The organism is Streptomyces sp. NBC_00663, assembly GCF_036226885.1.
GTDB lineage: Bacteria > Actinomycetota > Actinomycetes > Streptomycetales > Streptomycetaceae > Streptomyces.
Genome location: NZ_CP109027.1, coordinates 453899 through 567878 on the forward strand (window position 1 = coordinate 453899; position 113980 = coordinate 567878).

Consider the following 113980-nt stretch of genomic DNA (forward strand, 5'->3'; position numbering starts at 1 on the left):
CCGCGTCGAGGAGAACACCGCCGCCGACGCCATCACGCTGACCGACGAGCAGCTGAACAAGCTGAGCAGCCTGCCGCCCGCCGCCGGTGACACCCACACCGAGGCGCAGGCGCAGATGCTCGAACGCTGATTCGTCCGCACCGCCCCACACGAACCCCGTCTGGAGTAGCACCCTCATGCGTGCAGCAGTGATGTACGGAGCCGGCGACGTCCGCGTCGAGGACCGGCCCGACCCGAAGATCGTCCAGCCCACCGACGCCGTGGTGCGCACGGTGGCGGCGTGCGTGTGCGGCAGCGACCTGTGGCCCTACCAGTCGATGCCCGCCACCGACACCGCCCGCCCCATGGGCCACGAGTTCCTCGGCGTCGTCGAAGACACCGGCGCCGACGTGACCGGCCTCAAGGCGGGGGACCTGGTCGTCGCCCCGTTCACATACAGCGACAACACCTGCGACTACTGTGCCAAGGGCCTGCACATCTCGTGCCGCAACGGCGGCCGGTACGGATACGACGGCGTCGACGGCGGGCAGGGCGAAGCCGTCCGCGTTCCGCATGCGGACGGCACCCTGGTCAAGCTGCCGGTGGCCGCCGACTCCGCGCTGCTGCCGTCGCTGCTGGCGCTCTCCGATGTGATGACCACCGGCCACCACGGCGCTGTCACCGCCGGCGTCGGCCGCGGGGACGCGGTACTGGTCGTCGGGGATGGCGCGGTCGGTCTGTGTGCGGTGATCGCCGCCAAGCGGCTGGGCGCCGAGCGGATCGTCCTCGCCGGCCGGCACGAAGCGCGCACGGCCCTGGGCCGGGAGTTCGGTGCCACCGACGTGGTCGCCGAGCGCGGCGAGGAGGGCATCGCCCGCATCCGCGAGCTGACCGGCGGCGTGGACAAGGTCATCGAGGCCGTCGGCACCCGCCAGTCCCTCGACACCGCGCTCGGTGCGGTCCTGGACGGCGGCACCATCAGCCGCCTGGGCGTACCCCAGTACGAGCAGGGGCCGATCGGGCCGCCCGAGTTCATGCGCAACATCACCCTGACCGGCGGCGCCAGCCCCGCCCGCGCCTACATCGAAGAACTCCTGCCCGACGTCCTGAACGGGACGATCGCCCCGGGCCGCGTCTTCGACCAGGAATTCGCCCTCGCCCGGACACCGGACGCCTACCGGGCGATGGCCGACCGCCAGGTCCTCAAGGCCCTCATCCGCCCCTGACCACCCCGGGGCGAGCAGCGGCAGGCCGCACACGCCGGCCGCTGCTCGCCCCTTGCCGCTGCCAGTTCCTGTGCGAAGGGCCCACCTGTGAACCAGCCGGACCACGCGTCAGCCCGGCGCCGCACGATCCTGCGCGCCGCACTGCTGACCGGAGCCACCACCATGACCGCTCCCCATCTCATCAGCTGCTCACCCGCGGACGACAAGCGAGACTCCGACCGGCAAAGCGGCAGGCAAGGTGCTGCTCGCGTATTTCTCGCGGCCCGGCGAGAACTACTACTACTACGGCGATCGCACCACGCTGAAGGTCGGCAATACCGAGGTCGTGGCCCGCAAGATCCGCGACCTCATCGACTGTGAGGTCTACCGGATCGAGCCCGCCGATCCCTACCCGGAGAGCTACGACGCGACCGTCCAGCGCAACAACCGGGAACAGGACGCCGACGCCCGCCCGGCCATCAAGGGCGCGCTGCCCGACCTGGACGGGTACGGCACGGTGCTGCTGGGCAGTCCCATCTGGAGCGTCCGCGCACCCATGATCATGACGACGCCATGAGCGGCCTGGGCACCACCGCACGTGACTACGCGGCCTCCTGTCGTGGCGCCGCCTTTGCCGACGGTCTGGCAGTCCAAGGCGAAGAAGTCGATCAAGTCGATCGCGACATCAGCACCTGGCTCCAACGCATCGACCTGCTCTACCACCACCGGGTCGACCCAGGCGTCCCGATCGAGGACGTCGCGGACACGGTGAAGGACCTCTTCGCCCGGGGCAAGGTGCTGCACTGGGGGCTGTCCGAGCCGGGTCTGGGGACCGTGCGCCGGGCCCACGCGATCCTGCCGCTCACCGCGATCCAGAACGAGTACTCCACGCTGTGGCGCGGCCCGGAGGAGAACGTCCTGCCGCTGTGTGAGGAACTCGGGATCGGCTTCGTGTGCTGGGCGCCGCTGGGCATGGGCTTCACCACCGGCACGATGAGCCCGTACACCCGGTTCACGGCGGAGGACCGCCGGACCGCGATGCCCGGCAACAGCCGGGACAACCGGGCCGCCAACATGCCGCTGGTGCAGCTGCTCGACGAGTGGGCCATACGCAAGGGCGCCACGCCCGCCCAGATCGACCTCGCGTGGTCGCTGGCCCAGAAGCCGCCGTCGCGCAGATCACCATCAGCGGTGACCGGCTCCCGCCGGACGCCCTCGCGATGACAGGCGTCGAAGCACCCCGCGGGACGTCGGCGGCTTCTCGATAGCGGCCTGCCCAGCCCTGCGAGGCGACCACGCCGTGCGGGCACCATGCAAGCGAAAACCGCCGGTCGGCCCGCTTCGCTCGGGCCGCCGGCGGTTCCAGGTCAGACGTCACATGGTCGTCGGACGGTCGGTGCCGCCCTCCGGGCCGGGGTCCCTCATGTCGCGGCCCGTCTGCGTCCGCTCGCCCGAGGGCTGGTGACGCATCGCGTCCTCACGGCCCGCCTGATACGCGCCCACGCCGCTGCGATGCCGGTGGGTCTCCGCCTCGGCCGCCGTCAGCATGCGTTCCATGCGCTGCCGCATCGGAGTGATCATGCCGCCGCCGACGCCCACGATCAGGATGCCCGCGATGGTGGCGAGCGCGGCGACCAGCAACGACTGGACGACGTTCTCCGCGATGCCGGCCTGGCTGAGCGCGGCGATCACACCGAGGGTGACGATCGCTCCCCACAAGATCGACGCGACGGTGTTGCCGTAGGACGCCGACGACAGGGTGCCCTGGACGATCGTGCGGACCGCGTTGGCGATGGCCATCGCCACCACGACGAGTACGACGGCGACGATGCCGCGCGGCAGCCAGGCGACGATGCCGTTGATCGTCGCGCTGACCGGGTTCGGCCCGAAGACTCCCAGGGCGAGTTGCAGCGTGATCAGCATCAGCGCGTAGTACACGATCTTGCAGATGATGCCGGTCAGGTCGTACGCCGAATTCTGGAGCAGCCGCGCGGTACCCGCTCGCTCGGACAGACGCTCGGAGCCCACCTTGCGCAGCACCCGGTCGAGAATCTTGGCGATCGCCTTCGACACGAACCAGCCGATGGCGAGTACGACGAGGAAGCCGATCAGCTTCGGCACGAACGTCGCGATCTTCGACCACGCGTCATTGAGACCTTGGGTGAAGTCGATAGCGAGGGTGTTGGTCATGGGACGCCCTTCCTTCAAGTCGACGGCGGCTTCCCCGCTCCCTAGTCCAGGGGGACAGAGGCCCTCACGCCTCGATTAGCTACGCCATACGAGAAGGCGCCTGCGCCGGCCCGCCTGACAGCCGTCTCATCGGCTCGGCCTCGGATTCGGACAGCTGGGGGACAGACAGGAATGTGATCGTGCTTTGCGGACAGGTGAACCGGGTCAACCGGAATCAGTCGGCAGGTGGGAAGCGATCTCGTACATGGCCAGCACACCGGACTCGACCGCCGTGGAAACACCCGAGACGGTTACGGCGGACACGAACCGGAGACGCACGGCCCCGGCGGCACGAGGTGCACGCCGGGGGCTCCCTTCCGCGAGCCTGCACAGCGGCCGGGTCGACGCGCTGGACGGATTGCGCACCCTGGCGGTCGCACTGGTCGTCGTGTACCACGTCGACCACACGCTGGTCCCCGGCGGCTCGATCGCCGTCGACGTCTTCTTCACCCTCAGCGGTTTCGTCATCACCCGCCTGCTGCTCGCCGAGTACTCCCGCACCGGCACCCTCGCCCTGCTCCCCTTCTACCGGCGCCGCTGGCTACGACTGGTCCCCGCCCTGCTGGCGGTGTGCGCGGTCTGTGTGGTGCTGGCGACGACGACCTCACTGTGGAGCTTCGACGGCTCCTGGCAGGCGGTGGGCCTCGCGGCGACCTTCCTGACGAACGTCTTCCGGGCCGCGGACTCCGGGTCGTACATGGGCGGCCCCCTCGCCCACACCTGGTCACTGGGCGTGGAGGAGCAGTTTTATCTGCTGTGGCCGCTCCTGCTGCTGTGCCTGCTGCGCCGCCTGCGGGCACGTACGGTCCTGGTGTGCACCGCCGCCCTGTGCGTGCTGCCCTTCCTGTGGCGCTGCTTCCTGTGGCATCCGGACGCCGTCCACCGGATCTACAACGGCACCGACACCCGCGCCGACGAACTGCTGGCCGGAGCCCTGGTGGCCGTGGTCCTGGCACGGTTGCGGCCGGACGACCCGCGGCTGGGCCTGCTGCGCGTCTGGGCCGGGCGGCTCGCCCTTCCCGCCCTCGCCCTGCTCACGCTCGTGGCCTGGAAGGTGCCGGTGACCGGGAACGCCGGCATCTGGACCGCCCTTTGGTACACGGTCGGGATCCTCGCCGTGGCCGCGGTGTCCGCCACCCTGGTCGCGGGGCTGGAACTGCGGCCCGACAGCCTGCTGTCCCGTCTGCTGGGTTTCGGGCCACTCGCCTGGACCGGCCGCAATCTCAGCTACGGCATCTATCTGTGGCACTACCCCGTCGTGCGGCTGCTGGCCTCCCTCGACGTCAGGGACGGGTTGCTGACGGGCACGGTGGTGCTGACCCTGGCGATGGCCCTGTTGTCGTACTACCTCGTCGAACGGCCCTTCCTGCGCCGCGCACACCGGCTCCGGGCCTGACTGCGTCAGGGGACTTCATGCATACGGTGGCTGCGCCAACTGCCTTGTCTCTAGGATGGATTGCCTGACGCACCGGTCGGCTCGGTGCGGTACGTGACGGGGGAGACGATGGAGTCCGGGAAGCGGTTGTCCACCAAGATCGACGCCACGGTTCCGACAGCCGCGCGCATGTACGACCACTACCTGGGCGGCAAGGACAACTACGCGGTCGACCGTGCCGCCTGCGAGGAACTGGACAAGGTGGTGCCCAGCACCCGGGCGCTGGCGCTGAACAACCGGCATTTCCTTCAGCGGGTGGTGGGGACGCTGGCGCGGGAGCACGGCATCCGGCAGTTCCTGGACCACGGGTCCGGTCTGCCCACGCAGAACAACGTGCACCAGGTGGCCCAGCGCGTCGATCCGGACGCGCGCGTCGTGTACGTGGACAACGACCCGATGGTCCTGGTGCACGGCCGCGCCCTGCTGGACCAGAACGACCGTACGGCCGTGATCCAGGCCGACCTGCGCGACACCGACGTGATCTTCTCCGCCCCCGACACCCGGCGGCTCATCGACTTCTCGCAGCCGGTGGGCGTGCTGTTCAACTCGGTGTTCCACTGCATTCCGGACAGCGACACGGACGGTCCCCTCGCCGTGGTGAAGCGGGTGACCGAGCGGCTCGCGCCCGGAAGTTGCCTGGTGATGTGCCAGCTGGTCAGCGGGGACCCGCAGGTGCGGGAGTTCGTCACCGACTTCATGGACAAGGCCACGCAGGGGCACTGGGGCCGGGTGCGCGAGGAGAAGGACGTCGCGCAGTGGTTCGAGGGGCTGGAGATCCTCGAACCGGGCCTGGTGGAGGTGTCCACCTGGCGGCCCGACAACGAGGTGGCGCCGCGTCAGCTGACGCAGGAGTGGATCGAGTTCGGCGGAGCCGGCCGCGTCCTGTGACGGAGCGGCACCGGCTCACGTGCTCCCGTAGCGCTGCTTGGCGGTCTCGCGCAGCCGGTCGAGGGAGTCACGGGGGCTGAGCGCGTCGTCGGCCAGTTGGTCCAGTGCCACGCGGTACTGCTCGGTCTCGTCGCGGTCCTCCAGGAACGTGGCGCTCCTGATGTGCTCCAGATAGACGATGTCCGGAAGGTCGAAACCGCCGAAGCGCAGGTACGTGACCGGGATGGCCGGTGCGGACGCGTTGGTCACGTCCAGGGGTACGACCTGGATGACGACGTGCGGGCGCTCGGCCATCGTGACGAGATGCTCCAGCTGTTCGCGCATGATGTCGCGGCTGCCCAGCACCCGCAGCAGCACCGACTCGTCGACGACCGCCCACAGCTGCGGGGCGTCCGGCCGGTGCAGCAACTCCGCCCGCTTCATGCGCAGTTCCACGCGGCGGTTCACCTCGCGGCTCGGCGCCGAGGGCAGGCCACGCTCCACGATGGCGCGGGTGTAGGCCGGTGTTTGCAGCAGCCCGGGGACGTACTGGATCTCGAACGTACGGATGAAATCGGCCGCTTCCTGCAAACCGACGAGCCGGTCGAACCACTCCGGCATCAGCCGCTTGTCGAAGCGCTGCCACCACCCGGGCTCACCGGCCCGCCGCAGCAGTTGCAGCAGGACGGACGCCTCGTACTCGTCCGTCTTGTACATGTCCAGCAGCGCGCGGACATCGGCCTCGGTGGGAGGCCGGCGGCCCTTGCCCGCCTCGATGCGGGACAGCTTCGCCGGGCTGAAGCCCACGGCCCGCGCCGCCTGTTCCTGCGCCATGCCCGCATCTTCACGCAGGCCCGCCAACTGCACGCCGACCAGCATCTTCAGCAGGGTCGGCGCGGGCTCGCTCCGTTGCAGGTACGGCTCGAGCCGGGAGACGCGCGGTGAATCCGAGGGCATCCTGACTCCCGGTGGGCAGAAGGCAACAGCCTGCATTATCGCACCAGTTAGCCCCCGCGCGCATGATCCGGGGCCGATCCCGGCGCGGGTGGCGCCGGTCCCCGCTCACATCAGCTCGTCGAACTCTCCGTCCTTCACCCCGGCCAGGAAGGCCGCGACCTCGGCGGACGTGTAGACCAGCGCGGGGCCATGCGGATCACGGGAGTTGCGGATCGCCACACCTCCCTCGGCCAACGGCGCCACCTCGACGCAGTTGCCCTCGGCGTTGCTGTGCCGGCTCTTGGTCCAACGGACGCCCAGTGAACTCGCTTGCACCCCGTTCGGAACTGATGGCACCGCAGCCTCCTCGGGTACGACTGGCTCGATCCATGCGCGCAATTTCTCGTGAAATTGCACGGACTGGCTTCTGAGGTGGATAATAGCCCCCGTCGCCAACACCCGTACGGACGCCCCGTCCTGACGCCCTGACGCCACCTCAGGAGATGCCGTGTCGCAACCCGCGCGCCCAGCACCCTGGTCTGGCCCGAAGGTGATCCCGGCACCCCCGGCCACACCGCGTTCCGCCGCACCCGGCTCCCCCGCCGCTCGCACCGCGCGCCGAAGCGCCACCCTGCGCCTGCCCGGCAGCAACGAAGGATGCGCACTGGCGCGCGAGTTCACCGATCGTGTCCTGGGCGAGTGGGAGCTGGACGAGTGCCGGGACGACGCGCTGACCGTCGTCTCCGAACTCGCCGCCAACGCCGTGCTGCACGGCCGGAAGAGCGACACACCCGGCGACGCCGACCCCGACGTATGGCTGCGTCTCACGCGCCGTGAGGCCCATCTGGTGTGCGCCGTGACCGACCAGGGCGACGGACTTCCCCGTGCGGCCCACGCACCGGACACGTTCAGCGAGCACGGCCGGGGCCTGTTGATCGTCGAGGCCCTGTCGCAGCACTGGGGCTGGACTCGCCACACGCCCTCGCGCAAGACCGTCTGGGCCATGTTGCCCACAGGGGGCGCCTGAGATGCAGCCGCTCACCGAGCTCTCCAGCGGTGAGGAAAGCGTGCGACGGTCCGATCAGGCCACCACGCTCCGGGACGTCGGACTCGTGCCGTGGGGTGACATCGAGGACTCGACAGGGTCCGCCGCCGCCATCCCCTACCTGCTCGCCGCCATCGCCTCGGGCGACGCGGCCGCCGCGCACGACGCGCTGGGCCGGCTGCGGCACCGCATCTGCCGGAACGGCTTCGTCGTCGGACAGGCGACAGCCGTCACGGTCCCCTTCCTGTGGGATCTGGCCCGGCGCCCGCAGACCACCTGCCGTGCACAGATTCTGCGTCTGCTGCGGAACATCGCCGACGCCCGGCAGTGGGAGATCATGGCCGCCGCCTACCCGAAGCTCCGCCGCCACGGAGACCACGTCGAGTGGGAATCGGCCGCCCGCCGCGCCGTGCGCGCCCAACGCGGCGCCATCCCACGGCTCCTGGCCGAACGTGACGACGAACTCGTGGACGCGACCAAGGCGCTCGCCGCCATGCTGGCCGACTGAGGACCACGACGGCCCACACGCTGCCCGCGCCCCCTCCTTGGCAGTGCTTCCGGCAGCCGGCCGTCATCCGGCCCCGAAACGGTTGCGGACGCGGCCCAACGATGCGGACAGAACCTTCCGGGGCGAAGGACGGACCGAGGGTGCGCCCGCCCTGCCTCGGTGTCAATGGGAGACGGGCTCGCCGTCAGGGGAGTTGGGGGAGAGAGGGGACGTCTTTGCGGTCTCGGTGATGACGGCCGCGATCTGGCTGCGTGAGGTGAAACCCAGCTTGGCGAGGATGTGCTCGACGTGGGTGTCGGCCGTGCGTGGCGCGGGGAGCGCGCACCTGCGGGAGTCGGGCGCCCCCGACGGCCAGTTCGGCCAGGTCCTGCGCGGGCAGGGCGGTGCCGTGGGTGTAGAGGTGGGTGAAGTGTTCGGCCCCGAGGGCGTGCATCAGGTCGTTCTCGGTGGCCTTGTGCAGGCCGTTCAGCCCTGGCTCGCCCCACAGCAGCCTGCCGACCTGGCGCCACAGGGCTCCGGCGCCTCCCAGCAGTGCCGTGGACAGTTCGTGTTCGCCCTTGCTGTACGCCACCCAGGACAGATACTCCACCGTGACGGCGACGCTCATGGTCTCGCCCTGTTCCAGTGCCGAGCGCAGCACGGTTCGGCCCAGGTCGCGGGCGGCGTCCAGGTCACCGGATGCCCACAGGCACAACACCTTCATGATCAGCAGACGGTTCCGCCGCCATCGTTCATGTGGAATGTGGGTCAACTCCCGCAGTCCCAGCTCGACTTCCGCCAGTGCGGAGAAGTCGTGGTTCGCCTGAAGCAGTGTGCGGGCATGGTCGTAGGCCGCCATAGCGCTAGGGACGTTACGGCCCCACGCGGAGAGCTCGATGGGCTTGGCGGCCGCGGCGCGCCCCCTCAGGAAATCGTCGTCCAGCAACTCGGCGACTTCCCCGCACCGGCGCACCAGTTCGCGGGCCGACGGGTCGAACTGCACCATTCCGTAGTAGGCGCCGTGCCACAGCGCGAGACCGTGCTCGGGGGTCGGACGCGGCTCGGCGATGAGTGCTTTGTCGACCCACCGTCGGGCCTCGGTGAGCCGGCTCTTGCACAGCCACAGCCACAGCCCGGCGAGGCCGTTGACGATGCGCAGTGCGGCCTCGTCGCCGGGGTGGGCGGTGGCGAAGGCCATGGCGAGACGGAAGTTGTCCAGGTCGGCGGCGAGCCGTTCGCCCCACGCCATCTGCTGGTCTTCGAACCATTCCTGGCCCGCCTGTACCGCCAGGCGCAGGAAGAACTCCTGATGGCGCCGTGCGTAAGTCTCGTTCTCCCCACTCGCCTTGAGGTTTTCGGCGCCGAACTCCCGGATCGTGTCCAGCATTCGGTAGCGCTGTTGTCCCGGGCCGTCCAGGGACTGCACCACGGACCTGTCCACGAGCGAGACCAGCAGGTCCATGATGTCGAACCCGTCGAGGGCACCCCCGTGGCAGACGTCCTCGACCGCGGTCTGGGTGAACCCGCCGGCGAACACCGACAGGCGCGCCCACAGTGCCCGTTCGGCGGGGCTGCACAGGTCATGGCTCCAGGCGATGGCCGCACGAAGCGTCTGATGGCGCGCCTGCACCGAGCGCGCCCCCGCCAGGATCTCGAAACGCAGGTCCAGGCGTTCAAGGATCTGTTCCTGCGGCATGGCGCGCAGGCGTGCCGCGGCCAGCTCGATGGCCAGGGGGTATGCCCTCCAGACGCCGGCACAGGGCGAGAACCTCGGCGCGATTGTCGTCGCACAGCTCGAAGGACGGACGGGCGGCCCGCGCGCGGGCCGTGAAGAGCTTCAGCGTGTCGTTGTTCGTCTCGTCGGAGGTGGCGTCGGGCAGCGGCATGGGGCCGATCGGCAGCACGAACTCCCCGGTCGGCGCCACGGGTTGACGGCTGGTCAGGAGCAGGGTCAGATCGGCGGTGCTGCCGACGAGGATGTCGGCAACACCGCCATCGCGTCGACCAGGTGCTCACACGTGTCCAGGACCAGGAGTGCGCGCTTGTCGGAGAAGTACTCGATGAGCTGGTCGATCGGCTCCAGTCCGGCCGCTTCGGGCACGCCGACCGCGGACGCCACCGTGTCCGGCAGGAACTCCGCGTCCCGCAGTCCGCTCAGCTCGGCGGTGCTGACGCCGTCGGGGAACCACCCGGCATGCAGCTCCTGGCCGGCCTGAAGGGCCACCCGCGTCTTGCCGTCTTGCCCACCCCGCCCGGCCCGGTGAGCGTGATGACGCGGGCGTTCTCGACCGCCGCCCGCACCATGGCCAGCTCTTCCACCCGGCCGATGGACCCGGTGCGTCCATGCCGGTATCCGGAGCGTGCCCATCCCCACCGTTCGCCTTCGCTGCGTTGCGTCACGATGACAGATTGTGCAGTATCCGCGGGTCCTTGACCCCGGTTCCGGGGCACTCGGGACGTCCGCCCGGTGACCACCTGGCCACCGCCCAGGAAACGGTCAGGAACCCGCGGGTCGCCTGTAAGGCGGAGCAGGGACGCCGGCACGGCGGGTGAGCGAGGATCTTGTGGATCTTGCGTGCCACGATGCCGGGACACCACCCCCGCATGTCGATGGGCAGGAGCAGGCCATGATCAGCGGTGCGCATGTCATCGTCTACAGCCAGGACGCCGAGCAGGACCGTGCGTTCATCCGTGACATCCTCGGTTTTCCCGGCGTCGACGCGGGCGGCGGGTGGCTCATCTTCAAGCTGCCTCCGGCCGAGGTCGCCGTACACCCCACCGATGGCCCACCCCGGCACGAAGTCTCTCTGATGTGCGACGACCTCGATGCTCAGCTCGCCGAGTTCCGCGCCAAGGGCATCGAGATCACCCGCCCCGTCAGCGAACAGCGCTGGGGCCGGCTGACGGCGATCCGGCTCCCCAGCGGCGCCGAACTTCCGCTCTACGAACCGCTGCACCCCGTCGCCCACGACCTGTGATCCCGCAGCGGCGACACATCGGAGGAGCACCGTTGAGCACAGAGGCGAAGCAGGAGCCCCACGCCGCGCAGCACTGGCGTCATTACGACCCGCTCAGCCTGCACCCGATCCTGTTGCATGCCATGGAGGCGTTCAACGAGCACGGCTATCACGGCACTTCGGTGCGTGACATCGCGGGCCGGGTGGGAGTGACGGTCCCCGCGCTCTACTACCACTACGAGAACAAGCAGGCCCTTCTCGCGACGCTGCTGGAGACGTCCATGACGGACGTGCTCGACCGCTGCCGGGCCGCCGCGGCCGAGGCGGGCGACGATCCGGTGCCGCGCTTCTGCGGCATGGTGGAGTCGATCGTGCTCTACATGGCCCACCGCAAGGGGCTGGCGTTCCTGGACACGGAGATACGCAGCCTGGACCCCGGCAACCGGGCCCGGTACGTGGCGCTGCGCGACTATCTGGAGCACATGCTGCTGGACACGGTGAACTCGGGAGCCGCGCAAGGGGTGTTCACCACGCCGATCCCGGCGGACGCGGTGCGCGGGGTGCTGATCATGTGCCAGGGCGTGGCCAACTGGTACCGGGCCGAGGGCCCGCTCACCGCGGAGGAGGTCGCCCGCAGACACGTACTGCTCGCCCTCGGAACCGTGGGGCACACGGGTGCCGGCACGGACAAGGCGTTGCTCAAGGGAGCGGCACTCTGACGGAGGGAACCGGCACTCAGGGACCGGCGTCCATGGAGGAAAAGATCACCCATGGGCGCGGAGGAGCTCTCGATGACCGGCGCAGCCACCCGTTACCTCTATCTCGTCCGGCACGGTGAGGCACTGCCGGACGAGAGCGGGTTGACCGAGGGCGGCCGACGGCAAGCCACACTCCTCGGCCGACGTCTCCGCGGCATCCCCTTCACAGCCGTCCACCACGGTCCTCTGCCGCGGGCCGAACAGACCGCACGCCTCATCGCCGGCCAGCTGAAGGGCGTCCCTCTGCACGTATCGGAGGTCGCCGGCGACTACGTGCCGTACCTACCGGAGAAGGAGGAACTACCGGCGGAATCGGCGGACTTCTATCTCCGCTTCCTCGCCGGAGCCGGCGAGGAGGAGCGAAAGCACGGACCCGCGCTGGCCCGCCAGGCTCTCGATCTGTTCACCGGGGCGGTGCCGGACGAAGAGGACCGGCACGAACTGGTCGTCACCCACAACTTCCTGGTCGCCTGGCTCGTCCGGGACGCCATGCACGCACCGAAGTGGCGTTGGCTCGGCCTCAACCACGGCAACGCGGCCCTCACCGTCATCCGCTACGCGCCCGGTCGCCCCGCCTCCCTCCTCGTCAGCAACGACATGCGGCACCTGCCGAGCGAGCTGCGCTGGACGGGCTTCCCCGCCCAGCAGCACATTTGAACCGGCCAGACCTTCCCGCCCGGCCTCCGGTCAGGAATGGAACCGCCATCGCCCCTCAGAGATGACGTCCACCTCGCCGTCCCTGACCCGCACGGCCGTCTCGTCGTCGAGGAAGTAGATCGGAAAGTCGGCCCGCGCGACGATGCGATCGGCCCAGGCGTCGTCCCGCTCGGGGAAGTTCGGCGAGTACAGGTGGGGCTTGAGATACCAGTCGAAGAGCCCGAACGGCGGCTCCACGGTCGTCGCGCCGAGCACGTGGAGGTCCGTGGTGTCCCCGATGACGTCGGCGGAGTGTGCGGTGAGATGACGGCTGAAGATCATCGATCCGGCGCTGAATCCCACATAGACCCGGCTCTCCAGCGCCTCCCGGAAGCTGTCGGCCAGGCCGTTGCCGGTGATGCTGCGCGCGAGGTGGTACTGGTTGCCGCCGCCGACGTAGATGACGTCGGCGTTGAGCAGCCGGTCGAGCACCATCCGGCGGGGCAGGCCGTTCAGTTCCAGGACGTCGAACTCCCGCCAGCCCAGGCCGTGCAGCCGGTGCATGTCGGCGAGGAACCACCCGTGGTCTCCGGGTTGGGCGACCGACGCCGTGGAAACGTAGACGACGTTCGCCGATCCGAACGGCCTGCCCACCATGTCCCGCAGCGCGTCCCGCTCGGTCTCATTGCGCAGGCCACTGGCCGTCAGCAGAAGGTTCATCGGGCGAGCCAAGCACGAGCCACGGACCGGCGCAACGAACCCGGGCCGCGGTCGGCGGCTCCGGGACCCACCCACCCGGACAGGGTTCAGGCCAGCTTCTTCAGCTGTGCGTCGAGGACGTCCTGGGGGATGGCCGGCGGCTGGATGGGGTTCAGGGACAGGAAGGTGGCGATGGTGGAACCCTGGCGAACGACCAGGACGGTGACGGGGATCTCGGGCCCCGCGCCGCCGTCGACGACAACCTGGCTGGCGTCGAAAGCCAGGGCCTCGTCCCCGTAACCGGAAACCGAGCGGGGCCGCGCACCGGAGTACCCCAGCCCGGCGCCGGGAAGCGCGTCCGACGGACGCATGTCGGCGGTGGTGCACTTGCCGAGCGCCGCCCGCAGTTCGGTCATCACCGTGCCCGCGTCGGCACGTGTGTAGGAGGCCAGGCTCACACTCGCGTGCTGCCCCATGCTGTCGGAGTCGGACACCACGTCCTGGGCGACCTGGGCCGTGAAGTCGTGCAGGCTGCCCAGTTGTGCGGCCGCGTAGACGGGCCGGCATTGCGCGGGCGTGACGGCACGGTAGGTCGTCAGACTGTCGTGGTCCACCGGGCTGCCCTTGCCCGAGACCGTGGTGACGCCGTAGCCGGGCACGTCCGGCGCGCTCAGCGCCAGACGGTCGAGGGCCTTCTGATCGAGCCCCTTCCCGCCCGCGGAAGCCGGTGCACCGGAGGCCTGCTGCGATGCCGTACCCGTGGACACGCCGGACCCGGGCTTCGCACCTCCCCCGGCGCCGCCCCCGCCGGCCGTGCCGCACGCGTCCACCAGTGCCAGCACCGCCGCCACACCCACCGCCGCAACGACCCGTCTTCTGGCCGCAGAACCACGCATCATCCACCCCACCCCCGGGGGCCACTTCCGGGCACACCCGCACAAGAAGCCCTGGTCATATGCCCGGGCTGTCGCTCGCAGGGAGCTTAGCGGGAGCCTGTGAAGCCTCCGCACCAGGTAGTTCAGGCCCGTACCCGCATGGGGGCGAGAAGGTGGCCCGGCGAGCGGGACCGCGGTCAGCGCATCGCACCGCCTGGGGCCGTCCGCACGGCTCTGTGGCCTGCCGCCGCGTTCAGCGCGTCGCGGACCTGGCCCGGCAGCGATCGGCGATGCGGCCAGTCGACGACGGGACGTACACCGGCGCGGGCGACGACCACGCCCAGGGCCTGGTCGATGACGGTGTGCACGTCACCATCCGCACCCTCCAGCCCGCCGGGGTTTCCCGCACCCGCGGCCGTGCGCACTGACTCGGAAGTACCAGCGGCTTCATTCCTCCAAGGACTCCGGGGCAGCGCGACAGGCAAGATACCGATCGAAAATCTCCTGACTGTCGGGAGTGAAGGTCCACTGCCGCAGAGCTCGCAGCAGCTCGGACTCGGTCAGCCACCCGTGCCAGGCCACCTCGCCCGGGTCGCGGGCGAGGGCCTCCGCGAGCACGGCATCGCACACACCGAGCCAATGCGGGCTGAGCCCCACCCGGTTGAGGAACCTGAACCGAAAGCACACGGTCGCCTGCACCCCCAGCTCCTCACTGAGCTCGCGCGCAGCCGCCCGCTCATAGGACTCGCCGACTCCCGCAGCGCCCCCGACACCCAGTTCGTAATGCCCGGGATAACGGGACAGCTGCTCGGCCCGCCGGTGGACGAGAAAGCGGCCTCGCCCATCGCGGCAGACCACCACGCCAACCCGGTGCAGCCACCCCTCCCGCACGGCCTGCCTCCGGCTCACCACTCCCAGCACCTGGTCCTGAGCGTCGACACGTTCCACGAGTTCATCCACGACCCGCACGGTCCCAGACACCACTGACACACGACCGAATTGCCCAACGGTCGGGCCGGGGGCGCACTTCGGAACCGTCCCCCACCGCCGCCGACCCGGCGGTAGCGTGATCGGCGTGACGGCTGAGCGCGAGACCACGGAGGGCGAAGCCCTGGTCGGCGGCATGGTGAACGTGGGCGCGGTCTTCCGTCACGGTGCCGTGGTGGAACGCCCGGCGCCGCGCACCGCACGGGCCCTCCACGCTCATCTCCTCGCACTCGCGGAGCACGGGTTCGACGCGGCGCCGAGGCCGATCCGGCTGACCGCAGACGGCCGTGAGCAGCTGACCTTCATCCCCGGCGACGTCGCTCTTCCGCCGTTTCCGCACTGGGCGATGACGGAGACCGCGTTGAGATCGGTGGGCAGTCTGCTGCGGCGCCTGCACGACGCGAGTGCGGCCATCGCGGTCGACGCATGCGCCGAGTGGCCCCGGTCCCTGGCCGATCCGGAGGGAGGAACGATGCTCTGCCACAACGATGTGTGCCCGGAGAACGTCGTCTTCCGCGACGGCCGAGCCGCGGCCCTGATCGATTTCGACCTGGCGGCCCCCGGCCGAGCGGTCTGGGACGTCGCCATGACCGCGCGCTACTGGGTTCCCATGCTCGATCCCACGTCCGCGGCATATCTGCATCCCGCGGGGCTGGATGCCCCGACACGCCTGCGCATCCTCGCCGACGGATACGGCCTCTCCCCGCAGGAGCGCGCCGAACTGCCCGGCGTCGTCGAACAGGCCACCGCGGCCTGCCGGGCCTTCGTCGCCGATCGAGTGGCCGAGGGTGACCCCGTCTACACCAAGGCGCTGTCCGAACGCGGTGGTTGGCAGCGTTGGGACCGCATCCAGGAGTGGCTGGGGACCCACCGTGACGTGTTCACGGCGGCCCTGTCGAGCTGACAGGACGGCTCAGTTCTCCTTGAAACGGCGCGGCTTCAGCGGCTGCACCGGCTGCATCGGCTGCATCGGCTGCGGGACAGTCGGCTCGTGCCTCGGCGTCGGGTCCTGTCGGGGCAGCAGGAGCGGTGTGGTCAGGATGAGCAGTCCCACGACCGTGAGAGCGGTACGCGGACTCGTGGCGTCGGCGAGCAGCCCGGTGAGTGCGGTGAGGACGGCGATGGATGCCTGCTGTCCGATCGACCAGGCCGACAGGGTGCGGGCGACGAGATGCTGGGGGGTGTGCTCCAGCCGGTAGGTGGCGAGCACCGGGCCGTACAGGCTCATGTTGACGATGATCGCCAGCTCGACGGCCATCACGGTGATGAGACCGACGATGCCGGGACGGACCAAGGCCAGGCCGATGAGCCAGATCGCACGCAGGGTGCCCACGGCGCGGAAGACCCAGTGCCGGCCGAACCGGGCCACGACACGGCGGGCCAGCCGGGAGCCGATCAGGCCGCCCAGGCAGGGGGCGGCGAAGGCGAGGGCGTACTGCCAGGGCGGGAACCCGAGTTGGCGAAGCAGGAGCACGGCCAGCAGCGGCTCGGTCGCCATGATCAGACCGGAGACGAGCATTTGGTTGAGGTAGAGCGGCCGCAGACCGGGGTGGCCCATGATGTGTCGCCAGCCGTCGAGCAGTCCGCCCGCCCGCGCCCGGCTCTTGCCGGTCGCGTGCGGTGCCTCCTCCTGGCCGCCGATCGCGGTGATACCGAGAGCGGAGAGCAGGTAGCTGATCGCGTCGGCCACCACGGTGGTGACCGGCCCGAACAGGCCGATCGCCGCCCCTCCCAGCGGTGGCCCCACCGCGATCGAGCTCCAGTTCGTGGACTCGAACCGCGCGTTGGCGACGAGCAGGTCGTCCGGCCGTACAAGGACCTTGAGGTAGGCACCACTGGCCGCGTTGAACGCGATCTTGGCCGCGGCGACCACGGTCGAGACCACGAGCAGTTGGACGAAACCGAGCCATCCGAAGGCGTAGGCAAGGGGGATCGTCGCCATGGCCGCGCACCGGGCCAGATCCATCATGATCATGACTGGGCGTTTGCGCCGGAACTCCACCCACGGCGCGAGCGGCACCGCGATCAGCGCACCCACCGCGGGCCCCACCGCGGAGAGTGCGGACACCTCGGCGGGTCCGGCATGCAGCACCAGCACGGCGATCAGCGGCAACGCACCGAACCCCAGCCCGGACCCGTACGCGCTCACCGCGTACGACGCCCACAGCCAGCCGAACGGCCGGCCCAACCGTCTCCTGCCCACCATGCTCAGCGCACTCCCCTCGGGCCCCGCCCGGACAAACCCACGTTGACCGAAGAGAGACAAGCGGGCAGGACAGTGGCAGGTCAAACAACCGACCGGCTGGAGCTCCACAACCATTGGTTGTTCACTAAGGTGGCTCGGCGTGGATCTCGAAGCAGTACGCACCTTCGTCGCCGTCGCCGAAGCGGGCCAGTTCCAGAAGGCCGCCGACGATCTGTCGATCACCCAGCAGGCCGTCTCCAAACGCGTCGCCACGCTGGAGCGCACCCTCGGCGTGCGGTTGTTCACCCGGGCCGCGCGCGGTGCCGAGCTCACCATCGACGGTCAGGCGTTCCTCCCCCACGCACGCGAGCTGCTGCGCGTCGCCGAGCGTGCGGGCGCCTCCGTGCGCCCCGGCCGCCGTCCGCTGCGCGTCGATGTGATCGCCTCGCGCAGCGCGCAGTCCCACCTGATGCGCGGCTTCCATCGCGCACACCCCGACATCGACCTCGACGTGGTGATGCTGTTCGACATCGAGACCGCTGTCGCCGCCATCCGCTCCGGCACGATCGACGCGTCCTTCCGGGCCGTCGCCGCGCCCGGCCGGCCTCTCCCCGAGGACATCGAGTCCGTCCGCGTGCTCGACGAACCGCTCCAACTCCTCACCGGCCCCGCCCACGCACTGGCGGGCGCCCGGTCGGTGACCCTCGACCAGCTCACCGGGCACCGCATCTGGATGCCCGGCATCGCCCCCGGAACCGAGTGGGGCGCCTACTACGACGACCTCGTCGCCGAGTTCGGTCTCACCATCGAGGTGACCGGGCCCAACTTCGGCTCCGACGCGCTCCTCGACACCATCGCCGACACCCCGGCCCTGGCGACCTTCATGGGCGAGCACACCCGTCTCATCTGGCCCGCCGACCACGGGCTGCGGCGCATCCCGGTGACCGACCCGGCCCCCGTCTACCCGCACTCGCTGCTCTGGCACCGCGACAACCCGCACCCTGCGCTGGCTACCCTCCGAGCCCACCTCGCCGCCACGACACCCGGCCACGGCGCCGACGGGACCTGGGTGCCGGACTGGGTGACTCCACGCTGACCGCCCCGCCCGCTCCGCCCACTCGGCGCCCGCGCCACCCGCTCGGCCCGCCCGACGCAGGCGGTCAGCTCGTGGTCGGCGGAAAACCCATTGCCGTTGGCCCGCATCGGATGGTTGATTGTTCGGCCACCGATCAGCGGAGGGCGCATGAGGACGTCCGTGAAGCGGCCTGGGCGGGTCGCAGTCATCGGAGTGGGCATTCTCGGAACCGCCGTCGGCTGGAACCTGTCCCGGCAGGGTGCCGAGGTGGTCTTCGTCGACGCGGGCCGGCCGGGCGAAGGGGTCACCAACTGGTCGTTCTCGTGGGTCAACGCCAGCAACAAGACCGTGCGCAGGTCCTACTTCGACCTGAACGTCGCGGGCATGGCAGCGCACCGTGCGCTTGCCGAGGACATCGGGCCGGACGCGTGGTGGTATCCCAGCGGCCATCTGCGCTGGGCAGGCGATCCCGCAGCGCAGACGAAGCTCCTGGAAACCGCCGAACTGCTGGCCGGCTGGGACTACGGGGTCAAGGTGTGTACGGGCGCCGAGGCGCGCCGCCGCCTCGAACCCGCTGTCACGATCCCCGACGAGGTCCCCGTCGTGGTCTACCCCGACGAGGCCTGGGTGCACGGACGCCGACTCGTCGGCCGTCTCGTCGGGCAGGCCGTCGCGGCAGGCGCCGAGCACCGCTTCGACACCGCCGTCCGTGACATCCGCACCGGCGCCGACGGAGGCGTCCGGACAGTCGCGCTGTCCGATGGGAGCAGCCTCGACGTCGACATCGTCGTGAACGCGGCGGGCCCCAGCGCCTCCCATGTCGCCGGGCTCGTCGCTCGCCACTTGCCGATGCGTCGGGAACCCGGCATCGTCGCTCGGATCGGCTGTGCCCGGGTCCCGGTCCACCGGGCCATGCATGCGCCTCGGATCGAGATCCGACCTGACGGAGACGGTTCGGTGGTCCTCCACAGCCGTGAGGTCGACGCGCTCATCGACACGGGCGAAGATCCGGCCGAACTCGCACGGTTGCTCCACGACATGGCGCGGCAGGTCGTTCCCGAACTCGCCAACTCCCGCATCACACAGGCACGGGTGGCCAACCGGCCCATCCCAGCCGACGGATTCCCCTCGGTAGGAGCGGTGCCGTCCGTACCGGGCTACTACGAGGCCGTCTCCCACAGCGGCATCACGCTCGGGCCGATCATCGGCCGACTGCTCGCCGCAGAGATCCTCACCGGGAAGCGAGATGCCATGCTGACCGACTTCCGCCCGGAGCGGTTCCACCCGTGACAGCCCGGGCGCCCTTCAGAGTCCGAAGAGGGCTGTGGCGTTGTCGTGGCACACGGCCCGCAGCCACTCCTCCCCCAGGCCCAACCGCTCCAGAGCCTGGAGCTGATGCAGGTACGGGTAAGGGATGTTGGGGAAGTCGGAGCCGAACAGAATGCGGTCACCGAGCTCGCCGAGCCGGGGCAGGGCCTGGCGCGGGAAGGGCATGAACCCCTCGCAGAAGTCGGTGAACGCCATGGTGGTGTCCAGCCGCACCTGGGTGTACCGCTCGGCGAGGCCGAGGAAGTCCTCGTACTCGGGCATTCCCATATGCGCGATGATCAGCCGTAGTTGCGGGTGTCGGGCCAGCACCCGCGCGATCGGCTCCGGGCCGGTGTGCTTGCCGGGCGCGGGGCCCGAGCCGCAGTGGATGACCACGGGGACGCGGGCCTCTGCCAGCAACCCCCAGGCCGGCTGGAGGAGTTCGTCGGCCGGGTCGTAGGCCCCTACTTGTACGTGCGCCTTGAACACGCGCGCACCCGCTTCGACAGCCTCGCGCACATAGGTCTCGACACCCGGCTCGGGGTAGAGGGTGGCGGTGTGCAGACAGTCCGGGGTCCGGCGGGCGAATTCGGCCGCCCAGTCGTTCAGCCAGCGGGCCATACCGGGTTTGTGCGGGTAGAGCATCGAGGTGAACGCCCGCACACCGAACTCGCGCAGCACAGCCGCCCGTTCCGCCTCCTGCTGCCGGTAGGTGATCGGCCACTCCAGCCCGCCGGTCAGCGGCCCCAGCGCGTCGAAATAGGCCCACACCTTGCGCAGGACACGCTCGGGCATGAAGTGGGTGTGGACATCGACGAGTCCGGGAAGCCCGAGCCCCTCCCAGAAACGGCGGACCTCACCGGCTTCCGTCTCCAGAGCCAAGGCGGCGTCGGCGTCACTCGTCGCGCCTGGCGGATGGGCGTGGCCGACGGGCGCCGTGGGGTGATCGTTCACGTCACCCACGATCGCCTGCGGCGAGGGGGTGGGTCCAGCCCCTTGCGCCCGGACGCGTGAGTGATCCATCACGAGTCGGTCCCACGGACAGCAAGTCCGGCGACGCAGGCGGTGCGCCGCGATGCGAGTTCCGGTCGGTTGAACCGCCATGAGGCCGTCTGCAAGGTTGCCGAGAAGACCACCTTGTTCAGCTCGGTCATCCGGTCCCAGGACGCGTCACGTGCCTGTTCTGAGTTGCTGTCGGCACAGGACGTGCGAAGACACGACCCCTTCCCCGAAGCCCGTCACGAGGCAGACCAGTCATTTACGTCCAGGTTTTCCTGCACGGTCAGGGCCTGCGAGTCGCGAGAGACCTTCCTCTGGGCGCTTCTCGCGCCCCACTGTCTGGCCCTCTCGAAGTAGCTGGAGGACACATTGAGCCGCTGGGCGGCGGCGCGATCACTGCGTCAAGCCGTGTTTCGCTGAGCGACAGGGCCCATCCGCCTACCTCGTGTGGGGAAGCCGTCTTCCAGCCAGGTCGCAGGGTGTTGATCAACCCAGTTGACCGCGTAGTGAAGGGCGCGAACCCTGCCAGCTGTCACAGTCTGAGTGTCTCCCCGCCGGCCAGAGGTCCCTTGTTTTCGCGTGAGGGGAGCGCACGACTGAGGTGCCATGCACCGGATCCTCTTCCGCTGGCGGCTCGGCGCGATCCCGGTCGTGTTCGGGGTCTCGGTCCTGACGTTCGTCCTCACCAGTCTGGTAACGAGGCCGGCGCCGCCCTCCCCGCCCACCCCGGCATCCGCAAGATGAGCTTCACCGGCTCCCCCGCCACCGGCACCGCCGTCATGGAGGCCTGCGCCCGCAACCCTCGTACCCCTTCAGCTGGAGTTGGGCGGCAAGTCCCCGCAGATCGTGCTGCCGGACGCGGACCTGGCCAAGGCCGTACCGGCGATCGTGCGCAGCATCGTCATGAACAGCGGCCAGGTCTGCGCGGCCGGCTCCCGCGTCCTGGTCCACTCCTCCCAGCACGACCGGCTCGTGGCCGAACTCGCCGACGCCTTCCGCGCCGTAAGGGTCGGGATGTGGGACCAGCCCGTCGCCATGGGCCCTCTCATCAGCGCCCGGCAGGAGAGGCGGGTGCTGGACCACCTGGCCATCGGCCGTGCGGAGGGCGCCGAAGTGGTCGTCGGGGGCGGGAAGTTGACCGGCGCTCCCTACGACAACGGCTACTTCGTGGAGCCGACCCTCTTCGTCCGGGTCACGCCGGACATGCGCGTCGCCCAGGAGGAGATCTTCGGCCCCGTGCTCTCCGTCGTCACCTACGAGGACGAGGAGGAGGCTGTCGCCCGCGCCAACGGCACCCGCTACGGTCTCACCGCCACCGTCTGGACCCAGGACGTCGGCCGCACGATACGGCCGGCCCGCCGGGTCCAGGCCGGGCAGGTCGCCGTCAACACCCTCGGCGACGGCGGCCCCAACGGCGCGATCGGCGCGCCCTTCGGCGGCTACAGGCACAGCGGCTTCGGCCGCTCCATGGGGCCCGACTACCTGGAGGACTGGACCCAGGTGAAGTGCGTCGTCATCAACTCCGCCTGAGCGCGGGCGCATCGCCTGCGGGGTTCGAGCGGCGGGCAACGCGTCCAACCCCGAGGACGCTCAACACCGCTCGAACCACGCGGATCAACGCAGGCCGGCGAAGAGATCGTTCTCGGGTACGGGCGCGTCGGTGGTGTCCTGGACGCGTACGAAGGTCTCGATGCCCATCAGCTCGCCGAACCGCTCCTTGCCCATCTTGAGGAAGAAGATGTTCTCGCCCTGGCTGGCGTGCGCGGCCAGGGCGTCGAACTTCTGGCCGCTGAAGCCTGTCGTGTCCACCCACGTGGTGATCTCGTCGTCGGGGAGACCGATCTCGGCCAGCGCGGCGGCCTCGGCCGGGTCCGGCTCCGGCATGTCCTCATGGAACTCGCGCATGACCTCGCCGAACCGCTGCATCATCGAGCGGGGCGCCGTCGTCCAGTACACCTTCGGTGACAGTTCGGTCATCTCCAGCGCCGCCATCGTGATGCGGTGGGCCTGGATGTGGTCGGGGTGGCCGTAGAAGCCGTTCTCGTCATAGGTGACGACCACGTCGGGCTGGTAGTGCCGCATGAGTTCCGCGAGCCGCGCCGCGCCTTCCTGCACAGGGGTCTGCCAGAAGGATCCGGGGGCGTCGTTGCCGGGCCAGCCCATCATTCCGGAGTCGGCGTAGTCCAGCATCTCCAGGTCGCTGACCTTCAGGACGTCACAGCTGGCCTCGAGTTCCTGCCGGCGCATCAAGGCGACAGCCGCCGGATCGTGCCCGGGATCGCCCGGCTTCACACCCCCCGGCCCGTCCCCGCAAGCGCCGTCGGTACAGGTCACGAGAACCGTGCGGATGCCTTCCGCCGCGTACCGCGCGAGGACCCCTCCCGTGCCGGTGGCCTCGTCGTCGGGGTGGGCGTGCACGGCCATGAGAGTCAAAGGGCGGTCAGTCATGACGAAGTCCTCCAGCGAAAATACGTCTTGGTCCACAGAGCACGGCGGATACACCGCGACCTCGAGGATCGGCTACTGGTGGGGCGGATGACCTTACGGTCCCCTGTTCCCCACCCATGCGGCGCCGGTCCCTCGCTCGATGCAACCTTCCCGGTCGGACCTGGTGTTCCCGACGCGGCCCCTTGGCTTGTTTCATGCGCAGGTGCAAGCAGCTCCTGAGGGGTCCCGTCGAACCGGCGACACTGATCGACGGCGCTCATCGGCGGCGCTCATCGGCGGCGAGCGCCGAGACATCCCGAGGACCGCCGACTCGGGGGGGGGGCTGCCGACGTCGGGACTGCGGGTCGGGCCGCCGCCCCTCGCCCATCACCCATCGCTCCTCGTCCGGTCCACCGTTTCGGCCCGCAGCCGCATCGATAGGACACGCCTATACGGGGCATCGATTTTTGGTCGTGGACCCCCCGCGCCCGGCCCGGGTTCACTGTGGCCCAAAGCTGGCGCGGACCGATCGGGCTCGGTGGCGCGCGATCAGGGAGGCTGCAATGACGCATACCCCGGGCAACGGACGAGCCGAGCAGGCCGCGCGTATCGCGGCCGAGCCGTGGTACCGGCAGTTGTACGTCCAGGTGCTGGTGGCGATCGTGATCGGCATCGTGCTGGGCTGGCGGTGGCCGGATCTGGCCACCGACATGGAGCCGATCGGCACGACGTTCATCACCGCGATGAAGATGCTGATCGGACCGATCGTCTTCCTGACGATCATCGGCGGCATCGCCGGCATCGCCGGCGTCGCGGATCAGCCCTGTGAGCCACCAGGGTTAGGGACTTGGGGACGACAGGTCGAGTCGTACGGGGTCGTCGCGGGCGCTTTGCGGCGTGCCGCGGCGATCCTGCGTACGTGCTTTTCCGTGTCCGGTACGTGCACGTGCACATGCACGTGCACCGGCCCTGCGTGACCGGTCTCCGGGATTTCGTACCCTTGCGGCATGCGCATGCGTCCCACCCTGAGCTGGACCCCTGCCGAGGATCTGCCGCCGGCCACCACGGATCTGGGCCCGGTCGTGGATGCCCTGAGCGCCGGCGGTGTGCTGGTGCTCAGCGGGGCGGGCATCTCCACGGAGTCGGGCATCCCCGACTACCGGGGCGAGGGCGGGAGCCTTGGCCGGCACACGCCGATGACCTACCAGGACTTCACCGCCGGCGCCCAGGCCCGCCGTCGTTACTGGGCACGCAGTCACCTCGGCTGGCGCACCTTCGGTCGGGCCCGCCCCAACGCCGGGCACCGGGCGGTGGCGGCCTTCGAGCGGCACGGCCTGCTCTCGGGGGTGATCACCCAGAACGTGGACGGGCTGCACCAGGCCGCGGGCAGCGCGGATGTCGTCGAGTTGCACGGCAGCCTGGGCCGGGTCGTCTGCCTGTCCTGCGGTGCTGTCAGCTCGCGCCGGGCGCTGGCCCTGCGGCTGGAGGAGGCCAACGCGGGCTTCGCACCGACGGCCGCCGGAATCAACCCCGACGGTGACGCCGACCTCACCGACGCACAGGTGGGCGACTTCCAGGTGCTGCCCTGCCTGAGCTGCGACGGCGTCCTCAAGCCGGACGTGGTGTTCTTCGGTGAGACAGTGCCCTCGACGAGGGTCGAGCAGTGCCGCCGGCTGGTCCGCGACGCGAGATCGCTTCTGGTGCTGGGCTCTTCCCTGACCGTGATGTCCGGTCTACGGTTCGTCCGCCAGGCCTCCCAGGCCGGCAAACCCGTGATCATCGTCAACCGGGACCCCACCCGGGGCGACCCGCACGCCCTCACCCGCGTCGCGCTGCCGTTGGGAGCAGCGCTGACCACCGTGGCCGACGCCCTGAACCTGACCGTCGGCACGGAGCCGACCGCGGAACGAGCCGGGGAGGCCTGAGCAGGCCCACGCCTTCTTCGAGTGCCGCCGGGGCCGCCTGTCCATGGGACGCCTCGGCCGCTGGAGGCCGTTCCGGAACCGCCTGCACGCCGCCGCGGTGCTCGACACACCGCGGCGGCGTACGTGGGTTCGACTGGCCCCCGAAGCCCGGGTACCGGGCCGGGATCAGGCGGGGGTGATGTTCTCCGCCTGCGGGCCCTTCTGGCCCTGGGTGATGTCGAAGGTGACCGCCTGGCCCTCCTGAAGCTCACGGAAGCCGGAGGCGTTGATGTTGGAGTAGTGCGCGAAGACGTCCGGACCGCCGCCGTCCTGGGCGATGAAGCCGAAGCCCTTCTCGGAGTTGAACCACTTCACGGTTCCGCTGGCCATGCTGATGCCTCTCAGTCGATGTCAGGAACCGCACCGCGCGGCCCTGGAGGTGATCGCCCTGGTCCGGCACTGCACAGCAAAGCGCCCACGCCAAGGCGCGGGCAGGTACTGCGAACCACGACAGCTGAAGCAGACGCTACACGGCGAAGCCGATCATCTCCAGAGAGCGACAACTATGTACCGCATCGCGCCGGTTGGGACCCCGGGACCCCAGGTCCGCGGCCACGCCGTCGGAGACGCTCCCCTCGACCCACGACGGGGCCGACGTGCCCGCTGTGGACAAGGACAAGTCGCCCCGGCCCCCCGCCCGCTTCACGCACCCGTACCGCGTCACTGCCGTCGGCCCCTGGCCGCGCGGTATCCCCGCCACAGGACCCGCAGGGCGGCGGAAGGCGCCGGGCTCGCTCCGCGCTGAAGCAGGGAGCCGCTGTTGCGCCGCACGGCCTCGAGCCGGAGCCCCTGGACCGAGATCAGGGCGTTCAGGAAGGGCCGGTACTCCGGGTCGACGTGTTCCGGCAGGCGCCGGCATCGGGCGAGCACCGTACCTGCGCGCTCGGCCTGGGCGTCGACGAGACGTTCGACTGCCGGTGCGCACTCCTGTGGCCTTTCGCGCAGGCTGTCGTAGTCGAGACCATGTCGGTCCAGTTCGTCCTTGGGGATGCCGACACGGCCTTGGCCCACGTCCTCGGCGAGGTCGGCCAGGAAGTCGGTCCGTTGCATCGCCTCGATGAGTCGACGGCATCCGCGCAGGAACGGCGCATGCCGCTCGGCGTCCGGCGCCGGCCCGATCAGTGAGGCCGTCAGCATCAGGGCGGGCAGGGAGTAGTGGTCGACGTAGTCCTGGAAGTCCGCCTCGGTCGCGAACCCGGACCAGGTGGCCTCGACCGGCGCTCCGTCCAGGAAGTCACGCACCCGCTCCCCCAGGACCGGATGACGCCGTGTCGTGTCGGCGAGGGCCCGGAGGGTTTCGTTCTCGGTGGATCCGCCGGCCAGCGCTGCCGTCACCTGCCGGTCCCAGGAACGCAGCGTGTCCTGGCGCGTGGGGATGTCGCCGGAGTCGATGCGCCGGTCGGTCTCGTCCATGAAGGCGACGGCGGCGATGACAGCCGGGTGGATCCGGGCGGGGAGCAGCAACCTGGTCGCCAGGTACTCCTCGCGACGGTTGCGCCGTACGAGCGTTCGCTGGGCGTCGTAGGAGCGCCGCAGGTGGGGGTCGGTGATGCCGGCCCGGGTCAGGGCGGCGGACCAGCGGGGCACTGCTCTCCTCGGATCTGTGCGCTGTTGCCGACCGGACCGGGTCCGTGGTCGTGCGGACGCACCGGGCGAAGTCGGTGTGACGGGGCGTCCGCGGGATCCGGTCCACTGGGGCGGCCCCGCGGCCCGCGCGACCCTATCTCGTGTGTCGGCCGCGCCTCACAGCGCCTCTCCGACGTTGCTGACCGATCGCCCCGCGCTCGCGCGCCCCGGTAGGAGCGGCCGGCATTGTCAGTGGTGGCAGGCAGGATGGCGGTCATGACGACACCAGCTGCACAGATCGTGGATGCCGCCGCCTATGCGCAGGCGGTCGAGGACGCCGTGAAGGCCGCGGCCGCCTATTACGGGGGCGGCACCTCGCCCCTGGACGACGACGTCTACGACCGGCTGGTGCGCGGCATCGCGCAGTGGGAGGCCGACCATCCCGGCCAGGTGCTGCCGGACTCCCCCTCGGGCAAGGTCGCCGGCGGCGCCGTGGAGGGGGATGTGCCGCACACGGTGCCGATGCTCAGCCTGGACAACGTCTTCTCCGCCGAGGAGTTCACCACCTGGGCCGCCTCGTTGGCGCGCCGCGTCGGCCACGACGTCACCTCGTTCAGCATCGAGCCGAAGCTCGACGGGCTGGCGGTCGCCGCCCGTTACTCCCGCGGCCGACTGAGACAGCTGGTCACCCGCGGGGACGGGACGGCCGGAGAGGACGTCAGTCACGCGATCGGCACCATCGAGGGCCTGCCCGGCACACTGTCGGAGCCGGTGACCGTGGAGGTCCGCGGCGAGATCCTGATGACGACCGCGCAGTTCGAGCACGCCAACGACGTGCGCACGGGCCACGGCGGGCAGCCGTTCGCCAACCCGCGCAACGCCGCGGCCGGCACCCTGCGCGCCAAGGACCGCGCCTACACCGTCCCGATGACGTTCTTCGGGTACGGCCTGCTCCCCCTGCCCGACACCGACGCCGCTCTCGCCGAGCGGCTCGGCGAGAGCGCGCACAGCCAACTGATGGCTCGGGCCGCCGAGTTGGGGGTGAACACCACCGCGTCGACCGCGGTGCCCGGTACCGTCGCCGACGGCGTCGAGCAGGTCCTGACCCGGGTGGCGGAGATCGCCGCGTTGCGCACCGAACTGCCGTTCGGGATCGACGGCGTCGTCATCAAGGCCGACCCGGCCGCCGACCAGCTGGCCGCCGGATCCGGCACCCGTGCCCCGCGCTGGGCGATCGCCTACAAGCTCCCGGCCCTGGAGAAGATCACCCGTCTGCTGGAGGTGGAGTGGAACGTGGGCCGCACCGGCATCATCGCCCCGCGCGCGGTCCTGGAACCGGTGGAGATCGACGGCTCCACCATCACCTACGCCACCCTCCACAACCCCGCCGACATCACCCGCCGTGACCTGCGCCTGGGCGACCACGTCATGGTCTACCGCGCCGGTGACGTCATCCCCCGCGTCGAAGCCCCCGTCGCCCATCTGCGCACCGGCGACGAGCAGCCCATCGTCTTCCCCGAGGTGTGCCCGCGCTGCGGGTCGGACATCGACACCAGCGAGCAGCGCTGGCGCTGCACCAACGGCCGCAACTGCCACCTGGTCGCCTCGCTGTCCTACGCCGCCGGCCGCGACCAGCTCGATATCGAGGGCCTCGGCCACACCCGGGTCGTCCAGCTGGTCGAGGCCGGTCTGGTCGCCGACCTCGCCGACCTGTTCGCCCTGACCCGCGACCAGTTGCTGGCCCTGGACCGGATGGGCGAGACCAGCACCGACAACCTCCTGGCCGCGCTGACCGCGGCGAAGGCCCAGCCGCTGTCGCGGGTGTTGTGCGCGCTGGGGGTGCGGGGCACCGGCCGGTCCATGTCCCGGCGGATCGCCCGGCGCTTCGCCACCATGGACAACATCCGGGCCGCCGACACCGAAGCGATGCAGCGGGTCGACGGCATCGGCACCGAGAAGGCCCCGTCCATCGTCGCCGAGCTCACCGAACTGGCCCCGCTCATCGACAGACTCGTCGCGGCCGGGGTCAACATGACCGAACCCGGCGCCACCCCGCCGCCCCCGGCCGACGTCGACGGCGACGGCACCGACGCGTCCGGGGCAGCCGCGACGACGGATCTGCCGCTGGCCGGGATGACCGTCGTCGTCACCGGCTCGATGACCGGCGCTCTGGAGAAGCTCTCGCGCAACCAGATGAACGAGCTCATCGAGCGAGCCGGAGGCCGCTCCTCCTCCAGTGTCTCCAAGAAGACCTCCCTGGTCGTCGCCGGGGACAGCGCGGGCTCCAAGCGCGCCAAGGCCGAAAACCTCGGCATCCGCCTGGCCGGACCGGAGGAGTTCGCCGCACTCGTCGCCGACTTCCTCGACTGACCCGCGCCGCAGGCCCGCACCCGGCCCGCGCGCTCTCCGTGGCCGGGTCGACCGCGAGTCGGCCATGGATGTCGAGAACGACGAGGCGTCTCCGTCCCAGGAACACAGCGGCCACGAGCGGCCGCACGACAGTGGAGGACCAGGAGTCATGGACCCCGAGCAGATCGCACAGGAGCTGGCCGACGCCCACGAGCTGTTGAGCCGGGCGTCCATGGCGCGGCTCGCCTACAACGGACTCGACGGGCTGCCCCGCGTCATCCCGATCGGGATCTACTGGACCGGCGACGAGATCATCATGTCCACCGCTGCCACGGCGCCCAAGGTGAGAGCGCTGTCCGCCCGCCCCGAGGTCGCCCTGACCATCGACGCCGGCGACAGCCCCGGCTCGGCCAGGACACTGTCGCTACGTGGCGTCGTGCACCTCACGATCGTCGACGGGGTGGTTCCGGAGTACCTCGCGGCCGCGCGGAAGAACTTCGACGCGGAGTCCGCGGCCGAGTTCGAGCGGAACTGCCGGGCTCTGTACGACCGGATGGCCCGTATCGCGTTTGAGCCGCGGTGGGCACGGTTCTACGACTTCGGCGCCGGCCGGGTGCCGCGGTTCCTCGCCGATCTCGCCAAGAAGTCGGGCTGACCGCCTACGGCGGCTCTTCGGGTGATCAAGGCTGGCCGAGTCTCGCGGCCACGGCGTCGAGGACCCAGTCCAGGCCGGTCGCGAAGGATGTCTCGGTGTCCACGTCCGTGCCCTCGTGCACAGCCTTGGCCAGCGCCGGGAAGCGGCCGGTGGCCAACATCCTCGTCACATGCGGGCCGGAGGCGCGTCGCCAGTCGTGCTTGGACAGGCCCGTGGCACGCTCGGCCCGCAGGTTGGCGATCTCGCGCCTGATCGCGCCGGTGGTATAGGCGCCGACCGTCTCCGTGGCGCGCACGGCCGTGTCGATGTCGACGAGACCGTCGAGGGCCGCCAGTTTGGCCTCCGTCACGGCGAGGCCGTGGGGGCCCAGGCTCGGACGGCCGCCGAGCAGGTCGGCCAGCCATTCGTGACGGAGGGCGGCCTTCCTGGTGCGATGGGCGAGCACACGGAGCGCCTCCCGCCAGTCGCCGGGCTGCTCCTCGGGGAGGATCTCGGCCTGGACCTCGTCCACCATGAGGTCGAACAGTTCTTCCTTGGTGGAGATGAAGCCGTACAGCCGCATCGGGCCGGCGTTCAGCCGGGCGGCCACCTTGCGCAGCGACACCGCTTCGAGACCGCCCTCGTCGGCGAGCGCGACGGCGGCGGCGACGATCCGCTCCCGGTCGAGCGGCACGGGGCGAGTCGGCGGCTCCGGCCGGTCCCAGACAGTCATGTTCACATCGTACTGTTGCGATGCGTCGTATCGGATCGATACAGTGTATCGACATGAGACATCGCATCGCCGTGGTCGGGAGCGGTCCCGCCGGCCTCACCTTCGCCCGTGTCCTGCACCGCCACGGCCATCCGGTCACCGTCCTCGAACGCGATCCCTCCCGCGCGGCCCGGCCCCCGGGCGGCACGCTGGACCTGCACGAGGGGATGGGCCAGCTCGCGCTGGACAAGGCGGGGCTGCTGGCGGAGTTCGAGACGCTGTCCCGCCCCGAGGGACAGGCCATGCGCATCCTGGACACGGACGGGACCGTCCTGCGCGACTGGCGGTCCCGTCCGGACGACCGGGCCAATCCCGAGATCGACCGAGGGCAACTCCGTGACCTGCTCCTCGGCCCGCTGGACGTCCATTGGGGCCAGGACGTGACAGAGGTGGTGCCGGGGAGCCGGGACGGCGCGACGGTCCATTTCGCGGACGGACGGCAGGAGGCGTTCGACCTCGTGGTCGGCGCGGACGGCGCCTGGTCCCGGACCCGTCCGGCCGTCTCGCCGGTGACGCCGCACTACACCGGCGTCACCTCGGTCGAGACCTCCCTCGACGACATCGACACCCGCCACCCCGACCTGGCCCAGCTGATCGGCGAGGGTTCCATGGCGGTGTACGGCGTGAACCGCGGCCTCGTCGCCCAGCGCAACAGCGGCGGCCACGTCAAGGTGAACGCCCAGTTCCGTACGCCGCTGGACGGGCACACCCACCTCGACCCGGCGGACGTGGAAGGCATGCGCTCGAACCTGCTGGCGTTGTTCGACGGCTGGGCCGCACCCGTCCTCGACCTCCTCCGGCACGGCACGGCCTTCATCCACCGCCCCCTCTACGTCCTGCCCGAGTCCCACACCTGGACCCACGTCCCCGGTGTGACGCTCATGGGCGACGCCGCCCACCTGATGCCTCCGTTGGGGGCGGGCGCGAACCTCGCGATGCTGGAAGGGGCCGAACTCGCCGAGGCCATCGCCACCGGTCCCGGCGATCTGGACAAGACGGTCCGCGCCTTCGAGGAAAAGATGTGGGCACGGGCCGGGAGGTGGGCGAAGATCACGATGTCCGGCCTGGAACGCCTCGTGAGTCCGGACCCCGCCAACGCCCTCGCGCTCTTCGACCAGGTCCAGCCGTCCTGACCGCGCCGCCAGGCTATGGCTCCGGAATCGGCTGACCGATCCGAGACGGCCAGTCAGGGCGGAACCATCCCATGAAGTCCGTGAAGTCGTCCCGCAAATACCGGGAGTCGCACGGCTTCAGCCGAATCTGCTGACGGCTGTCGGCCCACCAGATCTCGAAGTCGGCGACCGTACCTTCCATCGGCCAGTCATCGCTCTCCATCGGAAGCAACAGGGCGTCGACGAAGCCTCCGACGCTCAGACCGATGTCCACGAAGATCCCGATCGCACCGGGCCGAGGAACCTGCACGACGGTGCCTTCGAAGACCTGCCCGAAGCGCAACCCGCGCCGTATACGAGCCCACTCCGCGTCTGTCGCCACGAACGCCCCCTGGTCGCCGGCTAGTTCTGCGGCGCCAGGGTGCGAAGGACGCAGAACTCGTTGCCCTCCGGGTCCGCCATGACCACCCAGCCGCGGTCCGGGCCTTGGCCCACGTCCGCCTTGGTGGCGCCGAGGCCGAGCAGTCTGGCCACCTCGTCCTCGGTGCTGCGGTCGATCGGGCTGACGTCGAGGTGAAGCCGGTTCTTCACGGTCCTGCCCTCGGGCACCTGGACGAACAGCACGGTGGGCGGCATCTGACGGGCCCGGACCTCCTCGACGGTCGGCACCCAGGAACCGATCTCGACCTTGCCCTCGCTCCGCTCGATCACCTTGAAGTCCAGGACCTCGCACCAGAAGGCCGCGAGTCTCTCCGGATCGTGGCAGTCAACGGCCAACTCGGTGAACCTACTTGTCATGACTCTCCCCGATAGTAAGGACGGGGCTCAGCGTAGGGGGCAAGGTGTCCGGACAGCCGGCCAGGGTTTCGGGCCTGTTCGGCGGGGCGCCTTCGTCCTGATGACCGCGGCCCTCGCCCTGCCCCCGTCGACGTCCACCACGGTCCCGTGCACGAAGGCCGCCCGGGTGGCGCTCGCCGCCCTCAGGGGCCGGGGCAGGACCACGCCCGGAGAGACGGCGTTCACGCGGACCCCCATCGGGCCGAACTCCGCGGCCCAGGCCCGGGTGAGCGTCTCCATGGCCCCCTTGGTGGAGCGGTAGAGCGCGCCGAGCGGGACGCCGAGGCGGGCGATCCTTCCTCACGGCGGCACGCCACGGCGACTTCGAGGAGTTGCTGCGCATCCTCGACCCCGAGGTGAGACTGACCGTCGACACTCCCGCCGGCCGTCCTCGCCTTCGCCGTCCGAAACGGTCGGATCGCCGCCATCACCGTCGTGGCCGACCCGGCCGAACTGGCACTGATCAACCTCCCGGTACCACGATGAACTCACGCGGGTGCCCGATTCTCACCCGGGAGCACCGCGCCCACGCCGCACACCCACACACGAACCGGCACGTGCGCCGCCTGATCCCCCGCACCGTCCAACTCCGCCCGGGAGACGACCCCGGGCTCCGCGTCGGCCAGGAATCTCTCCACGATCGGCCCAAGTTCAGCGGACGGCTCATAGGCGCCGCCGAACGGCAACGCGTCCGGGGCCACCGAGCCCGTCGAGCACCTGAGCTGCCCCGCCTGCTCGTCGTGCCACACATAGAACGTCGCCACGCCGGAGAATCCCAGCTCACGGACGCGGGCCCGGACAGCGGAAGCCGTCCGCCCGAACGCGGCCACCACGTCGGACACGGACAGCGACCTCCTGTCCTCGACCTCCGCGCTCAGCCACCAGGTGTTGGTCGCCGACTCCAGACGCCGGTCAGCGGGATCCAACACCAAGGCCTCGTCCGCCACCTCGGCGATCCATTTCAACAGCACCGCGAAAGTATCCCCGGTCTCTGCTCCCGCACCACGGCGGCCCCGTCCTGTCGCCCACGCCCGCCGAGGCGCCCGGACGGCAACGCCCCGCGGCGCGCCGTCCCGGCCGTCGGCCCGGTCCCTCAGCGGTGTTCGGGGTTCTCCGCTCCCGGGCGGCAGCCCGCGTCCCACTGGGAGCGCTGGTTGCCGTACGCGGGAACGCCGCCCGCCCGCTTCAGCAGGGCGGCGGTGTGCATGAGGTTCCAGGTCATGAAGGACGCGTTGCGGTTGGTGAAGTCGTTCTCCGGGCCGCCCGAACCGGCGTCGAGGTACGACGGTCCCGGGCCGGCCGGTCCGATCCAGCCGGCGTCGGCCTGGGGCGGGATCGTGTAGCCGAGGTGCTGGAGGCTGTAGAGGACGTTCATCGCGCAGTGCTTCACGCCGTCCTCGTTGCCGGTGATCAGACAGCCGCCGACGCGGCCGTAATAGGCGTACTGGCCTTGTGGGTTGAGGATGCTGGAGCAGGCGTAGAGGCGCTCGATCACTCGCTTGGTCACCGAGCTGTTGTCGCCGAGCCAGATCGGGCCGGCGACGACCAGGATGTCCGCGGCCATCACCCGCTCGTACAGTGCGGGCCACTCGTCGGTGGCGAAACCGTGCTCGGTCATGTCCGGGTAGACACCGGGAGCGATGTCGTGGTCGACGGCACGGATCTCGGATGTGGTGACCCCCCGCGCCATCATGATCTCCGCGCTCTTGTCGATCAGCCCTTGAGTGTGGCTGAGCTGCGGGGACGGTTTGAGGGTGCAGTTGATGAACAGGGCGGTCAGGTCGTCGAAGTGGTACGAGGCGTCGGCGTCGGGCGCGGCTTCGGTTGTCATGAGGGCAGCTTCTCGCGAGTGTTCCGTTTTGTCCCGGTCACGCGCGGCCGGAAAGCCGGAACTCCGCCGTTCACCAGGTGGTGGCCGCGCACGTGGCGACGGAAGCTGGAGTCATGACGATCGACGTGACGTCCGAGCGGGTTGTCCCGCTGCCGCCCGAGCGGGACCGAGGACCCGTACGGCGTATTTCCTGAGGTGAGCGACGATGGCGTACGACGAAGGGCTCGCGCAGCGGATCCTGGAGCGCTGGGCGGCGGACCCCGAGATCACCGAGAAGCACATGTTCGGCGGGGTGGCGTTCCTGTACCGCGGCAACATGGCCGTCGGCGTCACCGGCGACGACCTCATGGTCCGGGTCGGCCCCGACGCGTCGGACGCGGCCCTCGCCCGGCCGGGCACGCGCGTCTTCGACATGACCGGCCGCCCGATGCGCGGCTGGGTCGTGGTGGACGGCGGCGCGGTCGTGGAGGACGACGCGCTCGGCGCATGGCTCGACGAGGGACACGCCTTCGCCGCGAGCCTGCCGCCCAAGTAGGCCGCCGCACAGGGATCGACGCCGTGTGGTCCGCGTGGCCTGTGTGGTCCGCGTGGTCCTTTGTGCCCCGCACGCCACGCCGCCGATCCCCTACGGCCGTCAGCCGCTCAGTACTCCGCTCATCGTCCCCCCATCCTGGCCAGTTCCTTCCCGTCGGCGCCGTACACACGGAACTGCGCGTCGCCGAGCAGCCCTTGGCTCGCGTCGGCGGGTTGCGGCGCACCGACCGCGTACGAACTCACATAGGCCGGACGGCCGGCCAGCCGCACGATGGGGAGGACGGTGGTGCGGCCGTCCTCCGTCATCGTGATGCGGGCGGCAGGCGTCTTCCCGGTGTACGCGAAGACGTACACCATCCCCTTCTCCAGGGGATGCGTGTTGAAGGTCATCGGTACGGCACCCGGCTGGTTCACATCCAGGTACCCCACACAAATGGGCTCCTCGTCGGCCGGGTTCGCGTCGCAGTACTCCCGCTTCTTGAGCATGTACCAGACGCCGAGTCCCGCTTCGATCCGCTCCCCGGGGCGCACGACACGTACCGGCGAGCGGTCGTCGGCCGGATCGCGGGAGACGGAGGGGCCGGGCGTGGGTGCCCGGGTGCTGGTGACGGCGGGCGAGTGCGTGGCCTCGCGCGGCAGGGCCAGACTGATGGCCGGCGGGGTCAGCAGGGCGATGGCCAGGGTGCCGGTCACCAGCCTGCGGCGCCGCTTGATGAGCCTGGCCCGGCGTACGACTCGGTCACGCGGGAACACCGTGGGGGCGCAGCCTCGTGCGGCCTCGTCCAGTACCTGCCAGAGTTCAGGGGACGGCGGCTGCGGTGAGATGTCGGTACTCATGTCCGGGGTCCCTCCTGTTCCGTGTGCGGCGTCCCGCCGGCGTAGTCGGCCAGCGCCGCGCTCGAACGCAGTTTCTTCAGCGCCCGGCTGGCCTGGCTCTTCACGGTGCCGACGGAGCAGCCGAGGAGGTCCGCCGTCTGCTGTTCGCTCAGGCACTCCCAGTAGCGGAGCACGACGATGGCCCGCTGACGGGGCGGCAACGTGGCGAGCGCGTCGAACAGCTCCGAGCGCGTCTCGTAGTTCTCGCATCCCGACGGACCACGCTGCTCAGGCAGGTGGGGGGTGAGGAGTTGCACGACCCGCCGTTTGCGCTGCCGGGTCGTGTTGTTGTTGATCAGCGCGCGCCGCACGTACTGATCGGGCGCGTCCAGCGTGCGTATGTGGTGCCAGCGCAGATACACCTTCGCCAGCGTCACCTGGACGAGGTCCTCCGCCTCGTGATGGTCCCCGTTCGTCAGCAGATACGCCGTACGCAGCAGCCGCGGCCACCGCACCGCCGCGTACGTCTCGAAGTCCCCCATGTCGTACGCGTCATGCGCGTCATACGTGTCATCCGCGCGAGCCTTTTCCTCATCGTCCCCCGGTGCCTCTGCGCGCGAGGCGATGGGCATAGGGCTGGTCATCACACGCACCCCGGTTCACCCCCGATTCCTTCCCCTGCGCGCGCTGGTCGGGGCGCGCACGATGTCCTCCCCAGTAACACCCCTCACGGACGGCTCGGGTTGCACGCGTCGGGCAACCGGGCGTCGGGGTAGCGGGACCGTTCGAGGGTGGTGAGGGGTCTGTCGACGGTCTCGCAGAGGGTGCGGACGGCGTGGGCCGGGTCGGGCAGGCCGACGGTCCACAGGCCCACGGAGGTGTCCGTGGCGATCGCCAGGGTGCGGCCGTCCGGGCTGAACGCCATCGCCGCGGGCGAGCGGGTCGGCAGGGTGCCTCTCTTCTGGGCGGTGGCGAGGTCCCAGAGCTGGACTCCGCTCACGGTGCTCACGGCCAGGGTGCGTCCGTCGGGGCTGTACGCCGGCGATGTCACGCCTTCGCCGACGCTGAAGTCGGCCACGGGATCACCGGTCCGCGCGTCCCACGTCTTCACCAGGCCGTTGCTCGTGCCGACGGCGGCGAGGGAGCGTCCGTCCGGGCTGAACGCGAGGGACAGCGGGCTGCGGAGGCCCGGCTGGAGCGTGCGCCGCGTGCGGCCGGTCGCGGGGTCGAGCAGGGTGACCTGATCGCCGTCGGCCTCGACGCCCACGACCGCGAGGGTGCGGCCGTCCGGGGCGTACACCAGCTCCCGCACGGACTCGCCGTGGGCGGAGTGGACGGTGTGCACCTCGCCGGTCGAAAGGTGCCAGATCCGCACCGCGCCCTGCGCGCCGACGAAGGCGAGGCGGGTCCCGTCGGGGCTGAAGGCCGCCGTGTCGGCGGCGTCCACGGCCCGGCTTCGGTGCAGGCGGCCCGTGGCGAGGTCCCGGACCTCGACCACCTCGTCCTTGCCCACCTCGTCCTTGCCCTCCCGAGCCACCAGGGCACGCCCGGCGGGATTGAAGCCCACCGCCGCGAGGCGGGAAACCACGAAGGGCAACTGCCGTCCACCGATCTCCGGACCGGCTTCGGCTGCCGACGCCAGGGTGGCTTCGACATCGCCGGTCCGGGCGTCCCACAGGCGTACGGCCCCACGCCCCGGCGGCCCTTGACCGACCGCGGACACCATGCCTCCGTCCCGGCTGAAGGCCAGGCCGGTGAGGTACGTGCCGGTGGGGCCCACCAGCGTGATCCGCGGGCGGTCGGCGGACAGACTGTGAACGCGGGCGGCGGGGTCCACGTTGCTGCTGGTCACGAGGGTGTGGCCGGCCGCGTCGAGGGCCACCGTCATGGCCCCCCGGCCGTGGTGACCGGCGGTCACGGTGCCGATCGCCGTACCGGAGACGGTGTCCCACAGGCGGACCGTGCCGCCCGGGCCGGAGAGTGCGAGGGTCCGCCCGTCTCCGCTGTAGCGCAGTCCGTTCAGCGCCACGGGGACATCTTCGATGGTGCGCCGGACGGCGGCGGTGGCCGTGTCCCGCACCTGCACCGAACCGTCGGTCCGAGCGACCGCGTACGTCTGACCGTCGGGGCCGAGCGCCACCGCGCTGCCCGCGATCCGGCTGTCCCGTGAGGTACGGGTGCGGCCGGTGGCCAGGTCCCACACCCGCACCTGTCCGCCGAGGCCCACCGCGGCGAGGGTACGGCCGTCCGGGCCGAAGGCGACCCCCTGTGGGTCGGGATGGCCGGTGAAGCTGTGTCGAGTACGGCCGGTGGACACGTCCCACACCCGTACCACGGCCGGGGAGGAAGCCGCCACGCTCCGACCGTCGGGGCTGAAGGCGAGCGCGCCCACCGCGCCGTCCGGTACCCCGAAGGTGCTGAGCCGCTTGCCGGTCGCGGGATCCCACAGGGTGACCGCCGCGCCTGCGTCACCGGTGACGGCGAGGGCGAGGGTGTTTCCGTCGGGGCTGAGGGCCGCGACCTGGCTGTCTTCGTCGCCGGCGGATGCGGTGAACGCGTGCCGGAGCCGCCCCGCGGGCAGCTCCCAGATCCGCACCGTGCCGTCCGCGCTGTGGGTGGCGAGGGTGCGTCCGTCCGGGGTGAGGGCGAGGGATTCCACCGGTGCGGTGCCGTCGGCGAGGCGCTTGCGCAGCGGTGACGCGGCGGCGGCGTACAGGGCCGCGGTGGCTTCACGGGTCGGGCTGGTCCGGTAGGCGTGCACGGCGAGGAGGGAGGCAAGGTCCGGATCCGAGTCCAGCAAGGCAAGGGACTGGGCGGCGAGTTGGCGGGACTGGGCGGTGTGCTGCGCGGTGACCGCGCTCCGCCACTGCCCGACGGCGAGGCCGGCGGCGACGAGGGCGAGGCACAGGGCGGTGGTGACCGCGGTGAGCACCAGCCGGTACCGGCGTCGGCCCCGCCGCGCGTCGTCACGGCTGGCGTCGAGGAACTCCCGCTCCAGCTCGGTGAGTTCCCCGCAAGGTGCGCCGCCGAAGTGCTCCTGTACGACGGTGAGTCTGCTCCCCCGGTACAGGGCGCCCTTCTCCCGGCCCAACTCCCGCCAGACATCGGCTGCTTCGGTCAGTTTCCGGTGCGCCCGCAGGCGTTCACGGTCCGCGTCGATCCACCCGCGCAGCCGGGGCCACGACGTGATCAGGGCCTCGTGGGCCATCTCGACCGTGTCGCCGTCCAGGGTGAGCAGCCGTGCCCGGGCGAGTGCCTCCAGCACCGCGGCCGTGTCGTCCCGGCCGCTGCCGGGCAGTTCGGCGCGCCGGACGGGACGACGGGTGTCGGGGGTGCCGTCCCCGGGGGCGACCAGGCGCAGCAGCACCTGGCGGGCCGCGGTCGCCTGGTCGTCGGTGAACCCGTCGTAGATCTTCTCGGCGGTCGTGGCGATCGCGCCGTCCAGGCATCCGGCCGCCTCGTACCCCGCCACGGTCAGTGTCTTGCCGCGGCGGCGGCGCCAGGTCTCCAGCAACGCGTGGGACAGCAGCGGCAGTCCGCCCGGCGCGTCGGCGACCTCCTTCGTCAGCCGGGCGGTGAGGGCGCGTTCCACGGTCAGTCCGGCGGCCGTGGCCGGCTTGACGACGGCGGCCCGTAGTTCCGCCGGGCTCATCGCTCCGGCCAGGAGGGTGGCGTCGCGCAGGGCGTCGGCCAGTTCGCGGTGCTCGGCGCAGCGGCCGTAGAAGTCGCCGCGCACCGCCAGCAGCACGCGCAGGCGGCCGGCGGGCTGCCGGGCGGTGAGCAGCAGGTCGATGAAGCGTGCGCGCTCGGCCGGGTCCTGGCAGAGCGTGAAGACCTCCTCGAACTGGTCGACGATCACGAACGTGTCCGCCTCGGCGGGGGCGGGTTCCAGCAGGGAGGCGTGGCTGCGGACGGGGTGCTCGCCCGGCGTCAGGATCCTGATCGCGGCCGGCCGCAGGCCCGGCTCGCGTGTGCCTCGCAGGACGGGGATCAGACCGGCCCGCAGCAGGGAGGACTTGCCGCTGCCGGAGGGGCCGAAGACGGCGGCGAACCGTCGTGCGCGCAGCAGGTCGACGAGGTCGGCGGTGAGCCGGTCCCGGCCGAAGAAGAGGTCACTGTCCCCGGTCTCGAACCTCGCCAGGCCGCGGTACGGCGGGAGGGAGCCGTCGTCGTCACCGGCCGCTCCCTCCGCCGCTTCCCTCCACCGGGCCTCCCACTCCGCCAAGTCCCCACCGCACGCCCGCGCATAGGCCAGGGCCACCGGCAGCGTCGGCACGTGCTCGCCCGCCGCGGCCTGCGACAACGTACTCACCGAGTAGCCCGCCCGCTGCGCCAGCGAACGGTAGGTCATCCCACCCGCCGCCGCCCTCAACTCGCGTAACTCGTACGCGAACCGCTGCACCGGTCCCGCCGCCGGATCCACCGGCCGCTCACGACGCCCCGCCACACCGTCCCCCCTCCGGCCGCCCCCCGCTCCACCGCGGACAGCCGTTACACGTACGGCCCGGGTCCCCGAACAGCTCATCCGCCCGCCGCATTGTTCGGCCGCCGGAACGGTCCTGCCGAACAATGCGCCGCCCGCTGGACTCGTCGACGGAAGCGGTGTCTCCCCGCTCCACCCAGGCCCACGGCACAGCTCACCGAAGAGGACGACACCCGCGCATGGAATCTCCGCCCGCCGTCACCGAACGCCGTCCCGGCACCCACCCGAAGGCAGGTCCGTCACGGTTGGGCTGGCTGGACGCGTTGCGCGGCATCGCCGCACTCGTCGTGGTGTTCGACCACTCGTCGTACACGTTCTTGGCCGACTTCCGGCGGGAGTTGATGCCTCAGTTCAACACCAGCCGTTACGGCATCATGGTGTTCTTCCTGGTGAGCGGCTACATCGTGCCCGCGTCGCTGGAACGCCGGGGCTGTGTGCGGACGTTCTGGATCGGGCGGCTCTTCCGGGTGTACCCGCTGTGGGCGGCCGTCGTCGTCCTGCTTCTCGCCGCCCACCTGCTGGGTGTCGCGGAGATCCGTGACTTCGGCGGGCGGAGCGTCGCCACCGTGGCCGTCGCCCATGTCACCATGCTCCAGGAGCTGTTGGGGACACCCAGCCTCCTGCTGGTCCTGTGGACGCTCTCCTACGAGATGTCCTTCTACCTCCTTGTCGTCGCCCTCTTCACGGTCCGCCTTCACCAGCGGTCCGCGGCGGTGTCGGTCCTGCTGGCCGTGCTCGCCGCCGTGAGCGTGGCGGCGGGTCTGACGGTCCCGGCCTCCGCCCTGACCGGCCTGGTCGGCACCGGACCGCTCATCGCGTGTGCGTCGATCACCATGGCGGTCGCCATCGGGTGCGCGAGCGCCGGCTCCCCTGCGCTTCGGAGGTTCGGGGGCGTGCTGGGCGGGGTGTTGGCGCTTGTCCTGGTCGCGTTGAACGGGACGGTCCCGCTGTGGGAGAGCCTGGTGATCTTCGCTGTGATGTTCCTGGGCACAGCTGTCCACCGCGCCGAGAACGGTCGGGCCGGCCGACGCCACGCGGTCGGCAGCGCGGTCGTCGTGGTCGCGTGTGCCGTGGGGAGCGCGTACGGGTACGGCGGTGACGCCCCCTTCACCCGGCGCGGCTGGATCGTCGCGTTCCTGCTGGCCGTGCTCACCTTCGGCGCCGGGCTGCTGATGCGCCACCGGCGCCTACCGCGGCTGCTGACCGGGCTGGGGGCGATCAGCTACTCGGTCTATCTGGTGCATCCGGTGCTGCTGGCGGTCATCGACGGCACGATCGGCCGGCGACGGCACGACGATGTCGTACGCGAAGTGGCGTTCTTCGTCCTGCTGTTGCCCGTGTGTCTGCTGACCCACCGGTACGTCGAGGTGCCGGGCCTGCGCTGGGGCCGAAGGCTCCGGCGTCCAGCGGCGCCTGTCTCTGATCGAGATGACTGACGTTCACCGTCCCGCTGACGGTGACGGCCCTCGCCCAACCCCTGGGCAGGCGGTGTGCCTTACCGCGGCGCCTGGAAGCCGCCGATCGTCCGTTCGAGCAGTTCGGCCAGCCTCAGCGGGGTGCGGTCCTCGAACATCGGCCCGATGAGCTGTACTCCCACCGGCAGTCCCTCGGCGGACCGGCCCGCCGGTACCGCGGTGGCCGGGAGCCCGGGCATGGTCGCCAGACCGGCCCAGACGAGCTGGTCGAGGTAGGGGTACGCGACGCCGTCGATGTCGATCCGGCGCCCCAGCAGATCGGGATCGTGATCGTGCGGGAACGCGGGCGTGGGCGTGATCGGACAGACCACGGCGTCGAACTCCCCGAAGAGCTGCCGCCAGGCGTGGCGGTGGAGTTCACGGCGGTTGTCCGCCTCGATCCAGTCACGGTGGCTCGACACCGTGGCCCGCAGCCGCGCCGCACTGAGACTGACGTCGTCCGCCCTCAACCGGGCGGCCTGGGCGCGCAGTTCGTCGTAGGCGTCTTCGGGATAGCGTGCGGCGGCGCCGGCAAACAGCAACCGCGCGTAGACCAGGGCGGCTGCGGTCAGGTCGGGCAGCAGCGGGCTGTGCCGTTCGACGCGGGCGCCGTCCTCGGCCAGCGCGTCGGCCACCCGCCGCACGCCCGCCCGGACCGCGGCCCCGGTCGCGATGAGCGGGTGCTCGTCGAGGACCAGGACCCGGAAGTCGCGCAGCCGCTCGTGGCGCGCGGGCGGCAGCGTCAACTGATGCGCCACACCGGAGGTCAGCGGGTCGGGGCCGGCCATCACGTCGAGCAGGAGCGTGAGGTCGCGGGCGCTGCGCGCCATCGGACCGACGACAGCGAGGTCGTGCTCCGCCGGCAGGGCCGGGGCGGACGGCGGGACCATTCCGCGGGCCGCCGCGAGGCCGAGGGTCGGCTTGTGCGCGTAGACGCCGCAGAAGTGTGCGGGGGTCCGCAGCGACCCGGCGAGGTCGGAGCCGATGGACAGCGCACCGAATCCGGCCGCCAGGGCCGCCGCCGATCCGCCGGAGGACCCGCCCGCGGTACGTGTGTGATCCCACGGGTTGTTGGTGGTGCCGTAGATCTCGTTGAAGCTCTGGATGTCCTGGAGCCCCAACGGCACATTGGTCTTCCCGAGCAGCACCGCGCCCGCGGCCCGGAGCCGCGACACCTGCACCGCGTCCTCCTGCGGCAGATGGTCGCGGTACGGCGGCACGCCCCAGGTCGTGGGCAGACCGGCAACGTTGTAGGACTCCTTGACCGTCACCGGGATACCGAGCAGGGGCCGGTCCTCACCCCGGGCGCGCGCCCGGTCGGCGTCGCGGGCGGCGGCCCGTGCCCGGTCGAAGTCCGGCACACAGATCGCGTTGACCTCCTTGTCGTCCCGCTCGATACGGGCGATCGCCTGCTCGGTCAGCTCCACCGAGGACACTTCACCGGCACGCAGAGCAGCCGCGAGTTCTTGGGCCGTCGCAAGATTCCAGTCCATGCACGGGACCGTACCGACGCCTCGAAGAAGCCACGAAATGCCCTGTCGGGCAACCGGTTCGGCGCCTTCGCCCTCTAGGGACGGACGTAAGGCCGCGTCATGATCTCCATGTTGTGGCCGTCCGGGTCGTCGAAGTAGGCGCCGCGGCCACCGAACAGACGGTTGATTTGCCCGGCATCGGTGTGGGCGGGGTCGGCGTAGTACGTGACGCCGACCGCTTCCAGGCGGGCGATCACCGCGTCGAACCGGTCGTCGGGCACGAGGAAGGCGTAGTGCTGTGACTGGATCGGCTCGTCCCGCTTCTCGTAGTAGTCGAGCGTGACGCCGTTGCCGAGGTCCACGGGAACGAACGGCCCGAAGGGGGCGCCGACCCTCAGCCCCAGGATCACGGCGAGGAACTCGGCGGACAGGTGCCGGTCGCTCGCGTAGACGGCGGTGTGGTTCAACTGGACGTCGGCCGCCGCCAGTTCGGAGGCATACGGGGACGGCTGGTCATAGGACATGAAGGGTGGGTTCTCCGGTCTTGGGATCCGCTGGAACGGGGCGCCGCATACGGGCGCCGGGAGCAAAGACACGGAGAGGGGGCGGGCCTCGTGCCCGCCTCGCGCTCACGCCGAGGCCGGGTACCTCACTCGTGTGTGGCCCAAGGCCGACCCGGCAGTCACCCGGCCGACCCTAGTGATCGTCGTCGGCGGGGGCAACGCCTTTCGGGGCGGCGCTCCGGCAAGGGAGCGCCGCCCCGGCACCCTCGTACGGCGGCGGCTCAGACCGCCGTGAGCGCGGCGGTCGGCTCCTCCGCCTCGGTCAGCAGGTCCAGCAGGCTCGCCCGGGCGCGGGCCACGCGGGAACGGACCGTGCCGATCGGGCAGTCGCCGGCCTCGGCGACCTCCGCGTACGGCAGGCCGGCCAGCTGTGTGAGGACGAACGCCTGCCGGCGCTCGGCGGGCAGCGTGGCCAGCAGATCCAGCAGGGCGATGCCGTCGTCGAAGCCGGGCAGGCCCTGCGGCTGGGCGTGCTCGACGGCCAGTTGCCAGTCCGCTACGTCGGACAGGCGCGGCCGGGCGGCGGCGTACCGGTAGCTGTCGATGACGGCCCGGCGGGCGATCGACAGCAGCCAGGCGCGCGCCGAGGAGCGCCCTTCGAAGCGGTGCAGGCTGCCGAGCGCCCGCAGGAACGTGTCCTGGGAGAGGTCGTCCACGGCCTGGGGGTCGCCGCACAGATGGGCGACGTAGCGCTGGACGTCACGCTGGAGCGCGCGCACGAACCGCTCGACGGCGTCCGTGTCACCGCCGCGGGCGGCCAGGGCCCAGGCGGTTATCGACTCGTCGATGGAGGCCGACGTGCCGGTTCTGGCGTCCGTCGCGACGGGCGCGTCAGGCAGAGCAGAGGTGATCACCTGGTGTCCTTCTCGGGATCCGTGAACCGGACCGATGCGCGCGAGGGCGCGGGGGTCCGGTGAGTGGGGAGACGGCCCTACGGCACGTGGATAGCGGCGCACGCCATGACGGGTGCGGTGCTTGCGTGGGCGTACGGCCGAGGCCCGAGGCGCGCTGGGGCGGCCTCGGGACACCCGCTGTCGTCAGCCGACAGCCGGCCCCACCGGAGGGCCCCGGGAGGTGATCGCGTGGACGAGGAGACGCAGGGCCGGTGCCCGGTCCGAACGTGGGCGCCCGCGACGGACGCGGGGGCGGTCGGCGGGCGTCGGCAGCGCCAGCAGCAGCCGGAGCGGCGCCGCCAGCCATCCGGCCACGGCGCGCAGGATGCGGAAGGCCGCCTTCTCGCCGTACGCCAGCCACAGACCGGTCAGAAGCGCGGCGAGCAGGTGGGCGGCGAGCATGCCGTACGACGACGAGCCGACGCCGCCGCCGTCCATGGCGTGCCCCATGTGGCCCATGCTCGTCCCGCCCATGTCCAGCGAGTCCATGTGCATCGAGCCTGTGCGCATGTGCATGTGCATGTGCATGTGGGCCGGTTCGTCCGACGACTCCTGCGCGAGCGAGAACGCCTCGTGCAGGAGTGTCTGGACCATGACCACGACCGTCACGATCAGGGGCAGCCCGCGTTCCCGTCCGGCCAGGCCCCAGCCGACGGCACCCGTCCCGGTCACGCCGGCCGCCAGGGCCCAGGCGGGCACGTCGGCGCCGGACATCAGGACGTGGCCGAGGGCGGCGAGCAGCACACAGACGGCCGCGAACACCGCGGCCCGTACTGTGCGAGAACACCACCCTGCTGTCATGGCGCCTCATCCTCGCATCCGGGCAGCGGTCGGCAGGCGGGGGTACACAAATCCACAGGTGCCACAGCGGGTCGGACCAGTTCAGCCGCCCGGCCGGACGACCAGGGCGAGCGTCTCGATCGCCCCGCTGTGCTCGAAGTGGAGTGTGAACGCGACGAGATCGCCCGCCCGCCACGCCGCCCGGGACCGCACGACGACGTCCACGTCCTGGGGCGACATGGACAGCCCGCCGCGCGCGGGGACGGGGACCGCAGTCACGGTCTCCCGGGTGGCGGCCGCCTCGCCGGTCATGAGGTGGCGGCTGAGCTCGATGTCGCCCCCGGTCTCGGCGGACGTCACCCGGAGCAGCCGGTCGTCCGCGTCGCCCGCGTTGGCGATGTCGAAGAAGGCCGCGGTCCGTGTCGTGTCGCCGTACGGCAGGAGCACCCGTCCCGGGGAGACGGTGAGCCGGGGCGGGCTGCCCGCCTGCCCGGCGGTGACCCAGGTGGTCAGTCCGCCGAGGGCAAGGCCGCACGCGACGACGGGCACGAGGGCGACGTTCAGGGTGTCGCCGAGGCGGCGCCGGGTCGGCCGCCACGGGTTCTGTCCGGTCATCGGGTGCGCCTCCGGGCGGGCGAGGACGAGGGCGCCGGCTGCCAGGCGCGCAGGCGCAGGCTGTTGGCGACCACCAGGACCGAGCTGGCCGACATCGCCGCCGCGGCGAGCATCGGGTTCAGCAGGCCGACCATGGCGAGCGGGACGGTGACGGCGTTGTAGCCGAACGCCCAGACAAGGTTGACGCGGATCGTGGAGAGGGTGCGCCGGGCCAGCCGGACGGCGTCCGCCAGCGCCTCGATGTCGCCGCGTACGAGGGTGACGTCGGCGGCACCGATGGCCACGTCCGTACCGGTGCCCATGGCGATGCCGAGGTCGGCGCCGGCGAGGGCGGCGGCGTCGTTCACGCCGTCGCCGATGACCGCGACCCGGTGCCCCTGCGCCTGTAGGCCGCGCACGAGGTCGGCCTTCTCCTCGGGAGCGCAGCGGGCGTACGCCTCGTCGATGCCGAGTGCCCGGGCGACGGCCCGGGCGGGTGCCTCCCGGTCGCCGGTGGCGAGCACGGGCCGTACGCCGAGGCGCCGGAGCCGGTCGACGGCCCGGTAGCTGCCGGGCCGTAGGACGTCGCCGACCTCGACGAGCGCTTGGGCGACGTCGTCCACGTACACCAGTACCGGCGTGTAGGCGGCGTCTTCCGTGACGGCCAGTCCGGCGGGCAACTCGTCGTCCGGCGACCGGACTTCGACCAGGCGCCCCTCCACCCGCCCCCGCACACCCCGCCCCGGCAGCGCGCTGAACTCGCGCACCTCGGGCAGCTGTTCAGCCAGTTCCCGCCGGGCGTGGGCGGCGATCGCCCGCCCCAGCGGATGCTCCGACCCCTGCTCCACCGCGCCCGCCAGCCGCAGTACGGCGTCGCGGCCGAGACCGTCCGGTACGGCGGTGACGCGGGCGACGCTCATATGGCCGGTGGTGAGGGTGCCGGTCTTGTCCAGGACCACGGCGTCCAGGTGCTGGAGTCCCTCCAGGGCCTGCGGACCGGTGACGAGGACGCCGAGCTGGGCCCCGCGCCCGGTCGCGGCCATCAGCGCGGTCGGCGTCGCCAGGCCGAGGGCGCACGGGCAGGCCACGACCAGGACGGCCACGCACGCGGTGACGGCCGCCTGCGGAGCGGCTCCGGCGCCGAGCCAGAACCCGAGCGCGGTGACAGCCAGCGCCAGCACGACCGGCACGAAGACCCCGGCCACCGAGTCGGCCAGTCGCTGCGCTTTCGCCTTGCCCGCCTGGGCCTCGGTCACCAGCCGGGTGATCCGGGCGAGTTGGGTGTCGGCGCCGATCGCGGTGGCGCGTACGAGCAGCAGTCCGCCCGCGTTGACGGCCCCGCCGACGACGGCCGAGCCGGGCCCGACCTCCACGGGTTCGCTCTCGCCGGTGACGAGGGAGAGGTCGACCGCCGAACTTCCCTCCGTCACCCGCCCGTCGGTGGCGACCCGTTCACCGGGCCGCACGACGAAGACCTGCCCCACGCCCAGGTCCTCGATGGCGACGAGCCGTTCGGCACCGTCCTCGCGCACGGCCACCTCCTTGGCGGCGAGTCGGGCGAGCGAGCGCAGCGCCTCCCCCGTTCCGCGCCGGGCCCGTGCCTCCAGATAACGTCCGGCCAGCACGAACAGCGGGACGCCGACGGCCGCTTCGAGGTAGACGTGGGCGACACCGTCAGCGGCGGCGGAGGGCATCGGGCTGAACGGCATCCGCATGCCCGGGTCGCCCGCGCCGCCGAGGAACAGCGCGTACACCGACCAGGCGAAGGAGGCGATCACACCGAGCGAGACCAGGGTGTCCATGGTGGCCGCCGAGTGCCGCAAGCCGCGTACCGCCCGGGTGTGGAACGGCCAGGCGCCCCACACGGCGACCGGTGCGGCCAGGACGAGGCACAGCCACTGCCAGTTGCGGAACTGTAGATCCGGCACCATCGACAGCACGAGCACCGGGAGGGCGAGCAGGGCGGTGATCCGCAGGCGTTGCCGCTCCTCGCGGGTCTCGTCGGACGCGTCGCCCTGCGCGCCCCGCCGCTGCTTCGGCGGTTCGGGCAGCGCGGCCGTGTAGCCGGCCTTCTCCACCGTCTCGACGAGCTCCCGCGGGCTGATCCGCGCCGGATGGCTGACGCGGGCCCGTCCGGTGGCGAGGTTGACGGTCGCCGTGACGCCGTCCAGTCCGCCGAGCTTCTTCTCGACGCGTCTGACGCAGGCCGCGCAGGTCATGCCGCCGACGGTGAGGTCGGTGGTCACGAGGACGGTCACGGATCCGGTGCCGCTCATCGGTCCGCCCCGTGCGTGCCGGCGTCCATGTCCGTGTCGTCCACGTCGGCGGCGTCGCCGGTGGTGGCGGTGCCGTGCATGCCGGGTGCCACCGGGCCGGCGGCCGCGCCGACGGCGTACGACACGGTGAACATCAGCGCCAGCAGCAGGAGGAAGCCGCAGAGCGCGGGCGGCGGCGCGAACCTCCACGCCATCGCACCCGCACCCGCACCCGGGCCGGAGGGAGAATGCCGGAACTCGTCCATCAACCGCGTCTCCAGATCACATGTCGTACGGCCTTCGGCCTTACCGTTCCAGGAGTCGGGGTGACGGGTCGTCACGTTCCACGGCCTCGACGTGATCCATATCACGCGAGTCGTAGCGCGCCCGCCCTGTCGGCGGTACACCCTCGGCAGGGCGGGCGGCGCGCGTGACGCGTGCGCTAGTTGGCGCGCGACCCGGGGGTACGGCCGCGCACGACGGCGAACACCGCTGCCGCCAGCCCGAGTACGCCCACGGCGAGCCCGGCGACACCGAGCCCCCGTGCGGTGGAGTCACTGCCCGATGCCGTCGACTCGGTGCTCTTCGCGCTCGCCGACGCGGTGGCCGCCGTTCCGGCGTCCGCGCCCTTCGCGGTGAGCTTGAGGGCCGGTGCCGGGTTCTCCGGCTCCTCATCGCCCCGCGCGGCCTCCTCGATCCAGCGGACGGTCTTGCCGTCCGAGTACGTCTGGAGCGTCTTGAAGGTCAGCTGATCGGTGTCGTCCGGCAGTTGACCGAAGGCGACGTCGAAGTCCTCGTACTGCCCGGCCGTGATCTTCCCGCCGGTCCAGGTGATCTCGGAGACGGCATCGGTGATGCTGCCGTCGTCGGTCTTCACCGGCGTCTTGAGCCGGGTGGTGGTGACCTTGGCGGTCCAGCCGTCCCGCGGCGAGACGAGGACACCGAGGACCGGGTGGTCGGTCGGCAGGAAGACCTGCACCTCTGTGGTGCTCGCGGTGTCCTCCTCGTTGGGGACGCGGAAGGTCAGGACGCCGTCCGCGGCGCCCTTGGCGTAGCTCTCGGGGTGGACGGTGACATGGGCGGAGGCGATGCCGGCGGTGGCGAGGAGGCCGACGGCGGCGAGGGTGATGACGGCGCCGACCCGGCGCGGGGTGGTGGACATGGCTGAGGGGTTCTCCGTACCGCGGAAGGGATGTCGGGGTTCAGACGGCGTACGACATCCCGGCCGGCGGTCCTCGTCGACGCACGGCGTACCGCAGCCGCGCGCTCCTCAGCGATCGGCGGGCCACGCGGATCCGCGGTCCGGGCAGCGGCCTGTCCGGCGCCCCTCCGGCCGTCCGCCACCACGCGAGGAGCCCCGGCACGAACTCGACCGCCCAGCGCAGCAGCGCCCACAGCGCGGCCTCGCCCCGCCGCAGCCACCAGGTGAGGGTGAGCGACGCTGCGATGTGGACGGCGGTGGCGTGCGGGGTCAGGGCGTGGGAGTGGGCATGGGCGTGTGGGGTCATCCGCGTGCCGTGCAGGGCCATCGCGGAGTGATGCCGGCGGACGGAATGGAAGGCGATGTGCAGTCCGCCCTGGGCGGCGAGCGTGACGGCACCGATCCCGGTCAGCGATCGTTCCCGGCCGCCGAGGAGACAGCCGGCCGCGAAGACGGGAACGGCCGCGGCGATCTGGAACCGCACCGGCGGCGCCTCACCCGTGGCCAGAGCGTGTCCACCGGTGGCGAGCAGCACGCACAGCACCGCGAACACCGCCGCGCGCACGCTCCGGACCGCCACCGACACTCTCATCGCCCCCGATGCTGCCATGCCGCCCGGGAGCCTCCGCGTCCGCCCGTACCTACGCGTCATGCGAGGGGCTGCGCCTCGTAGGTGATGCGGATGACCCCGTCGGCATGTCGTTCGGTGCGCGCGCGGATGCCGAACACGTCGGCGAGGAGGTCCGGGGTGAGCACGTCGAGGACCGGTCCGGCCGCCGCCACCGTTCCCTCGCGCAGGACGACCAGGTGGTCGCAGAGACGGGTGGCGAGGTCGAGGTCGTGCAGGACGGCGAGTGCGGTGACGCCGGTGGCACGGATCAGGTCCAGGAGTTCGAACCGGGCGCGGATGTCGAGGTGGTTGGTGAGTTCGTCCAGGACGAGGAGCCTGGGGCGCTGGGCCAACGCGCGGGCCAGCAGGACGCGTTGGCGTTCGCCGCCGGAGAGGGAGGCGTAGTCGCGGTGCGCGAAGGGGCGTACGCCACAGCGGTCGATGGCGTCGGTGACGGCCGCCCGGTCCTCGGTGCCGTCGCGGCCCAGCAGACCGTGGTGCGGGGCGCGGCCCAGGGCGACGATCTCGGTGACGGTCAGGCCGGCGGTGGTGCCGCCCCCGTCCTGGAGGACGGCGGCCGTGCGGCGGGCCGCGGCGCGGGCGGACAGCGCCCATACGTCGTCGTCGCCGACCCGGACGACGCCGTCGTGCGGGCGGAGCGAGCGGTAGACGGCGCGCAGCAGGGTGGACTTGCCGCTGCCATTGGGGCCGACGAGCCCGACGATGTCGCCCTGTTGGGCCTTCAGGCTCACCTCGCGCAGGACCGGGACCCGGTCCAGGGTGATGTGGAGTTGGTCGACGGTGAGATTCATGACGTCAGTCCATGCCCTTGTCGCGGCGCAGCAGCCACAGGAAGAAGGGGGCGCCGAGCAGCGCGGTGAGGATGCCCAGGGGCAGTTCGGCGGGGCGGGTGAGGGTGCGGGAGAGCAGGTCGACGAGGACCAGGTAGACGGCGCCCAGCAGCGCCGTGAGGGGCAGCAGCCGACGGTGGTCAGCGCCGGTCGTCAGCCGCACGAGGTGCGGGATCATCAGGCCGACGAAGCCGATGCCGCCCGCGACGGCGATGACGGTGCCGGTCAGCAGCGCGCTGAGGACCAGCAGGACACCGCGCAGCCGGCTGACGTCGACGCCGAGCGCGGTGGCCGACTCGTCACCGGCCAGCAGCACGTTGAGCCGGCGGCCGAACAGCGACAGCAGCACGGTGGTCGCCACCACCACGCCGGTGACCGTGGGCAGTTGGTCCCACTGGGCGCCCGCCACGCTGCCCAGCATCCAGAACATGACGGCCCGCAGTTCGGTCGGGGTCGCTCGGAGCTGGACGAAGCTGGTCGCGGAGAGGAGGACGTAGCCGACGGCGACCCCGGCCAGCACCAGTCGGGTGGGCGCCAGTCTCCCCCGGCGCTGTCCGAGGGCGAAGACCAGCGCGCCCGCCACCATCGCGCCGGCGAAGGCCGCCGCCGACACCCCGAGCCCGGCGAACGCGGCGCCCCAGTCGAGGGTGATGACGAGGACCGCGCCGAGCGTGGCGCCGTAGGAGAAGCCGAGCACGGTGGGGTCGGCGAGGGGGTTGGACACCACGGTCTGCAAGACCGCTCCGGTGACGGCCAGGCCCGCGCCGACCAGGGCCGCCAGGACCACCCGCGGGGTGCGGAAGTTCCAGACGATCTGGTCGAGGGCGGGGTCGGACGGCGCCGCTCCCGCGCCGGTCAGGTGATGCAGGACGATCGACCACACGTCGCCGAGCGGGACGTTGACCGCGCCGACGCTGATCGCCACGATCATGGTGGCCGCCAGGGCGAGAGGCAGGACCGTGAACGCCAGCGGGACGGTCAGCCCGCTCAGAACGCGTCGGGGTGCAGGGTCGTGGCGATCTTCTCCACGGCCAGGTCGTTGCTGGGGCCGAGGTACATCGAGTCGGACAGCGTCACGTACGTGTTGTTCCTGGCGGCCGGCCACTGGGGGAACTCCTTGAGCAGCTTCTCGGCGTAGGCCGCCGGGTTCGGGTCGTGGTAGGCGATGACGACGACGGCGTCGACGTCGGCGGCGGCGACCTTCTCCTTGCTCAGGTCGGCGAAGGTGGTCCTGGAGGCGTCCGCGAAGGCGTTGACGGCACCGGCTCTGGCGAGGATGTCGTTGACGATGCCGTTGGAGACGACCGAGCTGAACTCGTTGGCGCCCATGGTCATGTGGGAGAAGAGCACCATGACCTCGGGCCGCTTCTCCCCCTCGACCTTCTCGGCGACGGTCGCGATGTTCTTCTCGGAGGCGGCGATCAACTTCTCCGCCCTGTCACCGACGTTGAAGATCTTCCCCATGTCGCGCAGCAGCCGATAGCTGTCGTCGAGAGTCATTTCGGAGGGTTCGTCGTCGCAACCCTGCGGGGAGACATAGCTGTTGGCGCCGATCTCGCTCAACTGCCCGCGGGTGGCGAAGCCGTTCTTCTGGTCGAAGCCGTACGAGGTGAGGGACAGGACGAGATCGGGGCGCAGACCGAACATGGCCTCGCGGGGGATGTCGTAGGCGTCGTTGAGCTTGATGTCACCGGTGGGCAGGGCCTTGACGGCGGCGGCGCGGCCGGGGACCTCGGACATGCCGTAGCTCTGCTGGTTGGCGACGATCCTGTCCTGGAGGCCGAGGGCGAGGAGCGTGGAGACCTCGGCGACGGAGGCGCCGTTCATGACGACGACCCGGCTGGGGGCCTTCTCGAAGGTCTCCTCGCGTCCGCAGTTGTCGAGCGTGACCGGGTAGCCGGCCTTCGAGGCCGCGGCCTCGCTGTCCTGACCGTCGGTCTCGTCGCCCTGTCCCGACGAGCCGCCGCATGCTGTCGTGAGCAGACAGAGGACTGCGGCCAGGGCGGTGGCGGCCGGCCGGTTGATCGGCATTCGGGCTCCTTGCGTACGGAGTGTTGTGGGAGGGTTCTGTTGCAGTAGTCGGGGCGAGGCGGCAGAGAGTTCCTGACACGTCCCGATACCTCATGGGCGACGGCCGCGCGGGCGACGTCACACTGCCTCCGCGGCGGCCAGGGCCGCAGGACGGCCTCCCCCGTTCGGACCTCCCCGGTCGCGTCGACGGACGACGGCGTCAACGCTGGGTACATGACAACATCGCCGGTCGGCAGCACGACGGTCGCCCTGACCAAGGGGGGCGCCTCGCTGGTGGACCTGCTCGTCGACGTTCCGGAGATGCGGATCGCCGTGACGGGCCCCCGGATGCTCATCGAGCATCTGGTCCTGGTCACCACCCTCTCCCCGTTCGACGGCTGCACCGCGCACCGCGTCCGGGAACTCGCCGACAACCTGGAGGGGGTCATCCACTGCGGCCTGGTCGGCACGCAGCCGGCCGAGATCGGCGTCGCCTCGAACCGTTCCGGCGTACTGCTCCAGATCGGCCTCGGCCCCGCGAGCATGTACCAGAGCGAGCTCGCCCTGCGGACGAAGACCGGTGAGACGCTCCGCGCCCTGGTCAGCCGCCTCCTGTCCGACGACCCCGCGCGCCCGTTCTTCGCGGGCCTCTTCGGCGTGCCGGCCACCGGACACCTCGAACACCGGCATCCGCCCGGCGACCAACCCGCTCAGCCCGGTCAGCCCGGTCAGCCCGGTCACGACCACGATGGCCACGATGGCCACGATGACCACGGCGATCACGACGATCACGGCGACCACAACACCCCTGGCGGCCACGGCGATCACCACGACCACCCGGGTGGAGGCAGCGGCCATGGACATCCGTAAGAGTGCCGTCGCCCTCACCGCCCAGGAGCGTGACCGGTTCCTGGAAGCCCTCGTCCGCCTCAAGCACCGGCCCGCCCCGCAAGGCCCCCCGGGCGTCAGCGTCTACGACCAGTTCGTCGCCCTGCACTCCGCGGTCATGACGGTCCTGCCGCCGGGATCTCCCCCGGACCAGCCGGTCAACTACGCCCACTGGAACATCGGCTTCTGCGCCTGGCACCGCCAGTACGTCCGCGAGTTCGAGAAGGCGCTCCAGGCCGAGGTCCCCGGCGTCACCGTGCCGTACTGGGACTGGACGGATCACCCGAGCGCCGTCGGCAAGCTGTTCACCGGCGACTTCCTGGGCTCCCTCGTCCCGGGCACCCCGAAGCCGCTGTCCGACAGCGTGCTGCGCAACCCGGTCCCACCGGCCCAACGTCCGCCCTGGTGGCCGACGGACATCCCGGCGGTGACGGGCTTCCCGATCCACCCCCTGCTGGAAGAGGGCTTCGGGACGCGGCTGGCCAGGGGACGGGGGGCGAAGACCTGGCCCCCAGCGAAGGCCCAGATCACCCAGCTCGAACGACTTGTCCGGCAGCACCCCGGCGTCCACCCGTTCTGGTACTTCTGGGCGGGCATCGAAGAAGGCTTCATGGGGGTGGACGCGCACGGCGCCCAGGTGTTCACGCCCACCCACAACACCGGACACAACTTCATCGGCGGCCACATGTCCGGTGGGTTCTCACCCAACGACCCCGTCTTCTGGCTCCACCACGCCAACGTCGACCGTTTGTGGGCCAACTGGCAGGCCGGCCGCCTCGCCGCCGTCCCGGGCTCCCAGCCGAAGGACCACTACCCTCCGCCGGGGCAGCTCTCGCCGTTCACCGACGAGGCACAGCCACCCGGCCACGGCCGGGACGACATGATGTGGCCCTGGGTGGGAGCGACACCGGGGTACGACACCGCCCAGACGCCCCAACTGAAGGCGCTCCTGCCCGACTTCTCCGCCGCCGCGGCCGTGACCGTACTTCAGGTGCTGGACACGCGGACCATGGACGCCGAGGGCTACCACTACGCCTGACACCCCACCGGACTCGGCTCAGACACGGGTTCGGCGGGCCGTTGAACCGCGCGGCCCGCGTCGGGCACCATCCACTCCGTGGACGCCTACCTCGAGACCGAACGCCTGACGCTGCGCCGCTTCACCGCCGACGACGCGGACCTGCTGATCGAGCTGGACAGTGACGCCGCGGTGATGCGCTATCTGACCGGGGGTGCGCCGACCGCCCCCGAGACGGTTCGCGAACGCCATCTGCCGAGAATCCTCGCCGGCTACGAGGAATGGGGCGGTGATCTCGGGCTGTTCGCCGCGCACGAGAGGGACGGTGGCGCGTTCATCGGCTGGTTCTGTCTGCGCCCGGGACCGCGGGGCCCGCTGGACGAGGCCGAACTCGGCTACCGGCTGCGGCAGTCGGCCTGGGGCAGGGGCTATGCCACCGAAGGCTCACGGGCCTTGCTGGCCAAGGCGTTCACCGAGCTCGGTCTGCGCATGGTCTGGGCCGAGACGATGGCCGTGAACCGCGGTTCGCGCAATGTCATGGAGAAGCTCGGGATGACCTTCACAGACGCCATCCCCACCCCGTCCGGCATGGAGCCGGTCGAGGGCTCCGAGCACGGGGGCGTGCGGTACGAGATCACGAAGGAGCGGTGGGAGCGGCGGTAGGCACGGGGGCGCCGTCGGTCCGGGCCTCGGTCGCACGCAGTACGGCCACCATGTCCTCGCCGCCGTGCCCCCGGGCCACGGTCTCGTCGAAGAGGGCGTGACAGACGTCGAGGAGCGGCGAGGCCAGCTTCGTCCTGCGGGCGGCCTCGGCGATCAGCCGGTTGTTCTTCAGCACGTCCGCGGCGCCCGCCTGGACTCCGAAGTCACGGTCCACCAGCTTGGCGCCCTTCACTCGGGAGACGGCGCTGGCCATCGGGCCGGCGTCCAGGACGTCCCGCAGCAGCCGCTGGTCGAGGCCGTGCCGGTCGGCGAAGTGGAACGCCTCGGTCAACCCGGTGACCAGGGTGATCAGGAAGAGGTTCACCGAGAACTTCATCAGCAGGGCGCCCGGTACCGGCCCGCAGTCGAACGTCTCGCGGCACAGCGGCGCGAGCAGCGGCCGTACGGTCGCCACCGCGTCCTGCTCCCCCGCGAGCATCCCGACCAACTCCCCCTGTTCCGCCGGGACTCGGGAGCCGGAGACCGGGGCCTCGACATAGCGTCCGCCCGCGCACCGGACCGCCTCCGCCAGGTCCGCCGAGTACTCGGCGGAGGTGGTGCCCATGTGGACGAGGGTGCGGTCGGCGACGCGCGCGGCGAAGGCCGCGGTACCGCGGCCGAGGACCTCGTCCATGGCGTCCTCGTCGGCCAGCATGAGGATCACGGTCCCCGCCCGCGCGAAGACCTCGGCGGCGGTGGCCGCGACGTCCGCTCCGGCGGCGCGCACGGGGTCGCACCGGCCCGGGGTGCGGTTCCAGACGACGAGGGGCGTCCCTGCGCGGGCGAGGTTGAGGGCCATGGGCTGCCCCATGACACCGAGGCCGACGAAACCGACGTACACCATGCACCACCACCCGCGGTCGGCGACGGACTGCGTGTCGCACACCCTCGACTATGACAGCGGTCATAGTAGCCGACGCCCTATGACCGTGGTCATAGGATGGCGGGCGGAAAGCTCGACTCAGGGAGGCCGAGGATGGTGGCGAAACGAGGGCCGCGCGAGCGGATGGTCTTCAGCGCGGCCCAGCTCATCCGGCGCGACGGGGTCGCCGCCACCGGTATGCGTGAGGTCGCCGCCCACGCCGAGGCGCCGCGCGGGTCGCTCCAGCACTATTTTCCGGGCGGCAAGGAACAGCTCGTCAACGAGGCGGTCGGCTGGGCGGGCCGGTACGCGGGCAACCGTGTCGCCCGCTTCCTCGCCGCGCTGCCGGAGCCGACGCCCGGCGGACTGTTCGCCGAGATGGTCCGCCAGTGGACCGACGAGTACGCACGCGCCGGCTTCGCGGGCGGCTGCCCCGTGGCCGCGGCCACGGTGGACTGCGCCGAGTCCACCGCGTCCACCCGGGAGGCGTCCGCCGCCGCGTTCGCCACCTGGTCCCGGCCGGTGGCGCGGGCCCTCGCGGACATGGGCGTACCCGAGGAACGGACCGGCGCGCTGGCCACGCTCATGATCAGCGCCCTGGAAGGGGCGATCCTCATGGCCCGGGCCGAACAGGACGTACGCGCCCTGACGACCGTGGCCCGCGAACTGGGCCCACTGCTCGACGCGGCGGTGGACGCGAACGCCGGACGCTCCTGACGGGGGTGGAGGCGGCGTCCTCGACAAGGGCGACCACCGCTTTCACCAGGGAACAACAGCGCCGTTTCCTGAGGCCGCAGTTGATGTCGGTGGCGGGACGACGGCCAGGCCTCCTGGCCACGCCGGACCTCGCCCGCCCCGCCGCACCACTCCGATCGGCTCGCCCGGCGCACACCGGCACCGCCCTCCGACCGGCACTCGGCCCGCCTCCGACCGGCGTTCAGTCCGCTCTCGGCGCCGCCGTGCTCGCACGGACCATCAGGCGGGTCGGCACGAGCGTCGTGCCGTGCGGCGTGGCGTCGTGGCGCATCTTGCGCAGCACCGCCTGTACACAGAGCCGGCCGACCTCGGCGAAGTCCTGGTGGACGGTCGTCAGGGGCGGCTGGAAGGACGACGCCTCGGCGATGTCGTCGAAGCCGATGACGCTGACGTCCTCGGGGACGCGGCGGCCACATTCGTGGAGGGCGCGCAGCAGGCCGAGGGCCATCTGGTCGTTGGCCGTGAAGACCGCCGTGCACTCCTCGCGCGCGGCCAGCTCCAGGCCTGCCCGGTAGCCGGACTCCGCCGACCAGTCGCCCCGCACCAGCGGCGGCACCGGTCGGCCTGCCTCGGTGAGCGTGGCCTGCCAGGCGTCCGTACGGCGCTGGGCGGCGTAGGAGTCCTCGGGACCGGCGAGGTGCCAGACCGTCTCGTGGCCGAGGCCGAGGAGATGCTCGACGGCGGTGCGAGTGCCGCCCGCCTGGTCGGTGTCGACGACCGTATACCGCTCGCCCGCGTCGGAGTCGGCGACGACCACCTGGACGTGGGGCGGGATGTTGATGGTGGCCGCGTCCAGGAGGTGCACCTCCATGATGACGATCACCGCGTCGACGGCGAGTTCCTCAAGGCGGGAGAAGGCACCGCGCACCTCGTCCTGGGTGGGGACGGTGGCCTGGAGCAGGGTCACCGCGTAGCCCTCGGCGGCCGCCGCGGTCGCGATCGCCTCCAGGGTGCGGACGTTGCCGGTGGTGGAGAGGGAGAAGGTGATCACGCCGAGGGTGCGGAACTCGCCGCGTTTGAGGGCGCGGGCGGCGCTGTTGGGGCGGTAGCCCAGCTCGCGCATGGCGGCGAGGACCTGCTGTCGGGTCTCCTCGTTGACGCCCGCATAGCCGTTCGACACGCGGGAGACGGTCTGCGAGGACACCCCGGCGAGCCGCGCCACGTCGGCCATCGAGACCGAGGGACGTGCCGGTCCGGCCGAGCGCCGTCCGCCGCTCACCGCCGGTGCGGGCACCCGCGGCGGCGAGCCGTGCGTCGCGTCCATTTTCAACCCCCTGCCTCTCCTTGCATCGCTTTGATCACGATCCTCCAGGGGGACCCTTGACCTCTGTCAGCGGAGGAGTGTAGACATGCCGCCATCGGATGTTTACGTAAACATAACAGCTCAGGTCAGTTTTTCCGCTGCTCGATGTTTGCGTAAACATCACGGCCGCTCCACACGGGAAACCGCTGGGGAGCGCGGGTTCCATGAGTGAACGAGCGAGGAACGATCATGACAACGTTGCAACCGCCGGCCGCCGCCGAGCCGCGCCCGGCACCGCCTCCGGCGAAACGGGACCGACGCTCCTGGACGGGGTGGGGGTTCATCGGCCCGTTCGTGGCGGTCTTCGCACTGGTCTTCCTCGCACCCATCGCGTACTCGATCTACCTGAGTCTCTTCCGCAACCAGCTCATCGGCGGCAACCAGTTCGTCGGCCTGGACAACTACACCCAGGCCCTCAAGGACGACCAGTTCTGGCAGGCCGTCGGCCGGGTGGCGCTCTTCCTGGCCATCCAGGTGCCGATCATGCTCGGCATCGCCCTGCTGGTGGCGCTGGCGCTGGACAGCGGCCGGCTCTACGGCAAGAGCTTCTTCCGCATCACGATCTTCCTGCCGTACGCCGTGCCCGCCGTGGTCGCCACCCTGATGTGGGGCTTCATGTACGGCACCAAGTACGGCCTGGTCGGCGACATCAACGAGGCGTTCGGTACCTCGCTGCCCGACCTGCTCTCCCCCGACTGGGTGCTCGCCTCCATCGGCAACATCGTGACCTGGGAGTTCGTCGGCTACAACATGCTGATCTTCTACTCGGCGCTGCGCGTCATCCCGACCTCGCTGTACGAGGCGGCGGAGATCGACGGCGCGGGTCAGTGGCGGATCATCAGCTCGATCAAGCTGCCCGCGATCCGGGGCGCGATCGTCATCGCCACGATCTTCTCGATCATCGGCAGCTTCCAGCTCTTCAACGAGCCGAACATCCTGCGCCCGCTGGCACGCAACGCCATCACCACCGACTACACGCCGAACTTCTACACGTACTCGCTGTCCTTCAACGGCCAGCAGCACAACTACTCCGCGACGGTGGCCATCATCATGGGCGTCCTCACGATGATCGTCGCCTACGCCGTCCAGCTGCGCGGCATGCGCAAGGGAGCGTGACCCGATGAGCACCTCTGTCGCCGCTCCCCCCACCAAGAGCGCCTCCCCGCTGCGCACCCCGCGCAAGAAGCACAACCCGGGCAAGCCGAAGCGCAGCCTGCTGCTCACGGGACTCATGGCCCTGATGGTCCTGTACACCGTGGCGCCGCTGATCTGGCTGGTCATCAACTCCACCAAGACGCAGGCGGGGCTGGGCGCCTCCAACGGACTGTGGTTCGCCCATGACTTCGCCCTGTGGGACAACATCCGGACCACGTTCACCTACCACGACGGCATCTTCGTCCGCTGGCTGCTGAACACCCTGCTGTACGTGGTGCTCGGCGCCGGCGGCGCGACGCTCCTCGCGGTGCTGGGCGGATACGCGCTGGCGAAGTTCGACTTCCCCGGCAAGCGCGGGATCTTCGCCGTCGTCATCGGCGCGGTGGCCGTGCCGGGTACGGCCCTCGCCGTGCCGACCTTCCTGATGTTCAGCAAGATGGGTCTCACCGACACCCCCTGGGCGGTGATCATCCCGTCGCTGGTCTCGCCGTTCGGCCTCTATCTGATGTGGGTGTTCGCCGCCGAGGCGATCCCGACCGAGCTGCTGGAAGCGGCCCGGATGGACGGGGCGAACGAGGTCCGCACCTTCTTCCAGGTCGCGCTGCCGCTGCTGGCCCCGGGGATCGTGACCGTGCTGCTGTTCACCACGGTCGCCACCTGGAACAACTACTTCCTTCCGCTGATCATGCTGAAGGACCCGGACTGGTACCCGCTGACCCTGGGGCTCAGCGCCTGGAACTCCCAGGCCGAGACCATCGGCGGTGACGTGATCTTCAACCTGGTCATCACCGGCTCCCTCATCACGATCATCCCCCTGATCGCCGCCTTCCTGTTCCTCCAGAAGTACTGGCAGTCCGGCCTCGCCGCCGGAAGCGTCAAGGAGTGACACCGCGGGCGCGCCCAAGCCCCCCAATGAAGCACCACCACCCTCACCTGTCCCACCCACGAAGAAGTGGAAGCACCTCCATGCGCAGAACAACGAGCCGCATCCTGCGCGGCATCGCCCTCGTCTCCACCCTCGCCCTGGGCGTCACCGCCTGCGGCGGCTCGGACGACGACTCCGACACCAAGGCCGTCTCCGCCGCCGACATCAAGGCGGCCCTGAACAAGGGCGGCTCCATCACGGTCTGGGCCTGGGAGCCCACCCTGAAGACCGTGGCCGCCGACTTCCAGAAGAAGTACCCGAAGGTCAAGGTCAACCTGGTCAGCGAGCGCTCCGGCGACAAGCACTACACCGCGCTGTCCAACGCGATCTCGGCCGGCAAGGGCGTCCCGGACGTCGCCCAGGTCGAGTACTTCGCGCTCGGCCAGTACTCCCTCACCAAGGGCCTGACCGACCTGGCCCCCTACGGCGCCGACAAGCTCGCCTCCAAGTACACGGCCGGTCCGTGGAACGCGGTCAGCGACGGCGACAAGGTGTACGGCCTGCCGATGGACTCGGGCCCGATGGCGCTGTTCTACAACAAGAAGGTCTTCGACAAGTACAAGATCGCCGTCCCGACCACCTGGGACGAGTACCTCGACGCGGCCCGCAAGCTCCACAAGGCCGACCCGAAGGTCTACATCGCCAACGACGCCGGTGACGCGGGCTTCACCACCTCCATGCTGTGGCAGGCCGGTTCGCGCCCGTACAAGGTCGAGGGCACCAAGGTCGGCATCAACTTCGACGACGCGGGCGCCAAGAAGTTCGAGACCGTCTGGCAGAAGCTGATCGACGAGAAGCTGCTCGCCCCGATCAATGGCTGGACCGACGACTGGTACAAGGGCCTCGGCGACGGCAGCATCGCCACCCTGGCCAGCGGTGCCTGGATGCCCGCCAACTTCGAGACCGGTGTCCCGGGCGCCAAGGGCCAGTGGCGCGCCGCCGCCCTCCCGGCCTGGACCAAGGGTGACAAGGCGAGCGCGGAGAACGGCGGCTCCTCGCTGACCGTCCCGGCGCTGGCCAAGAACAAGGAACTCGCCTACGCCTTCACCGAGTACGCCAACTCCGGCGCCGGTGTCGCCACCCGTGTCTCCGAGGGCGCCTTCCCCGCCACCAAGGCGGAGCTGGAAGCCCCCGCCTTCCAGAGCAAGAAGTTCGACTACTTCGACGGCCAGGAGGCGAACAAGATCTTCGCCGAGTCCGCGGCGAACGTGGCGAGCGACTGGTCGTACCTGCCGTTCCAGCAGTACGCCAACTCGATCTTCAACGACACCGTCGGCAAGGCGTACGTCTCCAGCACCACGCTGGCCGACGGCCTGAAGGCCTGGCAGGACGCCTCCGTCAAGTACGGCGAGGAGCAGGGCTTCACCATCGAGAAGTAGTTCTCGCGGAAGCCGAGAAGCACTTCTCGCGGAAGCAACGAACGCCGGGCGGCGCGGCTCCCGGGCCGCGCCGCCCCCGTGCACCACCCCTTCGGAAGGACCGCCATGATCTCCACCCTCCACTCCCGCAGAAGCGGGGCGGACGGTGACCTCACCCCGCGTCTCGCCTTCGGCGCCGACTACAACCCCGAGCAGTGGCCCCGGGAGGTGTGGGAGGAGGACGTCCGGCTGATGCGCGAGGCCGGTGTCAACGTCGTCTCGGTGGCGATCTTCTCCTGGGCACGTCTGCAACCGACCGCCGACACCTGGGACTTCGGCTGGCTCGACGAGGTCATGGACCTGCTGCACGCGGGCGGCATAGGCGTCGACCTGGCGACCGCCACCGCCTCCCCGCCGCCGTGGCTGACCACCGCCCACCCGGAGATCCTGCCGGTCACCGCGACCGGCGAGACCCTGTGGCCGGGCGCCCGCCAGCACTGGCGGCCCACCTCGCCCGTCTTCCGTGAGCACGCCCTGCGCCTGGTCCGCGCGATGGCCGACCGTTACGCCGACCATCCTGCGCTGGTCGCCTGGCACGTCTCCAACGAGCTGGGCTGCCACAACGTCTACGACTACTCCGACGACGCGGCCCACGCCTTCCGTGACTGGCTGCGCGCCCGCTACGGCACCCTTGAGGCCCTCAACCACGCCTGGGGAACGGCCTTTTGGTCGCAGCGCTACAGCGCCTGGGAGCAGATCCTGCCCCCGCGTCTGGCGGCCTCGCACCCGAACCCGACCCAGCAGCTGGACTTCAAGCGCTTCTCCTCCGACGCCCTCAAGGACTACCTGCGCGCCGAGCGGGACCTGTTGAAGGAGATCACCCCGGACGTCCCGGTCACCACCAACTTCATGGTGATGGGCGAGACGAAGGGCATGAACTACGCGGACTGGGCCGAGGAGATCGACTTCGTCTCCAACGACCACTACGTCCACCCCGGCCCGCAGTCCCGCGACGAGCTGTCCTTCTCCGCGAACCTCACCAGCGGCATCGCGGGCGGCCGGCCCTGGTTCCTGATGGAGCACTCCACCAGCGCCGTCAACTGGCAGCCGGTGAACGTGGCGAAGCGGCCGGGCGAGCTGGCCCGGGACTCCCTGCTGCACGTGGCGCACGGCGCGGACGCCGTCTGTTACTTCCAGTGGCGGCAGTCGGCGGCGGGCGCCGAGAAGTACCACTCGGCGATGGTCCCGCACGCCGGCGCCGACAGCGAGCTGTTCCGCGCGGTGGCCGAACTCGGCGCCACCCTCAAGACCCTGGCCCCGGTGGCCGGTTCGCACCGGGAGAGCGCCAAGGTCGGGATCGTCTTCGACTGGGACTCCTGGTGGGCCAGCGAGCAGGACTCCCACCCCACCTCCCTGCTCAACTACCGCCAGGAGGGCCTGGACTGGTACTCAGCGCTGCTCGCGCTCGGTGTGCGCGCCGACCTGATCACCACCAAGAGCGACTTCGCCCGCTACGACGTGCTGATCACGCCCGTCCTGCATGTGATGCCGACGGAGCTCGCCAAGGAGCTGACCCGCTACGCTGAGCAGGGCGGCCACCTCGTCACGACCTACTTCTCCGGCGTCGTCGACCAGAACGACCATGTGTGGCTGGGCGGTTACCCCGGCGCGCTGCGCGAGCTGCTCGGCATCCGCGTCGAGGAGTTCGGCCCGCTGCTCGCCGACGAGTCGGTGTCCCTGGACGACGGCTCGACCGGCACGCTGTGGACCGACCGCATCACCCTGGCCGACGACCGGACCGAGGTCCTCGCCCGCTACGACTCCGGCAACCAGACCGGGCGGCCGGCCGTGACCCGCCGTACCGCGGCGGCCGGTTCGGCGTCGTACGTCTCCACGCGCCTCGGCGTCGAGGGGCTCACCGCGCTGCTGCCGCGCCTGCTCGCGCCGGCCGGCGTGACGAGCGAACTCCCGGCCGAAGCACGCGGACGCGTCGAACTGACCGTCCGCAAGGACGCCGCGGCGAGGTTCCTGTTCCTGGTGAACCGGACCGACGACACGGTGCCGCTGCCCGGTTTCACCGGCGAGGTGCTGTACGGCACGACCGGCGACGACGGGCTCGTCCTCGGGCCGCGCGAGGTCGCCGTGGTGCGCCGACCGCTCGTCTGACCCACCCCCCACCTCTGTCCCCCGGGCGGCACATGGCCCGCCCGGGGGCACACCCCTCCCCGTGTGTCCGGCGGGAGGGACCACCGCAGCGTTTCCACCTATGAAGCTGGGAGCACACGATGGCAGGACTCACCCGCAGCAGACGGCTCCTCGGAGCCGCCTCCATGACCGCGCTCACGACCGGAGCGGCACTCCTCTCCGTCCCCGCACCCCTCGCCCAGGCCGACACGGCCACCGCGTCGGTCACCGTCCAGCCCGATCCGTCGTACAAGCAGGACCAGTTCGAGGGCTGGGGCACCAGCCTGGTCTGGTTCGCCAACGCCACCGGCGACTACCCGAAGGAGATCCGCGAGAAGCTCGCCGATCTGCTCTTCGGCGACGACGGGCTTGCGCTGAACATCGCGCGCTACAACATCGGCGGCGGCAACGCCCCCGACGTGAAGGACTACCTGCGCGCCGGTGGCGCGGTCGAGGGCTGGTGGAAGGCTCCGCAGGGCACGACCCGCGCCGACACCGACTGGTGGAGCGCCGACGACCCCGCCGACTGGAACCCCGACGCGGACGCCACACAGCGCTGGTGGGTCGACCACATCAAGAACGACATCGACCACTGGGAGACGTTCTCGAACTCCCCGCCGTGGTTCATGACCGAGAGCGGCTATGTCTCGGGCGGGTTCAACTCCAGCGCCGAGCAGCTGAAGGAGAGTTCGGTCGGTGACTTCGCCGCCTACCTCGCCGGGGCGACCAAGCGGCTGGAGAAGTCCGAGGACATCAAGGTCGACACCGTCGACCCGTTCAACGAGCCCAACACCGGCTACTGGGGCACCCGTCTGGACGCGAACGGCCAGCCGGTGGGCGGCCGTCAGGAGGGTGCGCACATCGGACCCGCCATGCAGGAGAAGGTGCTGGCCGCGCTGACACCCGCACTGAAGAAGGCCAAGGTCAAGGCCGACATATCGGCGATGGACGAGACCAACCCCGGTCTGTTCGCGACGAACTGGAACTCCTACTCCCAGGCGTCCAAGGACCTCGTCGGCCAGATGAACGTCCACACCTACGGCACCGGTCAGCGCACCACCGTCCGTGACCTGGCCAAGGCGGCCGACAAGCCGCTGTGGATGAGCGAGGTCGAGGGCGACTGGGGCGACGGGCAGAGCTTCACCGACATGCGCCCCGGCCTGGGCCTCGCCCAGCAGATGGTGAACGACCTGCGTGAACTGGAGCCCAAGGCCTGGGTGTTCTGGCAGCCGGTCGAGGACTACGACAACATGAAGCCGGGCGGCGAGTCCGCCAAGGGCGGCAACTGGGGTTCCATCCAGCTGCCGTTCAGCTGCACGTCGGCCGACACCCTCCAGTCCTGCCCGATCTACACGAACACGAAGTTCGACACGGCCCGCAACTTCACGCACTTCATCAAGCCCGGCGACAGCCTGATCAAGGTGGACGACACCTCCAGCGCCGCCGCGGTGACCAAGGACGGCAAGGGCGCCTCGCTGGTCCACGTCAACTCCACGACCGCGCCCCGCGCGGTGACGATCGACCTGTCGAAGTTCGAGAAGATCAAGCGCAACGCGACCGTCACCCCGACGGTGACCGACGCGGCCGGCAAGCTGGTGCGGCAGGCCCCGGTCGACGTCGTGGACGGCAAGGCGACGTTCACCGTCCCCGCACAGTCCGTGACCTCGTTCGCCGTCAAGGGCGTCTCCGGTGTCGCGAAGGACGCGAGCCTGTTCAGCAAGGGCGCGTCCTACACGCTGACCGGTGTGCAGAGCGGCAAGGCGGTGACCGTGGGCGCGAACGGCACCAACCTCACCATCAACTCGGCGAACGGCACGGTCGCGCAGCAGTGGCGCCTTGAGGCGAAGTACGGCGAGAAGGGCAGCAACCGCGCCCGCTACGTCTTCGCCAACCCTGCCGAGGGCAAGCGGCTCGCCGTACGGGACAACGTGCCGGTGATCGAGCCCGACACCGGCGACCGGGACCCGGCGACCGAGTGGATCCTGTCCACCACGGGCGACGGCACCTGGACGCTGGTGAACCAGGCGACCGGACGGCTCCTGGAGGTCGGCGGCCAGGCGACGAACGAGGGGGCGGCCGTCACGACGTGGCAGGCCAACTCCGGTTCCAACCAGAGGTGGCGGATCACCGAGGTGAGCTGACCGGACGGCGGACACCGTTCAGGACAGACGCCCGGCCGGGCTCCCCGGCCGGGCGTTCTCCATGTGCCGGGGTCGGTGGTGCCGGTTGGGGATGCCCCTGGCTCCCATGCCGCGCCCCTATGCCGTGCTCTTCAGGCGGAAGCGCTCATGGGGCTCGCCGCGGCCCGTGGCGAGGTCGGCGGCCATCGCGCCGATGAGCGGCGTGAACTTGGCGCCCTGGCCGGAGCAGGGAGAGACGATGACGAGGGGGCCGTGCCGGTCGAGAACGAAGTCGTCGTCAGGGGCGGTGGTGTAGAGGCAGGTGGCCTCCGCTACCGGGTCGGGGTCCAGGCCCGGGAGCCGGTCACGGACGAACTCGCTGACGCGGGTGCGCGACGACGGGTCGACGACTCCGGTCCGGGAACTGGCCGTCGTGGGAGTGCCCCGGTCGTGCTCGGCGACCTTCACGGCGGGCCGTGCCCCTCCGTCGCTGCCGGACGGCAGTCCGTACGTCTGCATCGTCTCGTCCCCGAACACCAAGGTCGGCCACTCGAGCGAGGGGTCCCGCTGCCGGAAGTGGAAGACCTGCTGCTGGGTCACCTTCAACGGCGGCAGCGTGACCGGCAGGTCCAGCTCGGGCAGCCAGGCTCCGGCGGCGATCACCACGGTGTCGGCGGTCAGCGCCCGCCCGTCGTCCGTACGCAGGCGCACCTTCTCCCGCACCTCGAAGCCCGTGACCCGGACGCCGGTCCACGCCTTTGCCCCGTGCTCGACGGCCCGGCGCACACACGCCGCGACCGTCGCGTCGGCATCGACCACTCCGGCATCCGGGTGGTACAGCACCGGCCCGTCGAAGCGGACGTACGGCCAGCGCTCCGACGCGTCCCGGGCGGACAGGACCTCGTGCGGCACCCCGGCCTCGCCCAGCACCCGGGCCAGGCCCCGCGGGTCGCGGCCCGCCCCGAAGTCGAGGCCGCCGGTCGTCCGCAGCAAGGGGGTCGAGCTGTCCCGCTCCAGCTCGCGCCATTGTTCGTACGCCTGTCCGGTCAGCCGCACATACAGGTCCTCGGCGTAGGCGCGCCGGAAGATCCGTGAGCTGCCGTGCGAACTCCCCCGCCGGTGACCGATGCCGTACGCCTCGATCAGGGTGACCTGGTGGCCGCGACGGGCCAGGTGCCAGGCGGTGGCCGCGCCCATCAGACCGGCACCCACGACGGCGATCAAAGTCCCTCCCCAGGAGCGGAGTTCGTGCCCGTGAGCGGCACATGTGCCATGCCCGAGGACTCTACCGTCAGGGCGATCGGGTCCCGGGAGTCGTGCCCGCGTCCCGTGCCGACGGCCGGCCGTTCGCTCCAGCAGGAAAGGTGCCGGAAATGCGCTTATTCTGCACTTATGGCCACTACACGTGCCCGGCCCATCGCCCTGGCGATCATCCTCGGTCTCGTGGCAGTGCTCGGGATCGTCTGGTTGGTCAGATCGGCGACCACGGACGGCGAGAACGCCGCTGACAAAGGAACGGTCAGCTCCGCGTCCGCCTCCAACGGCAACGGCAACGGCAACGGCAACGGCAACGATCCCGACCCGGACGGCGGCATCAGGGGCACCGATCCCGGCACGGGCTCCGGTACCGATCGCCAGGACGACGGGAGCTCCAGCTCCACGTCCGCCTCGCAGGGCACCTCGGCCACGGGCAGCAGCACGCCGGGCGGCGAGACGCACAAGAGCGGTCGCCGGTCCATCCATGTCAGCGGGGTCCGCCTCAACGGCAACGGCGACCGCGACGGCTGCGCGACCATCATCAACAAGACGAGCAGACCCCTGACCGTCAAGAGTGTCTCCTTCGCCGTGTCCAAAGGCCCGGCCAAACCGGCTGTCAGCTCCGACAACGCGGCGCACTGTTCGGGCGACAACCCCACGTGCCTCGGGGCCACGGTGCAAGAGGGAGACCAGTGCGACGCGGGGGCCGTCCTCCCGCCCGGCGTCCCGAACGGCACGTACAAGATCACCACAACGGTCGACTTCACCTGTGTGTGCGTGGACCCCGAGAACGATCCGTGCGACAAAGTGACGGACTGGGGCGGTCCGCCGCCGACGCCCCAGTATCCGTTGACGATCAGTGGTCCTGCCGCAGCCCCCGGGGTGTCGATCACAGTGGGAGAGGAACCGGAGGAGGAGGACACTCCGGCCCCGGACACCCCTGAGGACGTCCCGGACTCGCCCGACAGCGTGGCCCCCGAGGACGAGCAGCCTCAGCCCGACGCAGCCGACGTGCCCAATGCCATTGCCCAGGAGCAAGGCTGATGGCCGCGGAGACTTCGCCGCCGGAACCGCCGCCCCCGCCACCCGCACCGCCCGTAGCGGAACCGGAGGAGGAACCCGAGTCCGCCGCCGACCAGCTCCCCGTCTCGACCCGCGTCCGGAAACTGGCGGAGGCGATCGGCCCGACGACCCTGGCCACCGCGCTGCTCGTCTACTTCGGCTACGTCGCCACCCGCGCGCGCTACGAGTACTTCGGCGTCCCCCTGGACATGACGGGGCTGTCCAACCAGGACTTGATGCTCCAAGGCCTGGAAGTGGTGTATGTGCCGGCCGCCTTGATGTTCCTCGGCATCCTGACGTGCGTCGGCATCCACGCCTTCGTCAAATGGCTGCTCGCCCACGACACGGGCAGCGGCGTCTCCACCAACCGGGCCCTGCTGGCGTACCTCATCATCCTCATCGGCATGCTGCTCATCGCCCGAGCCCTGATCGGCATGTTCCACCCGGACTCCAACACCAGTGTCGTCATCGGTGCCACGCCCTTGTCATTGGCGATCGGGCCGGCGGCGGTGGCGTACGGCGTCTGGGTCTACGCGCAACAGCGCGGCCGGCCCCTGCTGTCGCAGCGGCTGGCACGCAACGGGGCACTAGCCGCGGTGGGGTTGTTCATCGCCGGGCTGTTCTGGGCCTCGACGCAGCTGGCCTGGGCGTACGGCACGGGACGCGGCGAGGAGGACGCGGCCGAGCTGGTGGACCGCCCGGAAGTCGTCATCGACACCAAGGATCCGCTCGACGGCCTGCCCACCGGCGTCACGGAGACCCCGCTCGATGCGAAGGGGAAGGACGCCGGGGCGTACCACCACCGCTACGCGGGCTTCCGGCTGTTGCTGTCGTCCGGCGGACGGCTGTTCCTGGTCACTCCGGACTGGATGCTCGGCCGGGACCGGACGGTCGTCCTCCCCTACGGGGACGACGTCCGGGTGCAGCTTCTGCCGCAGCCCTGAGAAGGGAACCGGTTCGTCCGGCAGCATCCGCCGGGCGTCCGCGCTAACGTCCAAGACAAGCGTAGGGAGCGGTGCGATGGACCTGTTGCCGGTCGAGATCAAGGTCAACATCGAGAGCGACGTGGCGGCGGCTCTGTCCGCCCTCGGCGGGTCGCACGGGGTACGGACCACCCGTCGGATCTGGTTCGCCGAGGACCGGGACGGCGTCGCCGAGCGCCGGATCCCGCTGCTGGAGGCCGGGGTGATCGTGCGGTTCAGGCTCGGTGGCGATGCGGACGATCTGACGGTCAAGCTGCGGCCGTGCATGAGCAAGCAGTTGGTCGGCCGCTTCTCCGACCCGTTCGACGCGGACTCCTTCACGTACAAGATCGAGGAGGACTGGTCGGCGGACCGCCAGGTACTGGCCGCCTCCCTGGTGCACGACCATCCGCCGGGTGCGCTGTCGGACGCGGTGGCTCCCGGCGGCGACCCCGCCGCGTCGGTCGACGCGGTGCAGCACCAGTTCCTGCACACCTGCGCACCCGCCGTCCCCTTCGACGGGCTGGTCGCGCTGGGACCGATCCTCGCGACCAAGGTCGAGGACGTTCCGCTGGACGACCTGAAGGTGAACCTGGAGGCGTGGTCGGTCGCCGGTCTGGACTTCCTGGAGGCCTCGATCCGGGTCAAGCCCAAGGACACGGACGACGCCGAGGAGCTCGCCAAGCGGGCCGAGCGCAAGCAGCGCGAGCTGGAGGACGCGGTACGGGCCCGCGGGGTGGCGCTCTCCGAACACACCGAGAACAAGACCCGCCGCGTCCTCACCGCGCTGGTGAGGGCCATGCACAACTGAAGCCGTACGCCGGTGGTCCGACGTCACGTCACGGCCACGGCTCCGTCGGTCGCACCGTGTCGAAGGCGAGCCCGCTGGAGCTCTCCCCGGTGCCGGCCGCCTTCTCCCTGCGCACCCAGCTGTGCCAGGAGCCGTCGAACCAACGGGCCAGCACCGGGCGGCGGGTGACGTACACCCCGTCGCGCGGCACCTCCTCCTCGTGCACCCACAGTCCGGGCGTGATCAGACGGCCCTCGGGGCGGGCGTCGAGGCCGGGAGCGTTGAGGTCGGCCAGGCGGAAGCGGATCTCGGCGGTGCGGATCGCCTCGGGGACGAGGGGGAACCAGTAATCCGGCACGATGGTCTGCACCGCGTACGCGGGCAGCTCCCCGGCGGGGGTGGGCTCGGGCGGGGTGCCGCGTGCCCAGCGGTCGCGGCGGTCGACCGGTTCGCCCCGGCCGTCGGTGTAGTGGTGCTGAACCGCCCAGGCGAGGTTGGCCAGTTCGTCGCGGGCCAGCACCACGTGTTCGAGAGGCCGGCCCGTCTGGCCGGGCTCGGTGGGCAGGATCAGCAGACCGGACGCCGCCGGCTGGTCCGGATCGGGGCTGTCCAGGGTGAACATCGACCAGGACGGGTCGTCCTCACCGGCCCGCCGGATCAGATGGTGGCGGCCGAACACGTCACGTACCAGCAGCTGGTCCACGACGGTCAGGGAAGAGGTCGGCACTTCCAGGGGCACCAGGAACCAGTCGTTGCCGAAGACCGTGGCGAACGAGATCAGCAGCAGCCGGCCGGTGTCGAGCGTGGACACGTCCGTCGCGCCGAGGTCGACGCGCGCGTCCTCCATCTCCCAGAACCGGTCGGCCGGCAGCCCGCCGTAGCGCACGGTCGAGGGCAGGCCCTCCTCGGTGAACGGCCGGCGCGGTCCCTGCGGTGCCGCCTCGGCCTCGGGGTCGGGGTGGACGTCCAGGCCGTACCAGTCAAGACCGTCGCCCTGGTACTCCTCGGCGCGCAGCACCGTCCCGCCGGTGGACAGTTCCACGGCGTACTCGAAGCGGTGCGGATCGAAGCAGTCCGGGCCGTGCTCAGCGAGCTGTCCGGTCCACCAGGTGCGCCACCGCCCGACGACCTCGGCGAGGTGCGGGTCCGGTCCGCTGCCGAAGGTGCCCGCGTCCAGCGCCGCCGCCACCGACGCCGCGTCCGGCACGCGGCCGTCCAGCAGGCCGATCAGGCTCGCGTCCGGCTCTCCGGCCGGGAGCAGGTGGGCAGCGAGTGCCGTACGGGCGGCGGTGAGCAGTCCGGCGTCGTCGCACATCCGCAGCAGTGCGGCACCGCCCTCGGCGCGCAACCGCTCGTCGACCTGGACGGGTTCGTCCTCGATCTGCGTGTCCAGCGGCCCCAGGCGTGGATCGTAGGGAATCCAGTCCGTGCTCCCGCCCGGCCGCCAGGCGTCGATCGGCGCGCTGCCGCCGTTCATCCGGACCACCGCGGGCGAACCGGCGTCCTGGGCGGCGAACTCGCCGAACTGCCACTGCCGGGTGAGCAGCCACAGCGGGTCGTGCACCTTGGCGGCCAGTCCGGGTTCGATGTCGTTGGCGCGATGGCTGGGCTCCAGCCGGAAGGGCCCGTCCGGATCGGTGTTCGGCCGCCGGGTCTCCATCGCGGACAGGGCTCGGCCGGTCGCTCCCTGTTGGCTGATCCGGATGCCGGGGAGGAGGTCGTCCAGTTGCGGCAGGTCCTGGAGGTCGACGGCGCGCAGCTTGGCCAGTTCGAGGGTCTCGCGCAGCACCTGCACCAGGCCGTCGGAGGTCCAGCCGCGGCTCAGGTCGGGCGGCACGGCGATGAGGACGCTGTGCGGGGCCTTGGCGTCGGGGCGGTCGTAGTGGAAGGCGACCCCGGTCAGTTCGGTCTGCGGCGCGGCCTCGGCGGGTGGCGCGGCCTCGGGTGGCGGGGGCGGCTGGTCGGAGCCGGGCAGCAGTTCGATCCATTCGTCGAGGACGACACCGGTGACGGCCGTGCCGGGCGCGACGTCCACGGGGGCGTGCCAGACGAGGTGGGTGGTGGCGGGCGGGCGCTGCCCGGCGGGGAAGGCGCCGCCGATCCACGCGTCGCCGGCGCCCGCCGGATGCTGTGCCGCGCGCAGCCGTTCGGCCCGTTCGGCGCGGGTTCCGGCCAGCAGCAGCGTCTCGTGCAGGGTGCGCACCATCGGCCGTACGGCCGCGTTGCGCCGCAGCCAGTCCTCCAGTTCGGCACCGGGCACGTCGCCGGGCCCGGCGGGGAGCGCTGCGGGTGCGGTGAGCGTGGGCAGGAGGGGTACGTCCGCGCCGAGCACCTCGGCCAGGGTCGCGCGGGTCCGGGACAGCCAGGCCTCGGCCGTCTGCGGGGTGACCTGTTCGGCGGCCAGGTCGCGCAGTGCGGCCTGCGCCGGGTGTCCGGCGACCAGGGGGCTCGCGGCGAAGGCGGCGAGACGTGTCCGCAGCCCGGCCGTGTCGATCGTACGGCCGGCGGGGTCCTCGGGCAGGTGTGCCGGAAGCAGGGGTTGTGCGGTGGTCAGCAGCGACCGGATCCGGGCCGCCCGCCCGCGCAGACCGCTCCAGCCGGGTCCGGTGAACTCGACCGGTGTGTCCGGCGGGACGCCCATGGCGGTCCGAACGGCCTGCCGCAGCCCGGCCGGTTGGACGGCGGCCGCGTCCAGTACGGTCCGCAGGGCGCCCAACCCCAGCCGATCGGCGGCGAGTTGGAAAGCCGCCTGGCCGTCGGCCTGAGCGTCGCCGCCATGGTTGTGTCCGTCGGCCTGCGCGTCGGCGTCCTGGCTCCCGCCGTCGGCGTGTCCGCCGAGTACTCCGGTCAGCGTCCAGCCCGCCGCCGGGCCCAGCAGTTGGGCGGCCCAGGCCTCCAGGGCGGGTTGCAGCGCGGCGAGCGGGTCGTCGGGCCAGCCGGTCGGGGTGACGTCTGCGGGCAGCAGCGCGGCGACCCGGTGGGTGATGGCGCGGGCCCGGTGCGGTGTGCGCAGCACGCGGAAGGTGTCCGGCACGTCCTCGCCACGGCCGAGGGTGTCTGCGGTCAGGCCCGCGCGGATGGGATTGCCGCCCACCAACTGGTGCACGCTCTCGGCCAGTACCAGGTCACCGACCGCGTCCAGGGCGTCGACGAGGTCGTCCAGGAGCGGTGTCACCGCCGCCTGCTGGTCCGGCGGGACCAGGTTCAGCGCGCTGCCGCCGGCCCGTGCGAGGGCCATTCCGTCGACCACGTTGCGCGCCGCGATCACCTCCGCGCTGCGCGCCCACAACTCGGTGTCGCCCGCCTCTCCTTGCGGTTCGGGTACGACCGGCAGGGGGAACTCGCGGCGGAACTGTGGAACGAGATCGTCCAGTTGCGCGTCGTGCAGGGCCCGTTCGAACCGGTACCCCAGCAGGGAGCCCAGGTTCTGGCCCTGGCGCACCCCGCCGAGCAGCCAGCGGGCGACGCGGGCCCGGCGGGAGGTCAGGTTGACCGCGTAGGACTGTTCGTCGGGGTTGCCGAGGAAGCCCGAGCGCAGGACGGCCGCCGTGGCCGCGTGTTGCAGCGACGGCGCGTGGATGTAGCCGTCCTGGGCGGACATCTCGACGGTGGTGTCCACGTCGTCCAGTTCGATGTCGACCTGCTCGCGCGCCTCGGGCGGGAGCAGGTTCTCCACCCAGCCGTAGCAGCCGAACCGGACGCCCTCGACGCCGGACGCCCGCAGTTCGGCCAGCCGCCGTGACGCCAGTGAGGTGACCCAGGCGTCCAGCCGGTGCGCGTACGCGTCGATGACCTCCAGCAACAGCTCGGGCAGCCGGGTCACGGGGACGGCCGCGAGAGTCCGCAGCGCCTGTTCGAGCCGGGGCAGCGCGGCGGTGGCGCGGGTGGCGGCGGCGACTCGTTCGGCGCGCTCCTGCTCGTCGAGTCCATCGATGACGTCGGCCACCAGCTGGTCCACGTCGCTGGTGGCGGCGAGCGCCTGGCGCACGGGGTCGTCGGTGCCCTCCTCGCCGTCGTCGCCGTCGAAGAACGCCCAGTTGGGCAGGAACATCAGAGCGTCGAGCAGTCCGCTCGCGTCCGGTGGGGCCTCGATCGGGAACTCCTGCGGGGTGCCGTCGTCCTCGGGCGGCACCTCCCCGCCGTCCTGGCCGTCCTGCGGTTCTTCGCCCCCCTCGTCGGGGGTCTCGCCCTCGCCCGGCTCCTCGGCCCGCACTCCCGGAAGGTCGAAGAGCGTGCTGCGCCGGGGCGGGGTCTCGCGCCCCGAGGACAGCTCGACCGGCCACGCGGCGTCGAAGCCCGCGGCGTCCAACTGACCCGCGAGGAAGGCGCGTACGGCCCCCAGATAGTCCGCGGTGGCGGTGGCGCGGGCCGGGAAGGCGGTGGCGTCCGGGGTGAGCCGGGCGACGAACTCGGGGACGCCGGTCGTGTCGTCCAGGCCCCAGCCGAGGGAGGTCCAGCCGTCACCGCTGGTGGTCCAGCGCAGCATCCCGTCAGGTGCCAGTCCGGGCAGCCCGGGCCGGGCGGGGGGCTCGTCGCGCGAGGTCTTCGGCACGGCGAACGCGGGGCCGTCCATGCGGCGCATGGCGAGGCCGGTCGCCACGGGCAGCCGTTTCAACGCTTCCACGGTGACCTGGTCGACCGGCAGACCCGGCTGGACGTGGGGAACGGGATCGATGGGGATCCTGCCGTTCAGCGCCGCGCGCCAGCACTCGCGCAGCCGCAGCAGCCAGGGAGCGAGGAGAGCATCGACGTCACGGGTGCGTTCGGCACGCCAGTCGCCCAGCGCGGTCACCGGCAGCACGCCGTACGGCTGACGCCCGACCCGCAGCATCGGCAGTGGCCCGCGACCGCGCACATGGTCGGCGAGGTGGTCGCGGACGGCCCGCCAGGGGCGGCCCGGGGCGACGCCGCTGACCTGCCGGGTGCCCAGGTCGAGGGTGCTCAGCGCGGACTCGGCGAACCCCTTGCCGAGGGTGGGCCAGGTGAGCAGGGTCAGCGCGGCGACGGCCGACGGCTCGGGGTCGTCCGCGCCGGAACAGCCGCGCAGGAACCCGGCGTCCGGCAGCCCGAGCGCCGCGGCCAGCGCGTCGGCGACCGGACGCTGCCCCGCCTCCGGGTCGGGATCAGGACCGGGGTAGGCGGGCGCGGAGGACCAGCCGGAGCGGGAGCGCGGGGTGTTGTTGGTGGCGGTGCCAGAGGGCAGGATGCCGAGTCCGCCGGCGAACCGGTGGCCGTGCAGCAGGTCGCGCAGCCGGGCCGCGCCGTCCGCCGCGGAGTCGTCGCGGACCCCGACGACGAGCAGTTCGTCCAGGTGTTCGGTGCCGTCGGGCGGGAAGACGATCTCGATGCCCATGCCGGCCTTGAGCGCCTGGAACCAGTCGGTCTCCCAGCCCTCCTCCTCGGCGCGCAGGAGGCCGATGGGCAGCGGGTCGGGTACCGGGCGGCCGAGTTTGTCCACGACGATCTGGCCGTCGAGCAGGCCGAGGAAGCGCCAGCGTTTCGGCATCGCGACCTGCCGCTGCCGCTGTTGACCCGGGTCGTCGGGGCGCTCCTCGGGCGGCGGGGAGCCGGGGCGGGCGGCGCGGACGGCCCAGGACGCGCGGGCTGGGCGCAGCTTGCCGAGGACCTTCTGCCAGGCGTCGGGGCCAGGGTTTCGCCAGTACTCGGCGGCTACGGCCGCTTCGGCGGGGGTCAGCCGGGGGTCGAACGGGGAGAGCAGGATGTCGTCCGGGTAGATCCGCACGCGCAGGGTGCTCGGCTCCCACCAGATGGTCTCCACCCGTACCGGCAGCAGGGCGACGGGGTCGGTGTTGCCGTCGGGGAAGAGCGCCTCTCCCTCGCCCAGGGCGCGGGTCAGTTCCTCCTCGGCGTCGGCGAGGAGGCTGTTGGACTGCTCAGCCGTCCGCTGGAGGTCCGCGAGGGCGGCCTCGGCCTCGGTGAGCAGTTCGGCACTGGGGCGCTGGCCGATCTGGACGGGGTCGGGGAGCCCGGCCCGGATGTGCTCCTGGAGGCGCCGTACGACGGCCTCCTGCTCGTCCGCGAGGGCCTGGGCGGCATCCGCGTCGGTGCGTGCCCGGTCCAGTTGCGCGCGGGCGGCGAACGCGTCCGTCATGTCGGGGGTGCTCCTGTCCTCGCGCGGTGGTCAGCCGCCCAGCAAGGTGGTGGCCCGGAAGGCCAGTTGGAACGGCTGTTGGAAGGCGATGCGGGCCATGTCGGCCGGGTCGTGGCCCCACAGCGGGGGGTCGGGCTGCCGGGTCGGTGGTCCAGGTGCGTGGTCGATCCGGACGCACGCGGTCTCGGGCACTCCGACGGCCTCCCAGGTCAGGTCCGCCCAGGTCTTCAGCTCCTCGGGCGGCGATCCGGAGTCGAACCCGAACTGGGTGCCGCGCATGGGTTCGCGGAACACGAAGAACCAGTCCTCGGCGCGGGCCCGGGCCGCGTCGAGACCGGCGAACAGATAGAGCACCGTGGACTCGTCCAGCGCGAGCGGGGTGGCCGGCACTCCGTCGAACGTGAGGGGCAGCTTGCCGTCGACACCGCGTACGGCGAGCAGGGCGGTGCCGGGGAAGCGGCGCAGCAGGTCGCCGCGCACGAGGAGCACCAGGTTGCCCTGGCCGCCGGTGCGCAACTGGCTGCCCAGCGGGGTGTCCGGCGGCCACAGCGCGATCTCCTCGACGTCCTCGCCGTCGCCGGGCCAGAACCGGGCGAAGGGGGTGCCGCGCTGGTCGGTGGGGAACTCCCGCCACAGCAGTTCCCGGTTGAACTCGTGGTTGAGCCCGACGAGCAGGGCGGCGATGAACTCGGGGTTGGTCTCCAGCAGGGTCACCGAGTCGGGTGGCAGCGCGCTGATGCCGGGCAGCGCCCACTCCGGCCAGCGGGCCAGGAGTTCCTCGGCGATGGGCACGGTGAACTTCGGGTGGGCCATGATCGGCCGCAGGGGGCGGGCGTCGGTCGGGGCGCGCTCCGCCCAGAAGTCGGCGGGGATGCGGTCGCTCATGCGCAGCATCTGAAGCCGCGTCGCGGCGAGTCCGGCGCGCAGCTCGCCCGGCAGGCCGTTCTCGGGCGTGTCGTCGCCCATGACGCCCATGTCTCTCAGCCCCCGCGCCAGGACCGGGTCGGGCGGCTGCTCGTCGGGAGTGTCCCCGGTCGTGCCCCGCCGGGCGCGGCGGGCGAGGGCGCCGTTGCTGCGGGTCAGCCGGACGAACGAGGTGCTGGCCGTGCCGGCCAGCACCCTGTCCTTGGCCGAGGCCAGCAGACCGGCCAGGGTGGTCCCGATCGCCTCCGCCCCGGTCTCGGAACCGTCCGAGACCGGGGCGGCCAGAGTGGTCTCGGTCGCGACCGAGGCGGGGACCGACAGAGTCATGCGGCCGCTGACCGGTGCCATGACGGTGACGAGGTCGGCGACGTCCAGCGCGTCGAGGTGCTTGCGCTGGGCCTGTTCGGCCGCGGCGGCGGCCAGCTCCCCGGTCGCCAGCAGCCGGTTGGCCTGCCGGATCTCGCCGACCTGTTCCCAGGCCCGGGCCATCAGGAACTCCTGTTCCAGCTGTACGTAGCGGGTGCCGAGCGCGGCCGCCACCCGGCGGCGGACCTCCAGGTTGAGGGTGTTCATCCAGCTGTCCGGCTCGTCGGGCACGGTCTGCCGGCCGGTGTGGTGGCTGCCGTAGAGCGGAGGGGCCACGGCGACCGTGTCCCGGTCCTCGACCGGCTGTCCGTCGCCTTCCTCGGCCGGCTGTGACGTCCCCTCCTCGCCCGGTGTCACGGGCTCCTCGCGGCGCCGGGCGGGTGCGTCGAGGCGTTGGGTGAGCAGGGTGCGGAACCGGTCCTGTGCGGCGGGGTCCGACCAGGTCTCGGGCACCGCCGTGCCGGGGGCCCGCAGTGCGCCGTCCATGGGCACGGTGGCCGGCGCGGTGGCCGGCTCGGCGGGCCAGGGGCGGCCGACGTCGATGGTGCGGCTGCCGAGTCCGGCCTCGGCGGCGGGCCGGAAGCGCAGCCGGCGGGCCAGTTCCTCGAAGGTGCCCGCCTTCCCGGTGCGGAATCTCCACCAGTGGTAGACGGGCAGGTCGACGGTGTCCCGTCCGGCGACCGGCCAGGCGTCCTCGGTGGCCGCTCCCCCGGGCGTCACGTTCAGGCCCGCGTCGCGTCCGGCGGCGGTGGCGGGCACCACGGCGGCGATCCAGCCCCGGTCCGGGGCCAGTCGGCGCGGGCACAGCAGCCGTGCGACGACGTCGGCCGAGTGGGCGCGCAGCCCCTGCTCCACCAGCGTCCGCGCACCGATGTCGTCGGTGACGTTGTCGGGCAGCCGCGCCTCCACATGGGCCCAGGCCCACCGCTCGGCCAGTGGGGGCAGCGCGGCGACGGGAGCGGTGAGCACCGGGAGCGGGCGCGCGTCACGCGGTGGCGCCGCTTCGTCCTCGGCCAGCACGATCAGCGCGAGCCAGGGCTGCGGGGTGGGTCCGCCCGACGGGAACGCCGTTCCCGGGGACAGCAGCCAGGGCAGGTCGGCATGCGCCAGCTCGACACCGGCGAGCACGTTCTCCGCGGCGTCGGCGGTGCCGGGCGGTGGTTCCTCGCGCAGGACCATGGCGCGTTCGAACCCGAACACGTCGCCCGGTCCCACCAGCGACAGCGTCGGTCCCTGCACCGGCGGCAGCGCCTCACGGCGGCCGTCGAGGTCACGGGTGAACCGCGCCGACGTCGCCAGCGCCTGGCCCTGGGCCGAGGCGGCGGCCCCGAGCCGCGCCGAGGAGAAGAACCATCGCGTGCTCATGCGCCGCTCCCGCCGGGATCGAGGAACCGCGGCAGGCGTCGCCCGTGCCGCGCGCTCATGGGTGTACCTCCCAGCGCTCGACGAGCTGCACCGCGTCCTGCGGTCGCGCGAGTTGTCCGCGGACCGCCTCCCACGCGTCCGTCGTGGCGTCGACCAGGGTGATGTCGTCCAGCAGCGGTTGGAGTGTGTCGGCGGCGGCCACGCTGAGCGTCGGCGGGCGCACCTTGACGGCCGCCTCGGGCGTGCGCCACCGTTCCAGCCGCTCGGCGGCGCTGACCGCGTAGACCGCCTCACGGCGGAAGAAGCCCGGCCAGAAGGAGAACTGCCGCTCGGGCAGGGGCGGTTCGTATCCGGTCTCGTAGCCGTCGTCGACCCGGTGCCCGACGCCGACGCGGATGCCGTCGTCGGGCCCCGTCCGCAGTCCGCCGGCGTAGCTGACGAACGCGGTCCTGGTCAGCTGCTCGTCCTCGGTGAGGTCGAAGAACTCGCCGGGTACGAACCGCTCGGCCAACGAGGGAAGTCCGGCGGTGGACCTCGGCGTACCGAGGGTGATCTCCGTGATCGTCCAGGTCTGCACCGGCACCGGTCGCCGTTCGAACCGGGAGATCGGCACGCCCAGTGGCACGGCGTGCTGGGTGACCCGAAGGGTGGCGTCGGGGTGGACGAGGGTCCCCTGGTTCAGTTTCTCGGTCGCCGCGGGCGTGAACACCAGTGCGGTGCGCTCCTCGGCCGGCCGCTCCGCCGCCCAGGCCTTCGCCTGCGCCAGCTCCGAGGTCAGCGCCTCGATCGGCGGACGCGCGGGCTGCTGGCCGACCGCGGGCGGTGAGCCCCAGCGGACGTCGAAGTCCAGCTCGACGTCCCAGAACAGCACCGAGATGCTGCCGGTGCCGAAGGCGTGCCAGGGCGCCGGGCCCTCCAGGGTGAAGTCGAGGCCGATGCCGGCCAGTCGGTGGCCGAAGGCGCGCACCGCCACCCCGGCGCGTACGTGGACCGAGAACGCGAACGGGTCGAACACGAACAGTGCGTCAAGGCCCAGCCAGCCCTGCACCCCGCAGCCGGCGATCGAGGCGTCCAACTGCACCTGGCCGCCGAACATCAGCGCGTTGGAGGTGATGGCGAAGTAGGCCTCCATCCGCAGTCCGAACCCGTTGCCCGGGGCCAGGTCGACCTGGAGCCGGCGCAGCGCGGGCACCCGGGCGGGCCGGGTGTAGCGGGGGTGGAAGCCGCCGGCGGACAGGACGAACTCCGGCTGCGCGCCGCCGCGTACCAGCAGATACAGCTCGCCCCGCACGGCGAGTCCCACGATCCACGAGCCGGACAGCGACACCAGCAGTTCGACCAGCGGGACGGACGGTTCGAGCCGGCCGAGCACACTCGCCTGCAACCGGATGAGCGGCGCCGCCGGGTCGGGCAGCCCGACCAGCAGCCGTCCCACCAGGACCGCGCGTGCCGGGGCGGGCAGTTCCAGGATGAGGGCGCCGGACAGCGACACCATCCGTCCGCCCCAGGTGATGCGGACCATCGGCCCGACCAGGAAGCGGCCGGAGGCGACGGGGAAGGCGGCGCCGAGGGATCCAGTGATCTCCTGGGCGCGTTCCACCACGCGGTCCGGGAACAGCACATGGTCGGCGTTGCCGTCGCAGACCAGTTGCTGGAGGGCGGTGATGTCCGCGCGCCGGTTGACGCCGACCAGGCCGCCGACCGCGTCCAGCGCGAATCCGAGCCCCAGTTGGATGCCGGGGGCCGGGAACTGGGCGGAGAGCAGCACCAGGAAGCTGGTGGGCGTCTTTCCCTCGGGCGGCCGGAACAGCGCGACGGCCTGCACCCGCAGCACCCCGAGGTCGACGGAGATGAGCCCCGCGTATCCCTGGTCCGGGGTCCGTCGGACCACACCGCCGCCGGAGACGGGCGGCAGCTTCAGCTCGGTGCCGATGCCGTCCGGGAACAGTTCGCGCAGCCGGCTCGGGTCGAGGCCCGGGCGGCTCGTCGGTGACAGCGCCACGGGCAGGTCGATTCCGGCGCCGTCCAGGAAGACCCGCAGGGGCAGCCCCGGCAGCCCGGCGGTGGCGGAAACGGAGAGGGCGAGGCGTGGCCCGCCCGCGTCGGAGGTCAGTTCCAGGGCCGCGCCCCGGGTGGACACGGACGGCGCGTTCACCCGCAGCGAGAGGGGGATGCGCAGCGCGCCGGTCCCCGTGAAGCGCAGGCCCGCGGCCCCGTCCGCCCGGACGGTGACGTTGACCGGTCCGGAGCCGTCGGACATCGGGCTGCCACCGCCGAGGCCGACCAGTCTGGCCAGGGCGGCCGGCAGGAGGGCGGCGGTGAGCCGGCGCAGCTCGACCTCGACGGCCGCGGGCACCCCCGGGGCCACGGTCACCGTGAGGCCGATTCCGTCGACGCCGATGCCCGGCCCGTCGGTCATTCCGGCGGCCAGTCGCCCGGTGCGCTGGAGCGTGATGGTCGCGGTGCCGCCGGGAGGCGCGGGCGGCAGGCCGGGGCCGAAGGCGGCGTCCCAGCCCTCGGGCGGGGCGGCGACGGTCGCCTCCGCGCTCCACGTCTGCGTAGCCGTGGCGGGCAGGGAGAGGGCGGTCCCCGGGGTGACCACCACGTCGAACACCGGCCCGTCCGGGGTCACTCCGAGCACGGCCCGCCCGGATGGCGCTCCGGACGGGTCGGTGAGCACCAGGGCCACTCCTCGGGGCGCGCCGGGCGCCCGCCGCCAGCCGTGCAGCCGCAACGGCACCGGCGAGCCGGCTCCCAGGTCGCCGAGCATCTCCCGTACGAGTTCCACCAGCGAGTTCCCGGCGGGCAGCCGGTCGTGCACGGCGAGCAGCCGTCCGGCGAGGATCGTGCCGGCGGCGGAGGGATCCTCGCCGAGTTCGGGCAGATCGCGTACCAGGCCCTCCACGGCGTCCCGGGTCAGGGCGCGCAGTTGGTCGGCGACCTGGTGCAGGAGCTCGTGCGGGTCCATGGCGCATCACCCCTGGTTGGCTTCGCCGTTGTCGATGACCAGCGCGCGGTCGAAGCAACCGACGCCGAGCCAGCGGCCGTTGGGGCTGAACCGCATCGTCAGCACCTCTTCGGTGCTCACGGTGTACAGCTCATCGCTGTTGAGGTTGAACAGCCGCACGAGGTTGTCGATGCAGGCACTGGCCGCCAACTTGCCGTTCGGGCTGAACGCCACATGGGTGACGGCCCCAGGGGACGAACCACCGGCGACCAGCTTCGGCGCCCGGGCCTTCTGGGCCCCGGATTCCGCTTCCAGCACCCGCGCGAACCCGTCGGCGCCGCCGACCACGGTCCAGATGCCCTTCGGGTCGAACGCCAGGCAGCTCGGGGCGGTGACCTCGTCGCCGTCCTCGCCCCCGAGCCGCCACTCCTCCGCCCCACCCTGTGCCTTGAACATGCGGGTGGTGTCGTCCGCGGAGCAGCACAGCACCTTGGTCCCGTCCGGGCTGAACGCGACCGCGTGGACGGCGTTGCCGGGGGTCAGCTTCCCGAGCTCGGTGCCGGTGGCCAGGTCGAGGACCCGCGCCGCCCCGGCGAACTTGTGGTTCCCGCCGTGGCGTTCGTCGATGGCCAGCGCGATCCGGGTGCCATCCCGGCTCAGATCCACGTCGGCGATCAGCGGCGGGTCGACGCTGGTCCGCTTGACGGTCGCGCCGGTGGCCTGTTCGAGTACGGCGACCAGGGTGTCGGTGACGGCGACGAGCTGTCCGTTCGCGCCGAACCGCACGGTGTTGACCGAGTTCCCCGGATCGAGCGGGCCCTGCCAGACGACCGCGCCGGTCGTGCTGTCACGCAGCGACACCGACTCGAAGTCGGCTACGGCGATCTTGCTGCCGTCAGGGCTGAAGGCGATGCCGGTCACGGATCCGTCGACGGGGATGTCCAGCGGGACACCGATGCCGATCGGGCGCACCCGCAGCAAGGAGTCGCTGCCGGCGCTGGCGAAGCGGGTGCTGTCCGGGCTGAAGGCGATCGCCTGGACCGAACCGTCGTGCTTGACGGGAAGTGCCACGGTACCCGGCTCACTCATGAGCGGCTCCTCCTTGACGGCGAGGAGTTCGGCGGTGACGTCAGGCTGTCTGCGGATTGCAGCAACTCACCAGCCTAGCCGGATTGTCGGCGCTCGCCACTTGTACCGCCGCAGGTCACCGACCCGAACTGGTGTCGCATGGCGCGCCCCTCAGAGCGGTGCAAGCATGGAAGTGGTGTGATATGCCGCTCCGCGCTCTCGCGAGGAGGATGGTCATGGCGAAACGTCTGATCGTCTGCTGCGACGGCACCTGGAACTTCGCCGACCAGCCCAGCAAGACGAACGTCGCCAAGGTGGCCCTGTCCCTGCGTTCGGGAACCGCCGCCGGTAAAGAGCAGCGCATCTACTACCACAGCGGCGTAGGCACCCTTCGGCGGGAACGCCTGCGGGGCGGCGCGTTCGGCGTGGGCCTGTCGCGGAACATCGTCGACGCCTACCGCTTCCTCGTCGAGACGTACGAGCCCGACGACGAACTGTTCCTGTTCGGCTTCAGCCGGGGCGCGTTCACCGCGCGCAGCCTGGCGGGGCTGATCCGCAACTGCGGCATCCCGCGCCGGGACCACGCCGACCGGATCCCCGAGGCCTGGGCGCTGTACCGCGACCGAATCGAGCAGCCCAACGGCGCGGCCGCGACGCTGTTCCGCCGCTCGTACGCGCGCGAGACGGAGATCCGCTTCATCGGGGTGTGGGACACGGTGGGTTCGCTCGGTATCCCGGTCCCGGACGCGGCCTTGCTCCAGCCGGCCGCCAACCGGTTCAACCACCGCTGGGCGTTCCACAACACCGAACTGAGCGGCTGGGTCAGGGCCGCCTTCCACGCCCTGGCCATCGACGAGCAGCGCTCGGCGTTCCGGCCGACCCTGTGGCACCAGCAGCCCGGCGCCGCCGAGCAGGGTCAGGAACTCCAGCAGGTCTGGTTCTCCGGGGTGCACTGCGATGTCGGCGGCAGCTACATGGAGACGGGCCTGTCCGACATCCCCCTGCTGTGGATGGCCGATCAGGCGCGCCGCCACGGGCTGGAGTTCGACGACGACGCGCTCAGCGAGGCCGGGCCGAAGAAGATGGAGCCCGAGAAGAGCATCGACTTCCGCGTACGGCCGGACGCCCTGGGGAAAATGCACAACTCTCGGACCAAGATGTTCCGGCTGTCCAAGCCGCTGCACCGATCGATCGCGGCGGCGACGAACGACAAGGGCGAGCCCGACGGCAACGAGTTCCTGGCGGTGCCCGCCAAGGAGCGCTACGACCAGGAGCCCGGCTACCGGCCGCCGGAGCTGGACCGATATCTGGCCCGCCCGGAGCGGATCCGCCTGGAGCCCGTCCTGCTGCCCGGCCTCGCCGCCGGCCTACCGCCCCTGCCCACCGCGCCGTCAGCGCCGCCAGCGCCGTCCGGCCAGGAGGCACCGGCCGATACGAGCGACGGCCTCCACCGCACGACGTGACCCCGCCGTGGCCGCTCCGGCCACAGCCGCCGACTGCCTGACCACGCGAAGGCGGCCCCACCTTGGTGAAGGAGAACCGGGATGCTGACCTCCGCGCTCTTCGCCGGCGACGCGCTGCTGGAAGCGATCGCACAGGACCAGGACCGCATCTCGCGGACCCGGCACCGCAACGACCCGGCCGTGCAGAAGATACAGATCGCCCTGCTCGACCGGGACCCGGACTGTCTGCCCCAGTTCGGGGCCGACGGCGACTACGGCGACGAGACCGCCGGCGCGGTGGCCCGGTTCAAGGTCGAGGTGCTCGGCGTCCCCCAGGCCGAGGTCATCGACGACGTCGGCCCCTTGACGGTGCAGAAGCTGGACGAGATGCGCGCGGCACTCGAAAACCCGCCCGTGGAGAGCGTCGTACCCGAGGACTGGCTGCTCACCGACGCCGAGATGGGCCCCTTCCGCTCCCCCGCCTTCACCCTGGACAACCTGGTGCTCTTCTTCGTCGACGGCGAGGGGTACTACGACACGCTGGCCGCGCGGCTGGACGCGCTGGGCGTCGGTGACCGGGTGCTGTTCGCCGGCTGGCGGTTCTCGCCCGAGCAGCTGCTGCGCCCGGCGACCGCGGGCACACCGGGGATCCTGGACCGGCTGCTGAAGCTCCACACCGACGGTGTCGTCGTCCGCGCGCTCCTGTACGGCTCGCAGTTCTCCACGCTTCCGGTGCGCAGGCCCAGGGTGCCCACCCTGCCGTCCAAGGACAACTTCGACTTCCGTACCGCACTGGTCGGCGCGGGCGCCCAGGCGGTCCTCGACGCCCGAGTGGGGCACTTCGGCTCCCACCACCAAAAGTGCGCGGTGGTGCAGGGGGCCGCCGAGGGGCCGTGCGCGTTCGTCGGCGGGATCGATGTCTGCCTCGACCGCTGGGACAACGCCGCCCATGTCGATCCCCCCTTCCGGCAGCGGGAGCCCGACTTCCTCGGGGTCAAGGCGAGCCTGCCCGGCTGGCACGACGTGCAGTGCGGGGTGTTCGGGCCCGCCACCGCCCAGATCTGGCAGGCCCTCGTCCAACGCTGGAACGACCCCACCACGCCCAGCCGCATCGACGCCACGCCGGTGCCGATCCCGTCGTCGGAGGAGCCCGGGCCGTCGCCCACCTCGGGCACCCAGGCCGTGCAGGTGCTGCGTACCCTCACCTGCAAGGGGGTCTACTCCTTCCTGCCGGGCGGCGAGTTCACCGTCACGGCCGCCTATCGCAAGGCGATCGGCCGGGCGCGGCACTACATCTACATCGAGGACCAGTACCTGTGGCCCTCGCCGCTCGTCGACGACCTGCGGGACGCCGCCGCCCGGGGTGTCCAGGTCATCCTGGTCACCGCGCGCGACTTCGACGCGCCGGGGCTGGGCGACGTCCACAAGGCCCTGCGCGCCGAGGCCCTTCAGCGCATCGCCTCCGCGGCGCCCGCGAACGTCCACTGCTTCCATCTGGAGCAGACGGCGACGGCCTTGCAGGTCTACGTCCACGCGAAGCTGATGATCGTCGACGACCAGTACGCCGCCGCGGGCAGCGCCAACCTCAACTTCCGGTCGCACACGACGGATTCCGAGCTGCACCTCGGCGTCTTCGACATGGACCTGGGCGACGGCACGGTCGGCGGCGCACCCCACCGCTTCGGTGTGTCCGTCCGTGATCTGCGCACGCAGATCTGGGGCGAGCACCTCAACGAGGATCCGGCGCTGCACGAGGACCCGCTGGTGGGCCTCGGCCGGATGCCGACCGGGGGCGGCAAGATCGGCCATCTGGTGAACTTCCCGGTTCCGCCGCAGGTTCCGGCCGTGGACTGGCGCGAGGTGCTGCGGGAACTGCTGCGCAGCGTCCAGCAGATGGAGAACTGGCAGCTTCTCGCTCCGGTGGTGTTCGGCCCGCTCGCGATTCCCCTCCCGCTGGTGCCGGGCATGGACCTCGGCGTCCTGGCGGACATGGTGCCCAGCCCCGAGGCGTTCCTGCGGGACCTTCTCAACCCCAACACCGTGTGCTGAGCGGAGTGTCGGCTCGGCCCACGGTGTCGAGGGTTGTCGAGGGTCAGGATCCGAACACGGTGAATCCGAGGCCGGAGAGCTGGGACGCGAGGGCGGACACCGTGTCCGGATCGTCGAACGCCCCGTTCTCGGCCAGGCCGTTGGCCGCCTGGAACTCCTTGACCTTGCCCTGGGTGAGGGGGCCGTCCACGCCGTCCTGGGTCAGCGGCTTGATGCCCAGGGCGAGCAGTGCCCCCTGGACGCCGAACACGTCGGAGACCTCCAGCACGAGCTGATCGGCGGCCACTCCCCGCGACTCCGCGTCCAACGCCAGCAGGAAATGGGCCCGGTCGAGCTTGTTGCGGATGCGGATGGTGCCGACGTCCGGCGTGAAGTGACACTCGTCCGCGGCACCCGCCCAGTCACGGACCGCCACATGGCCCTGGAACTTGGGGAAGCGGAACTTCGGGCCCATCCCCCAGCACATGCTCAGCGTGGCCAGCTGGGCGTTGGCGGGCCAGGAAGCGAACTCCCCGAAACCCTCCCGCCGGGTGAGCACCGTCTCCATCTCGTCGAGCTTGGCGAACACATGGCGGTCGATCTCGTCGTCCTCCACATGCAGCCGCGTCAGCGGCGGCCTGAAGTTGCCGTGCCCGAAGGGTGCGAGGTCCAGCCGCGACTTGACCGTGTCCCACTCGGCGGCGACCTCCTCGGGCGTCGCCTCGGTCTCCGCGTCGTTGACCAGCCAGCGCAGCAAGCCGGCCGCGGCCAGGGACAGGGCACGCTCCTGACCGGTCGGTGCGGAGTTGTCCCGCGCGGTCTCGTCGATCTTGTTGCCGATTCCGGTGCTCACATACCCCTTCACGTCCAGGTACATGAAGTGGACTCGCCCTTCGAGAGGGTCGTTGAAGGAGATCCAGTAGTCGCGAACGCTCTGGTGCATGGTGCGGCCTTTCTCGCGGTGGCCTGCCTCGCTCTGTCTCCCGGACGTTGGGGCAGCATGCGCGCGAACCGCGGCGAGGGCGCGACCCCGAGCTCCTCCTCCAGCAGGCGGCGGAACGCCTCGTAGTGCCGCAGCGCCTCGCCGACGTTGCCCTCCGCCAGATGCGCCGCCACCATGGCCCGGTGCGCGCTCTCCCGCAGCGGCTCGGCCCGTACGGCGGCCCACGCCACCTCCACCGCCAGAGCCGGTCTGCCCTGCCGTATCAGCGCCTCGGCGAGCGCGTCGAGGGCGTGCAGCCGCAGTTGCCGCAGCCGTTCACGCTCCAGCAGCACCCAGTCCTCGTCCCAGCCCGGCAGCAGGTCCTCGCCGGTCAGGAGTCCCAGCAGGGGCAGCGCGTGGAGTGCGGTGCCATCGCCCTGTACGACGCCCAGCGCGGTCCGGGTGAGCGCGTGGACGTCCACCCGCAGGGCGGGAGTGACCAGCAGGGCGTCGCCATGGCAGCCGATCAGGGGTGGCTCGTCCCTCGGCAGCTTCCACAGGGTGGTGCGCAGACTGCCCCTGGCGTGTCCCTCGGTGACCTCGGGCCACAGGGTGCCGGCGAGGACGGAGCGGGAGACCCGTCCGCGCAGGCCCATGAAGGCCAGAAGCCTTTGGGCGTTGCGGCACAGTTCGACGCTCTCGGAGCCCAGTTCCAGCCGGAACTGGCCGAGCAGTCGCAGCCGGGGAGACGCAGACACCACCTTGACCGCCTCACGCACGGTGTTCCACAACCATTTTCGCCCTCTGCCGCAGCCCCCGGCAACTCGGCCGGAACCCCTCCCGGCCTCCCCGATGACGCCACGATGACGCCCCGCTGACGTCTCCTCCGTACCTTCGGACCCACCGATCGCATTCGGAACCAGAGACCGGGAGCGGAGCCGTCATGGTCGCTCTGTCCAACGTCCAGTTCGGCAAGCGGAACGAGGACGTACGCACCGTGCAGAAAGCCCTCATCAAACGAGGCCACAAGATCCCCGACGGAGCCACCGGCCTCTTCGGCGAACAGACCCGAGCCGCCTACCGCGCCGAACAACTCGCCCAGGGCTTCAAAGGAGCCGACGCCGACGGCAAACCCGGCCTCACCTCCCTCACCACCCTCGGCCACTTCGCCCACTTCACCGTCGAAAACGAGCACGCGTCCACCGACGGGGCGGGCGCGCTCGCCCTGGCCCGGGTCACCTTCCGCGATCCCGGCGACGAGTCGGGAGAGGCGGCGATGCGGCGCTATGCGCGCAAGGCCTGTCAACTGACCGGCATGGACCCGCAGTTCGGTGTCCCGGCGCTCACCACCATCGCCCGGCGCGAGTCCGCCTTCAACCACCCGAAGTTCCGGGTGAACACGACGGACGTCAACGCGCACGGCCATACCGCCGCCGACGGCCACCCGCTCAACTGCTCCCGGGGCGCGACCCAGTGCATTCCCTCCACGTTCGCCGCGTACCACCAGGCGGGCACCGCCGACACGCCCTATGACGTGGTCGCCTGCATGTGCGCGACGATCAACTACGTGCGCCACCGCTACCACGTGAACCAGTCCGGCTCGAACTTCGCCGCCCGCGTCCAGCAGGCCGATCCGCACCGGGCACCCCACGGGTACTAGGAGTCCCCCATGGTCGCTCTGTCCAACGTCCAGTTCGGCAAGCGGAACGAGGACGTACGCACCGTGCAGAAAGCCCTCATCAAACGAGGCCACAAGATCCCCGACGGAGCCACCGGCCTCTTCGGCGAACAGACCCGAGCCGCCTACCGCGCCGAACAACTCGCCCAGGGCTTCAAAGGAGCCGACGCCGACGGCAAACCCGGCCTCACCTCCCTCACCACCCTCGGCCACTTCGCCCACTTCACCGTCGAACACGGGCACTCGCACCCCCCGGCGGGGCCTTCCGGCAAGGGACATGTGGCCTCCCCCGTGCCCGGCCACAAGGTCACCTTCCAGTTCTTCGAGCGCGGCGACTACGCCTGGAAGCCCGACGGCGTCGGCCGGCACACCGGGCAGGACTTCGCCGCCAACTCCGGAGTCCCTGTGGTCGCCGTACGCGGCGGCACCATCGCCTGGTCCAACGGGCAGGGCGGGGCGTACGGCCAGTGGATCGGCCTGCGGGCGGACAACGGCCACATCTACACGTACTGCCATCTCTCGCAGCGCCAGGTGAAGGCGGGCCAGCGGGTCACCGCCGGGCAGCAGCTCGGCAAGGTGGGCACCACCGGCAACTCCACGGGGCCGCACCTGCACTTCGAGATGTCGAAAGGCTCCTCGTGGTCCTACGGCAACGTCGCCAAGCCACGCTGGTGACGTGGTGCACCTGAAGGCCCTGGTAGCCCCTGAGGGGCTACCAGGGCCTTCAGGTGTGCAGGTGTCAGGAGTCCTCGAAGAGCAGGTCCTCGGAGGGATGCGTCATACGTACGGTCTGGCCGTTCGTGGTCTCCACGACCCGGTGCAGACCGACGCACCGCTCCCCAGTGGACAGGATGGAGAAGCGGTCCCCGACACCGGCCAGGAAGGCGGGGAAACTCGTCAGCGGCATGTCCAGTTTGAGGTAGTCCACCAGCCGCCGGAACAGCTTGGGGAGCAGTATGGCCTCGTCCGTCAGCGAGGCCAGGCCGGTGATCTTCGCCCCGGTCGTGGTGACATCGCCGGGCCACAGGCCCCGTCCCGCTTCCCGGGCCTCCTTGGCCGCGGTGGTCAGCTCCACCCGCAGGCTGGTGAACAGGCTGCGGTAGAACGTCGGGTAGACCAACCCCGTTGTCACCATGTGGTGGTTGAGGGTCGTCCTCAGCACGGCGGCGTCGACGTCGATCTCCAGGCCGCTGTCCCCGGGCGGTGTTCCGCGCCCGGCCAGGGCGATGCACCGGCCGTGGACATCGGAACCACGGGTGAGGATGAACCCGGGAACCTGCTCCGGGGTGGTGGCCGTCACGCTCTCGTCCGTGTGCTGGACATCGGTGAAGCCGAGCCAGTTGATCAGTTCGTCCCGTGCGGCATGGGCGAACTGCAACGGCTGGTGGACACGGTTGGGGCCGTAGTGGGTCTCCAGGGCGTCGATCGCGTCCAGCCGCAGCGAGGCACGACCCGCCGCGTTGTGTTCGACGGCGCGGCCCAGTCCGCCGCCGACCAGACTCCACTGCGCGGGGTCATCGGCCGTGAAATGCACCGTGTCCCCGTCCGGTTGGGAGCCCTTGATCTCGTAGAACCCCTTGATGAGCAGCATGGGCATGGCGACACCTCCGCAGTGGGTCGGCCCCCACTTCAAATGGTGCGCCCGGATCAGGAGTTCCGCACCTCAGCGGCAGGCGGTGCGCTGCCGCCGAGAGGTTCCCTGTTCAACCGTTCGGTTGAACGCGTCTTCCAACTCCCGGAGTCCGCCTCCCTCCGCACGGACGACGCGCGGACGGGCCGGGCGGCGGCACACTGATCACCGCCCGCGGCGCGCGCCGGGCCCTTCACGCCACCCCCCTCTCAGAGAGGTCTCCTCGCATGCCCTCTTCTCCCAGCAGACGACATGTCCTCGCCCTCGGCGCCGCGCTCGGCGTGGCCGCCTCCGCGGTCCCGGCCGCCGCTTCTCCCGGCGCCTCGGGGCGCTCCACCGGCCGCGAGGAGACCCGGTCGCTCGACGAGCTCTACAAGGCCGCCGTGGCGGACGGCGGAAAGCTCGTCGTCTACGCCGGCGGTGACACCCCCACCCAGCAGGACGGCACCAAGGCCGCCTTCCGGGACCGTTTCCCGGACATCGACCTGACGCTGATCGTCGACTACAGCAAGTACCACGACGTCCGCGTCGACAACCAGTTCGCGACCGACACCCTGGTCCCCGACGTCGTACAGCTTCAGACCCTCCAGGACTTCGACCGCTGGAAGCAGCAGGGCCGGCTGCTGCACTACAGGCCCGCGGGGTTCTCGAAGGTCTACGACAAGTTCAGGGATCCGCAGGGCGCGTGGGTGGCCACCGGCGCGATCGCCTTCAGCTTCCTGTACGGCACGGCGGCCGTCGGGCAGGACGCCCCGCGCACCCCGCAGGAGCTGGTCGACCCGAAGTGGAAGGGCAGGATCGCCTCGTCGTACCCGCACGACGACGACGCCGTTCTCTACCTGTTCAGCCTCTACGCCCGGCAGTACGGCTGGGACTGGGTGGCCCGACTGGCCGCCCAGGACGTGCGGTTCGCGCGCGGCAGCAATTCCCCCGGCGATGCCGTCTTCGCCGGGCAGAAGGCGATCGGCATCGGCACGGCGGGCTCGCTGGTCGCCCCGGCGTCGTCGCCCGCGCGGTTCGTCGTCGCCGACGGGCACCCGTTCATGGGCTGGGGGCAGCGCACGGCCATCCTCAAGCAGGCCAAGAACCCGCTGGCCGCCAAGCTGTTCCTCAACTGGCAGCTGTCGACCGAGCGGCAGAACAACTCCTTCAACGGATGGTCGGTGCGCACCGACATCGCTCCCCCGGCCGGTCTCAAGCCCCTGTGGGAGTACCCCGAGGCCCACGTCGACGGCTTCCCCCGCTTCATGGCCGACCGTGCCGAGGTGGAACGCTGGAAGCAGACCTTCGCCCTGTACTTCGGCGAGGTCGAGGGCGCCCCCACTCCCGGCCGACTGGGACTGCACCCGGGCGCCTGAGCCTTGTGCGGCGGTGCGGTGGTTGCGCGGGTTCCTGTCCGGCGTGACGGCCGCACCGCTCTTCACATGGGTCATACAGGCGGTGGATAGACTCGGTTCTCCTGTCCCGATGGATCTTCCGTCCAGGGGGTTTGCCGTGTCCGACCCCGGCCCCGCGCACACGTTCGCGCCGTTCCGTCGCGGCGGGTTCGGCCCGAGGCAGCTGCCGCACCTGTTGTTCTTCCTGGTCGTCGGTGCCGCGGCCGTGCGCCTGGCCCGGCTGAACCTCCCCCTGTGCTGGGAGATCGTGACCGTCAGCGCTCTGCTCGCCGTGACGTACGCGGTGGGCCTCGCGCTGGGGAGCAGACTGGGCCCGCGTGCCCGGCACGTCTGGATCGCCCTCCTCCTGATGCTGTGGGCGGTCCTCGTGTTCCTCACTCCGCCGCCCCTCACCGGCGCCTACGTCTGGTGTGCCGTGCCGCTGGCCTGTGTGGCGCTGTGCAGCGTCCCGCCCCGGGCCGCCGGTGCGGCGCTGGCCTTGATCACCGCCCTGCTCGTCGGTCAACTGACCCGTACCGCGGGCGGGTTCGACCCGGAGATGGTGCTGGTCCCGGTGGCAGCGGTGTGGGGCACGGTGGCGCTGTACCGGACCCAGCAGCGCGACGTCGCCGAGCGCGAGCGTCTCCTGGAGGAACTGCGCGCCACGCGTGACGTCCTGGCGGCCGAGCGGCATCGCAGCGGTGTGCTCGAGGAGCGGGCCCGTATCGCTCGCGACCTGCACGACACGCTCGCGCAGGACCTGTCCGGCAGTCTGATGCTGTTGCAGGCCGCCGAGCAGGACTGGGCCGAACGGCCCGACGCGGCCCGCGGCCACGTCCGGGCCGTCGCCGAAGGCCTGGACGCGGGCCTCACCGAGACCCGGCGGATCATCCAGGACCTCGCCTCACCGTCCGTCGCCGAAGCGGGACTTGAGGGATCCCTGCGGCTGCTGTGCGCCCGGGCGCACCAGCCGGGCGACGCCCCCCAGGTGCGGTTCGGCGCGGTGGGAGACCCAGCGGTCGAGCTGGACGAACACACCGAGACCGCCTTGTTCCGGGTCGCCCAGAACGTCGTGGCGAACGTCCGCGACCACGCTCAGGCGACCCGGGCGACGGTGACGCTCCGACGCCTCCAGGACCGCGTCGAACTGGACGTGTGCGACGACGGTGTCGGCTTCGACCCCGCCCGCGGCGGCGGTCCGCTCCGAGCGGGCCGGGGCTTCGGCCTGCTGGCCGCCCGAGCGCGCCTGCGCGAGTACGGGGGCGATCTGGAGGTCGTCAGCACGCCAGGGCGCGGCACCCGCATCCGGGCCACGGTTCCGACGCCTGTACGGCCTCGCGCGCAAGCGCCCCTGTCCGCGGCGGCGGCCCGATGACGACCCCGACCCGGCGCGTCCTGATCGCCGATGACCACGCGGTCGTACGCGCGGGGCTGCGCGCCCTGCTGAACGGCACCCCCGACCTCGAAGTGATCGCGGAGGCCGGCACCGGCGAGGAGGCCGTGCGGCTCGCCCTGGCGCTGACACCCGATGTCGTCCTGATGGACCTGCGCTTCGGAGGCAGGGACGACGGCATCGACGGCGTCGAGGCGATCCGCCGGTTGACCGCCCAGGCTCCGGGTCTGCCGGTGGTGATGCTCACCAGCTATTCGGGACGGGCCGACACCGTGCGGGCGCTGGAGGCCGGGGCACGCGGCTATGTCCTCAAGGCCGGTCCGCCGGAAGAGCTCTTCAGCGCCGTCCGCAGCGCCGCCGAGGGCGGATTCGGGCTCGCGGCGGACCTGGTCGGCGCACTCGTCGGACAGGTCGTCGCCCCGGCGCCCGAACTGACGGGGCGGGAAAGGGAGGTCGTCCGGTTGATGGCCGACGGCCACAGCAACCGCGCCATCGCGGGCGCCCTGTATCTGAGCGAGGCGACCGTCAAGACACACCTGGTGCGCGTCTACCGCAAGCTCGGCGTCGACAACCGGGCGGCGGCGGTGGCCGAGGCGGTACGCCGGGGCCTGCTCGAACTCACCTGACCGACCTCCTCCCGGGGCGGCCCGCGTCGGCGTCGGTCACCCGCCGCACGAGATCCGCCCAGGCGCGCCGCAGCCGCACGGTGGTGACCCGCTCCTCGTCGCACAGCTGGTCCAGGGTCTCCAGGTCTCCAGGTCCACGAAGGAGAGGAGGGCGTGGGCGAGCAGGGCATGGTCGCCCACGACGTCCGCGCCGGAACACCCCCTACGGGCGACCCGCGTTCGACGGGGATCCGGGGCCCAGCGGTGGCGGACCCGAGGTGTACCGGTCGTAGAACTCCCCCTCGACGTCGTCCAGCAGCGCCGGCAGCAGCCCGTTGCGGTCGCCGTACCGGCGGAACAGCCTGCCTTTCCCGACCCCGGCGACCCACCGGGACGGCGGCGAGGCCGGCGGGTCAGGACCAGGGAGACGGGCACGCTCGTCCGCCCGCCCCACCGCCGGGCGGGTGATCATGCCGGTCCGCCCATACCAGCGAGCCGGCCGGGCCGGGAAACCCGCCCGCGGTCCGATCCGGTCTCGGCACTTGGACCTGGGGCCGGTCCGGAGCAGCGGGTCGTGCGGGTGTCCGCTGATAAAATGGGTGCACGCTTCGACTTCGCCGGGGCCCGTGCCAAGGGGTGCGGGCCTCCTATCGTTCCGGGGCGCCAGATCAGGAAGGTGCCCCCATGAACGCGCAGCCGTCGAGTCCTGAACCGACCGTGTCGCCCGGACTGCCTCCGGCCGACTCCTTCGACGCGCTCGGGCTGCCGCCGGACCTGGCGCGGACGATGACCGACCTCGGTGTGACCGAGCCCTTCCCGATCCAGGCGGCCACCCTGCCCAACGCCCTGGCCGGCCGCAACGTCCTCGGCCGCGCCCGGACCGGATCCGGCAAGACGCTGGCCTTCGGGCTGGCGCTCCTCGTCCGGACCGCGGGCCTGCGAGCGGACGCCAAGCGGCCGCTCGCGCTGGTCCTGGTGCCGACCCGGGAGCTCGCCCAGCAGGTGAGCGACGCGCTGACCCCGTACGCGCAGACCCTCAAGGTGCGGCTGGCGACCGTGGTCGGCGGGCTGTCGATCAACCGGCAGCAGGCGGCGCTGCGGGCCGGGGTCGACGTACTGATCGCGACGCCGGGACGGCTCACCGACCTCGTGGAGCGCCGGGACTGCCATCTCGACCAGGTGCGGATCACGGTGCTGGACGAGGCCGACCAGATGTGCGACCTGGGGTTCCTGCCGCAGGTCACGGAGATCCTGGACCGGGTGCGCCCCGACGGTCAGCGGTTGCTGTTCTCGGCCACGCTCGACCGCAACGTGGACCAGTTGGTGAGCGGCTATCTGCATGACCCGGTGCTCGCGTCGGTCGACCCCGCCGCGGGCTCGGTCACCACGATGGAACACCATGTGCTGAACATCCACGCCGCCGACAAGTACGCGACCGCGACCGAGATCGCCGCGCGGGACGGCCGGGTCCTGATGTTCCTGGACACCAAGGCCGGCGTGGACCAGTTCACCCGCCATCTCCGGGCGAGCGGCATCCGGGCCGCTGCCCTGCACAGCGGGAAGTCGCAGCCGCAGCGCATGCACACGCTGGGCCAGTTCAAGGACGGTGCGATCACCGTGCTGGTGGCCACCAACGTCGCCGCGCGCGGCATCCACATCGACACGCTCGACCTCGTCGTCAACGTCGACCCGCCGGCCGACGCCAAGGACTATCTGCACCGCGGTGGCCGCACGGCTCGCGCCGGGGAGTCCGGGACCGTGGTCACCCTGGTCACGCCCAACCAGCGACGCGACGTGAACCGGATGATGTCCGACGCCGGGATCCGGCCGACGGTCACCCAGGTGCGCTCCGGCGAGGCGAAGCTGACCGCCATCACCGGCGCGAAGCGCCCGCCGGCCGGGCCGAAGACCACCACCGGCAACGTCCCCTTCCGTGGCCTCGGCGACCGTACGGGCCGCCCCGCGAAGGAGTCCCGCAAGGCCGCCGAGGCCCGTAAGGCGGCGGAGGCCCGTGCCGCGGCCCGGGTCCGCAGGGGCCGCTGACCCCGAGCGGTCGCGGAACGCCGTTTTTGCCGGTCCGGCAACGAGTGTGGCGTGACCGGGGCACCAGGGGCGACGGTGGTCCGATGACCGACGACATCACCGCACCGACGCCCGTCCCCGCCACGTCCTCCTCGCCTGCCGACGCGTATGCCGGCGACCCCGCGGTGCGGGCGGAGTGGGACACCCGCTACGCCGACCGACAGCAGCTGTGGAGCGGCGAGCCCAACGGCGCGCTGGTGGCGGAGGTCGCCGGGCTCGCCCCCGGACGTGTGCTCGACGTGGGCTGCGGCGAGGGCGCCGACGCCGTGTGGCTCGCGCGCGCCGGCTGGGAGGTGACCGCGCTCGATGTCTCGGGCGTGGCGCTGGAGCGGGCGGCCGGGCACGCGCGGGACGCCGGCGTCACCGTGCGCTGGACGCACGCCGCACTGACCGAGGCGTCCCTCCCGCCGGCCTCCTTCGACCTGGTCTCCGCGCAGTACCCGGCGTTGCTGCGCACCCCCGACGCGGCGGCCGAACGCGCGCTGCTCGATGCCGTGGCACCCGGCGGCGTGCTGCTGCTCGTGCATCACGCGGGCATGGAGGGCCGGTCGGCGGACGACAGCGGCTTCGACCCGGCCGACTACGTCTGGCCCTCGATGGTCGCCGCGCTGCTCGACGCGGACTGGGAGGTGCAGGTGGACGAACAGCGGCCCCGCGTGGCTCCGGGCGGCGGCGCGGGCGCGCACCACACCGACGACGTGGTGCTGCGGGCCCGTCGGCTGCGCTGAAGGCCCTGGCCGTCAGCAGCGGCCGTCACTGTGGGCGTCGCGGAACCGCTCCGCGGCGCTGGTAGCCTCCGCCTCAACGACGACGCGGGGGAGGCGGGCGTGGGGGCAGGGACGTCGGGTGCAACCAGCCGTGGGCTGAGGGGGACGGGCGCCGGGATCCTCTTCGGCGGGTTGACCGCGGCCGTGTCCGTCGCCGCGATCGGCAGGGCCTGGGCGGCGTGTGACATCGGCGGCGGTGCGGCGGCCAACGGCATGACCTTGCTGGTGCTCACGCCGCTCATCTGGATCGCCGCCGCCCTGCCGTGGATCGTCCTGCACAGCACCCTCGGACGACGGCACAGCGGGGCGGCCTGGGCCACGGGGCTTCTCTTCGCCGTGTGCCTGACCTGGTTCCTCGTGACATGGCTCGGTATGCCGGACTCCTACCCCGCCCCGCTGTGCCCGGGCAACGTCCCGCCCTGGTGGCCGCGCCTCCTGCCCACCTGACCGGGACCGGCGGGCCGGACGCCGCTCCGCCGAGGCTCTAACGGGCGACCTGGACATGGAAGTTGAAGTCGGTATGGCCGAGCGTGCCCATCAGCCGCAGCCAGATCGGCAGCACCATCTCGACGCCCCGGGCGGTCTCGATGCCGCCGAGGTCGATGACGCTGGACTCGGGCCAGCCGAAGGAGACCAGCAACTCGGTCACCTGCTTCTTGGCGCCGGTGTCCTCACCCGAGACGAAGACGTTGTGCGGGCCGGCGACACGAGCGGGCTCGACCATGACGGGGCAGCTCATGGTGTTGAGCGTCTTGACGACCTTCGCGTCGGGAAAGGCACGCTGGATCTGCTCGCCGAGACTGTCGGTGTTGACCGGGTCCAGGGTGGGCGGCATACCGGCCGAGAAGTCCAGCGGGTTGGCGATGTCGATGACCACCTTGCCCACCAGGTTCGTACGGCCCGCCGCGTCCAGCGCGTCCAGGGCCGCTCCTCCGGCGGTGGTGTTGACCACCGTCTCACCGAAGGCGGCGGCCTCGGCGAACGGCTTCAGCAGGACGTCCGCGTGGTCGGTGTGCCAGACCGCGAACGGCGGATTGCCCATCCCGTCGGGTTCCGTGCGGGCCAGGGTGGCCTGCGGATCACGCGTACCGATCGCCACCTCGTGGCCCAGCGAGGCGAGCTTGGTGGCGATCGTCCGGCCGACGATGCCGGTACCGAGAACTGCGTAACGCATGAGGATCCGATCCTTCCCGGACGAGCCGGGACGACGGCATGCGCCCGGCTCCGGGAACGAACCTAGACCGAGTCGTACGGTTTTGCTACGCGGCCAGCGTCTTGTCCTTCTTCGCGCGCGCGGCCTCGGCGCCGTACCTGCGCAGCAGCGCGTCCGCCACGGCGAGGGCATCCTCAGCGGTACGGGCGCCGGTCAGTACGCACAGCGTGTACGTGGCGTCCTCAAGAGCGCGACCGCTGCGACCGGTGGCCAGCCTGTCGTGATCGATGCGCGCCTCGGCGAACCGTGCCAGCGCGACACGCAGCTCTCTCTCCGCCGGAAGAATCATGATGAGTTCCCCTCTCACACCGCCGCTCGGCACCCGGCGGCGCCGGGCAGAATCCCAAGTGCCCCGCCTGGGACGATCTACGCATCGGGCGCCCGTGGACCGGGGAGCCTCTGGCCGAAGTTCGACGGGTCGCTGAGCGGAGGTCTACTCAGGGACGAGGACGGTCAGCCACTGCCCCTCACGAGGCCGGTAGCCGTAACGGTCCATCAGGCCGGAGACGATCGCCGGGACATGGCCGGCTCCATAGACGATGGCCACTTTGATCGGCTCGTCGGCGCGCTCTGTGTGGATCTCGCCGAGCGCGGCGAGCAGTCGTTCGTCACGCCGGCCGGTCATGGCGTGTTCCACGGGGTCGTCGGCGAGCAGCTCCGCCCGTGGTGTCTGCGGCAGATCATCGACGGCCAGGTCCTCGTCGAGGAAGGCCCGGGGACCGCGCAGAGCGAACACGAGGCCCATCACGGGAGCCGCGACCATGAGGAGCACGTACAGCCAACGCGGCAGTGTCCTGAGGTCCGCCATCGCCTCGGCCGCGGTCACATCCGGGTTGACGACCGGTACGGACTCGGGAAGGAACACGTCGTCGCGCTGCTCCTGGAGGCCGTTGCGCCGACGCCGTGGGGCGAATCGGTAGGCGAGGGTGAGGGCACTCACGCCCACCGAGCGGCCTCTGATGCCCTCCAGGACGATGAGGTCGCAGGCGCTGAGTCTGGTGCGGACCTGGGAGTAGAAGGTCGGCGAGGCGACATGCAGCATCGGGAAGATCACGAATTCGAGCGGGGTGCCGCTCCGCCGCATGGTGATCACGGCGGAGCAGACGGCGTATCCGGTCACCTCGATGATCTGCATGATTCCCCCGTGCGCGCAGCCGTGGCCCGTGTACCTGTACCCGGGACACGAGTGCGACGCGCCGCCCGGTTCCCGGCCCCGGCCGGGGGCGTCTCAGAGGCCGTCCGCGAGGCGTTGTCGGTCCTTCTCGTCCCAGGTCCTGGTGTCGCGGGGCCGGGTGTACGGTTCGGCGTCCGGCGGGAGGCCGCCCGCCACGGCCCGCTGCCGTGCCGTCTCCGCGTCGAACTCCAGGCCCAGCAGGACCGCGAGGTTGCTGATCCACAGCCAGATCAGGAAGACGATGACGCCGGCCATGGTCCCGTAGGTCTTGTTGTACGAGGCGAAGCCGGCGACGTACAGCGCGAAGCCGGCGGAGGCGACCAGCCAGATGAGCAGGGCCAGGACGCTGCCCGGGGTGATCCAGCGGAATCCCATCACCCGGGCGTTCGGCGTGGCCCAGTACAGGATCGCGATCATGATCGTGACGAGGAGGACGAGGACGGGCCATTTGGCGATCGCCCACACCGTCAGCGCGGTGTCTCCCAGCCCGAGGGCGGTCCCGGCCTGGTGGGCCAGGGCGCCGGTGAAGACCACCATCAGCGCGCTGGCCACCGCCAGCACCATCAGCACGACGGTCACCCCGAGCCGAACCGGAAGCACCTTCCACACCGGGCGCCCCTCCGGCATGTCGTAGACGGCGTTGGCGGCGCGGATGAAGGCGGCCACATAGCCGGACGCCGACCACACCGCCAGCGCCAGGCCGACGATCGCCATGACCGAGCCGGTACCGGACTGGTCCTGCAACTGCTGCACAGCCCGGGTGATGATGTCGCGGGCCGAGCCGGGGGTGAGCTGCCTGAGGTTGTCCAGCACGGTGTCCGTGGCCGACCTGCCCGCGATGCCCAGCAGGGACACGAGCACCAGCAGGGCCGGGAACAGCGACAGCACTCCGTAGTACGTCAGGGCCGCGGCGCGATCGGCGAGTTCGTCGTTCTTGAACTCGCGCAGGCTGCCCTTGAGCACGGCCACCCACGCCTTCGCGGGCAGCTTGGCCGGCGAGTCCGGCGCCCGTCGCTCCACCTCGGGGGGCGGTCCGAACCGCTCCTCGTCGGTGTCGGGGGCGGTGACGCCGCGTTCCGTCTCGTCACCGGGAGCGTCCCGCACCGACCGGGAGTGCCGCTCACCGTTCCCGTGCCCGAGGTTCTGCCGTTCGCTCATGGCCGCCGGGTAACCATCCAGGTCGAGCTCATGTGTGGCCGGCCATCACCGCCAACCTTTGGCCATGGATATCCTCTGTCGATGTCCCATGAGTCTGTGCGCGCGGGAGTCGCTCTCGCCGGTGTGATGGCGCACTGCGGCGGAAGCCCGGTCGATGCCGTGAGGATGCTGGTGGGGGCCGTCGCCTCGGCGCCGGCGGCTGCGGAGCCCTATGAGGTGCTCGCCGAGTTGTGGCGAGAGCGACGTTCGCAGGTCAAGGCGGGGCTCGCGGGCGACGGCTCCGTGAGCACGGTGCCGGCCCAGGCCTATTTCTTCTTTCTCGACGGAGCGATGGACGACGCGGTGATGACCCTCGGCTCGGTCACCGGGGTGCGGCCCGACGTGGCGTGGGGCGCGGCGCCCTGGTTCGGCGACGCACGCCTGCTCGGTGGGGTGAGTGCCGGGGCGCTGGCCGAGGCCTGTCTGCGGACGTTGGACTACGGCCACGACCTGGATTCCGAGGAGATGCGTGCCCGGTTCGCGCCCTGGTTCCGGGCCGTCGACGTCGTGTCCGCACGCAGCCCCGTGCCTGAGTCGCTGGCCGCCATGGCCCGGCTGCCGCGCGCCTGTGGCCGTCATGATCTGTCGTTCGCCCTGTGCGACCGCGCCGACACCGCCGGGCCCTCGATGTGGACCGAGGTCGCACGAGCGGGCACCTGGCGTGCGACGGGTGACCTGGACCGGGCCGCGTCGGCTTTCGAACGTGCCCTGGCCCTGGAACCCGGCAACTGGTCGCTCTACCTGGACCTCGCCGACGTACGTGCCGAACTGGGCGACTTCGCCGCGGCCGTGGGCCGGGTGGAACAGGGGCTGGCGCTCGCGCCCGGCGAGGTCTCCCTCCGTGCCGCGCGCGCCGCCTATCGCGCGCGCCTGTCCGGCTCGCCGGAGGATCTGCGGGCCCTGATCCTGATGGCGCCGGAACTCACCGCCACCGGCTACCGCGCCCTGCTGTTCGACTACGCGTGCGCGGGCGAGGGACTGCCCCGCCACCTGGTGGCCGAAGCCCGCCGGGCACGCGAGAGCTGAACACGCCTGCGGCCGGCGCGACGCCGCGTGCAGGAGAGGCTGCCGAAGGACCGGCGCCTTGTCATCCGGGGATGAAATTCCGTTCCGGAGGACTCAACTCCCCCACAGCCCCCAGTAATTCGCTCAAACATTCGTCGCGGCGCTGCCATATTCGACAACCACTTCGGAGGTGGTTGTGACCAAAGAGGCGACGACATCCGGCCCGCCGCAGGCAGTTGCGCACGTTCCGCCCGGTACCGCGGAGCGGATCACCGACCTGACCCGCCGCCGCGAGCGGGCGCTGACGGTGGAAGGGGCGCGCAGGCGCGGGGAGTTCGGGGCCCGGGAGCGGATCGAGCGGCTGGTGGACAAGGGGTCCTTCACCGAGACCGGGCTGTTCGTGCGGGCCCGGCCGAACGGGGGTGACGACCGGCGTCCCTACGGCGACGGGGTCGTCACCGGGTTCGGCACTGTCGACGGGCGCCGAGTGTGCGTGTTCGCCCAGGACTCCGCCGTGTTCGGCGGCAGCATGGGCGAGGCGTTCGGCGAGAAGACCCTCGCCCTGATGGATCTCGCTCTGCGGACGGGCTGTCCGGTCGTCGGGCTCAATGACGGGGGCGGTGCCCGTATCCAGGAAGGCGTCACCTCCCTCGCCCTCTACGCCGAACTGGTGCGCCGCAACGTCCAGGCGTCCGGGGTGATTCCACAGATCTCGGTCGTGCTCGGCCCGTGCGCGGGCGGCGCCGCCTACTCGCCCGCGATCACCGACTTCACGGTCATGGTGGACGGCGCCTCGCACATGTTCGTCACCGGCCCCGACGTCATCGAGGCCGTCACCGGCGAGCGCGCCACCGCCGAGGAGCTGGGCGGCGCCCGCACCAGCAACGCCGTGAACGGCAACGCACACTTCCTCGCCGCCGACGAGGACGACGCCCTGGACGTCGTACGCGATCTGCTCTCCTACCTTCCGGCCAACAACCTGGAGCCCCCACCGGCCTACGCGCCCGGCGACGCCCCCGCCGGGGACCTGCTCGACACCGTCGTGCCGGATCGGCTCGGGCAGGCGTACGACATGCGCGCGATCCTGCGGGCGGTGGTCGACGACGGTGAACTGCTGGACGTGCAGGAGCTGTTCGCGCCGAACATCGTGTGCGCACTGGCACGGATCGAGGGAAGGTCGGTCGGTGTCGTCGCCAATCAGCCGCTGCACTTCGCCGGGGTCCTCGACATCGACGCCTCCGAGAAGGCCGCCCGGTTCGTACGGTTCTGCGACGCGTTCGGCATTCCGCTGCTCACGTTCGCCGACGTCCCCGGCTATCTGTCCGGCGTACGGCAGGAGCGCGGCGGCATCATCCGGCGCGGTGCCAAGCTGCTGTACGCCTACGCCGAGGCCACCGTCCCCAAGGTCACCGTCGTCGTGCGCAAGGCGTACGGGGGCGGGTACGCAGTGATGGGGTCCAAGCACCTCGGCGCCGACATCAACCTCGCCTGGCCCAGCGCCCGGATCGCCGTCATGGGCGCCGAGGGGGCGGTGGGCCTCCTGCACCGGCGCGAGCTGGCCGCCGCCGACGATCCCGAGGCGCTGCGGGCCCGTCTGGTCGCCGCGTACGAGGGCACCCACGGCACGCCGTACCTCGCCGCCGAACGCGGGTACGTCGACGCCGTCATCGCCCCGCGCGACACCCGCGACCACATCTGCCGCGCCCTCGCCGCCCTGCACGGCAAACGCGCGCCGCTGCCGCAGCGCAGGCACGGCAACATCCCGCTCTGAGCCCCGCGTCCTCAGAAGGCCTCCCTCCCGCGATCCGCACCGAGGCGCATCCCCCACCCTCCACGCCCGCCCCGCGACTTCAGGAGCCACGCCCCCATGGACAGCCGCCACCCCCCGCTCTCCCCCACGTGCCCGACCCTGCCCGAGTACGTGCGGCACTGGGCCGCGACCACGCCCGACCGGCGGGCGCTCACCTTCGTCGAGTACCCGGCGCCGCACTCCCGCGGTGTCCACCGGACCCTGACCTGGCGGCGGCTGGACCTGCGGGTGCGCGCGCTCGCCGCCCGGCTCGCCGAGAGGGCCGAACCGGGGGCGCGGGTCGCGCTGTTGTGTCCGCAGGGCATCGAGTACGTCACCGGGTTCCTGGCGGCGCTCACAGCCGGGCTGATCGCCGTACCGCTGTATCCGCCCGGCCTGCCCGGGCACGCGGACCGGCTCTCGGGAGTGCTGGCCGACGCGCGTTGCTCGGCCGTCGTGACCACGAGTCGGGTGCGGCAGGAGGTGGCGGAGCTCTGCGCACGGACCGCGCCGGACCCGATGCGGATCGTCTGCGCCGACGAGGTGCCGGACGACGCCGCGGACGGCGACCGGCAGCCGGCCGCACCGGATGCCGAGGCGATCGCCTATCTCCAGTACACCTCCGGTTCGACGCGGGCTCCGGCCGGGGTGGAGATCACTCATGGCAACGTCGTCGCCAACGCCCGGCAGGCGCTGAGCGCCTACGGTGCCGATGCCCACCCGGTGACCTGTGTGGGCTGGCTGCCGCTCTACCACGACATGGGGCTGGTGCTGAGCGTCGCCGCACCCGTGGTGCGCGGTGCGCTGTCGGTGCTGATGGACCCGGCCGCCTTCCTCAACGAGCCCGTACGGTGGCTGCGGCTGCTCGGCACGCATCCGCGGGCCCTCAGCGCGGCACCCAACTTCGCGTACGACTACTGCGCCGGCGCCGTCACCGACGCGCAGAAGGCCGACCTGCGTCTCGACGGGGTCGCCGCGCTGATCAACGGCAGCGAGCCGGTCCGCCCCGGCACGGCCGACCGCTTCCACGCCGCCTTCGCCGACCGGGGCCTGCCCGCCACGGCGCACTGTCCCTCGTACGGGCTGGCCGAGGCCACCGTCTTCGTCAGTGCCGCCCGGCCGGGTGAGCCGCTCGGCCGGTTCGCCCTGGACCGGGACGCCCTCGCCGCCGGGAAGGCCCTGCCCGCGCGGCCCGACGACCCCAGGGCCGTGCTGCTGGCCGGCTGCGGCACCCCGGCGGGGCAGCGGGTGCGGATCGCCGACCCCGTCGGCCGTGCCGTCCTGGCCGAGGGGGAGGTCGGGGAGATCTGGGTGCAGGGACCCAACGTCGGGCGCGGCTACTGGGGTCGGGGGGAGGAGAGCGAGCGGGTCTTCGGGGCGGAGTTCGGTGGCGGCCCGGACGCGCCGGGCGGGCGGTGGCTGCGCACCGGGGACCTGGGCGCGGTGCTGGACGGGCAGTTGATCGTCACCGGGCGGCTCAAGGACCTCGTCATCGTCGACGGGCGCAATCACTATCCGCAGGACCTGGAGGCCACGGCCCAGGACGCGCATCCGGCGGTACGGCGCGACCGGCTCGCCGTGTTCGCCGTGCCGGGTGCCGCGGCTGAGCGGGTGGTGGTGGTCGCCGAGCACGTACGGACCGTGTCCCTGGCCGAGTTGGACGTGCCGGGTGTGGTGCGGGCCGTGCGTGGCGCGGTGTCCGGGCGGCACGGGCTGCGGCTCGCCGACATCGTGCTCGTGCCGCCGGGCGCCGTCGCCCGCACGTCCAGCGGCAAGGTGTCGCGGGCGCTGACGCGGGCTCGGTATCTGGAAGGGGCGTATCAGCGAGCCGGCGACGCGCAGGCAGACGGCACACCGGCTCCCCCGCCCTCCGCCGGCCCCGTCTCCGAGGCCGCCGGATGAGGGCCTTCGACGCGGCGGCGGTGCGGCAGCTCATCGCCGAGCGGGTGGCGTCCTGGCTCGGTACGGCCGTGGCGGACGTGCCGATGGACCGGCAGCTCGCGGAGCTGGGCATGTCGTCACGGGACGCGATCGCCCTGACCGCGGAGCTGTCCCGCGTCACGGGCTGCGAACTGCCGCCGACCCTGCTGTGGGAGGCGCCGACCGTGCAGGCGCTGGTGGCACGGTTGTGCGGTACAGCCCCTGGGCCCGCGCCGCTGGTCATGGCGCCGGGTGCGCCGGGCGAGCCCGTCGCGGTCGTCGGCGTCGGCTGCCGGCTGCCGGGCGGGGTGCACGGGCCGGGTGACTACTGGCGGCTGCTGTGCGAGGGCGTGGACGCGATCCGGCGCGTGCCCGAGGACCGCTGGCGGGACTTCACCGCCTTCCCGCCCGCCGACGCGCATCCCTACGGCGGTTATCTCGACGACATCGCCGGGTTCGACGCGGACTTCTTCCGCATCACTCCGCGCGAGGCGGCGGTGATGGACCCCCAGCAGCGGATCCTGCTGGAGGTCGTCCACGAGGCCCTCGATCACGCCGCCGTCCCGGCCGCGTCCCTGGCGGGCACGGCCACGGGTGTCTTCGTCGGGGTGTCCGCGCCGGAGTACGGGCAGTTGACCGGCGCCGATCCCGACACGGTGGATCCATGGGCGCCGGCCGGTGCGGCGCTGAGCGTGACCGCGGGCCGGCTGGCGTACGTCCTGGACACGCGGGGGCCGTGCCTGGCCGTGGACACCGCCTGTTCGTCCTCGCTGGTCGCGGTCCACCACGCCTGCGTCAGTCTGCGGGCGGGCGAGAGCGACACGGCGATCGCCGCGGGCGTCAATCTGCTGCTGTCGCCGTCCATCACGGTCGCCTTCCGGCGGGCGGGCGCCCTCGCACCGGACGGGCGGTGCAAGCCGTTCTCCGCGGTGGCCGACGGCATCGGGCGCGGCGAGGGCTGCGCGGCCGTGGTGCTGAAACGGCTCTCGCACGCCGAGCGGGACGGCGACCGGGTGCTGGCGGTGATCCGTACGACGGCCGTCAACTCCGACGGCCGGTCCAACGGCCTCATGGCCCCCAACCCGGCAGCCCAGCGGGCCCTGTTGGAGACGGCCTACGCCCGCGCCGGGCTCACCCCGGCGCACGTGGACCACGTCGAGGCGCACGGCACCGGCACCCCGCTCGGCGACCCGATCGAGGCGGGCGCGCTCGACGCGGTCCTCGGTCCCGGCCGCGACCCCGACCAGCCGCTGCTGCTGGGCTCGGTCAAGGGCAACCTGGGCCATCTGGAGGCCGCCGCGGGGGTCGCCGGACTGGTGAAGACCGTTCTCGCCCTGCACCACGACCTCATCCCGCCCTCCCTGCACGGCGAAGACGGCGACGCCCTGCGCGGCACCCGGCTGCGCCTGGTGAGCGAGCCCGAGCCGTGGCCCCGCTACGGCGGCACGGCCACCGCCGGGGTCTCCGGATTCGGGTTCGGCGGCACCAACGCCCATGTGGTGCTGGAGGAATGGCGCCCCCTCGGCCCGCCTCCCGCCCCGGACGACGACGCTCCCGCCGCCCGTCTGCACCTCCTCTCCGACGCCGACCCCGAGCGCGTCCGCGACACCGCGGGCCGGCTCGCCGCCTGGCTGCGGACACCCGAGGGGCGCGCGGCGCACCCCGCCGACGTGGCGCGCACACTCGCGGGCCGCACCGGCCGCGGTCCGGTCCGGGCGGCGATCGTGGCCCGCGACCGCGACGAACTCACCACCGCCCTGGACGAGTTGGCGGACGGTCGGCCGCACGAGCGGGTCATGACCGGCGACCGTGACCTGGTGGGCTCCGGCACGGTCTGGGTCTTCTCCGGTTACGGCACCCAGTGGTCCGGCATGGGATGCCGACTGCTCGCCGAGGAACCCGCGTTCGCCGCCGCCGTGGAAAAACTCGACCCGCAGCTCGCCGAGGAGTGCGGTGGCCTGTCCCTGTACGACCACCTCGCGTCCGGCACCGGCCTGGACCGACTGGAGACGGCCCAACCCCTGCTGTTCGGCACGCAGTTGGCACTCGCCGAGCTGTGGCGGTCGTACGGCGTCGAACCCGCGGCCGTGATCGGCCACTCCATGGGCGAGGTGGCGGCCGGTGTGTGCGCCGGCGCCCTCGACGTGAGCGACGGGGCCCGTGTCATCGCCGTGCGCGCCCGGCTGCTGAACGGGCTGCGGGGTGGCGCGATGGCCGTCGTGGACCTCGACGACTCCGAACTCGACCAGCTGGAGCGGGACTTCCCGGGCGTGGCGGTCGCCGTCCACTCCTCGCCGCGGCAGAAGGTGGTGACGGGGGCGGAGGCGGCGGTCGAGCGGCTGGTGGGCCGGCTGCGCCAGGAGGGCCGGGCCGCGCGGGCGATGCGGGTGGTGGGCGCCGGGCACTCCCCGCAGGTCGACCCGCTGCTGCCGGCGCTGACCGAGGCGCTGGCCGGGGTGCGGGGGCGCCGGGCGCGGGTCCCGGTGTACTCCACCGTCCTCGACGACCCGCGCGGCGTCAGCACGTTCGACGCCGCGCACTGGGCCGCGAACCTCCGCCGCCCGGTTCGCCTGGACCGGGCCCTCGACGCGGCGGCGGCCGACGGGCACACCGCGTTCGTCGAGATCTCGCCGCACCCGGTGCTCACGGGCGCGGTCACCGACACCGTGCCCGGCGCGCTCGCGCTGGCCACCGTGCGCCGTGACGCCGACGGATCGGCCGCGTTCGCCGGGCAGTTGGGCGCCCTGTACGCGGCGGGCCAACCGCTGCCGCTGTCGGCCGGCCGGGTCGTCGACCTGCCCGGGCCGCGCTGGCGGCACGCACGGCACTGGTGGACGGACGGGAGGGCGGGGGCGGCGGCCCAGCGACCCACCGTGGTCGACCACGGTGCCGCCCCGGACACAGGGGAGCACTCGCCCGTCCTGGCCCGACTGAGCCATCACATCGCCGCCGTGTCCGGCCATTCCCCGGCCCGGGTCACCCCCACCGCCGCGCTCGCCGATCTCGGTCTGGACTCCCTCATGGCGGTGCGTGTCCGTACCGCCGTCGAGCGCGAGTTCGGTGTCGAGCTGTCCCTGCGCGACCTGCTCGGTGCCGCCACGGTCGCCGAGGCGGCCGTCCGCGTCGAGCAGGCGCTCCCCCGATCGGCCGGTGGCGCGACCCCGCGTCCCTTGCGCGCCACCGGCTCCCGGCCGCCGCTGTTCCTCGTGCACGCGGCGGGCGGTCCGACCACCGTGTACAAGGCGCTCGCCGAAGCCCTCGACGCCGAGCAGCCGGTGTTCGGCCTCGACCGGATCGACGAGGCCCGTACGGTGGCGGAGAAGGCACGCCGGTACGCCGAGGCGATCGACGCCGCCCGCCCGAACGGCCCCGTACTGCTGGGAGGTTGGTCCTTCGGCGGCTTCGTCGCCCAGGAGACCGCCCGGCAACTGGCCGCCGCCGGACGGGACATACCGCTCGTGGTGCTCATCGACTCCGTACGCCCCCTCCCCCGGCCCGGGCTGACGCCGGGCGACCGGATCCGCGCCCACTTCGAGGGGTTCGCGGGGCATGTCGCCGAAACCTACGGTGTGCGCCTGGAGTTGCCGTACGACGACCTGGTGGCGATGGACGACGACAGGGACCGTATCGACGCCGTGCTCCAAACCGTACGGGAGGCCGTCGACGTGCCGCCCGCCGCGTTGGCGCACCAACGGTCCTCCTATCTGGACCTGAGGATCGGTGAGGCGCACCGGCCCGGTCGGTACGACGGCCCGGTGCTGCTCTACCGGGCCACCGAACCGGCGCCGCACACGGTGCGGGACCCGGCCTACGAACGCGACGACGAGACGCTGGGCTGGGACGAGGTGTGCCCGGGGCTGGAGGTCGTACCCGTGCACGGTCATCATCTGGCGCTGCTCGACCCGCCGTGCGTCGACGAGATCGCCACTCATCTGGACCGGGCGCTCGCCGAGCGCGCCCCCGCTCGCTGAACCGGAACCCGAGGAGCCGCCATGCCCGACCGCATCACCAGAGTGTCCCGGCGCACCGTCGCCAAGGCGGCGACCGCCGCCGGTCTGGCCGTTCTGTTCGGCACCGCGACCGGCACCGGCCGCGCCCGGGCCGCGACCCAGGTGGGGCCGCGTACGTTCGACGTGTCCGTGCCCTCCGCCGCCCTGCGGCGCAGCGCGCCGGTGCGGCTGATCCTGCCGTCGGGTTTCGGCACCCAGCCGACGCGGACGTATCCGGTCCTGTATCTCCTGCACGGCGCCCACGACGACTACACGTCCTGGACGCGGGAGACGGACATCGAGGCGTTCACCGAGGGCCGCGAGCTGATCGTGGCGATGCCGGACGCGGGGCCGACCGGCATTCCCAGTGTCTGGCGCGACGGCTCCGACTACGAGACCTTCCAGGTGACGGAGGTCCCCGCGCTGCTCGCCCGGGACTACCGGGCCTCCGGTGTGCGGGCAGTGGCCGGGGTGTCGACCGGCGGGTACGGGGCGATGGCGCACGCGGCCCGGCATCCGGGCGCGTTCGCCGCCGCGGCCTCCTACAGCGGTGTCCTGGACACCACCGCGCCCGGGGTGCCCGCCATCGTGGACGCGATCGTGGCCCGGGAGAACCTCCCAGCCGCCTCCCTGTGGGGCAATCCGATCCTCAGCCTGCTCATCTGGCGGGACTTCAATCCCCGTGCCCGAGCGGACGGACTGCGCGGCACCTCTCTGTACGTCTCCCAGGGCAGCGGTCTCCTCGGGGGCGGCGGCGATCCGCTGCCTGGCGTGCTGGAGAGCGCCCTGTGGCCGTCCGCGCACACCTTCGCCGACGTGCTGGCGCGGCTCGCCATCCCGGTGGCGAGCCACTTCTACTCGGGAGGAGGGCACAGCTGGGCCTACTGGAAAGGGGAGTTCACCGCGTCGTGGCCGATGCTCGCCCGTGCCCTGGGCGTGCCGGAGTGATGTCGGTGCCATGGGGGCACGGAACGGAACGGAGGGGACGCCCGTCCAACCCAGGACGTCCCACTCGCCCCACGGGCAACACCGCGCGGGCCGGCCGACTCCGGGCGAAAGGAGTGTCCGCGATGGCGTTCCCCACCCCGCGCGACCTGACGAACGGCACGGGGGCAACCCAGGTGCCGGCCGAGCTGGCCGGGCTGCTGCGCGCCCAACTCACCGCCGTCGCCGACCAGGTGGAGGAGGAGGTCCGCCGCCAGGTCCCCGAGTACGCCCAGCCGCCCGACGGGCCGTACGGCAGAAACCTGAGGGCCGGGGTGGTGCAGGCGCTCACCCTGTTCGTGGACCACATCGCCGACCCGCGCGACGACGGGGAGTCGATCGCCGCGACGTACTACGCCCTGGGGCGCGGTGTGGCCCGGGAGGGCCGCAGCCTGGACGTGCTCCAGTCCGCCCTGCGCGTGGGCGGCATGCACGCCTGGCGCTGCATGGGCCGCACCGCGGAGACACTCGGGCTGGACTCGACCGTCGTGGCCGCGCTGGGCGAACTGGCGTTCCAGACGGTGCACGAGGTCGCCGAGGCCGCGGCGGCGGGCTACTCGGAAGGCCAGCTGCGCAGCACCGACGAGCTGGAGCGGCGCCGCCGGCGGCTGCTCGAACTGCTGCTGGGTGAGGGCCCGGTGGCGCCGGAGGCGGTGCAGAAGCTGGCGCACGGCGCGCGGTGGACGGTGCCCCGGCACGTCGCCGTCGTGGTGCTCGCCGGCGCCCCCGACCGGCGCGAGGAGGACCGGCCGCTGGCCTCGTCGGGGGCGCTGGTGGACATGGAGTCCCGGCCGCCCCGCATGCTGGTGCCCGATCCCGACGGCTCCGGTAGATGGGCGGGCCGCAGCTTCACCCTCGCGTTACGCGGGCGTCCGGCCGCGATCGGTCCGACGGTGCCGCTCGGCGAGGCGGCGCAGTCGCTGCGCTGGGCCACCCGGGCTCTCGGGCTGATGGGGCGCGGCATCCTCCCCCGGCAGGACGTGGTGCGCTGCGCCGACCATCTGTCGACGCTGCTGCTCCACGCCGACGAGCCGCTGCTCGGCCAGTTGGGGGCCCGCGCCCTCGCCCCGCTCGAGACGGTGTCGGCGGGGCAGCGCGCACGGCTCAGCGAGACGCTGCTGGCCTGGCTGCTCAGCGGCAGCAACGTCCCGGACGTCGCCGGCCGACTGCACGTCCATCCGCAGACGGTCCGCTACCGTCTGCGCCAGCTGGAGAAGCTGTTCGGCGACGCCCTGCACGATCCGGACGCCCGCCTGGAGATGATCCTGGCGCTGCGCGCGGAATCCACGCAACCGCGACCGAACTGATTTCCGGCACTCATCCCGCAATAAAAAATCGCACCGCTTCCATAATCGCGTCCATAACACCCTTTCAGGCATCACGAATACGTTGAGGAAGTCCCCTTTCGCAGGCGCATCCCGCGCCCCCCATCGCGGAGGATTCCATGCGTATCCGTGTATGCCTGGCCGCGCTCTCGCTGCTCGGCGGAGCCGGCGTCATCACCCTCACCGCACCCGCGGCCTCGGCCGCGGCCTGCACGGACATCGACGTCGTCGCGGCCCGCGGCACGTTCGAGCCGGGCACGCTCGGCCTCATCGTCGGCGACCCCGTGTATTCCGCGCTGCAAAAGAAAATCACCGGAAAGACCCTCTCCAGCTACAAGGTGAACTATCCGGCGGACCTCTCCCTGACGTCTGCCGCACAGGGCAACGCGGATCTGGTGAATCACGTCAGGCAACAGGCCGCCTCCTGTCCGAACCAGCGTTTCGTCCTCGTCGGCTATTCGCAGGGCGCGAACGTCGTCGACAACTCCATCGGCATCAGCAGCGAGGGCGCGGTGGTCGGCAGTCCCATCGTCGCCACCCTGCCGAACGCGGTCGAGCCGAAGGTCGCCGCCGTGCTGCTGTTCGGCAATCCGATCCGGGCCCTCGGCAAGAGCGTCACCGGCGTCTACCAGAGCCGCACGATCGACTTCTGCGCCACGGGCGACCCCGTCTGCGAGAACGGCGGGAACGACGTCGGGGCGCATCTGGGCTACACGGCGAACGCCGACGCGGCGGCCTCGTTCGCGGCGGGCAGGGTCTGAGCCTGACGGAGCGAGAAGGGGCCCGGGAGGTGTTACTCCTCCCGGGCCCCACGTCTGGTTCTCGGGCGGTCAGTTCAGGGTGTCGGCGAACCGGGCGAGCCCGCTGGAGACGACCTCTGGGCGCCCGTCGTTCTGTACGGGCGCGGCGGTCAGTACGTCGAGGTGCTGATAGCCGGGGGCGATGACCGGGTGCAGGTCGTCCGGAACGCGACCCGCGAGCAGTCCGTCGCCCGCGAGGACGGTGAGGGTGGGGTGGGCGGAGAGCCCTTCGGGATGCACGACGAGCTTCTTCACCTGCGGGGAGCCGGCGAGTTCGAGGTCGGTGACGAGCTTGGTGGGGAAGTACTGCTCGGTGAAGTCGAGCGGCTGCTCGGCCAGGCTGCGGGCCAGTTCGCGGAGATCGGTGACCTCCTTGCCGGCGGCGGTGAACGGGGTGCCGTCGGCCGACCGGTACCCGGGGTCGTCGGCGGCGCCGACACGGTCGTAATTCCGCCATGTGTACAGCGGCCCGTGCGGGCGGTCCGGGATCGCCTTGTAGTCGATGCCGAACAGCCCGGGCTGCTGCGAACTCCCGTTGGCTACAGGGAAGTTCTTGTCGGCGACCGGTCCTCCGTCGAAGAATCCGACGCTGCTCTGGAGGAACGCCAGAGGCACGGAGTTGTCGTCGAGCAGGGCGCCGAGCACGGCCGCGTTGGTGAGCCGGAAGTCCTTCACGCCGGGTGAGCCGGTGAGGAAGGTGGGGGTGTCCTTGGAGAACAGGAAGCGGTTGGTGGCCTCGATGTTGAGGTTGGCGGGGAGGTAGCGGGGCAGGTCCGCCTCGGCTCCGGGGGCGTTCAGGGCGCCGAGGCCCGCGATGGCGAGGAGGGTCATGGTCTCGGGGTTGAGCAGCACCGGGGCGGACAGGGCACGGGGCAGCACGCCGCTGTCGAGGCCGGCCTGTACGACGCCGTAGCCGAGGCCCGCATCGGGGAGGTCGGTGTCGTCGGGAATGCTGCCGCTGAGGTCGGCCAGCGAGGTGGAGACGGTGGTGTCGAGGGCGAAGTAGCCCGCGCACTGGCGGTGTCCGGCGTCGGCCGTGGTGGCCGGGTTCCCGTCGAAGTCGGCGGTGGCGAAGTAGCCGGTGACGACGCCGCCGAGCGAGTGCCCGCCGCACAGCACCTTGCGTTCGCGCACGCTCTGGTCGGGCAGTTCGGCGGCGAGCAGGTCGTACTCGTCCCGGACGGTCTGCTCGATGCCGAGCCGCGCCATCCACCCCAGCTGCCCGTTGTCGGCGTACCCGTCGAAGGTACGACCTTCGACGGCCGCACCCCGGTAGTAGTAGTCGACCGCCGTGTGCTGGTCGCCGGAGGCGATGCCGGTGCGGTCCTCCAGACAGTTGGAACGCCGGTCCAGGGCCCAGAACTCGATGTGCCGGCCGCGGGCGGCGGCGGCCGTCACCACGTTCCGGGCGACACTGTCGAACGCCCCCGCCCCCTCCAGGATGCCCGGCTGGGCGACCAGGATCCGGTCGGCGTCGGCCGCCGCGGCCGGCCCGTCGGCGGCGCGGTACCGCAGATACGACAGCCAGTCGCACGCGACCGGCCGCGGCCCCGCCGACTCCGGCAACGGCACCTTCACCCGCACGACCGTCTCCTGCACCCCGGCGACCGGGGACGTCGACACCACCGGGGTCTCGGTCCGCGCCCCGTCCGCATGGGCACCGGGTGCCGCCGCGGTCAGCGTCCCGGCGGCCAACAACACAGCGAGCACGGCGTTGCGCCACGCTCCACTCCTTCTGCTGTCCATGTCCATGCCACGGACGCTAGGGACTCGGACAGGCCGGCCTCAGGAGGTGCTGACGGGAACTCAGTTTTACGTCACCCGCTTGTCACCACGGCACAGGGCACCCCGGGTGGGCCGACGCCTA

102 protein-coding genes and 3 pseudogenes (2 of these 105 cut by a window edge) are annotated in these 113980 nt (G+C 71.6%); 53 read left to right on the forward strand and 52 right to left on the reverse strand.

Features of this window, described 5'->3' with window-relative positions; genetic code table 11:
- From OG866_RS02170 to OG866_RS02185, 4 genes are all read left to right on the forward strand, one after another.
- Nucleotides 1-130, forward strand: the 3' portion of a protein-coding gene (locus OG866_RS02170; RefSeq protein ID WP_329331547.1) for an aldo/keto reductase. 848 nt of this gene lie to the left of the window's left edge; the window shows 130 of its 978 coding nt (coding positions 849-978); the start codon falls outside the window, past its left edge; its stop codon occupies nt 128-130.
- Nucleotides 131-176: 46 nt separating this feature from the next.
- Nucleotides 177-1205, forward strand: coding sequence for a zinc-binding dehydrogenase (locus OG866_RS02175; RefSeq protein ID WP_329331548.1), 1029 nt, complete (start codon nt 177-179; stop codon nt 1203-1205).
- 238 nt (nt 1206-1443) lie between these two features.
- Complete coding sequence (locus OG866_RS02180; RefSeq protein WP_329331549.1) at nt 1444-1761, forward strand: flavodoxin; 318 nt, start codon at nt 1444-1446, stop codon at nt 1759-1761.
- Nucleotides 1758-2408, forward strand: a complete 651-nt coding sequence (locus OG866_RS02185; RefSeq protein WP_329331550.1) for an aldo/keto reductase — start codon at nt 1758-1760, stop codon at nt 2406-2408. Before OG866_RS02180 ends, OG866_RS02185 begins: the two co-directional genes overlap by 4 nt.
- A gap of 150 nt (nt 2409-2558) precedes the next feature.
- On the opposite strand, the gene OG866_RS02190 is transcribed toward OG866_RS02185, so the two are convergent.
- Nucleotides 2559-3374 carry a mechanosensitive ion channel family protein gene (locus tag OG866_RS02190; protein ID WP_329331551.1) on the reverse strand — a complete coding sequence of 272 codons (816 nt, stop codon included), beginning with the start codon at nt 3372-3374 and terminating at the stop codon, nt 2559-2561.
- 244 nt (nt 3375-3618) lie between these two features.
- Here OG866_RS02190 and OG866_RS02195 point away from each other — a divergent pair, with 244 nt between their 5' ends.
- Both OG866_RS02195 and OG866_RS02200 read left to right on the forward strand, forming a co-directional pair.
- Nucleotides 3619-4809: an acyltransferase family protein gene (locus tag OG866_RS02195; protein ID WP_329331552.1), complete on the forward strand. Its 1191-nt coding sequence runs from the start codon at nt 3619-3621 to the stop codon at nt 4807-4809.
- Nucleotides 4810-4917: 108 nt separating this feature from the next.
- A complete protein-coding gene (locus OG866_RS02200) occupies nt 4918-5736 on the forward strand; it encodes an SAM-dependent methyltransferase (protein ID WP_329343883.1) in 819 nt (272 codons plus the stop codon).
- 15 nt (nt 5737-5751) lie between these two features.
- Here the strand turns inward: OG866_RS02200 and OG866_RS02205 are convergent, their stop codons facing one another.
- Nucleotides 5752-6672 (reverse strand): helix-turn-helix domain-containing protein, encoded by a 921-nt coding sequence (locus OG866_RS02205; protein WP_329331553.1) that lies wholly within the window; start codon nt 6670-6672, stop codon nt 5752-5754.
- A 105-nt stretch (nt 6673-6777) separates the two neighbouring features.
- On the reverse strand, nt 6778-7008 hold the full coding sequence (locus tag OG866_RS02210) for a DUF397 domain-containing protein (RefSeq protein ID WP_329331554.1): 231 nt from the start codon (nt 7006-7008) through the stop codon (nt 6778-6780).
- A 193-nt stretch (nt 7009-7201) separates the two neighbouring features.
- Between OG866_RS02210 and OG866_RS02215 the strand changes: the two genes are divergently transcribed.
- Both OG866_RS02215 and OG866_RS02220 read left to right on the forward strand, forming a co-directional pair.
- The gene (locus OG866_RS02215; RefSeq protein WP_329331556.1) at nt 7202-7678 is read left to right on the forward strand and encodes an ATP-binding protein; all 477 of its coding nucleotides are present in this window, start codon (nt 7202-7204) and stop codon (nt 7676-7678) included.
- Between the two features lies 1 nt (nt 7679).
- Nucleotides 7680-8204, forward strand: a complete 525-nt coding sequence (locus OG866_RS02220; protein WP_329331557.1) for a hypothetical protein — start codon at nt 7680-7682, stop codon at nt 8202-8204.
- 184 nt (nt 8205-8388) lie between these two features.
- Here the strand turns inward: OG866_RS02220 and OG866_RS02225 are convergent, their stop codons facing one another.
- The 3 genes from OG866_RS02225 to OG866_RS02235 are packed head-to-tail and all read right to left on the reverse strand — an operon-like array spanning nt 8389 to nt 10407.
- Nucleotides 8389-9879 (reverse strand): ATP-binding protein, encoded by a 1491-nt coding sequence (locus OG866_RS02225; RefSeq protein ID WP_329331558.1) that lies wholly within the window; start codon nt 9877-9879, stop codon nt 8389-8391.
- Entirely contained in the window at nt 9857-10108 is a 252-nt protein-coding gene (locus OG866_RS02230; protein ID WP_329331559.1) for a hypothetical protein, read from the reverse strand. Before OG866_RS02230 ends, OG866_RS02225 begins: the two co-directional genes overlap by 23 nt.
- Before the next feature lie 26 nt (nt 10109-10134).
- The gene (locus OG866_RS02235; protein ID WP_329331560.1) at nt 10135-10407 is read right to left on the reverse strand and encodes a hypothetical protein; all 273 of its coding nucleotides are present in this window, start codon (nt 10405-10407) and stop codon (nt 10135-10137) included.
- A 403-nt stretch (nt 10408-10810) separates the two neighbouring features.
- Here OG866_RS02235 and OG866_RS02240 point away from each other — a divergent pair, with 403 nt between their 5' ends.
- The 3 genes from OG866_RS02240 (at nt 10811) to OG866_RS02250 (ending at nt 12555) form a co-directional block, all read left to right on the forward strand.
- Nucleotides 10811-11161: a VOC family protein gene (locus OG866_RS02240; protein WP_329331561.1), complete on the forward strand. Its 351-nt coding sequence runs from the start codon at nt 10811-10813 to the stop codon at nt 11159-11161.
- Between the two features lie 32 nt (nt 11162-11193).
- Nucleotides 11194-11859 carry a TetR/AcrR family transcriptional regulator gene (locus OG866_RS02245; RefSeq protein ID WP_329331562.1) on the forward strand — a complete coding sequence of 222 codons (666 nt, stop codon included), beginning with the start codon at nt 11194-11196 and terminating at the stop codon, nt 11857-11859.
- A gap of 72 nt (nt 11860-11931) precedes the next feature.
- Nucleotides 11932-12555, forward strand: a complete 624-nt coding sequence (locus tag OG866_RS02250; RefSeq protein WP_329331564.1) for a histidine phosphatase family protein — start codon at nt 11932-11934, stop codon at nt 12553-12555.
- 30 nt (nt 12556-12585) lie between these two features.
- Here the strand turns inward: OG866_RS02250 and OG866_RS02255 are convergent, their stop codons facing one another.
- Nucleotides 12586-13254, reverse strand: coding sequence for a Type 1 glutamine amidotransferase-like domain-containing protein (locus OG866_RS02255; RefSeq protein ID WP_329331565.1), 669 nt, complete (start codon nt 13252-13254; stop codon nt 12586-12588).
- A gap of 86 nt (nt 13255-13340) precedes the next feature.
- On the reverse strand, nt 13341-14132 hold the full coding sequence (locus tag OG866_RS02260; RefSeq protein WP_329331566.1) for a hypothetical protein: 792 nt from the start codon (nt 14130-14132) through the stop codon (nt 13341-13343).
- A gap of 266 nt (nt 14133-14398) precedes the next feature.
- Between OG866_RS02260 and OG866_RS02265 the strand changes: the two genes are divergently transcribed.
- Nucleotides 14399-14536 (forward strand): hypothetical protein, encoded by a 138-nt coding sequence (locus tag OG866_RS02265; protein ID WP_329331567.1) that lies wholly within the window; start codon nt 14399-14401, stop codon nt 14534-14536.
- A 19-nt stretch (nt 14537-14555) separates the two neighbouring features.
- Here OG866_RS02265 and OG866_RS02270 read toward each other — a convergent pair whose 3' ends face one another.
- Nucleotides 14556-15068, reverse strand: a complete 513-nt coding sequence (locus OG866_RS02270; protein WP_329331568.1) for an NUDIX domain-containing protein — start codon at nt 15066-15068, stop codon at nt 14556-14558.
- A gap of 163 nt (nt 15069-15231) precedes the next feature.
- Here OG866_RS02270 and OG866_RS02275 point away from each other — a divergent pair, with 163 nt between their 5' ends.
- Nucleotides 15232-15999, forward strand: coding sequence for a phosphotransferase enzyme family protein (locus OG866_RS02275; RefSeq protein ID WP_329343884.1), 768 nt, complete (start codon nt 15232-15234; stop codon nt 15997-15999).
- A gap of 9 nt (nt 16000-16008) precedes the next feature.
- Here the strand turns inward: OG866_RS02275 and OG866_RS02280 are convergent, their stop codons facing one another.
- On the reverse strand, nt 16009-17301 hold the full coding sequence (locus tag OG866_RS02280; protein WP_329331569.1) for an MFS transporter: 1293 nt from the start codon (nt 17299-17301) through the stop codon (nt 16009-16011).
- A gap of 139 nt (nt 17302-17440) precedes the next feature.
- Between OG866_RS02280 and OG866_RS02285 the strand changes: the two genes are divergently transcribed.
- Together OG866_RS02285 and OG866_RS02290 are read left to right on the forward strand one after the other, a co-directional pair.
- Nucleotides 17441-18376, forward strand: coding sequence for a LysR family transcriptional regulator (locus OG866_RS02285; protein WP_329331570.1), 936 nt, complete (start codon nt 17441-17443; stop codon nt 18374-18376).
- Between the two features lie 147 nt (nt 18377-18523).
- On the forward strand, nt 18524-19645 hold the full coding sequence (locus OG866_RS02290) for an NAD(P)/FAD-dependent oxidoreductase (RefSeq protein ID WP_329331571.1): 1122 nt from the start codon (nt 18524-18526) through the stop codon (nt 19643-19645).
- A gap of 15 nt (nt 19646-19660) precedes the next feature.
- On the opposite strand, the gene OG866_RS02295 is transcribed toward OG866_RS02290, so the two are convergent.
- Nucleotides 19661-20617, reverse strand: a complete 957-nt coding sequence (locus OG866_RS02295; RefSeq protein ID WP_329331572.1) for an amidohydrolase family protein — start codon at nt 20615-20617, stop codon at nt 19661-19663.
- A gap of 551 nt (nt 20618-21168) precedes the next feature.
- On the opposite strand from OG866_RS02295, the pseudogene OG866_RS45205 reads away from it, so the two are divergent.
- Both OG866_RS45205 and OG866_RS02300 read left to right on the forward strand, forming a co-directional pair.
- A pseudogene (locus tag OG866_RS45205) lies at nt 21169-21444 on the forward strand (hypothetical protein); the annotation flags it as partial.
- Nucleotides 21445-21469: 25 nt separating this feature from the next.
- Nucleotides 21470-22192, forward strand: a pseudogene (locus tag OG866_RS02300) (aldehyde dehydrogenase family protein); the annotation flags it as partial.
- 84 nt (nt 22193-22276) lie between these two features.
- Here the strand turns inward: OG866_RS02300 and OG866_RS02305 are convergent.
- The gene (locus tag OG866_RS02305) at nt 22277-23110 is read right to left on the reverse strand and encodes a PIG-L family deacetylase (protein WP_329331573.1); all 834 of its coding nucleotides are present in this window, start codon (nt 23108-23110) and stop codon (nt 22277-22279) included.
- Nucleotides 23111-23652: 542 nt separating this feature from the next.
- On the opposite strand from OG866_RS02305, the gene OG866_RS02310 reads away from it, so the two are divergent.
- Together OG866_RS02310 and OG866_RS02315 are read left to right on the forward strand one after the other, a co-directional pair.
- Nucleotides 23653-24066, forward strand: coding sequence for a cation:dicarboxylate symporter family transporter (locus tag OG866_RS02310; RefSeq protein ID WP_329331574.1), 414 nt, complete (start codon nt 23653-23655; stop codon nt 24064-24066).
- 30 nt (nt 24067-24096) lie between these two features.
- The gene (locus OG866_RS02315) at nt 24097-25014 is read left to right on the forward strand and encodes an NAD-dependent protein deacetylase (RefSeq protein ID WP_329331576.1); all 918 of its coding nucleotides are present in this window, start codon (nt 24097-24099) and stop codon (nt 25012-25014) included.
- A 165-nt stretch (nt 25015-25179) separates the two neighbouring features.
- On the opposite strand, the gene OG866_RS02320 is transcribed toward OG866_RS02315, so the two are convergent.
- Nucleotides 25180-25383 carry a cold-shock protein gene (locus OG866_RS02320; protein WP_059190954.1) on the reverse strand — a complete coding sequence of 68 codons (204 nt, stop codon included), beginning with the start codon at nt 25381-25383 and terminating at the stop codon, nt 25180-25182.
- Between the two features lie 330 nt (nt 25384-25713).
- On the reverse strand, nt 25714-26640 hold the full coding sequence (locus OG866_RS02325; RefSeq protein ID WP_329331578.1) for a phytoene/squalene synthase family protein: 927 nt from the start codon (nt 26638-26640) through the stop codon (nt 25714-25716).
- Between the two features lie 255 nt (nt 26641-26895).
- On the opposite strand from OG866_RS02325, the gene ligA reads away from it, so the two are divergent.
- Entirely contained in the window at nt 26896-28989 is a 2094-nt protein-coding gene (gene ligA, locus OG866_RS02330) for an NAD-dependent DNA ligase LigA (protein ID WP_329331579.1), read from the forward strand.
- Between the two features lie 64 nt (nt 28990-29053).
- On the forward strand, nt 29054-29623 hold the full coding sequence (locus OG866_RS02335) for a pyridoxamine 5'-phosphate oxidase family protein (RefSeq protein ID WP_329331581.1): 570 nt from the start codon (nt 29054-29056) through the stop codon (nt 29621-29623).
- A gap of 25 nt (nt 29624-29648) precedes the next feature.
- Here the strand turns inward: OG866_RS02335 and OG866_RS02340 are convergent, their stop codons facing one another.
- Nucleotides 29649-30335, reverse strand: a complete 687-nt coding sequence (locus OG866_RS02340; protein WP_329331583.1) for a TetR/AcrR family transcriptional regulator — start codon at nt 30333-30335, stop codon at nt 29649-29651.
- Between the two features lie 53 nt (nt 30336-30388).
- Between OG866_RS02340 and OG866_RS02345 the strand changes: the two genes are divergently transcribed.
- A complete protein-coding gene (locus OG866_RS02345; protein ID WP_329331585.1) occupies nt 30389-31507 on the forward strand; it encodes an FAD-dependent oxidoreductase in 1119 nt (372 codons plus the stop codon).
- A gap of 13 nt (nt 31508-31520) precedes the next feature.
- On the opposite strand, the gene OG866_RS02350 is transcribed toward OG866_RS02345, so the two are convergent.
- The 5 genes and pseudogenes from OG866_RS02350 to OG866_RS02370 all read right to left on the reverse strand — a co-directional run bounded on the left by OG866_RS02350 (nt 31521) and on the right by OG866_RS02370 (nt 34154).
- A complete protein-coding gene (locus tag OG866_RS02350) occupies nt 31521-31829 on the reverse strand; it encodes a hypothetical protein (protein ID WP_329331587.1) in 309 nt (102 codons plus the stop codon).
- A gap of 59 nt (nt 31830-31888) precedes the next feature.
- Nucleotides 31889-32284: a VOC family protein gene (locus OG866_RS02355; RefSeq protein WP_329331589.1), complete on the reverse strand. Its 396-nt coding sequence runs from the start codon at nt 32282-32284 to the stop codon at nt 31889-31891.
- Nucleotides 32285-32311: 27 nt separating this feature from the next.
- Nucleotides 32312-32617: pseudogene (locus tag OG866_RS02360) on the reverse strand (SDR family oxidoreductase); the annotation flags it as partial.
- A 194-nt stretch (nt 32618-32811) separates the two neighbouring features.
- Complete coding sequence (locus OG866_RS02365; RefSeq protein ID WP_329331591.1) at nt 32812-33294, reverse strand: hypothetical protein; 483 nt, start codon at nt 33292-33294, stop codon at nt 32812-32814.
- Nucleotides 33295-33416: 122 nt separating this feature from the next.
- Nucleotides 33417-34154: a flavodoxin family protein gene (locus tag OG866_RS02370; RefSeq protein WP_329331593.1), complete on the reverse strand. Its 738-nt coding sequence runs from the start codon at nt 34152-34154 to the stop codon at nt 33417-33419.
- Between the two features lie 205 nt (nt 34155-34359).
- Between OG866_RS02370 and OG866_RS02375 the strand changes: the two genes are divergently transcribed.
- The gene (locus tag OG866_RS02375; protein WP_329331594.1) at nt 34360-34689 is read left to right on the forward strand and encodes a TfoX/Sxy family protein; all 330 of its coding nucleotides are present in this window, start codon (nt 34360-34362) and stop codon (nt 34687-34689) included.
- Between the two features lie 119 nt (nt 34690-34808).
- Here the strand turns inward: OG866_RS02375 and OG866_RS02380 are convergent, their stop codons facing one another.
- The 3 genes from OG866_RS02380 to OG866_RS02390 all read right to left on the reverse strand — a co-directional run bounded on the left by OG866_RS02380 (nt 34809) and on the right by OG866_RS02390 (nt 39951).
- Nucleotides 34809-35525, reverse strand: a complete 717-nt coding sequence (locus OG866_RS02380; RefSeq protein WP_329331596.1) for a hypothetical protein — start codon at nt 35523-35525, stop codon at nt 34809-34811.
- Entirely contained in the window at nt 35522-36046 is a 525-nt protein-coding gene (locus OG866_RS02385) for a SigE family RNA polymerase sigma factor (RefSeq protein WP_329331598.1), read from the reverse strand. The genes OG866_RS02380 and OG866_RS02385 overlap by 4 nt, the downstream gene beginning before the upstream one ends.
- Before the next feature lie 185 nt (nt 36047-36231).
- Nucleotides 36232-39951, reverse strand: coding sequence for an nSTAND1 domain-containing NTPase (locus tag OG866_RS02390; protein WP_329331600.1), 3720 nt, complete (start codon nt 39949-39951; stop codon nt 36232-36234).
- Between the two features lie 215 nt (nt 39952-40166).
- On the opposite strand from OG866_RS02390, the gene OG866_RS02395 reads away from it, so the two are divergent.
- Nucleotides 40167-41423 carry an acyltransferase family protein gene (locus OG866_RS02395; RefSeq protein ID WP_329331602.1) on the forward strand — a complete coding sequence of 419 codons (1257 nt, stop codon included), beginning with the start codon at nt 40167-40169 and terminating at the stop codon, nt 41421-41423.
- Between the two features lie 59 nt (nt 41424-41482).
- On the opposite strand, the gene OG866_RS02400 is transcribed toward OG866_RS02395, so the two are convergent.
- The 12 genes from OG866_RS02400 to OG866_RS02455 all read right to left on the reverse strand — a co-directional run bounded on the left by OG866_RS02400 (nt 41483) and on the right by OG866_RS02455 (nt 52691).
- Nucleotides 41483-42934, reverse strand: coding sequence for an amidase (locus OG866_RS02400; protein WP_329331605.1), 1452 nt, complete (start codon nt 42932-42934; stop codon nt 41483-41485).
- A 74-nt stretch (nt 42935-43008) separates the two neighbouring features.
- Nucleotides 43009-43437 (reverse strand): VOC family protein, encoded by a 429-nt coding sequence (locus tag OG866_RS02405; protein WP_329331607.1) that lies wholly within the window; start codon nt 43435-43437, stop codon nt 43009-43011.
- Nucleotides 43438-43697: 260 nt separating this feature from the next.
- On the reverse strand, nt 43698-44330 hold the full coding sequence (locus OG866_RS02410; RefSeq protein ID WP_329331609.1) for a sigma-70 family RNA polymerase sigma factor: 633 nt from the start codon (nt 44328-44330) through the stop codon (nt 43698-43700).
- A 183-nt stretch (nt 44331-44513) separates the two neighbouring features.
- Nucleotides 44514-45170 carry a hypothetical protein gene (locus tag OG866_RS02415; protein WP_329331611.1) on the reverse strand — a complete coding sequence of 219 codons (657 nt, stop codon included), beginning with the start codon at nt 45168-45170 and terminating at the stop codon, nt 44514-44516.
- Nucleotides 45171-45251: 81 nt separating this feature from the next.
- Nucleotides 45252-45764: a copper chaperone PCu(A)C gene (locus OG866_RS02420; RefSeq protein ID WP_329331613.1), complete on the reverse strand. Its 513-nt coding sequence runs from the start codon at nt 45762-45764 to the stop codon at nt 45252-45254.
- Nucleotides 45761-48019, reverse strand: a complete 2259-nt coding sequence (locus tag OG866_RS02425) for a heavy metal translocating P-type ATPase (protein ID WP_329331615.1) — start codon at nt 48017-48019, stop codon at nt 45761-45763. Before OG866_RS02425 ends, OG866_RS02420 begins: the two co-directional genes overlap by 4 nt.
- On the reverse strand, nt 48016-48339 hold the full coding sequence (locus tag OG866_RS02430; RefSeq protein ID WP_443063489.1) for a hypothetical protein: 324 nt from the start codon (nt 48337-48339) through the stop codon (nt 48016-48018). Before OG866_RS02430 ends, OG866_RS02425 begins: the two co-directional genes overlap by 4 nt.
- A gap of 101 nt (nt 48340-48440) precedes the next feature.
- On the reverse strand, nt 48441-49160 hold the full coding sequence (locus OG866_RS02435; RefSeq protein WP_329331618.1) for a YcnI family copper-binding membrane protein: 720 nt from the start codon (nt 49158-49160) through the stop codon (nt 48441-48443).
- Nucleotides 49161-49200: 40 nt separating this feature from the next.
- A complete protein-coding gene (locus OG866_RS02440) occupies nt 49201-49779 on the reverse strand; it encodes a hypothetical protein (protein ID WP_329331620.1) in 579 nt (192 codons plus the stop codon).
- A 68-nt stretch (nt 49780-49847) separates the two neighbouring features.
- Nucleotides 49848-50621: an ABC transporter ATP-binding protein gene (locus OG866_RS02445; protein ID WP_329331622.1), complete on the reverse strand. Its 774-nt coding sequence runs from the start codon at nt 50619-50621 to the stop codon at nt 49848-49850.
- Nucleotides 50622-50625: 4 nt separating this feature from the next.
- The gene (locus OG866_RS02450) at nt 50626-51591 is read right to left on the reverse strand and encodes a FecCD family ABC transporter permease (RefSeq protein ID WP_329331623.1); all 966 of its coding nucleotides are present in this window, start codon (nt 51589-51591) and stop codon (nt 50626-50628) included.
- 56 nt (nt 51592-51647) lie between these two features.
- Nucleotides 51648-52691 (reverse strand): ABC transporter substrate-binding protein, encoded by a 1044-nt coding sequence (locus OG866_RS02455; protein WP_329331625.1) that lies wholly within the window; start codon nt 52689-52691, stop codon nt 51648-51650.
- A 213-nt stretch (nt 52692-52904) separates the two neighbouring features.
- Here OG866_RS02455 and OG866_RS02460 point away from each other — a divergent pair, with 213 nt between their 5' ends.
- The 3 genes from OG866_RS02460 (at nt 52905) to OG866_RS02470 (ending at nt 55239) form a co-directional block, all read left to right on the forward strand.
- Nucleotides 52905-53540: a hypothetical protein gene (locus OG866_RS02460; RefSeq protein ID WP_329331627.1), complete on the forward strand. Its 636-nt coding sequence runs from the start codon at nt 52905-52907 to the stop codon at nt 53538-53540.
- Complete coding sequence (locus OG866_RS02465; RefSeq protein WP_329331629.1) at nt 53437-54597, forward strand: tyrosinase family protein; 1161 nt, start codon at nt 53437-53439, stop codon at nt 54595-54597. Before OG866_RS02460 ends, OG866_RS02465 begins: the two co-directional genes overlap by 104 nt.
- A gap of 78 nt (nt 54598-54675) precedes the next feature.
- A complete protein-coding gene (locus tag OG866_RS02470) occupies nt 54676-55239 on the forward strand; it encodes a GNAT family N-acetyltransferase (protein WP_329331631.1) in 564 nt (187 codons plus the stop codon).
- Here the strand turns inward: OG866_RS02470 and OG866_RS02475 are convergent.
- Nucleotides 55211-56122, reverse strand: coding sequence for an NAD(P)-dependent oxidoreductase (locus OG866_RS02475; protein ID WP_329331633.1), 912 nt, complete (start codon nt 56120-56122; stop codon nt 55211-55213). The genes OG866_RS02470 and OG866_RS02475 overlap by 29 nt on opposite strands.
- A 132-nt stretch (nt 56123-56254) precedes the next feature.
- Here OG866_RS02475 and OG866_RS02480 point away from each other — a divergent pair, with 132 nt between their 5' ends.
- The gene (locus OG866_RS02480; RefSeq protein ID WP_329331635.1) at nt 56255-56857 is read left to right on the forward strand and encodes a TetR/AcrR family transcriptional regulator; all 603 of its coding nucleotides are present in this window, start codon (nt 56255-56257) and stop codon (nt 56855-56857) included.
- A gap of 220 nt (nt 56858-57077) precedes the next feature.
- Here the strand turns inward: OG866_RS02480 and OG866_RS02485 are convergent, their stop codons facing one another.
- Nucleotides 57078-58160, reverse strand: coding sequence for a LacI family DNA-binding transcriptional regulator (locus OG866_RS02485; protein ID WP_443063490.1), 1083 nt, complete (start codon nt 58158-58160; stop codon nt 57078-57080).
- Nucleotides 58161-58388: 228 nt separating this feature from the next.
- Between OG866_RS02485 and OG866_RS02490 the strand changes: the two genes are divergently transcribed.
- From OG866_RS02490 to OG866_RS02510, 5 genes are all read left to right on the forward strand, one after another.
- Complete coding sequence (locus OG866_RS02490) at nt 58389-59315, forward strand: carbohydrate ABC transporter permease (protein ID WP_329331637.1); 927 nt, start codon at nt 58389-58391, stop codon at nt 59313-59315.
- A gap of 4 nt (nt 59316-59319) precedes the next feature.
- Nucleotides 59320-60240, forward strand: coding sequence for a carbohydrate ABC transporter permease (locus tag OG866_RS02495; RefSeq protein ID WP_329331639.1), 921 nt, complete (start codon nt 59320-59322; stop codon nt 60238-60240).
- An 80-nt stretch (nt 60241-60320) separates the two neighbouring features.
- The gene (locus OG866_RS02500) at nt 60321-61658 is read left to right on the forward strand and encodes an ABC transporter substrate-binding protein (protein ID WP_329331641.1); all 1338 of its coding nucleotides are present in this window, start codon (nt 60321-60323) and stop codon (nt 61656-61658) included.
- 105 nt (nt 61659-61763) lie between these two features.
- A complete protein-coding gene (locus OG866_RS02505; RefSeq protein WP_329331643.1) occupies nt 61764-63803 on the forward strand; it encodes a beta-galactosidase in 2040 nt (679 codons plus the stop codon).
- 119 nt (nt 63804-63922) lie between these two features.
- The gene (locus OG866_RS02510; RefSeq protein ID WP_329331645.1) at nt 63923-65962 is read left to right on the forward strand and encodes an RICIN domain-containing protein; all 2040 of its coding nucleotides are present in this window, start codon (nt 63923-63925) and stop codon (nt 65960-65962) included.
- 117 nt (nt 65963-66079) lie between these two features.
- Here OG866_RS02510 and OG866_RS02515 read toward each other — a convergent pair whose 3' ends face one another.
- Nucleotides 66080-67165 carry an FAD-dependent oxidoreductase gene (locus OG866_RS02515; RefSeq protein ID WP_329331648.1) on the reverse strand — a complete coding sequence of 362 codons (1086 nt, stop codon included), beginning with the start codon at nt 67163-67165 and terminating at the stop codon, nt 66080-66082.
- Nucleotides 67166-67333: 168 nt separating this feature from the next.
- Between OG866_RS02515 and OG866_RS02520 the strand changes: the two genes are divergently transcribed.
- The 3 genes from OG866_RS02520 to OG866_RS02530 all read left to right on the forward strand — a co-directional run bounded on the left by OG866_RS02520 (nt 67334) and on the right by OG866_RS02530 (nt 70033).
- Nucleotides 67334-68242, forward strand: coding sequence for a hypothetical protein (locus OG866_RS02520; protein WP_329331650.1), 909 nt, complete (start codon nt 67334-67336; stop codon nt 68240-68242).
- Nucleotides 68242-69204, forward strand: coding sequence for a hypothetical protein (locus OG866_RS02525; protein ID WP_329331652.1), 963 nt, complete (start codon nt 68242-68244; stop codon nt 69202-69204). The genes OG866_RS02520 and OG866_RS02525 overlap by 1 nt, the downstream gene beginning before the upstream one ends.
- A gap of 76 nt (nt 69205-69280) precedes the next feature.
- Nucleotides 69281-70033: a hypothetical protein gene (locus OG866_RS02530; RefSeq protein ID WP_329331654.1), complete on the forward strand. Its 753-nt coding sequence runs from the start codon at nt 69281-69283 to the stop codon at nt 70031-70033.
- A 28-nt stretch (nt 70034-70061) separates the two neighbouring features.
- Here the strand turns inward: OG866_RS02530 and OG866_RS02535 are convergent, their stop codons facing one another.
- Genes OG866_RS02535 through OG866_RS02550 form a run of 4 tightly spaced genes read right to left on the reverse strand, consistent with a single transcriptional unit; the run spans nt 70062 to nt 82815 of the window.
- Entirely contained in the window at nt 70062-76124 is a 6063-nt protein-coding gene (locus OG866_RS02535) for a hypothetical protein (RefSeq protein WP_329331656.1), read from the reverse strand.
- A 30-nt stretch (nt 76125-76154) separates the two neighbouring features.
- Complete coding sequence (locus tag OG866_RS02540; RefSeq protein ID WP_329331658.1) at nt 76155-78779, reverse strand: hypothetical protein; 2625 nt, start codon at nt 78777-78779, stop codon at nt 76155-76157.
- Between the two features lie 55 nt (nt 78780-78834).
- The gene (locus OG866_RS02545; RefSeq protein WP_329331659.1) at nt 78835-81747 is read right to left on the reverse strand and encodes a DUF6603 domain-containing protein; all 2913 of its coding nucleotides are present in this window, start codon (nt 81745-81747) and stop codon (nt 78835-78837) included.
- A gap of 6 nt (nt 81748-81753) precedes the next feature.
- On the reverse strand, nt 81754-82815 hold the full coding sequence (locus OG866_RS02550) for a WD40 repeat domain-containing protein (RefSeq protein ID WP_329331661.1): 1062 nt from the start codon (nt 82813-82815) through the stop codon (nt 81754-81756).
- Nucleotides 82816-83030: 215 nt separating this feature from the next.
- Here OG866_RS02550 and OG866_RS02555 point away from each other — a divergent pair, with 215 nt between their 5' ends.
- Entirely contained in the window at nt 83031-84257 is a 1227-nt protein-coding gene (locus tag OG866_RS02555) for a DUF2235 domain-containing protein (RefSeq protein ID WP_329331663.1), read from the forward strand.
- 81 nt (nt 84258-84338) lie between these two features.
- Entirely contained in the window at nt 84339-86285 is a 1947-nt protein-coding gene (locus OG866_RS02560; RefSeq protein WP_329331665.1) for a phospholipase D family protein, read from the forward strand.
- A 43-nt stretch (nt 86286-86328) separates the two neighbouring features.
- On the opposite strand, the gene OG866_RS02565 is transcribed toward OG866_RS02560, so the two are convergent.
- Nucleotides 86329-87207 carry a peptidoglycan-binding protein gene (locus OG866_RS02565; protein WP_329331667.1) on the reverse strand — a complete coding sequence of 293 codons (879 nt, stop codon included), beginning with the start codon at nt 87205-87207 and terminating at the stop codon, nt 86329-86331.
- Nucleotides 87126-87944: an AfsR/SARP family transcriptional regulator gene (locus OG866_RS02570; protein WP_329331669.1), complete on the reverse strand. Its 819-nt coding sequence runs from the start codon at nt 87942-87944 to the stop codon at nt 87126-87128. Before OG866_RS02570 ends, OG866_RS02565 begins: the two co-directional genes overlap by 82 nt.
- A 185-nt stretch (nt 87945-88129) precedes the next feature.
- Here OG866_RS02570 and OG866_RS02575 point away from each other — a divergent pair, with 185 nt between their 5' ends.
- On the forward strand, nt 88130-88846 hold the full coding sequence (locus tag OG866_RS02575; RefSeq protein ID WP_329331672.1) for a peptidoglycan-binding protein: 717 nt from the start codon (nt 88130-88132) through the stop codon (nt 88844-88846).
- A gap of 9 nt (nt 88847-88855) precedes the next feature.
- The gene (locus tag OG866_RS02580; RefSeq protein ID WP_329331674.1) at nt 88856-89539 is read left to right on the forward strand and encodes a peptidoglycan DD-metalloendopeptidase family protein; all 684 of its coding nucleotides are present in this window, start codon (nt 88856-88858) and stop codon (nt 89537-89539) included.
- A 64-nt stretch (nt 89540-89603) separates the two neighbouring features.
- Here OG866_RS02580 and OG866_RS02585 read toward each other — a convergent pair whose 3' ends face one another.
- Complete coding sequence (locus OG866_RS02585) at nt 89604-90461, reverse strand: thermonuclease family protein (RefSeq protein WP_329331676.1); 858 nt, start codon at nt 90459-90461, stop codon at nt 89604-89606.
- Nucleotides 90462-90721: 260 nt separating this feature from the next.
- Here OG866_RS02585 and OG866_RS02590 point away from each other — a divergent pair, with 260 nt between their 5' ends.
- From OG866_RS02590 to OG866_RS02600, 3 genes are all read left to right on the forward strand, one after another.
- Complete coding sequence (locus tag OG866_RS02590; RefSeq protein WP_329331678.1) at nt 90722-91852, forward strand: ABC transporter substrate-binding protein; 1131 nt, start codon at nt 90722-90724, stop codon at nt 91850-91852.
- Nucleotides 91853-91988: 136 nt separating this feature from the next.
- Nucleotides 91989-93245 carry a sensor histidine kinase gene (locus OG866_RS02595; RefSeq protein ID WP_329331680.1) on the forward strand — a complete coding sequence of 419 codons (1257 nt, stop codon included), beginning with the start codon at nt 91989-91991 and terminating at the stop codon, nt 93243-93245.
- Nucleotides 93242-93889, forward strand: a complete 648-nt coding sequence (locus OG866_RS02600; RefSeq protein WP_329331682.1) for a response regulator transcription factor — start codon at nt 93242-93244, stop codon at nt 93887-93889. Before OG866_RS02595 ends, OG866_RS02600 begins: the two co-directional genes overlap by 4 nt.
- Before the next feature lie 202 nt (nt 93890-94091).
- On the opposite strand, the gene OG866_RS02605 is transcribed toward OG866_RS02600, so the two are convergent.
- Nucleotides 94092-94340, reverse strand: a complete 249-nt coding sequence (locus OG866_RS02605; protein WP_329331686.1) for a hypothetical protein — start codon at nt 94338-94340, stop codon at nt 94092-94094.
- A 212-nt stretch (nt 94341-94552) separates the two neighbouring features.
- On the opposite strand from OG866_RS02605, the gene OG866_RS02610 reads away from it, so the two are divergent.
- From OG866_RS02610 to OG866_RS02620, 3 genes are all read left to right on the forward strand, one after another.
- Complete coding sequence (locus OG866_RS02610; RefSeq protein ID WP_329331688.1) at nt 94553-95911, forward strand: DEAD/DEAH box helicase; 1359 nt, start codon at nt 94553-94555, stop codon at nt 95909-95911.
- 83 nt (nt 95912-95994) lie between these two features.
- Nucleotides 95995-96678, forward strand: a complete 684-nt coding sequence (locus OG866_RS02615; RefSeq protein WP_329331690.1) for a class I SAM-dependent methyltransferase — start codon at nt 95995-95997, stop codon at nt 96676-96678.
- A 99-nt stretch (nt 96679-96777) separates the two neighbouring features.
- Nucleotides 96778-97164 (forward strand): hypothetical protein, encoded by a 387-nt coding sequence (locus OG866_RS02620; RefSeq protein WP_329331692.1) that lies wholly within the window; start codon nt 96778-96780, stop codon nt 97162-97164.
- A gap of 37 nt (nt 97165-97201) precedes the next feature.
- On the opposite strand, the gene OG866_RS02625 is transcribed toward OG866_RS02620, so the two are convergent.
- The 4 genes from OG866_RS02625 to OG866_RS02640 form a co-directional block, all read right to left on the reverse strand.
- A complete protein-coding gene (locus OG866_RS02625) occupies nt 97202-97891 on the reverse strand; it encodes an NADPH-dependent F420 reductase (RefSeq protein ID WP_329331694.1) in 690 nt (229 codons plus the stop codon).
- 85 nt (nt 97892-97976) lie between these two features.
- Nucleotides 97977-98219 (reverse strand): DUF5133 domain-containing protein, encoded by a 243-nt coding sequence (locus OG866_RS02630; RefSeq protein WP_329331697.1) that lies wholly within the window; start codon nt 98217-98219, stop codon nt 97977-97979.
- Between the two features lie 144 nt (nt 98220-98363).
- Nucleotides 98364-99065, reverse strand: coding sequence for a hypothetical protein (locus OG866_RS02635; protein WP_329331699.1), 702 nt, complete (start codon nt 99063-99065; stop codon nt 98364-98366).
- A gap of 93 nt (nt 99066-99158) precedes the next feature.
- The gene (locus OG866_RS02640) at nt 99159-100262 is read right to left on the reverse strand and encodes a YihY/virulence factor BrkB family protein (RefSeq protein WP_329331700.1); all 1104 of its coding nucleotides are present in this window, start codon (nt 100260-100262) and stop codon (nt 99159-99161) included.
- 81 nt (nt 100263-100343) lie between these two features.
- Between OG866_RS02640 and OG866_RS02645 the strand changes: the two genes are divergently transcribed.
- The 7 genes from OG866_RS02645 (at nt 100344) to OG866_RS02675 (ending at nt 112074) form a co-directional block, all read left to right on the forward strand.
- Nucleotides 100344-101327, forward strand: a complete 984-nt coding sequence (locus OG866_RS02645) for a tetratricopeptide repeat protein (RefSeq protein ID WP_329331702.1) — start codon at nt 100344-100346, stop codon at nt 101325-101327.
- Between the two features lie 175 nt (nt 101328-101502).
- On the forward strand, nt 101503-103077 hold the full coding sequence (locus OG866_RS02650) for an acyl-CoA carboxylase subunit beta (RefSeq protein WP_329331704.1): 1575 nt from the start codon (nt 101503-101505) through the stop codon (nt 103075-103077).
- 96 nt (nt 103078-103173) lie between these two features.
- Nucleotides 103174-104997 carry a fatty acyl-AMP ligase gene (locus tag OG866_RS02655; protein WP_329331705.1) on the forward strand — a complete coding sequence of 608 codons (1824 nt, stop codon included), beginning with the start codon at nt 103174-103176 and terminating at the stop codon, nt 104995-104997.
- Nucleotides 104994-108986 (forward strand): type I polyketide synthase, encoded by a 3993-nt coding sequence (locus tag OG866_RS02660; protein WP_329331707.1) that lies wholly within the window; start codon nt 104994-104996, stop codon nt 108984-108986. Before OG866_RS02655 ends, OG866_RS02660 begins: the two co-directional genes overlap by 4 nt.
- Nucleotides 108987-109007: 21 nt before the next feature.
- Entirely contained in the window at nt 109008-109952 is a 945-nt protein-coding gene (locus tag OG866_RS02665; protein ID WP_329331709.1) for an alpha/beta hydrolase, read from the forward strand.
- 122 nt (nt 109953-110074) lie between these two features.
- Nucleotides 110075-111295, forward strand: coding sequence for a helix-turn-helix domain-containing protein (locus OG866_RS02670; RefSeq protein ID WP_329331711.1), 1221 nt, complete (start codon nt 110075-110077; stop codon nt 111293-111295).
- Between the two features lie 137 nt (nt 111296-111432).
- Nucleotides 111433-112074: a cutinase family protein gene (locus OG866_RS02675; protein WP_329331713.1), complete on the forward strand. Its 642-nt coding sequence runs from the start codon at nt 111433-111435 to the stop codon at nt 112072-112074.
- 69 nt (nt 112075-112143) lie between these two features.
- On the opposite strand, the gene OG866_RS02680 is transcribed toward OG866_RS02675, so the two are convergent.
- Together OG866_RS02680 and OG866_RS02685 are read right to left on the reverse strand one after the other, a co-directional pair.
- The gene (locus tag OG866_RS02680) at nt 112144-113865 is read right to left on the reverse strand and encodes a hypothetical protein (protein ID WP_443063491.1); all 1722 of its coding nucleotides are present in this window, start codon (nt 113863-113865) and stop codon (nt 112144-112146) included.
- A gap of 112 nt (nt 113866-113977) precedes the next feature.
- Nucleotides 113978-113980: the 3' end of a TetR/AcrR family transcriptional regulator gene (locus OG866_RS02685; protein ID WP_329331715.1), read on the reverse strand. It continues 552 nt past the right edge of the window; only the last 3 of its 555 coding nucleotides appear in the window; the start codon falls outside the window, past its right edge; the stop codon is at nt 113978-113980.

Coding starts and splice junctions, on each gene's coding strand:
- OG866_RS02455 (WP_329331625.1), bottom strand. CDS start 52,691: ATGCCGATCAACCGGCCGGCCGCCACCGCCCTGGCCGCAGTCCTCTGT.
- OG866_RS02500 (WP_329331641.1), top strand. CDS start 60,321: ATGCGCAGAACAACGAGCCGCATCCTGCGCGGCATCGCCCTCGTCTCC.
- OG866_RS02380 (WP_329331596.1), bottom strand. CDS start 35,525: ATGAGTACCGACATCTCACCGCAGCCGCCGTCCCCTGAACTCTGGCAG.
- OG866_RS02240 (WP_329331561.1), top strand. CDS start 10,811: ATGATCAGCGGTGCGCATGTCATCGTCTACAGCCAGGACGCCGAGCAG.
- OG866_RS02530 (WP_329331654.1), top strand. CDS start 69,281: ATGGACCTGTTGCCGGTCGAGATCAAGGTCAACATCGAGAGCGACGTG.
- OG866_RS02575 (WP_329331672.1), top strand. CDS start 88,130: ATGGTCGCTCTGTCCAACGTCCAGTTCGGCAAGCGGAACGAGGACGTA.
- OG866_RS02415 (WP_329331611.1), bottom strand. CDS start 45,170: ATGACAGCAGGGTGGTGTTCTCGCACAGTACGGGCCGCGGTGTTCGCG.
- OG866_RS02600 (WP_329331682.1), top strand. CDS start 93,242: ATGACGACCCCGACCCGGCGCGTCCTGATCGCCGATGACCACGCGGTC.
- OG866_RS02225 (WP_329331558.1), bottom strand. CDS start 9,879: ATGCCGCAGGAACAGATCCTTGAACGCCTGGACCTGCGTTTCGAGATC.
- OG866_RS02640 (WP_329331700.1), bottom strand. CDS start 100,262: ATGAGCGAACGGCAGAACCTCGGGCACGGGAACGGTGAGCGGCACTCC.
- OG866_RS02540 (WP_329331658.1), bottom strand. CDS start 78,779: ATGAGCACGCGATGGTTCTTCTCCTCGGCGCGGCTCGGGGCCGCCGCC.
- OG866_RS02645 (WP_329331702.1), top strand. CDS start 100,344: ATGTCCCATGAGTCTGTGCGCGCGGGAGTCGCTCTCGCCGGTGTGATG.
- OG866_RS02190 (WP_329331551.1), bottom strand. CDS start 3,374: ATGACCAACACCCTCGCTATCGACTTCACCCAAGGTCTCAATGACGCG.
- OG866_RS02185 (WP_329331550.1), top strand. CDS start 1,758: ATGAGCGGCCTGGGCACCACCGCACGTGACTACGCGGCCTCCTGTCGT.
- OG866_RS02635 (WP_329331699.1), bottom strand. CDS start 99,065: ATGCAGATCATCGAGGTGACCGGATACGCCGTCTGCTCCGCCGTGATC.
- OG866_RS02465 (WP_329331629.1), top strand. CDS start 53,437: ATGACCACGGCGATCACGACGATCACGGCGACCACAACACCCCTGGCG.
- OG866_RS02460 (WP_329331627.1), top strand. CDS start 52,905: ATGACAACATCGCCGGTCGGCAGCACGACGGTCGCCCTGACCAAGGGG.
- OG866_RS02370 (WP_329331593.1), bottom strand. CDS start 34,154: ATGACAACCGAAGCCGCGCCCGACGCCGACGCCTCGTACCACTTCGAC.
- OG866_RS02255 (WP_329331565.1), bottom strand. CDS start 13,254: ATGAACCTTCTGCTGACGGCCAGTGGCCTGCGCAATGAGACCGAGCGG.
- OG866_RS02450 (WP_329331623.1), bottom strand. CDS start 51,591: ATGATCGTGGCGATCAGCGTCGGCGCGGTCAACGTCCCGCTCGGCGAC.
- OG866_RS02315 (WP_329331576.1), top strand. CDS start 24,097: ATGCGCATGCGTCCCACCCTGAGCTGGACCCCTGCCGAGGATCTGCCG.
- OG866_RS02220 (WP_329331557.1), top strand. CDS start 7,680: ATGCAGCCGCTCACCGAGCTCTCCAGCGGTGAGGAAAGCGTGCGACGG.
- OG866_RS02375 (WP_329331594.1), top strand. CDS start 34,360: ATGGCGTACGACGAAGGGCTCGCGCAGCGGATCCTGGAGCGCTGGGCG.
- OG866_RS02275 (WP_329343884.1), top strand. CDS start 15,232: ATGGTGAACGTGGGCGCGGTCTTCCGTCACGGTGCCGTGGTGGAACGC.
- OG866_RS02675 (WP_329331713.1), top strand. CDS start 111,433: ATGCGTATCCGTGTATGCCTGGCCGCGCTCTCGCTGCTCGGCGGAGCC.
- OG866_RS02625 (WP_329331694.1), bottom strand. CDS start 97,891: ATGCGTTACGCAGTTCTCGGTACCGGCATCGTCGGCCGGACGATCGCC.
- OG866_RS02195 (WP_329331552.1), top strand. CDS start 3,619: ATGGCCAGCACACCGGACTCGACCGCCGTGGAAACACCCGAGACGGTT.
- OG866_RS02385 (WP_329331598.1), bottom strand. CDS start 36,046: ATGGGGGACTTCGAGACGTACGCGGCGGTGCGGTGGCCGCGGCTGCTG.
- OG866_RS02335 (WP_329331581.1), top strand. CDS start 29,054: ATGGATGTCGAGAACGACGAGGCGTCTCCGTCCCAGGAACACAGCGGC.
- OG866_RS02475 (WP_329331633.1), bottom strand. CDS start 56,122: ATGGTGTACGTCGGTTTCGTCGGCCTCGGTGTCATGGGGCAGCCCATG.
- OG866_RS02655 (WP_329331705.1), top strand. CDS start 103,174: ATGGACAGCCGCCACCCCCCGCTCTCCCCCACGTGCCCGACCCTGCCC.
- OG866_RS02250 (WP_329331564.1), top strand. CDS start 11,932: ATGACCGGCGCAGCCACCCGTTACCTCTATCTCGTCCGGCACGGTGAG.
- OG866_RS02435 (WP_329331618.1), bottom strand. CDS start 49,160: ATGTCCACCACCCCGCGCCGGGTCGGCGCCGTCATCACCCTCGCCGCC.
- OG866_RS02520 (WP_329331650.1), top strand. CDS start 67,334: ATGGCCACTACACGTGCCCGGCCCATCGCCCTGGCGATCATCCTCGGT.
- OG866_RS02175 (WP_329331548.1), top strand. CDS start 177: ATGCGTGCAGCAGTGATGTACGGAGCCGGCGACGTCCGCGTCGAGGAC.
- OG866_RS02310 (WP_329331574.1), top strand. CDS start 23,653: ATGACGCATACCCCGGGCAACGGACGAGCCGAGCAGGCCGCGCGTATC.
- OG866_RS02265 (WP_329331567.1), top strand. CDS start 14,399: ATGCGGCCAGTCGACGACGGGACGTACACCGGCGCGGGCGACGACCAC.
- OG866_RS02565 (WP_329331667.1), bottom strand. CDS start 87,207: ATGCACCAGAGCGTTCGCGACTACTGGATCTCCTTCAACGACCCTCTC.
- OG866_RS02590 (WP_329331678.1), top strand. CDS start 90,722: ATGCCCTCTTCTCCCAGCAGACGACATGTCCTCGCCCTCGGCGCCGCG.
- ligA (WP_329331579.1), top strand. CDS start 26,896: ATGACGACACCAGCTGCACAGATCGTGGATGCCGCCGCCTATGCGCAG.
- OG866_RS02630 (WP_329331697.1), bottom strand. CDS start 98,219: ATGATTCTTCCGGCGGAGAGAGAGCTGCGTGTCGCGCTGGCACGGTTC.
- OG866_RS02665 (WP_329331709.1), top strand. CDS start 109,008: ATGCCCGACCGCATCACCAGAGTGTCCCGGCGCACCGTCGCCAAGGCG.
- OG866_RS02615 (WP_329331690.1), top strand. CDS start 95,995: ATGACCGACGACATCACCGCACCGACGCCCGTCCCCGCCACGTCCTCC.
- OG866_RS02495 (WP_329331639.1), top strand. CDS start 59,320: ATGAGCACCTCTGTCGCCGCTCCCCCCACCAAGAGCGCCTCCCCGCTG.
- OG866_RS02485 (WP_443063490.1), bottom strand. CDS start 58,160: ATGGACGCGACGCACGGCTCGCCGCCGCGGGTGCCCGCACCGGCGGTG.
- OG866_RS02610 (WP_329331688.1), top strand. CDS start 94,553: ATGAACGCGCAGCCGTCGAGTCCTGAACCGACCGTGTCGCCCGGACTG.
- OG866_RS02340 (WP_329331583.1), bottom strand. CDS start 30,335: ATGACTGTCTGGGACCGGCCGGAGCCGCCGACTCGCCCCGTGCCGCTC.
- OG866_RS02405 (WP_329331607.1), bottom strand. CDS start 43,437: ATGTCCTATGACCAGCCGTCCCCGTATGCCTCCGAACTGGCGGCGGCC.
- OG866_RS02445 (WP_329331622.1), bottom strand. CDS start 50,621: ATGAATCTCACCGTCGACCAACTCCACATCACCCTGGACCGGGTCCCG.
- OG866_RS02205 (WP_329331553.1), bottom strand. CDS start 6,672: ATGCCCTCGGATTCACCGCGCGTCTCCCGGCTCGAGCCGTACCTGCAA.
- OG866_RS02260 (WP_329331566.1), bottom strand. CDS start 14,132: ATGATGCGTGGTTCTGCGGCCAGAAGACGGGTCGTTGCGGCGGTGGGT.
- OG866_RS02290 (WP_329331571.1), top strand. CDS start 18,524: ATGAGGACGTCCGTGAAGCGGCCTGGGCGGGTCGCAGTCATCGGAGTG.
- OG866_RS02535 (WP_329331656.1), bottom strand. CDS start 76,124: ATGACGGACGCGTTCGCCGCCCGCGCGCAACTGGACCGGGCACGCACC.
- OG866_RS02560 (WP_329331665.1), top strand. CDS start 84,339: ATGCTGACCTCCGCGCTCTTCGCCGGCGACGCGCTGCTGGAAGCGATC.
- OG866_RS02305 (WP_329331573.1), bottom strand. CDS start 23,110: ATGACTGACCGCCCTTTGACTCTCATGGCCGTGCACGCCCACCCCGAC.
- OG866_RS02355 (WP_329331589.1), bottom strand. CDS start 32,284: ATGACAAGTAGGTTCACCGAGTTGGCCGTTGACTGCCACGATCCGGAG.
- OG866_RS02420 (WP_329331613.1), bottom strand. CDS start 45,764: ATGACCGGACAGAACCCGTGGCGGCCGACCCGGCGCCGCCTCGGCGAC.
- OG866_RS02320 (WP_059190954.1), bottom strand. CDS start 25,383: ATGGCCAGCGGAACCGTGAAGTGGTTCAACTCCGAGAAGGGCTTCGGC.
- OG866_RS02585 (WP_329331676.1), bottom strand. CDS start 90,461: ATGCCCATGCTGCTCATCAAGGGGTTCTACGAGATCAAGGGCTCCCAA.
- OG866_RS02395 (WP_329331602.1), top strand. CDS start 40,167: ATGGAATCTCCGCCCGCCGTCACCGAACGCCGTCCCGGCACCCACCCG.
- OG866_RS02505 (WP_329331643.1), top strand. CDS start 61,764: ATGATCTCCACCCTCCACTCCCGCAGAAGCGGGGCGGACGGTGACCTC.
- OG866_RS02680 (WP_443063491.1), bottom strand. CDS start 113,865: ATGGACATGGACAGCAGAAGGAGTGGAGCGTGGCGCAACGCCGTGCTC.
- OG866_RS02510 (WP_329331645.1), top strand. CDS start 63,923: ATGGCAGGACTCACCCGCAGCAGACGGCTCCTCGGAGCCGCCTCCATG.
- OG866_RS02200 (WP_329343883.1), top strand. CDS start 4,918: ATGGAGTCCGGGAAGCGGTTGTCCACCAAGATCGACGCCACGGTTCCG.
- OG866_RS02525 (WP_329331652.1), top strand. CDS start 68,242: ATGGCCGCGGAGACTTCGCCGCCGGAACCGCCGCCCCCGCCACCCGCA.
- OG866_RS02280 (WP_329331569.1), bottom strand. CDS start 17,301: ATGGTGGGCAGGAGACGGTTGGGCCGGCCGTTCGGCTGGCTGTGGGCG.
- OG866_RS02480 (WP_329331635.1), top strand. CDS start 56,255: ATGGTGGCGAAACGAGGGCCGCGCGAGCGGATGGTCTTCAGCGCGGCC.
- OG866_RS02545 (WP_329331659.1), bottom strand. CDS start 81,747: ATGGACCCGCACGAGCTCCTGCACCAGGTCGCCGACCAACTGCGCGCC.
- OG866_RS02660 (WP_329331707.1), top strand. CDS start 104,994: ATGAGGGCCTTCGACGCGGCGGCGGTGCGGCAGCTCATCGCCGAGCGG.
- OG866_RS02670 (WP_329331711.1), top strand. CDS start 110,075: ATGGCGTTCCCCACCCCGCGCGACCTGACGAACGGCACGGGGGCAACC.
- OG866_RS02490 (WP_329331637.1), top strand. CDS start 58,389: ATGACAACGTTGCAACCGCCGGCCGCCGCCGAGCCGCGCCCGGCACCG.
- OG866_RS02345 (WP_329331585.1), top strand. CDS start 30,389: ATGAGACATCGCATCGCCGTGGTCGGGAGCGGTCCCGCCGGCCTCACC.
- OG866_RS02580 (WP_329331674.1), top strand. CDS start 88,856: ATGGTCGCTCTGTCCAACGTCCAGTTCGGCAAGCGGAACGAGGACGTA.
- OG866_RS02425 (WP_329331615.1), bottom strand. CDS start 48,019: ATGAGCGGCACCGGATCCGTGACCGTCCTCGTGACCACCGACCTCACC.
- OG866_RS02550 (WP_329331661.1), bottom strand. CDS start 82,815: ATGAGTGAGCCGGGTACCGTGGCACTTCCCGTCAAGCACGACGGTTCG.
- OG866_RS02400 (WP_329331605.1), bottom strand. CDS start 42,934: ATGGACTGGAATCTTGCGACGGCCCAAGAACTCGCGGCTGCTCTGCGT.
- OG866_RS02605 (WP_329331686.1), bottom strand. CDS start 94,340: ATGATCACCCGCCCGGCGGTGGGGCGGGCGGACGAGCGTGCCCGTCTC.
- OG866_RS02555 (WP_329331663.1), top strand. CDS start 83,031: ATGGCGAAACGTCTGATCGTCTGCTGCGACGGCACCTGGAACTTCGCC.